This window comes from Saliniramus fredricksonii, from assembly GCF_900094735.1.
GTDB lineage: Bacteria > Pseudomonadota > Alphaproteobacteria > Rhizobiales > Beijerinckiaceae > Saliniramus > Saliniramus fredricksonii.
Window position 1 is genome coordinate 1142464 of the sequence record NZ_FMBM01000001.1, and the last position, 115037, is coordinate 1257500.

Here is a 115037-nt window from a genome sequence, read left to right on the forward strand (position 1 = left end):
ATCACCAGATGGTTCGAGATCATGATGGCGAGCGCCACCGATTCTACGATCACCATGGCCGTTGCTGCCGAGAGGCCACCCAGAAAGGCGATCAGCGCGATCTCCCCGGCCCCCGCAGCCAGCGGCAGGGCGAGCACCGTCATGTCCCGGTCGATCTCGCCGGAAGCGAAAGTGGCATAGCCGGCCACGGCGAGGGGCACGACGAAAATGTTGATCAGGATCAGGTAGAGCGGAAACAGCCAGGCGGCGCGGGCCACATCCGAGAGCGAGCGGTTCTCGACGACACCGACGTGAAACTGGCGTGGCAACATCAGGATCGCCATGCCCGACAGCGCGACGATGGTCAGGAAGGCGCCGGGTCCGGAGGTGCGGTCGAACACGTCGAGCGCGCCGCCCTGGATGCCCTCGACCCGCCCCATGATGTCGCCGATACCGCCGAACATGTGGAAGGTGACGTAATAGCCCACCATCAGGAATGCGACGAGCTTCACCCCCGATTCCAGCGAGATCGCGAGAACCAGCCCGTTCTGGTGCTCCGTCGCATCGGCGTGGCGCGTACCGAACCCGACGGCGAAGATCGCCAGCACGATGGCGACCAGCAGGGCGAGATCGCCGAAGGGGGGACCATTGCGGGCGCCAGCGTCTCCTGTGCATCGGTTGCCAGAAAGACGTTCAAAGAGGAGGAGACGGCCTTGAGCTGCAGGGCGATGTAGGGCACCGAGCCGACCACCGCGATCAGGCTGACGATGGCCGCGACGCGCTCGCTCTTGCCGTAGCGCGCGGCGACGAAATCGGCCACGGAGGTAATGTTCTGTGCCCTCGCGATACTGACGATGCGCTGGATGAGCTTGTAGCCGAGCCCGATGACCAGGATCGGCCCGAGATAGACGGCGAGGAAATCCAGCCCCGAATGCGTGGCGAGTCCAACCGAGCCGAAGAAGGTCCAGGAAGTGCAATAGACGGCCAGGCCGAGGGCGTATACTGTCGCGCGCAGGCCGCCATCGAGCACGCGCTTGCCCTGCCGGTCACCCCAGAAGGCGACAGCAAAGAGCAGGCAGAGATAGATCAGGGCCGTTCCGACGACGACCCAGCCTGCGATCATGGCAGACGCCTTCCCCCCGTTTCAGCCGCCCCGGCTCGACTGGCGATTGCCGGTTCGACGACAGCCTAACCCGCTTGCAGCCGCAAGGCCAAGACGCATCGCAATGATGGCCGGGGGACCGGTCGCGCGACCGGGAAAGGTGCGAGACGCTTCAGTAGAGGCGCCCGCCGATTTTCGCGTCTTTCGCCGGCGTGATCAGGACGACTTCGCCATCGGCATCGGGCACGCCGAGAGTGAGCACTTCCGACATCATCGGCCCGATCTGGCGTGGCGGGAAGTTGACCACCGCGAGCACCAGCATGCCTGGCAGATCCTCCAGCGCATGGTTGCGGGTAATTTGCGCGGAGGAGCGTCTGGTGCCGATCTGCGGGCCGAAATCGATGGTCAGCTTGTAGGCGGGCTTGCGTGCCTCCGGAAACGGCTCCGCCGCGACGATCCGCCCGACGCGGATATCGACCGCAAGGAAATCCTCGAAACCGATCGATGCCTGAATTTCGTCATGCTCCGCCATGAGCGCCCCCGCCTTTCGCTGTCCCGCGCGCGTCAGATCGCTGCGGCGGGATCGCGATCCTCGCCGGGACGGTCAATCCCCGCATCCGGCCCCGCATCCGCACTGTCATCCTCACCATATCCGCCGTCACGACGGCGCCGGCGCATGCGCGCACCGCCTTCCATGATGGCCTGGCCGATCGCCCGGAACGGCGCGGTGACCCGGTGGAAATCCTCCGCACGCTCCATGAAGCGCTCTGCGCGCCCCAGTTCGCGGTCGAGCCGCGCCATGGTCTGTGCCAGTTCCGGCGCCTCATCCTCGAGCCAGGTTTCGAGCACCCGCGCCATGGTCAGGACGGAGCCCTGCAACTTGATCGGGCCGAGGGCATCCTCGGTGGGAATATGCGCTGCGGCCAGCATGTAGCGATGCGAATTCAGCGCGACCTGGTTGAGCGCGGCGAGCGTCAGCGGCTCACGCCGCACGGCGACGGCGATGCGCCGCAGGGCGGGTTTGTAGGGTGCCAGCGCATCGAGATAGCGCATATAGACGTCGAACAGCCTTTCGCGCGCCGGCTCCCCGATCAGGTCATCGGAATTGCCGGCGAGCACGGCCATGTCGATCTTGCGGGCAAATCCGCCGAGCACGGCGCCCTTGGAGGGGAAGAATTCGCGCAGATCCGCCAGCGTCACGCCCGCCGCTTCGGCGATATCGCCGAGTTCGATGTCATCCCAGGGGCGCTCGGCAGCGAGCGCCATGGTCGCCTCGACGATCTCGTCGCGTCCCGGTTTCTTCTTGCTGGTGGCCATGCCGTTCTCCCGTCACGCTGCGCTGCCTCGACGTTCTATGATAACGCAGCTTTGTCCTCTGTGTAGGGGATCGCGCACAAAACGCGGGCGGGTGGCTGATATGCCGATCAGCCCGAAAGCGCGCCGGCGCGGTTTTTCGCGGCAGCCACGGCATCGCGCAGCAGCGGGCGGAAGCCGTTTTCCGCCATCAGCACTTCCAGTGCAGCAGCCGTGGTGCCGCCCTTGGAGGTGACATTTTCGCGCAAGGTCCCCGAAGGCAGCGGACTTTGCGCCAGCATGGCGCCGGCTCCCGCGACCGTGGCGCGTGCGAGCTTCTGGGCGAGCTCTTCCGGCAGCCCGGCATCGATGCCGGCACGGGCGAGTTCCTCCGCCAGCAGGAAGACATAGGCCGGCCCGGAGCCCGATACTGCCGTGCAGGCATCGATCAGACCCTCGTCCTCGACCCAGGCGACGACGCCGATCGCACCCAGAAGCGCATCCGCCATGGCGCGGCGCTCCTCGGCGAGGCCTGGCGAGGTGCAGGCGCCAGTGGCCCCTTGCGCGATGGCCGCCGGGAGATTGGGGATCGAGCGCACGATACCGCCGCAGCCCGGTATCGCCGCGTCCAGATTGGCGATGGTCTTGCCGGCCAGAACCGAGATCAGCGTCGTGCGGGAATCGACCAAGGGTGCGATCTGCGGGCCGACTTCAGCGAGCACCTGCGGCTTGATCGCCAGAACCAGCGCCTCCGGCGGTGCGATCGTATCGCTGGCAGGATTGAGCGCGACCCCCCTGGCGGCGCAGAGCTGCTGCAGATCCGGGCCGGGATGGGGATCGATCACGGTGGCGGCGGAGCCGGGAAGGCCGACCTTGAGCCAGCCTTCGAGCATGGCGCCTCCCATCTTGCCCCCTCCCACGAGCAGGAGCGAAGCAGGCAGATTCTGCGCTTCACCGATCATCGCGACAGTCATGGCGTTTGCTCCCCTTGTGCGCGCTGCGATCCGTCTCGTTGGCGGATGTGCGCCGAAACGCGTTATCAGGCCTCACCTTCGGTCTCGAAGAGCACGCTGTCCAGTGCCTCGCGCGCGGATTTTCCCGCCCAGAGCACGAACTGGAAAGCCTGATAATGCCGCTCGCAGGCATCGATCGCCGATTTCATCAGCATTTCGCATTGTGCCCGGGCCGGCATGGTGCCGCCGGTCAGGAGCAGCGCATGGCGATACATCGCCACCTGTTCGGCGCCCCAGAGATCGAAATGCCCGACCCAGAGCTGCTCGTTGATCATCGAGACGAGATGCAGAAGCTCCGTGCGCCGGCGCTCCTGGACCCTGAGATCAAAGGCGCAGGCGATGTGCAGGGCCTCGACTTCCGGGATCCAGGTGAAGGCGATCTGATAATCGGCCCATTGCCCGGAAACCGAGACGCACATCTCGTCGGCATCGAAGCGCTCGAAGATCCAGTGCTCGTTCGCAGCAAGGCGCTCGACCTCATCGAGCGGGTGTTCGGCACGGTCTTCGTGAAGCAGCAGCGGGGTCATGGTCATCCGTCGAAACGCGTGCGGGCGGTCGTGTTGGGCAAAACGCATCACCGATGCGCGCAGCCGGCGCGTGAAGGTCACTCAATCCCCCGGCGGTTGCCGCCGCAGGCGCGAATCACCTTCATCTCGACTATATCCCGCGCGACTCGCGTCGATCAAAGTGCTTTCCGGGGCCGTGTGGCGTCTATCGACAGCATTCGGGGCACCTATGGCGATATCGCTGGAGGGCCGGTCGCGGCGAAATCGCGCCGGAATGCCCGCCAAATGCCTGTTTCACCGGGGCATGCACGGGCGAGGAGTCGGAAACGGAATCATGCGAATCGATCCGCGTATCTGCAGCCGGCCCGTGCGCACCCTGCAGAAATCTGGGGACATCCGATCCGGATGTCTTTCAGGGGGCCTGCCTCACGCCTCCTCGCCGTCGCGCGAGAGGGCCCGCCAGCCGATATCGGAACGGCAGAAGCCTTCGGGCCAATCGATCGCCGCGACGCCGCGATAGGCCCGCTCGCGTGCCTGCGCCACATCCGCGCCGAGCCCGGTCACGGCGAGCACGCGCCCGCCATGGGCGGCAAGCGCATTCGCGCTCTGGCGCGTGCCGGCATGAAAGACGAGGGTCTCGGGCAGCGCGCCCGCTGCTTCGACGCCACGAATGACGCTGCCGTTCTCCACCTTGCCTGGATAGCCGCGCGTGGCGAGCACCACAGTCAGCGCGGTTTCCGCGCGCCAGCGCAAAGGTGGCAGGGCGGCGAGCTTGCCGTGGGCGGCGGCCATGAACAATGTGGCGAGATCGCTTTCGAGCCGCGGGATCAGCACCTGCGCCTCGGGATCACCGAAGCGCACATTGTATTCGATCAGCTGCGGGCCTTCCCGCGTGATCATCAGCCCGGCATAGAGAATGCCGGTGAACGGCGTGCCGCGCTCAGCCATGGCGCGCAGGGTCGGTTCGATGATTTCGCGCATGACCTGCGCTTCGCGCGCCGGGGTCATCACCGGTGCCGGAGAATACGCGCCCATGCCGCCGGTATTGGGGCCGGTATCGCCGTCGAAAGCGCGTTTGTGATCCTGCGCCGAGGCGAGCGGCAGGGCCGTCTTGCCGTCGCAGATGGCGAAGAAGCTCGCCTCCTCACCCTCCAGATAATCCTCGATCACGACGCTCGCCCCAGCCTCGCCGAGACCGCCGGCGAACATGAAATCAACCGCAGCCTCCGCCTCCGCCATGCTCATCGCCACGACGACGCCCTTGCCGGCGGCGAGCCCGTCGGCCTTGATCACGATCGGCGCCCCGCGCCGGCCAATTTCCGCCATGGCGCGCGCGCGATCGTCGCAGCTTGCATGGCCGGCGGTGGGGATGGCGTAGGCCGCGCAGATCTCCTTGGTGAAGGCCTTGGAGCCTTCGAGCTGCGCGGCTGCGCGGCGCGGGCCGAAACAGGCGATGCCGGCATCGCTCAGGCTGTCGACGAGCCCGTCGACCAGCGGCGCTTCCGGGCCGACCACGACGAGATCGATCCCCTGTTCGTCGCAGAAGGCCCGCATCGCCGCATGATCGGTCAGCGGCAGATCGCGGTTCTCGCCCAAAGCCGCCGTGCCGGGATTGCCGGGGGCGATGAAGAGCTGCTGGCAGAGCGGGCTGGCGGCAAGGCCGTGAGCGAGCGCGTGCTCGCGACCGCCGGAACCGATCAGCAGGATCTTCATCGCGTCGTCTCCCGTATTGCGTGCAGCCGACACGCCCGATCAGCTGCCGGTACGCGCCAGAGACGGATAGACCCGGTGTACGCTGCTGGCAACAGAAGCCGCCGCTGCCGCCTTGATCAGATCGCCGGGCACGAAGGCCAGCACGCCGGTCGCCGCAATCTGCAGCGGTATCCCGGCGACGAGATCAAGCCAGGCGATGCCGCCGGCATAGATCACCACGATACCGCCCACGAGGCTCGCAAGGAATGCCGGGACGAAGGCCCCTTCGCGCCCGAAGCGCTGCATCAGCCAGCCGATCACGAAGGCACCGATCGGCCAGGTGAGGAGGAAGCCGGCCGTCGGCTCGAGGAAGACCGGCAGTCCGCCGCGCCCGCCCGGCAGAAGCGGCATGCCCATGGCGACGAGGGCGATGAAGACAAGGACGGCCAGCATGCCGCGCCAGCTGCCCAGCACCGTGCCGGCGAGCATCACACCGAGCGTCTGCGCCGTGATCGGCACGGGCAGGAAGGGGATCGGGATCGCCGGAACCAGGCCGAGCACCGCGATGATCGCGGCGAACAGGGCGATGTGTACGAGCTCAAGGGTGCGTAGCACTTCTTCGGGGCGTGAACCGTTTTCGGGTGGTTGCGGTTCGGGGGAGTTCGTCATCGCGGTCTCTTCAGACTTCCACAGGGTGTCGGGAATGCCACGGTTGCATATGGCGAGGTCGCGCCTGCGTCAATTGCCGCGCTGGTGAAATTGCGCGCGCAGCGGGCGAAATCTCCCGCGAAATGACCTATCCTGATCGGATCAGGCAAGCGCATCGCACGAAAGGGTGCGCGCGCCGTGCGTGTCACATGTCGAGCGCCAAGGGAGAAACCATATGCCGACGAACCGCCGCTGGGTCCTCGCCGCCCGTCCTCAGGGGGAGCCCGTACCGGAGGATTTCCGGCTCGAAACCCGGGAGATCGACGCCTCCGCCCCGCAGGACATGGTGCTCATCCGCAACCGCCATCTCTCGCTCGATCCCTATATGCGCCTGCGCATGAACGACGAGAAATCCTACGTGCCGCCCTATGCACTCGGCGAAACCCTGGGCGGCCAGACCATCGGCGAAGTGGTGGCCTCCGGCAGCGCCGATTTCACACCGGGCGACAGCGTCATCGGTTCCGGCGGCTGGCAGGATTACGCGCTCCTGCCGGCGAAGATGGTCCGGCGCATCGATCCCGACCGGATCCGCGCGCCGGCCTGGCTCGGCATGATGGGCATGCCCGGTTTCACCGCCTGGATCGGGCTCGACCTGGTGGGCGGCGTGAAGGCGGGCGAGACCTTCGTCGTCGGCGCGGCGACGGGACCGGTCGGCTCCATGGCCGGGCAACTCGCCCGACGCGCCGGCGCGCGCACGGTCGCCATTGCCGGCGGGGCACAGAAATGCGCGCTCGCACGCGAGACCTTCGGCTTCGATGAAGCCATTGATCACCGCGATCCCGATTTTGCAAAGCGTCTCGCCGCCGCCTGCCCGGACGGGATCGACCTCTATTTCGAGAATATCGGCGGCGCCGTCCTCGAAGCGGTCTTGCCGCTTCTCAACGATTTCGCCCGCATCCCCGTCTGCGGGCTGATCGCCCATTACAATGAAAGCGCGTCACCTGCGGATGCGAGCCCGCTCGCGAAGGTGATGCGCCAGGTGCTGGTGCAAAGGCTTCACCTGCGCGGCTTCATCGTTTCCGACCACTTCGCCCGCTATCCCGATTTTCTGGGCGAGGTCGCCCCGCTCGTCGGCAAGGGCGAGATCGTCGGGCTCGAAGACGTGGTCAACGGTCTGGAGAATGCGCCGCAAGCGCTGATCTGGCTGCTCGCCGGGCGCAATCGCGGCAAATGTGTCGTCGCGCTCGATTGAGACGGTCGTCCACGGAAAATCCCGGTCGCCCGCCCGCCGGTGATTTCATCGGCGGGCGAAACCCTCTATCCAGTCGCCATGACGGCGCCCGCACTTGATTCGTCACATTCCCTCGACACGGCCCGCGCAACCATGCGCGAGACCTTCGGCTATCCGGATTTCCGCCCCGGACAGGACGAGGTCATCGCCGCCGTGCTTGGCGGGCGCGACGTGCTTGCGGTGATGCCCACGGGCGCTGGGAAATCGATGTGCTACCAGCTTCCCGCTCTGGTGCGTGAAGGGCTCACCGTGGTGGTCTCGCCGTTGATCGCGCTGATGCGCGACCAGGTGGCGCAATTGCGCACCAACGGTGTCGCGGCGGGCGCGCTCAATTCCGCCAATGACCAGGAAGAGAACGACCGCGTGCGCGACGCCCTGCGGACTGGCGCGCTGCAATTGCTCTATATCTCACCCGAGAGGCTGGTGAATAACGGTACGGCGGAATGGCTCGCGCGATCCGGCGCCCGGCTGCTTGCCATTGACGAGGCGCATTGCGTCTCGCAATGGGGGCATGATTTCAGGCCGGAATACGCGGCTCTCGGCGATGTCCGTCGGCGCCTCGGCGATATCCAGACCATCGCGCTCACCGCCACTGCCGATATTGCCACGCGCGGCGATATTGCCGGCCAGCTCTTCACGCAGGAGCCGACCACCTTCGTGCACGGCTTCGACCGGCCCAATCTCTATCTTGCCATGGAGCCGCGCACCGATCGCAGCCGCCAGATCCTGCGCTTTCTCGAAAAGCACCGCGGCGAGAGCGGCATCGTCTATTGCGCCTCACGCAAGGCGACGGAGACGCTCGCGCAGACGCTTTCGGACAAGGGCGTCACGGCGCTGGCCTATCATGCGGGCATCGAATCGCAGGAGCGCTCCCGCCGCCAGGACCGTTTCCTGCGCGAAGACGGGATCGTGATGGTGGCGACGGTCGCCTTCGGCATGGGAATCGACAAGCCGGATGTGCGCTTCGTGGTGCATGCAGCCCTGCCGAAATCGATCGAGGCCTATTATCAGGAGATCGGTCGCGCCGGGCGCGACGGCGCCCCCGCCGATACGCTCACGCTCTACGGGCTGGAAGATATCCGCCTGCGCCGCACGCAGATCGAGGAATCCAACGCCTCCGACGAGCAGAAGCGCATCGAGCGGCAACGCCTCGACGCGCTGGTCTCGCTCTGCGAGGCGCCGCAATGCCGCAGGCAGACGCTGCTTTCGTATTTTGGCGAGAGCGCCGAGCCCTGCGGCCATTGCGATCTGTGTCTTGGCGGGGTGACACGTTTCGATGCCACCATCGAGGCGCAGAAGATCCTCTCGGCCATTGCGCGCACGGGCGAGCGTTTCGGCGCCGAGCACATCGTGGCGATCCTCGTCGGCGAGGAGAGCGAGCAGGTCCGCCGCCACGGCCATCACGGGCTCAAGACCTTCGGTGTCGGCAAGGACCGCCCCAAACAGGCCTGGCGCTCGCTGATGCGCCAGATCTACGCCGCCGGGCTGGTGCAGATCGCGATCGATGATCACGGGCGCTGGCGCATCACGGAGCGCGGCGACGCCGTCCTGCGCGGGCGCGAGCGCATCACCCTGCGCTCGGATGTGCTGGAGAGCGGCAAAAGCGGCAAGGGCACGAAGGAGCGCCGCGCCGGGGCCATTGCCGAATCCGGAATCGCGCCGGACGATCCCGTGCTCGCCCGACTCAAGGCGCTGCGCATGCAGCTCGCCCGCGAGCAGGAAGTGCCGGCTTACGTGATCTTCACCGACCGCTCCCTCGTCGACATGGCGCTCATGCGCCCGCGCGACCGCACCGAACTCGCCGCCTGCCACGGCGTCGGTCAGGCCAAGCTTACCCGCTACGGCGATGTCTTTCTCGAGGCCTTGCGCGAAGTGCAGGCGTGACGATCAGTCGTAGCTGCGCTCATCCGCAATCACCTTGCCGTCATTGGGCAGGCTGCCCGGCGCGGTGAAATCGACCTTGCCACGCAGCTTGAGGATGCTCTGCAGGCTCGCGCCCACGTCCTGCGCCAGCGCCTCATCGCGGTTTTCGGTTTCACATTGCAGCGTCATCGCGTCGCTTTCGCCCTCGCGGGTGACGACGAGGCGGGCCTTGGCGATTTGCGGATGCGCGGCGAGAATTGCGGCGATCTGCTCGGGGCGCACGAACATGCCCTTGACCTTGGTGGTCTGATCGGCGCGCCCCATCCAGCCGCGGATGCGGATATTGGTGCGCCCGCAGGGGCTCGGCTCATCCATCTGCGCGGTGAGATCGCCGAGCGCGAGGCGGATCACGGGATGATGCTGGTCGAGGGTGGTGACGACGATCTCGCCGACCTCGCCGGGCGCCACCGGATCGCCGGTGCCCGGGCGCACGATCTCCAGGATGATGCCCTCGTTGACGACGAGCCCGTCATGGGTGCCGGTCTCATAGGCGATGAAGCCGATATCCGCCGTGGCATAGGCCTGATGCGCCACGATCCCGCGCTCGGCGAAGGCGGCCTGCAGCGATTTCGGGAAGGCGGCGCCGGAAACGCCGGCCTTCCTGATCGAGGAGACGTCGCGCCCCTTCTCGGCGGCGGCATCAAGCAGGATCTTGAGGAAATCCGGCGTGCCGGCATAGACATTGGGGCGAAACGCCTCGATCAGGTCGAGCTGCGCTTCCGTATTGCCCGGGCCGGCGGGAATCACGGCGCAGCCGAGCGCCCGCGCCCCGGAATCCATCAGGAAACCGCCGGGCGTCATGTGGTAGGAGAAGGTGTTGAGCACGATGTCGCCCGGGCGCAACCCCATTGCATGCAGCCCACGCGCGGCGCGCCAGGGATCGTCCTCGCGCCCCTCGGGCTCGTAGATCGGGCCGGGCGAGGTGAACAGGCGCCCGAAGGCGCCCGGCGAAGCCGGCACCAGGCCGCCGAAGGGCAGGGCCTGTTTCTGCAAGGCCGGCAGGTCGCTCTTGCGCAGGATCGGCAGTTGCGCGAGCGCCGCGCGATCGGTGATGGTCTCGATCTCGATCTCGCCCAGATGGCGCGCATAGGCCGGCGCCCGCATGGCGGAATCAAGGGCCTGCGGCAGGCGGGCGAAGAGCTCGGCCTCGCGATCGGCGGTCTGGCGCGTCTCGCGGGCATCGAAGAACTGGCTCATACTCGTCTCCCCTCATCGGCGCGCATCTTGCGCACGCGCTCTCTCGTGCCGGCTCAGCGCCCGATCAGATCGCGCGCGACGATCAGGCGCATGATTTCGTTGGTGCCTTCAAGAATCTGGTGCACGCGCAGATCCCGCACGATCTTCTCGATGCCGTAATCGGCCAGATAGCCGTAGCCGCCATGCAGTTGGAGCGCCTTGTTGGCGACGTCGAAGCCGGTATCCGTGGCGATGCGTTTGGCCATGGCGCACAGCCGCGTGGCATCCGGCGCCTTCGCATCAAGGGCGGCGGCGGCGCGCCAGAGGAACGTGCGCGCGGATTCGAGCTCGGTCGCCATGTCGGCGAGTGTGAATTGCAGGGCCTGGAACTGCGCGATGGCCCGCCCGAAAGCGTGGCGCTCGCGCATGTAGTCGAGGCTGCGCGCGAGCGCGGTCTGGGCGCCGCCGAGCGAGCAGGCGCCGATATTCAACCGTCCGCCATCGAGCCCGGCCATGGCGATGCGAAACCCGATCCCCTCGTCGCCCAGCCGGTTGGCCACCGGCACGCGCGCATCCTCGAAGATCACCTGCCGCGTCGGCTGGGCATTCCAGCCCATCTTCTTTTCCTCGGCCCCGAAGCTCAGGCCCGGCGTGTCCTTGTCGACGACAAGCGTCGAGATCCCGCCGGCTCCCTCGGCACCGGTGCGCACCATGGTGACATAGAGATCCGAGACGCCCGCGCCGGAGATGAACTGTTTCACCCCGTTGACGACATAGTCATCGCCCTCGCGCACGGCGCGGGTCTTGAGCGCGGCGGCGTCAGAACCCGCGCCCGGCTCGGTGAGGCAGTAGGAAGCCAGAAGATCCATGCTGCACAGGCCCGGCAGCCATTGCGCGCGCTGGTTGTCATTGCCGTAACGGTCGATCATCCAGGCCGACATGTTGTGGATCGAGATATAGGCCGAGATCGTGGGGCAGCCCCTGGCCAACGCCTCGAAGATCAGCGCCGCGTCGAGCCGGGTGAGGCCCGAGCCGCCCACATCCTCGCTGACATAGACGCCGCCCATGCCGAGTGCGGCGGCCTCGCGCATGACGTCGACGGGGAAATGCTTTTCCTCGTCCCAGCGCACCGCATCCGGCGCCAGTCGCTCGGCGGCGAAGCTCTCGGCCATCTCCCGGATGGCGATCTGGTCCTCGTTGAGGGCGAACATGGTTCCTCGCGTTTCCTGACGACGGGTCAGACGCCCGTTCGTTTTGCGCCCTGACGACGCTTTGTGCAGATCATAGCCAAAGCCCCCGCGCACGCAAATACCGCCCTTCGTCGCGTGCCGGGCGGCGCGATCACGCGCGGGCGCGGCTCGCAATGGCGACGCCGATCGCGGCGATCGCCATGCCGGCGATCTGCACCGGGGCGAGGGTCTCGCCGAAGAGCAGCCAGGCCATCAGGGCCGAGCAAGGCGGCACCAGATAAAGCAACGCCGCGACCCCCGCCACGGCGCCGCGCCGGATCAGCGCCAGCAGCAGGAATATCCCGCCGATCGACATCACCAGCACCGACCAGGCCAGCCCGAAGATCACATCCGGAATCATCGGCACCCGGTTCTCCTCGATGAGCAGTGCGACCGGCAGCGTGACGAGCGCCGCGCCGACGAAATGAACCACGGTATTGGTGCGCACATCCTGCGCGCCGCCGGTGCGCTTCTGCCAGATCGTGCCCAGCGTGATCGAGAGCATCGCGATCAGCACGATCCCGACCGCCCCCGGCGGCAGGCCCGTCTCTACGCCCAGACGCGGCAGGATCACGAGGAGCGCGCCGGCGAAACCCACGGCGATGCCGAGCCAGCGCAAAGGCGAGACCTTCTCGCCCAGGGTCAGCCCGACCAGCATGGCGGTGGCGAGTGGTTGCAAGCCCACGATCAGCGCCGCGATCCCCGCCGGCAGCCCACCATCGACGGCCCAGAACACACCGCCGAGATAGATCCCGTGCAAGAGAACGCCCGCGATCAGCCCGTCGCGCCAGTCGCGAAGCGTGGCCGGCCATTGCGCCCCGAACCACCAGGCCACGGGCGCGAGCAGCGCGATCACGAGCAGATAGCGCAGAGCCAGAAAGCTCAGCGGATCGGCATGCGGCGTGACCAGCCGCGCCATGATGAAGCCGGTCGACCAGATCAGCACGAACAGGACCGGTGCGAGTTGCGCCAGCGGATCCCGCACAGCCTGTGTCGCCGAATCGCCGCGTACCGGTTTGATCATGTTTTGCCTCCGCCCGGACATCATTCCGGCGCAGGATGTAGCAGGTTGCGGGGCGCGCGCCCATGCACAAGCATGCAATGCACAGGCGCGCGATGCACGCGCTAGCAGGATGCGCAGGTCGCAAAAGGCTTGCACCAGAGATCGGCGTGGCCCATTTGCGGTGAGGGAGATCATCGACCTTGCACGCCCTTCGTCAGAGCTTCGCCATTCTCTTGCTCGCCTATAACCGCATGAATCTGCATGACGGCTGGGCGATCGCGAGCCATATCGCCCTTTCGGGCCTGTTCTCCTTCTTTCCATTCCTGATTCTGCTGACCGCGCTGGCGAGTTTCTTCGGCGCCGGTGCGCTCGCCGATGATGCCGCGGATCTGATCCTGCAGGTCCTGCCGCGCGAGATCGGCGAGCCGATCGCGCAGGAGGTGCGCAACGTGCTCACGGAATGGCGTGGTGACCTGCTGACCATCGGCGCGGTGCTCTCGCTCTATTTCTCGTCGAACGGGATCGAGGCCCTGCGCGTGGGGCTCAACCGCGCCTATGGGGTGCGCGAAAACCGTTCCTTCGTGGTGACGCGGCTCGAATCGATCTTCTATGTGGTCATCGGCGCCGCAGTGATGCTGGCTTTCGCCTTCGGCATCGTGCTCGGACCGCTCGGATGGGGCACGCTTTTGAATTATTTCCCGGCCCTGATCGACTTCACCCGAATCGTCGACCTGCTGCGGCTGGGCGGGACCAGCCTGCTCATCGTCGCAGCCTTGCTGATCACGCACAAATATCTGGCAGCAGGTGAACGCAGCCTGCTGAGCGTGCTTCCGGGCGTGGCGGTCACATTGTTTCTGTGGCTGCTCGGCGGCTTCGTCTTCGGCTTCTATCTCGCCCAGTTTCCCCAGGCCTATGCGACCACCTATGGCGGCCTCGCCACGGCGATGATGGCGCTGATCTTCCTGTATACCCTGGCGGTGATCTATATTTTCGGCGGCGAGATCAACGGTGCCGTCGCAGCCATGAACCGCGCAGCCGCCAAACGGCGCCGGGCGCGTGCCACGCATTACGATGACGGTTTCTACTGGTGAGGCTGACGATGTCGAAAGCGGATGATCACAGCGATCTCAAGGCGCCCGACCAGGCAGCGATCCAGATGATTGCCGATGCCGCTTTCGCCGATCTGCCGGCGGCGTTCCGCAGCCTGTGCGGCGAGATCGTCATCCAGATCGCGGAATTCCCCGCCGAGGACGTCCTGCGCGAACTGGGGGCGGAATCGCCCTTCGACATCCTCGGCCTCTTCCAGGGCATCGGTCTCGCCCAGGGCGGGGGCATCGAGGGGATGTTCGCCGCCGGTCACGAACCCAATCTGATCTGGCTCTACCGTCGCCCGATTCTCGATTACTGGGCCGAACACGACGAAACCCTCGGCGCCATCGTCTCCCATGTCCTCATCCACGAAATCGGCCACCATTTCGGCCTCTCCGACGAGGATATGGAAGCGATCGAGGCCGCTGCGGGGGATGTGTGAGGGCGGCAGCAGGGAATGACGTCACCTGGGGCTCGCCATGCCCGACGCAATCAAGTATTGCAATATGCGCCATGGTTCTCGCAGCGAGGCGCACCGGTATGACATCCCCCGAATTTCTGCAATCAGACGAACGCAGCACAACGGAGGCAGGATTTTCCGGCTGGGCCGTGGCGTCGACCGCCGATGCCTTTCCGCAGCCGGGCCGCGCGCCGATGGGGCGTCATGTCGCGGGGGAGGGGTTCCTCTCGGGGCTTGCGCGCCACGCGCAGGATGAACCGATTGCCGGTTTCGGCGATCTGCGTGAAAAGGAGCCCTTCGAGGCGCGCATTCGCGCCGCGGGATCGCAAAGGCGCATCGGCTTCATCGACCATCGCTTTCCCGAGCGCCTCGCCGGGCCCGGCAATCTGATCACCCATGCCCCCGATCTCGCGCACCGCGCATGGCAGCGCACGCGCCGTGCTCCCGATGGCTATAGCCTGGTCGGTGTCACGCATTCCCTGTCCGGTACCATCGTGCGCGAGGCGATCTGTGCGATGTCCACGGCGCCGGTCGCAACCCATGACGCGCTCGTCTGTACGTCCCGCGCCGCGCATGGAGTCGTCACGCGGCTGCTCGAGGCGCAGGAGGAGGATCTGCGCCGCCGGCTCGGTGCGACACGGTTCCCGCGTCCGCAACTGCCGATCATCCCGCTTGGCGTCGAGACGGCAGCATTCTCACCGCAGGATTCGCAGAACCGCGAGTTGCGCGCGCGTGAACGGGAACGGCTCGGCCTGTCCGGTGATGATCTCATGGTTCTCTCGGTCGGCCGACTCGACCCCCTGTCCAAGGCCTGGCCGATGCCGCTGCTCGTTGCACTCTCTCGCGTCGAGAGCATGCGGCGCATCAAACTGGTCATGGCGGGATCGAGTCCGCCGGGGCCGAGCGGGCATGATGCAGCACAGTGCATCAGCAGGCATTTGAGGGATACCGCCCGAGCAATCGATCCTCGCCTCGATCTCGTCGTGCGCCCGGATCTGACGGCGCAGGATCTGCGCGCCGCCTATGCGGCAGCGGATGTCTTCGCGGCCATGTCCGACAACATCCAGGAGACTTTCGGCCTGGCCGTGATCGAGGCCATGGCAGCGGGTCTTCCCGTCGTCGTCTCGGACTGGAGCGGTTATCGCGATCTGGTGCGCGAGGCGATCGACGGCTTTCTTGTCCCGACACGTGTGCCGCCGGAGAGCTTTTCCGAGCGCGTCGCCGGGCTGAACGAGGCGCAGCAGATCGGATATCGCGAATATGCCGGCGCCGTATCCGCGCTCACGGTCGTCGATGTCGATACCTGCGCCGACCGTATCGGCACGCTCGCGGCAGATCCTGAATTGCGGGCACGCATGGGGGAGGCAGCGCGGGCACGCGCCGTTCAGCAATACGACTGGGCCGTCGTGATCGGCCAGTATCGCGCCCTGATCGATGCCTGCGCGGAGCGCCGAGCCGCCGGGTCCTCAGTGCGATTTGCCGCGCCGGCGCACCCTTCCCCTTTCGGCCTGTTCGGTGAATTCGCGAGTACGAGGCTGGAAATGGCGACGATGGTGGCACCCGGTGAGGCCGATCTGATCAAGACGGCGCGCCTGCAGCCGATGCCGCTCGGCGCGTATTGCGGTGCCGAGGCGGTGACCATCATGGCGCGGCTCGGCTCGGAGGCGATGCCCCTGCAGGCGCTGCTCGGGTGCTGCCGCGACATCGATCCGGGTCGCGTCACCGCGACCGTGATGGCGTTGAGCAAGATCGGCGCCTTGCGCCTCTCCTGATCCCCGCCATCAGCACGCTCGCCGAATCAGACGATCTGATCGTAATTGACGAAGCTCAGATCCGAGCGGTTCACACCGGTCATGCCCAAGTTGAACAGTTGAATTGGACGAAGCGGGAACATTTTTCCGTAAGCCATTGATGTTATTGAGGTGGGGTCGGTGGGCGTCAGTTTGTGTGGTGCTAAATAATGTAAGAATAGGCGTTTCATTGCTTGACGAATGGAGGTTTCTGAGATGCTAATTCGGCATGTTCGTGCGCGAGAAGACCATCAATGGCTACACCTACATCTACCTTGTGGAGAATGTCCGCGAGGGTGGCCGCACGAAGCAGCGCATCATCCGCAATCTCGGACGCAAGGAAACGGTTCTCGCCAGCAAGGATCTCGATCGCCTGGCCGCCTCGGTCGGACGGTTCACGGAACGGGCCATGGTCCTGGATGCCATCAACAACGGTGATGTGGCGCGATACGAAGCTCGTCGCATCGGCGGGCCGCTGCTCTTCGGGCGCCTGTGGCAGCAACTCGGCATCGATCAGGTGATCGCTGATCAGCTTGGGGAACGCGGCTTCGAATTCCCGGTGGAGCGGGCCGTGTTCACCGCGACGCTGCACCGTCTGTTCGTCTCCGGCTCGGATCGCGACTGCGCGTCCTGGATGCAGGATTACGACATTCCCGGTGCCGACGATCTGTCGCTGCACCATTTCTATCGGGCCATGGCCTGGCTCGGAGAAGATCTGCCAAAGGACGAGCAGAAGGATGCGACGCCCTTTTCGCCGCGTACCGTCAAGGACGTGATCGAGGAGGCGCTGTTTGCGCGCCGGCGCGACCTGTTTACCGATCTCTCCATCGTCTTCATGGACACGACCTCCCTGTCCTTCCACGGCGAAGGCGGCGAGACGCTGGGGGCACGGGGCTATTCCAAGGACCATCGCCCTGATCTCAACCAGATGATCCTCGCCGTCATCGTCGATGCCGATGGCCGCCCGGTCTGCACCGAGATGATGCCAGGTAACACCGCCGATGTCGCCATCCTGCTGCCGATCGTGCAGCGGCTGCGCAGCCGTTTCGGTATCACCCGAGCCTGCATCGTGGCGGATCGGGGCATGATCTCGCAGGCCACGATCACGGCGCTAGAGGAACAGGGTCTGGAATATGTGTTGGGTGTGCGCGAGCGCACCGACGCACGCATGCGCCGGGTTCTCGACGATCCGCAACCCCTCACGCCGCTCCTCGTCGAGCGCAGCCAGGGCGAGACGCAGCTCTTCGCCAAGGAGGTCGTCGTCGACGGGGTCCGCTACATCGTCTGCCGCAACGAGGCGCAGGCCGAGAAGGACCGCGAGGACCGCCAGGCCATCATCGCTGCCCTCGATACGCAGTTGAAGAAGGGCGACAAGGCCCTCGTCGGCAACTCCGCCTACAGGCGTTATCTCAACACCACGACGCGTGATGCCTTCGAGATCGATGCCGGCAAGATCGCCGAGGAAGCCCGCTATGACGGGATCTTCGTCCTGCGCACCAACGCGAGGATTTCTCCGCTTCAGGCGATGCTGCGCTACCGGGACCTGCTCACCGTCGAGACGCTGTTTCGTGTCGCCAAGGCGACGCTCTCGACACGTCCGATCTTCCATTCATCCGATGCCGCCATCCGCGGCCACGTCTTCTGCTCCTTCCTCGCCCTGATGCTGCACAAGGAGCTGTTCGACCGCTGCACCGAAGCCGGGATCAAACCCGAGTGGCGCCCGCTCCTGCGTGATCTCGACCGCCTGCAGAGCGGCAAAATCGAAAAGGACGGACGCAGCATTGCCATCCGTACCCCGGTAAGCGGTCAGGTCGGGCCGGTATTCCGCGCCGTCGGCGTGGCGCTGCCGCCGAACATCGCCGAAACCGAAGCTGCTTGACCGCACGACCCTCCGACCGTGGTGCTAAAAGCGCGAAGGCGCCCCCTATCCCATTGAAAATCCATAATTATCGGAAATCAGGTGTTTAAGTTGGGTCATGCCGATGAACCAGAACTCGGTGCCGTCGGCGGCCACCAGCGCCGAGCCGCTGCCGTACTCGTTGAGCGTCAGATCCACCTCGTCGATCCCTTCCAGCGCGATGCGATCCTGCGCAATGTCGAAATTCTCGACGACGTTCTGGCCGTCGCCGAGCCGGAAGACGAAAGTGTCATCGCCGGCGCCGCTCGTCATGAAATCGTTGCCGGTGCCGCCGTCGAGGATGTTCTCGCCGTCCACGCCGTCGAGGAAGTCGTCGCCGGCATCGCCGATGATGTGGTCGTTCTGCGTCGAAGAACCGACCAGCGAGTCGTCACCCGCAGTGCCCTGAAGCACGATCAGCGGCTCCTGCACGTCGAGCGGGGTGCCCGCCATGTCGACAAAGGCGAAATCCGTCTTGCTCACCCCGGTCACACCGATCAGCCAGAATTCGGTGCCGTCGGCGGCGAGGAGCTGTGTGCCGCCGGTCGAACCGATCACGTCGACATCCTCCGGTGTGAGACCGTCCAGCGCGATGCGATCCTGCGCAATGTCGAAATTCTCGACGACGTTCTGGCCGTCGCCGAGCCGGAAGACGAAAGTGTCATCGCCGGCGCCGCTCGTCATGAAATCGTTGCCGGTGCCGCCGTCGAGGATGTTCTCCCCGCCGACGCCGTTCAGGTAATCGTCTCCGGCTCCGCCGATGATGTGGTCGTTCCGGGTCGCGGAGCCCACGAGGTTGTCGTCGCCCACAGTGCCTTCGAGCATCGTTGGACCGCTTTCGGCGCCCAGCGGATTGCCTGCCATGTCGACGAAGCCGAAATCATCGAGGCTGGCATCGGTCATGTCCTCAAAGAAGAAATCCGTCCCGTCGGCAAGATAGATTTGTGCGCCGTTCCAGTATTGGTAGAAAGAGATATCCGCGAGTGCGACGCCGTCGAGGGCGATGCGATCCTGGTTCGGATCGAAGCCGATCACGTTATTCATGCCGTCGCCGGTGCGGAAGGCGAAGGTGTCGGCCCCGGTGCCGGAATGCAGGATGTCGTTGCCGGTGCCGCCGTCGAGAATGTTGTTGCCTCCGGTCGCATAGATCTCGTCATCGCCGGCGCCCCCGATGATCCGTTGATCGAGCTCCGCATCCCCGAACAGCACGTCATCGCCATCCGTCCCCTCCAGCAATTCGGGGTCGGGTTCGGGGTCAGGTTCCGGCTCCGGTTCAGGCTCCGGTTCAAGCTCCGGCTCCGGTTCAGGCTCCGGTTCAAGCTCCGGCTCCGGCTCCGGCTCGGGTTCGGGTTCGGGGTCGCTTCCATTCGCGTTCGCATCGACCATAGCCTGTAGCGGATCGCCCTTGAGGCCGTCTTCGGAGAATTCCGGTGCTTCGGCGAGCTCCGGCGCCGGGACGGGTTCGTCGAATGACGGGCGTTCGATCGTCAGATAGGGGTCCAGATTGATGATCGGGCTCAGATCATACTGTACGACTTCGCCATCAATGATGAAGGTATCCGAGGCTTTTGGATTGACAATGACGATCGTCCGCTCATGGATTTCGTAATCCCACTCGTCCGGGCCGAGATGACTGAAAAAATCAATACCGAAGCGCTGGAATTCCATGCGCTCGAGAAGACTTGTATCAGAGGCATGGGCAATCATTGGAGCAACGTTGCCGGTGAATTCGTAAATATCTGAATCAGGGCCGCCGTAAATAATAAGTGGGCTTCCATTAAAATCTAAAATTGTATCAACTCTGAAATAATCATTGCCCTCACCACCGAGAAGGATGGTTGGTTGGGTGTACCAGGAATCTGTGATGTCATAGTAGAATTCGTCGTTTCCCATTCCGCCTTCCAGAACAAGTTCCTGGTGAAAATATTGCGCTCCGGGGTCGATGACGTTGAAAACATCACCGTGGTCTGAGCCAATAATCTTTTGCGTATTTTGTACAAGAGAGCCGTCGGAAACATGTGTATAAATGTTGCCCTGGTCAACCCAAACAAGTTCTCCAAAGAATCCGCCGCTTGGTTCAAAATTTGCTACGCGTTCGATCGTAAAGGTAAGACTGGTTTCCGATTGCGAGCGATCATAGGTGTTAAATCCGCCGCCGCCGTCAATCATGGAATTTCCGCCCTCGACGCGGAACCAGTCGCCATGATCCGAGCCGGTGACGGTGTTGGCACCGCCGGGTGTAACCAGGAAGACACCTTCCGCCATCTCGCTGAAATCGAACACGTCGTCGTGTTCGCTGCCGATGAAATAGCCGACATTCTCGATCTCGATTTCGTCTTCATCAGTGCCCACGGCCACCGCCGCAGTCGCGCCGGAGAAATCGACCACATTGACGCCGCCGCGCCCGTCGATGAACGCCTCACCGCCATCCAGCAGGGAATAGTCATCGCCCTGCGTGCCGATGAAGCGCTGGAAATTCGCGATCGAAATTGTGTAATCATCGATCATCAGCCGCCCCGCGACCGCGTCGACGACGAGGCCTTGTGCATCCAATGCCACCTCGAACGTGTTCTCTCCTTCGTAACCATCAATTTCGAGAAATTCGATACGGTCATAGCCGTTCATGAAAATGAAAAGATCATCATAGCTGGAGCCAATGAAAGTATTTATCGCAAAAAGGCGATCTATATCGAAGTGATTGCCGTTGAATACGCGAATTTGGTCTTCGCGTCCGGATGACTCAAATCCAATATAAGCGGTGACACCCAACATAGCATTATTATAGGAGACCGTATTACGCCCGCGATTGCCATAAACCAGGTTCTCACCACCACCGTGCATTTCAAATGTATCATCTTTATCCCCACCAATCAGGACGTCACTAGAATTCGTTGAAACCAGTGTGTTTTCAACACGAAGACGCCCAATTTGCATATCAGAATCAAAGTATACATCCCGATCAATATCGAAATAAGATTCAATATTTTGCAACATTTCGTTATTGTTAGATTCAACTAATGCTAATGTACCTATTAGACCGATGTCATTATTATACATCGTTGACAGCAAATCACCGATTCCTGCTACCATGTTATTCATTTGATCTAAAGCAAATTCGTAGCCTTGCAAATGCGCAAACATATTGTAAATCGGTCGATTGCCGTTAATTATAATATTTTGAAAGAACGTATCTTCTCCAAGATACATGAAGAGTGAATTACCTGCCCACCCTGCTGAATCATTATCCAATAAATCTCTTGTAATAGAGCCAGCATCCTTCAAACCAAGTTCATAAATATTCGGCAAAACCGCCGGGCCGCCTGCATCGACATTTTCCAGTATCGTATCGAATACGGAGCGTGCAATCCCATCAGACGCCTCTTGTACCGTGTCATCGGTTGCCGGCTCGTTCAGCCGGAGGTCCATCTGATAATTTGTATAATTACGGATAAAGGCGGCAAAATCTCCGATATCCTGATTGACATCATGGGCGCCGTTAATCCAGAGTCAGGCCGATTGGCTGACACCTGCCTTGGGTCCGGAGCCGTCCGGTTCCGTAATGAGATCGTACAGAACCTGGTACGCGTGCCCCCAGTCTTCAGTAGCGCGAGCAGCCTGTAACTGTGCGATTTCGTCTTCTGTGAATTGATAAGACATTTGTTCCTCATGGTTTTGTCTATTAAAGTTCGAAGGGGTAATTCTAAAAAAGAGCCTTTAATCCAATTGATATTTAATCACGAAATATCTTGGAAATAATTACTAATTTTTCTGTAATTAAATCATCAATTAGAGAGCTATTAAAAGTACTAAAATAGTAATAAGTCTCAATTAAGAATCCAGTTTCATGGAAAATTAGTAATTTACAGAAATGACCCTGAAAACGACTGCGTGGATGACTGATACCAATGTCTCGTTTGCAGCCATTTTCAAAGGTAAAATTTAAATTCTCAATTTTACCACTTCTTCTGAAATCTTCATGTCCAAATAAAATCCCTGGAAAGCCAGTTATATTGGGACTTGAATGAAAGCGATTTTGGCGAACACTAAGGCTATTCCTCCATTGGAAAAATTCTAGTTTTGAGTCAGTCGATAAATCGCCTATCGCGCGACAAAACCGGACATTCCAGTCGCCATTGTCCGGTCTACAAGGCGACCCCGTATCGGATCCGAAATTGAACAGCCCGAATGCGATGATCGGGACGGCGTCGTGGCGCTCCTCCAGCATGGCGAGCATTTGCTGCTGATAGGGATTGCGTTCGAAACCGTGCGGCATGAAATCCACCTGCCTGACTTCACCATCGAGCACGAGCGTGATGTGCATGCCGGTGCCGCGCGGCAGATTGAACGCGACACCGTTCAGCGAGACGCGGATCGGGCGCCCGCCGAGCGGTTCATAGGCGTAATCGGCATAATAGGGCGGGGGCTCGGGCGTCTCCGGCTCGAACCAGGCGCGAAAGCCCGGATCGTTCTCGTAGAGATGCTGCATCAGCAGCGCGAGCCCGAATACGCTCGCGGCGAGGAGCGCGAGGATCATCGGCGCACCGCGCCAGACCCTGCCGGAAAACAGAAACCGTATCACCAGACCCGCCCGAAACTGACCACACGCGGCGGTGCCTGAAGCCCCGGGGCGGCGCTTTCGGGCAGCAAGCCGTAGGGAAGTGTTTAGCCTGCGGGATCGAATTCGGCAATCTTGAATTGCCGGATATTAGCACTTGCGCCGCCACGCCGCAGGGCAGCGCGGCGGCATCCGCGCGCCCCTCACAGGCTCAGCATATAGGCGATGATGTCGGCGCGGTCCTGGTCGTCCTCGGCATAATGATCGGGCAGGAAGGCTTCGAGCGCTTCTGTCTTCTCCGCATCATCCGCGCCTTCGACGCGCGCGATGATGCGTGCCGGAGCGGCGTGGCAGGAGGCGCAACTGGCCTCGTAGGCCGCCTCGCCGCGGGTCACGTCAGCTTCTTCCGTCGCATGGGCCGGCGCGAGCGGTGCTGCGAGGGCGAAGGTGAGTGCGGTGCCGGCGACCATGAGCCCGCGCGTGAGGCGCTTCAGGTGAAAATGCCGCTCTTCACCGAGTGCTTCGAACATGTGCTTCTCCCCTCGTTGGTGGTTTCGCCGCATCGCGCGGGTCTGATCGTGAGCGCGGATGCGGCATGACAACGCATGAAGGGTAACCCGGTTCGCGTGTGACGCAAGCCGCACTTTCGGGCGGGGCGTCGGCTCGCACGGGCGCCTGCACCAACGAAAACGCGCGGGATGACGAGCACCCCGCGCGCAAAAGCCCGATCGGAGGGACGCCCGGCTCACGACATGGCGTAAGCGGCCGTCTCCAGCTCACGGATATCGACGAAATGGCCCGCGATCGCGGCAGCCGCCGCCATGGAGGGCGAGACCAGATGGGTGCGGCCCTTGAAGCCCTGACGGCCTTCGAAATTGCGGTTCGAGGTCGAGGCGCAGCGCTCGCCGGCCTCGAGCCGGTCCGCATTCATGGCCAGACACATGGAGCAGCCCGGCTCGCGCCATTCGAAACCGGCCTCGAGGAAGATCTTGTCGAGACCTTCCGCTTCGGCCTGCAGCTTCACCAGCCCCGAGCCCGGCACCACCATGGCCTGGACGTGGTCGGCGACCTTCTGGCCCGCGACGATGGCGGCGGCGGCGCGCAGATCCTCGATCCGGGCATTGGTGCACGAGCCGATGAAGACGCGGTCGAGCCTGATGTCGGTGATCTTCGTGCCCGGCTTCAGATCCATGTATTCGAGCGCACGCCATTTCGAGCGGCGCTTGTTCTCGTCCGGAATAGCGTCGGGATCGGGCACTTCGCCGGTGACGGAAATGACGTCCTCCGGGCTCGTCCCCCAGCTCACGATCGGCGGCAGATTGGCCGCATCGAGGCGGATTTCCTTGTCGAACACGGCGCCGTCATCGGTCTTGAGGCTCTCCCAATAGGCGACCGCACGATCCCAGGCCTCGCCCTTGGGCGCCTTGGGGCGATCCTTGAGATAGGCGTAGGTCTTCTCGTCGGGTGCGATCAGCCCGGCGCGGGCGCCGCCCTCGATCGACATGTTGCAGATCGTCATCCGGCCCTCGATCGAGAGCTCACGGATGGCCTCGCCGGCATATTCGATGACGTGGCCGGTGCCGCCGGCAGTGCCGATCTCGCCGATGATGGCGAGGATGATGTCCTTCGCGCCCACGCCCTTCGGCAACTTGCCGTCGACGATGACGCGCATGTTCTTCGCCTTGCTCTGGATCAGCGTCTGGGTGGCGAGAACATGCTCGACCTCCGAGGTGCCGATGCCCTGGGCGAGCGCACCGAAGGCGCCGTGGGTCGAAGTGTGGCTGTCGCCGCAAACGATGGTGGTGCCGGGCAGGGTGAAGCCCTGTTCGGGGCCGACCACATGCACGATGCCCTGGCGCGCATCGCGCTCGTCGTAATATTCGAGGCCGAAATCAGCCGCGTTCTGCGCCAGCGTCTCGACCTGGATGCGGCTTTCCGGATCGGCGATGCCGACGGAGCGGTCCGTGGTGGGGACGTTGTGATCGACGACGGCCAGCGTGCGCATCGGCGCGCGGACCTTGCGCCCGGCATTGCGGAGCCCCTCGAAGGCCTGCGGGCTGGTGACCTCGTGCACGAGATGGCGGTCGATATAGATGAGGCAGGTCCCGTCGGGCTGGGTCTCGACGACGTGATCGTCCCAGATCTTGTCGTACATGGTGCGGGGCTTCGTCATCCTCGGTCTCTCCTCGTCCTGCCGACGGCGGCTTCGAAACGGCCCGGCGCCGACATAAAAATCCATCGTCATCCTTGTAGTCGCTCATTCTCACGCCGATCAAGGGCGAAAGCATGGCGCGCATGCGCAGGAAGGCGCGCAGCGAAGCCGATATGAGACACAAGACGAAAAACGGCGCGGCCTCGCTCGAAGCCGCGCCGGAAATCGCTGCAGGCGGGATACGCCTTATTCGGCCGCGGGCGTGCTGTCAGCGGCGGCGGCGGCAGCAGCCTTCTCGGCGGCGATGCGATCCTTGCGCGAGACGCGGTTGCGGTCGACACGCTCGGCGATACGCGCTGACTTGCCGCGACGGTCGCGCAGGTAATACAGCTTCGCGCGGCGGACCTTGCCGCGACGCACCAGCTTGATCGACTCGATCAGCGGCGAATACAGCGGGAAGACGCGCTCGACGCCCTCGCCGTAGGAAATCTTGCGGACGGTGAAGCTCTGGTTGAGCCCGCCGCCATTGCGCGCGATGCAGACGCCCTCATAGGCCTGCACGCGGGTGCGCTCGCCTTCACGGACGCGCACATTGACGATGACCGTATCGCCGGCGTCGAAATCGGGAAATTCCTTGCCGAGCTTTTCGATCTGCTCCTTGTCGAGCTGTTCGATGATGTTCATGGCGCTTTTTGCTCCAGCCGTTGCATGGCCGCGACGATCACGGCATACGGGATTTCGGCATCCTGTTTTCAGTTGAGAGCCGGGCCATAACCCAATCTGCGCCGGTTGTCGAGCACAATCGACGTTCGAGGATCGCCGGGCGAAAAGTCGCCGCGCCCGTCAACTTGCCTGCGCCGGTCCTGCGGGGCAAGCTCGCGCCGGATAGGTTCACCGCAGATGCATCAAAAGAGTCTTCTCAACCATCATGATCCGCCCCGTCCTCATCGCCCTCACCGCCGGCATCGTTCTGACCGCGCTGCTCTTTGCGATCTTCCTCTGGCTCGGCCCGCTCTTCTTCCTCGACGGGCGGCGGCCCTTCCAGATCAACTTTACCGTGGGCGCGCTTGCCGGGCTCGTCATCGGGATCGTGCTCGCGCGCTGGCGCGTGACGGTGGCGATCGGAGGATTGCGGGCGGCGGCGCTCGTGGCGATCCCCGGCATGCTGGTGATGGCGGCGGTGGGCTCGCATTTCCAGGTCTTCTTTCCCGCCCTCGATCCGGCTCTCGACAAAGTCTTCGGCTCGTGGATGCTGTGGTTCTACGGCTTCATGCTGATCGGCGGCGGGGTTGCCTGCCCGGCGAGACGCAAGCAAAAAGACGATAACGACAAGACAAATCAGGGAGGATGACCATGACGAATATCGGTTTCATCGGTCTGGGCAATATGGGTGGGCCGATGGCGGCCAATCTGGTCAGGGCCGGGCATCGGGTGACGGGTTTCGACCTCTCGGCGCAATCCTGCGAGGCGGCGCGTGAAGCCGGCGTGGCGATCGCCGCCGACGCGCCGGGCGCCGTCGCGGAGGCAGAGGTGGTGATCACCATGCTGCCCGCCGGCCGGCACGTGATCGAGGTCTTCGGCACGATTCTGCCGGCGATGCGGGACGGCGCGCTGGTGATCGATTGCTCCACCATCGATGTCGACAGCGCCCGCAAGGCGCATGAAATCGCCGCGCAGAAGAACTGCTTTTCGCTCGATGCGCCCGTATCGGGCGGTGTCGGCGGCGCGCAGGCCGCGACGCTGACCTTCATGGCCGGCGGCGCGACGGAGGCCTTTGCCAAGGCCGAGCCGATCCTCCTGCAGATGGGACGCAAGGCGGTCCATTGCGGCGCGGCCGGCGCGGGCCAGGCGGCGAAGATCTGCAACAACATGATCCTCGGCATTTCCATGATCGGCGTGGCCGAGGCCTTCGTGCTCGCTGAGAAACTCGGCCTGTCGCATCAGGCTTTGTTCGATGTGGCCTCCACCTCCTCGGGACAATGCTGGTCGCTCACCACCTATTGCCCGGTTCCTGGCCCGGTGCCGACCAGCCCGGCCAACAACGATTACAAGCCGGGTTTCGCAGCGGGGCTGATGCTCAAGGATCTCGGCCTCGCGCAGGAGGCGGCGCAGACAAGCGGGGCGGTCACCCCCCTTGGTGAACATGCCCGCGCCATCTATGAGCATTTCAACGCACAGGGTTTCGCAGACAAGGATTTCTCGGCAATTGTCGAGCACCTGCGCGCCGGCCGTGACTGAAAGGCTCCTGTCGGGGGCCATGATCAAAGGGGGCGCACAGGCTTGCGGCCATGAACGAGAATATTTCGGACAAGGCCGCATCCACCGAGATGCCTGCGCATCTGCGTCCCTTCGACGCCAGGGCGTTTATGCTCTACGCCGCCGTGGTCGGCTCGTGGGGGTTCAGCTGGATCGCCTTGCGCATGCAGCTGGGCGTGGTGGCACCTGAAGTTTCGCTGTTGTGGCGATTCATGATCGCCGGTGCGGTCATGTGGGGCTGGGTGCTGATAACCCGCCAGCGGATCGCCTTTCCCGGGCGCCTGCACGCGGCTTTCGTCGCGGTGGGCGTGACCATGTTCTCGTTCAACTTCATCATGTATTACTATGGCGGTCTGACCATTCCGTCGGGCCTTCTCGCCGTCGCCTTCTCGCTGGCGGCGGTGGGCAATCCGCTGATGGCGGCGCTGTTCCTGCGCCAGCCGATCGCGCCGCGCGTAGCGCTTGGCGGGGTGATTGGCGTGACCGGCGTCGCCTTTCTCTACTGGCCAGAAATAGCCGGATCGGGCTTTTCCGCTGCCGCTGCGACGGGACTCGCCCTGTGTCTTCTGGGTACCCTGAGCTTCTCGACGGGCAATATCGTCTCGGGCATGATCGGAAGCCGTGGTGTGCCGCTGATTCCGGCGATCACCTGGAGCATGACCTATTCGGTGATCTTTCTCTTCGGCCTCAGCCTGGTGCAGGGGCATGAATTCATCATCGAGCTGAACCTGCGTTATCTCGGCTCGCTGCTCTTTCTGGCGCTGATATCCTCGGTGGTGGCCTTTGCCGCCTATATCGGCCTCTTGCGCCGGATCGGTCCGGGGCGGGCGGGATATGCCACGGTGATGTTTCCCGTCGCCGCGCTTTCGGTCTCGACCGTTTTCGAAGGCTATAGCTGGACCCTGATCGCAGGGATCGGCGCCGTACTCGCGCTTGCCGGCAATCTCGTCGTCTTGCGCAATCCGAAATCCGCCGGCTGAGCCGCCTGCGTGCAACGTGGCGACGCTCAGCGCGCGAGTTCGCGCAAGCCCAGCCGGATCAGTACCTGCGTCGTGGCATCCTCGCCGGCGGATTTCATCGCGGCGGCCACGGCGGCCGAGGCCTGCATCTGCGGATAACCGAGATTGACGAGCGCCGAGACCGCATCGGCGACGGCAGACGGCGCGGCACCTTCCTCCGATCCCGCTTCCGCGACCCGGGCCAGCGACGGATCGATCGGCGTGGCGGCGGGCGCCTTGTCCTTCAGTTCGGAGATGATACGCGCGGCGAGCTTGGGTCCCACCCCCGGGCCGCGCGCGATCGCCGCCTTGTCGCCGCTCGCCACGGCCTGCGCGACTTCGCCGGGTTCCAGCACGGCGAGAATGCCGAGCGCCACCTTCGCGCCCACCCCCTGCACGCTCTGCAGCAGGCGGAACCATTCCCGCTCGGCCTCGCTGCGAAAACCGTAGAGGCGGATCATGTCCTCGCGCACATGCGTCTCGATGGCGAGCACCGCCGCCTCGCCGGTGCCGGGGAGGCGTTGCAGGGTGCGGCTGGAGCAATGCACCAGATAGCCTACCCCGTGCACGTCGAGGACGAGGTGGTCCTCGCCGATTGCATCGATGACACCTTTCAGCTTTCCGATCATGCGGGGTCAGGCTCCGGCAGTGCCCGTGGCGGGGCGGCGCGCCATGTCGGCGGCGAGATTGCGCGCCTTGCGCTGATGCGCATGGGCGATAGCGATGGCGAGTGCATCCGCCGCATCGGCGGTGGGCGGCGTCGATTTCGGAAGCAGAATGCGCACCATGGCCTGGACCTGCTTCTTATCGGCGTGGCCGACCCCGACGACGGTCTTCTTGACCTGGTTGGCCCCGTATTCCGCCACCGGCAGACCGGCCAGCGCGGGGACCAGCAGCGCCATGGCGCGGGCGTGGCCGAGCTTGAGGGTGGCCTGCGCATCCTTGTTCACGAAGGTCTCCTCGACGGAGACCTCGTCGGGCGCATAAGCGCGCACGATCTCCCAGATCCCGTCATGCAGCGATCGCAGCCGGCTCGCGAGATCATCCTTGCCGTCGGAGGTGACGACCCCCGAAGCAATGTAGGAAAGCTGCGTGCCGGTGGAGGCGATCATGCCCCAGCCGGTGTTACGCAGGCCGGGATCGAGGCCGAGAATGCGGATTGTGTCGCTCACACGCTGTCCTGATTCGCCGAAAAAGAAGCCCGTATAGAAGTCGCGGCTTCCGCGCGTGCGGTCAAGCATGCGCGCATGGGGGTGAAGCACCTCGGTTCCTGATCTGGATTCTGGGCCGTTGACCCGGTAGCCCATTCCGACTGCGGTACGAACCTGCATTGCTGCGCCGGGAACATTGGCGGCGCAGCTATGCAAGGCACGCTGTAGTCAGGAATTCATCCAGTCAATGAATTCCTGCCAAGTAGCCTTTGGGCCGGTTTGCGCTTTTCCGTTGCACCACATCAGCCCAGATTTTGATATTTTCAAATCACCTAAACGCGTCTTTCCGTCTGGTTTGTAGACGTCCAGTGTCGTGCCCTTGTTCTTCACTTCCATGTCGACGCCCAGATTACGGATTTTAACCTTCATATTCAACCTCCACTTGTTGGATGCAACTGCATAGCAGTTCGATCCGGGCCGGTGCAATGCGCTTCAGATACCCGCGATTAAAATCGGGGCGAGCAATTAAGGATGGCACGAATTTCTGAAGTCGCACCGGACTTGACAAATGCGCTACGTTATAATGTTACATATCCAGCTTCGAGCCTTTCCGACTTCGCGGAGACACACATGAACCCTGCTCACCGCCTGCCCGTCACCGTCCTCTCCGGCTTTCTCGGCGCCGGCAAGACGACGCTGCTCAACCATGTGCTGAACAACCGCGAGGGGCGGCGCGTGGCGGTGATCGTCAACGATATGAGCGAGGTCAATATCGATGCCGATCTGGTGCGCGAGGGCGGCGCGGATCTCTCGCGCACGGAGGAGAAACTCGTCGAGATGACCAATGGCTGCATCTGCTGCACCCTGCGCGACGATCTGCTCGCCGAGGTCAAGCGCCTCGCCGCCGCCGGCAGATATGACTACCTCCTGATCGAGGGCACCGGCATCGCCGAGCCCCTGCCCGTCGCGGCGACCTTCGATTTCCGCGACGAGAATGACGAAAGCCTGTCCGATGTGGCGCGGCTCGACACCATGGTCACGGTGGTCGATTGCGTCAATCTTCTGCGCGATTACGGCTCGAGCGACTTCCTGCGCGATCGCGGCGAGACTGCGGGCGACCAAGACGACCGCACGCTGGTCGATCTTCTCGTCGATCAGATCGAGTTCGCCGATACGATCGTGCTGAATAAAGTCTCCGATGCGGCCCCCGAGCAGCGCGATCTCGCGAGGAAGATCATCATCGCGCTCAACCCGGATGCAAAGCTGATCGAGGCCGATTACGCAAGCGTGCCGATGGCGGAGGTGCTTGATACCGGGCGCTTCGATTTCGAGAAGGCGCAGGCACATCCGCTCTGGTTCAAGGAACTCTACGGCCATGCCGGGCATGTGCCCGAGACGGAGGAATACGGCATCGCGAGCTTCGTCTACCGCGCCCGCCGGCCCTTCCATCCGGAAAAATTCAACGCCTTCGTCAACCGCTCCTTTCCCGGGCTTGTGCGCGCCAAGGGCCATTTCTGGCTGGCCACGCGACCGGACTGGGTGGGCGAATTGTCGATCGCCGGCGCCGTGTGCAAGGTCTCGGCCATGGGCTTCTGGTGGAGCGCCATCCCGAAAAGCCGCTGGCCCGATCACGACGAATGGCGCAAGCTGATGAACCGCCACTGGTCACCGGTCTGGGGCGATCGCCGGCAGGAACTCGTCTTCATCGGCATCGGCATGGACGAGGGAGCGATTCGCGCCGCGCTCGATGCCTGCCTCGTCGGTTCCTCGACGATGCCGGAATTCGATGCCGATGCCTGGCGCGGCCTGCCGGATCCGTTCCCGGCCTGGCGCAGCGAAAGGGCAGCATAAGCGCGCTTCTGCTCACGCGGCCGCGTCGACCGGCCGGTGCGCCGCCGCGTCCCAGCGTTTCGCGAGGCCGGCATCACGCCAGGCGAAATAGCGCATGGCGGCGCCGATGAACCAGGGATGCCCGGTATAGAGCGGCATGGTCGGGAATGCGGTGCCGTCGAAGACACTGGGGCCGGGTTCGTTTCCGAGAATCCGGTCGGCGATGCGCTTGCCGAAGCGGCAGCCCAAAGCCACGCCGGCAAAATTGTAGCCCAGCGCGTAATGCAGCCGCCCGCGTTGCCCGACATGCGGCTTCATGTCGAAGGTGCCAGCGCAATAGCCGTCCCAGACATGCGACAGGCGTACATCTTCAAGTTGTGGAAAGGCCTTGAGCATGATCTTGCGCATCCGCGCGGCGATCGCTTCTTCACCGGCGAGCTTCTCCGCCGTCGCGCCGCCGAAGATCAGGCGCGGCGCATCGGGGGCGCGGCGGAAGAAATCGATATTCGTATTTGAATCGATGATGGTGCGCCCCTGCGGGATCAGTTCATCGAGCAGGGCGGGGTCGAGCGGCTCCGTCGTCGCCATGAAGGCGCGAAACGGCACCAGGCGGCGTTTGAACCAGCCCGGATGCTGCGTATAGCCGTTCGTGGCCAGCACCACCTCGCGCGCCGTGATCTCGCCCCGCGTGGTCTCAAGGCGCACGCCCTGGTCGCTCTCGTGGATTTCGTTCACCCGCGTCTCGCCGAAAGCCGCGACGCCGGCTGCGATGGCGCGGTCGATGAGCCCCTGATGCAAAAGGCCGGGATGGATCGAACCGCTATCGGGGATGATCGCGCCGCCGTGATAATGATTGCTGCCGATCGCCGCGTGCTGATGCTGCGGATCGAGAATCGCGTAATCATGCCCCAGAGCCGCCTTCATCCGCGCGAGATCGGCATCGAGCCAGGCCCGGTGGCCCGGAGCGGTCGCGGCGATGAAGCGTCCGCAACGCGCAGCGTGACAGGCGATACCCTCCTCATGCGCGAGCGCGAAGACGTCTTCATAGGCCGCGTGCAGTTCCTGATAGGTCTCGCGCGCACAGGCCTCGTCCCTGGCATCCGCGACATCGCCGAAGCTCTTCTTCATCACCCGCCCGATGAAGCCGGCATTGCGGCGCGAGGCGCCGGCGCCGATACGCTCGGCATCGAGCAGCGCCACGCTGCGCCCGCCGCGCGCCAGATGCAGGGCCGCAGCAACGCCGGTGAACCCGCTGCCGATGACGACGTGATCATAGCTGGATGCGGGCGCATCCTCGCGTGATTGCGGCGGCGGTGCTGCTTCCCACCACCACGGCGCGAAACGGAAATCCTGCGTCAGCTGCGCGCGCATCGCCTTCTCCCGAACCCTTTGCATTGGCGCACAGCCATGTCCGGCGCGTCGCCCGCTCCGTGAAAATACACGTTTACGCAACCGTATGGCGAAGCTAACCTAGCGTCAATTCCGGCGTCGATCGGATCGGGGAAGCATTCATACGGGGAGGCAAAGCAATGCGCGAGACGATCGACAGGATTGCCGTGCTCGGCAACGGGCTGATGGGGACCGGCATCTCCGCCGTCTTCGCCATGGCGGGCAAGGATGTCGTCATGATCGGACGCGATGCCGGGCGCGCCGGGGCGGCGCTTGAAGTCGTCGGCAAGCAGATCGACGAATTTGCCACGCGCGGGCTGATCGATGTCGATCACGCACGGGAATCCCATCGGCGCGTCTCCTCTTCGGCCGATCCGGGTCATGCGGCATCATGCGATTTCGTGATGGAGGCCGTGACCGAGGATCTCGCGATCAAGACGGAGCTTTTTGCGAAACTGGATGACGTCTGTGCTGATGATGTCGTCCTCGCTTCATCCAGCGGCCAGCCGGCCTCGGCGCTCACCGCGAAGGTCAAGCGCCCCGAACGCGTGCTGGCTGCGCATTTCTGGTTCCCCGCGACCTTGATCCCGGTGGTCGAGGTCTGCCCCTCGCCGGTCACGGCGGAAGCGGCGACCGCGCGCACGATGGCTTTGTTGCGTGAGGCCGGCAAGGAGCCGGTGCTGATGCAGCGCGAGACGCCGGGCATGATCGGCAACCGCATCCAGTTCGCCATCCTGCGCGAAGCCTGGGCGATGTGGGCGGAGGGTATCGCTTCGGCTGAGGCGATCGATACGGTGGTGCGCCAGACGCTCGGGCGGCGGCTCGGCGTGACCGGACCGATCGAATCGGCGGAGCTCGGCGGGCTCGATACGCTGCACGCCTTCGCGGTCTCGCTGCTGCCGCATCTCGACGCGTCACCGAAACCGGCTCCCGAGGTCACGCAGCTGGTCGAGAGCGGTGCGCGGGGCTTTGCCAACAAGCAGGGCATCTACGATTGGTCGAACCGCGACGGCGATGCGCTGAAGGCCGCGCGGGTCGATGAATTGTTCCGCTGGCTGAAGAAGGATGCGGGCAAGTAATCAGGCGACTGAAAAGAGAGCGCGTTACTGCGCGCTCTCGATCATGGCCCGCCGCCGCCGCTCCAGCCACCAGCCTGATTGCTCGGGCCAGGCGCGAAAGCTCTCCGGCGCCATGGCGTCGAGTTCCGAGAGCGCCTGAAGCGGCCAGTTGGGATTGACCAGGGCCTCACGCCCGATGGCGATGATATCCGCCTGGCCGGCTTCGAGGATCGCCTCGGCCTGGGCCGCCTCGGTGATCAGCCCCACCGCCATGGTCGCGATCTCCGCCTCGCGGCGGACAGCCTCGGCGAAGGGCACCTGGAAGCCCGGTCCGCGCCTGACCCGCGCGGCGGTGGCGGAACCCGCAAGCCCGCCGGAGGAGCAGTCGATCACGTCGATGCCGATCGCCTTCAATTGCTGCGCCAGCCAGATCGTATCGGCGATCTCCAGACCGCCCTCGATCCCGTCGACGCAGGACAGCCGCGTGAACAGCGGCAGATGCGCAGGCCAGGTTTCGCGCAGGGCGCGCGCCACCGCGAGCGGGAAACGCGCCCGCCCGGCGAGATCGCCGCCATAAGCGTCATTGCGGCGATTCGTGAGCGGCGAGAGGAAGGAATGCAGCAGATAGCCGTGGGCGGCATGAAGCTCGATCACGTCGAAACCCGCCTCGCGCGCCCGCTGCGCCGCTTCGCACCAGGCCATGACCAGCGCATCCATATCCGCCCGTTCCATGGCGCGCGGCGTCAGCCAACCCTCATCCATGGGGATGGCGCTCGCTGCGATGATCTCCCAGGGGTGATCGCCGCGGGCGAAATCTTTCTCGGTGAGCGCGCCGTTGCCGTACCACGGGCGCTGCATGCTGGCCTTGCGCCCGGCATGGCCGAGCTGGATCGCGGGAACGGAGCCTTGTGCGCGAATGAAAGCGGCGATCCGCGCCATCGGCGCGATCTGCGCATCCTCCCACAGGCCCGGGCAGCCATGCGTGATCCGCCCCTGCGCCGTCACGGCCGTGGCCTCGACCATGACGAGCCCGGCCCCGCCGAGGGCGAAGCGACCGAGATGGGCGAGGTGATAATCCCCCACCATGCCGTCGATGGCGGAATACTGGCACATCGGCGAGATCGCGATGCGGTTCTTCATGGTGACGTCGCGCAAGGCAAGCGCGGAGCCGAGCAGATGAGCCATGGATGATCCCCTTCAAACGCCCCATCGTGACCGCCCCCCGCCCGCAGGCCAAGCCCGCAGGACGTTCATCGAAGCGATGACCGGATGGGCCGGGGGCGTATGCGGGGAGAGCATGGGATCATCAGATCGAGCGTCCGCCGTCAATGCATACGCTTTGACCGGTGACGAATCCGGCAAGCGGCGAAGCAAGGTAACCGCAAAGGGCGCCGACTTCTTCCGGCTTCCCCAGTCGCGCCGCAGGCAGGTCCTCAACGAGCGCAGCGCGCGCCGCCGCGGCGCCGCCTGCCTCCGCCTCCCGTGAGGCGAGGTACTCCTCCGTGCGTCCGGTCGCGATGGGGCCGGGGAGGATGTGGTTGATGGTGACCCCGTCTCGGGCCGCCTCGCGTGCTGGTCCCCGTAATGCAGCGATCACGGCAGCGCGCGCCCCGGCGGATGCGTCCAGCCCCGGCATGGGCCTGATCGCGGCACTCGACAGGATCGTGACGATCCTTCCGAAACCGCGTGCCCGCATATCTGGAAGGCATGCGCGAGCCAGATCCAGCATGGCGATTGCATTGGTTTCGAAAGCGACGCGGAATGCATCCGGATCGAGCTCCGCAAAAGCGGCGGGGGGCGGCCCGCCGGCATTGGCGACGAGGATGTCGATCGCACCGGATGCGAGCCGCGCGCGAACGGCAGGTTCGCCGACATCGCCCGCGACCGGCGTCACGGCAACACCGTAACCCGCCAGCGCCTCCGCCGCTTCCGCCAAAGCCTTTGCGTTCCGCCCGTTGATCACGAGCGCTGCGCCACGAAGCGCCAGCGCCTCGGCGCAGGCACGCCCGAGCCCGCCTGAGGCTCCCGTGATCAGAGCCGTGCGACCGGCAAGCTCCGGCCTCATGGGTTTCGTGCCCGTCCGGGCCATCCGAAAGTGGCCAGAGCGACACCGCACAGGGCCAGGGCCCCTCCGAGAATTTGTTGCGGGGTCGGTGTATGGCCGAGCATGATTGCGGCCAGGATAACGGCGAGTGGCGGCATCAGGAACGTGAAGATACCGGTACGCGCAGAGCCGATGCGCCTTACGGCATCGTTCCACCAAAGATACGGCAGCACGGTCGCAAACACGACGAGATATGCGATCGAGAGCCAGAATGACGCGGTTGCATCGCCCAGTGCAATCGCCTCACCCATCAGAACAGGCATGGGAAGAAGAAAAACCGTGCCGAATACGAAGGAGATCGTCGTATTCTCCGTCGCGCTGAGTGATGAAGGTGCGAATTTGGCGGCAATTGAATAGCACGAGAACGACAAAGCAGCAGCGACGATGACGAGATTGCCGGTCAGAACCGTGTCGTCGCGCAGCGACAAGCCGCCAAAAATAACGAGGCCCGCCCCGAGCAGACCGAGTGCGAGGCCGACAACGAGCGCCGAGGTGATCGCGTCACGAAATGCGAGGCGACCCAGTATCGCGGTGAAGATCGGTTGCGTCGTGGGGATGAGCAATGCGGCATATGCCGCCGTCGAAGCGGCAAGCCCGAGATGCAGGAGCAGCGTGTAGAGCGCGACACCGAAGAACCCCATTGCCGCAAGCGCCAGCCAGGCGCCACGCCCGATCTCCGTCAGGCGAGAGCTTAAAGGTGCTGCATGCAGATCCCGCAACATGACGCACATGGCCATGTAGATAGCCGTCGTCAGGATGAACCGCACGACGGCGGTAAGGGCGGGCGGCTGATCATGCAGTGCGATTTCACTCGCGACGAAGGTCCCGGCCCAGAAGACCTGAACCAGAACCATCCGCGTGTAGACACCCCCGTTCGCTGCACGCGCTCCAATCGTAGTTTCCATATGCGCTCCCCGGATTCCATGGTGCCGGATCAAGCCAGAAGTCCGCCATCGACGGTCAGGCAGGCCCCGGTGGTGAAGCCGCTTTCCTCTGCGGCCAAAAAAAGGATTGCATTCGCAATTTCCTGCGGTCGTGCGAGCCGGCCGAGCGGATGCAGAGCCTCCCGCCGCGCCCGCCCGGCAGCGCGATCGCTCTCCTTGTCGAGCGACCGCTCAGTCATGGACGTATCTACGATGGCGGGTGCGACGGAATTCACTCTGATTCCGAAAGGCGCGAGATCTGCCGCAAATGCCTTTGTAAGTGCCAGCACAGCGGCTTTGCTAGCACTGTAAGCCCCGCCTCCCGGCCAAGTTTTGAACGAAGCAACCGATGCTAAATTTACTATTGCCCCCCGTCGCATAGGGATCATTCGCTGCGCAGCGGCCCTGCTACAAAGAAATACACTATGCGTATTTACGGAAAATAATTTTTCATAATCCTCGACCGACAGGTCGTACATTTTGCCTGTTCTTTCGATCCCCGCATTATTTACAAGATGTGTGGGCGGACCGTAAACCCTATCTACTCTTTCGAACAAATCAGTCACATCAGCTTCTTTTGATACGTCAGTCCTAATCGCAATAGCATTTGCCCCGCCATCGCATAGCGAAGAAGCTAGTGCATAAGCAGATTCTTCATTTATATCTACTATTACAACATTTGATCCGGATAAAGCGAAAGATATTGCCGTCTCTTTGCCTATCCCAGATCCTGCGCCAGTCACGATTACGACTGCGTTTTCACCGAATTGCATCAGGTGCCTCATCTATTGTTTTTCGCAAACGTTTTGGCAGCAGGTTCCATCGCGGTGGAATAAAAATATTCAACGACGTTGCAGGTCTATCTGTATCGTTGTGCCCCATATGTGGAATTTGATCGGGAGCGAAATAAACACAATTTTCCGAAAATCGTTGTGTTTCGTCTCCGACGTCCATGCGATACTCGCCTTCGAGACCGATCCCGATCTGTACACCACGATGCGCATGGCGCGGCATGAGCGCATCTGGCTCCAACACGGAGAGCATGATCTCGAACCAAGGGCCGACGAAAAAGTTGAGATTCAATCCACCCTTGATATTTCGCGCGGGAGTCATGTCGAGAAATCGCACCTCTGGCGCACATGGAGTTGATTGCCCTTCCTGCTCCGGCCTAGGGAATCGCTTGATATCGAGGGTAATGGCCGTGGTGCTTCCGATATTCATTGCCCCGTGAGTTTCGCCGCCCGGCACCCAGTATGCGCCCTTTAGTGCCTCGAGCTCACGCTGCTCATCACCAACGCGCATGCGGTAGACACCAGAAAGGCACATCCCGATCTGGTGCTCGGCATGCTCATGAGGCGGGGCTTCAGCCCCTGGAGGCATTCGCGAAATCATTACTATCGTTCGCGCATCGTCACCGAGCTCAAAGACATCAGCCTCGATACCTCCGAAAAGCTTAATGCGCTCAGGCTTTGGAAAGTAGGAATGGTTCATGCGACCGCATCCGCTTCGGGTGATCTTTCATTGGACGACGCCTCGTCATCGCCAAGCAAAAAGAGGTTCCATGTCATCGCAATCGCTATACCTTTTGGGTGGTGAGCCATATGCTGTGCATGGATCGTTTCCAGATTGCACAATGCAACATCTGCTTCGCCCACGAGAGCGGCATTGGCCGCGGCTACCGTGGATGGGCAGGAAGAAATCTCGTAGCGGACGCCCGCGGGAACCAGTTGCGGCAGCAGAGTAATCGGCGCAGGGTGCGTGGCCACACGAATCGTAGCATTTGGCGATAGCGGGTCGATTTGCGAAGCTGACCAAGCAAGGTGATAGGGTGGAGTATCGAAGCAAAAACACCCGACCAGACGCGTATGCTGGCTCATGAAAAAACGATCAATCCCTGCATATGCACTAGGCACTAGGCACTAAGGCAAGGTGAGCACCAGGGCCTCCAGATTTGAGACTGGCAATCGAGTCAAGTATCATTTCGAATTGTGGATACAGTTTTATCTCAATATCTTCGCATATATTATGCAATAATGCCTGAGTAGCAATATGACTGCTCGTATTCTCCGGCCCTAACGTGTGTATTGCATCAACAGAAAAATCTGTAGCACCGAAAAAGCTAGGCGCGGGTGCAATTTTCAGCTTTTCGTTTTCGAGCAATCTCGCAGCATCAACGCGCGAGGATTTCAGTTGGCAATTCCCGTCAAACACATCTGCTTCCAGTACCATATCATTAATTCCTATGGTTGCCGTGCTCGAACCTACATTACTCCAAGTAGTGAGATCAGCAAGGCCAAATTTTGTTCATGTGCGCATTTTTTAGCCGCACAAATATTGAGATCAATTGTAGATAATTTATCTATTAATATACATTTATAAACGAATGCAGTGTAAAACTACAAAATTTCAGTATTAAGCCCAATGCCCTGCTTTAGAATAATCTAGAATAAATGATCACGCCGCGTGGCTGGTGCATAATGGACTTGCGGCAGGGCGGATGGAAGGGAGCTATCCGCGCTGACGTTTGCCTCACCCCGCCACACGGCTGACGCGGGGCCTTGCACCGTCTATGGCGGTGACCTCGACGATCTCGCCCTCCTTGACCGGGTCGTCGCTGACCACGGCGAAGCTGGTATCGGCGACGCGGATGCGCCCGCGTCCGGCTTCGAAATCGGCGAGCGCCACGTAGCGGCGCCCGATCATGGCTTGCAGGTCCTGGTTGAGCATCGGCGCGCCGCCGCCCTTGCTGCGGCGCTGGAGTGCGAAGCCGAGGCCGAGCGAGGAGAGCATCGCCACGGCGAAGATCAGCATCTGCCAGGCCAGCGGCAGATCGGGCGCGAGGGTCAGGATGAGACCGACGGCGAGCGCGCCGAATCCGATCCAGAGCAGGAATACCCCCGGTACCAGAATCTCGAGACCGGCGATCAGCGCGCCGGCAATGATCCAGATCCAGGGCGAATCGAACAGCGTTTCCATGGCGCTCGGTCATCCTCGTCTCGGGCCCCGGCGATTCGTTCACGCCGGGGCACAGCCTTCATACGCTCACGATTGCGACGGATTGCCGACAGTCTTGAGCAATTCGCCGATCCCGGCCACGGCGCCGGTCACGCCGCCGGCTTCCAGCGGCATCAGCACCAGTTTGGAATTCTCGGCGGCGCCGATCTGGCCGAGCGCCTCGACGTATTTCTGGCCGAGGAAGAACTGCACCGCCTGGATGTCGCCCTCGGCGATGGCCTTGGAGACCACCTGTGTCGCCTTGGCATCGGCTTCCGCCGCACGTTCACGGGCTTCAGCCTCGAGGAAGGCGGCTTCACGCAGCCCCTGGGCGCGCAGGATTTCGGCCTCGCGCTCGCCCTGGGCCTTGAGGATCTCCGCTTCGCGCAGGCCATTGGCCTCCGTGACCGAGGCGCGGCGGCGGCGTTCGGCGGTCATCTGCAGATTCATCGCGGCCTGGAGATCTTCCGACATGCGCAGATCGCGAATCTCGATGCGCATGATCTTGACGCCCCAGGGATTGGTGGCCTCGTCGATGATCGCCATCAGGATCTCGTTGATCTCCGCGCGTTTCGACAGCGTGTCGTCGAGATCCATGGAGCCGATCACCGAACGCAGGTTGGTGGTGGTGAGATTGACGATGGCATCTTGCAGGTTCTGCACCTGATAGGCCGCGCGGGCGGTATCCTGCACCCGGAAGAAGACCACGCCATCGGCGATCACGGCGGCGTTGTCCTTGGTGATCACGGTCTGTGCCGGCACGTCGAGCACCTGCTCCATGACGCTCAGGCGGCGCCCGATCCGGTCGATGAAGGGCACGATCAGGCACAGGCCCGATTGCAGGGTGCGGGTGTAGCGCCCGAAGCGTTCCACGGTCCATTCCTCGCCCTGCGGCACGGTCTTGATGCCGGCGTAAAGCACAAGGATCGCCACGACAACGATGGTCAGAGCGAAGATCATGATGGGTTCGAATGTCATGGTCGGTCCTTCGATGGCGTTCAGGCGGGAAAATGCCGATACGGGATCGGAGCGATATCGCATTGCAATGTTAATTTTTTGCACGGCCAGTGCCACATATCGACGAAAAGCCGCCTGTGCGTCCCGGTCAGCCCGCGCGCGCCAAGGCGGCATTACCGGGCACCTGCCGGCCCAGGATCAGATCAGCCGCCTTCTCGGCGATCATGTAGGTGGCCGCGCAGGTATTGGCCGACGGCATGGTCGGCATGATCGCGGAATCCGCCACGCGCAGGCCTTCGATGCCATAGACCCGCAAATTGTCATCGACGACAGCTGAGGCATCATGGGCGGGTCCCATCCGGCAGGCGCCGATCAGGTGATAGGCGGTGCTGCCGTTCTCGCGCGCGAAGGCGAGCAACTCGTCGTCGCTTTGCACCTCCTCGCCGGGTGACACCTCCCCGTCGCGGTATGGCGCGAAAGCCGGCGATTCCAGCAACCGGCGCACCAGCCTGATACCGGCCACCGTCACGGCCCGGTCCTCGGCATGCATCAGATAATTGGGCTGGATCACCGGATTGTCGAACGGATCGGGCGAGCGCGCGTGCACGTAACCGCTGCTTTCCGGGCGCAGCTGATAGGCGCCGAGCGTCATGCCGGGGAAATTGTCGAGCACCCCGGTGACGCTCTTCATGTAGCTGCCGGGGGTGAAATTGAGCTGGATATCGGGCTCCAGTGAAAGATCGCGCGCATTGGCGAAACCATAGGCGACAGACGGGCTGATCGCGAGAATGCTGGGGCGTCCGATCGCCCATTTCGCGATCTCGCGCCACAGCTTCACGCCGCGCGCCATGTCGTTGATCGTCTCGACGCCTTTGGCGCGTGCCACCAGACGGACCATGTAGTGATCGCGCAGGTTCGCGCCCACACCTTCGAGGGCATGGACGGGCGTGATGCCGAGATCGGCGAGGAGGCTGGCGGGGCCGATGCCGGAAAGCTGCAGCAGCTTGGGTGAATTCGCCCCGCCGCAGGTGAGGATCACTTCGCGCCTTGCGCGCAATTCCCGCACGGCTCCGCCGCGCTCCTGCACATAGCGGATCCCGGTTGCGCGCCGTCCCTCGAAGGTGATCGTCGTGGTATGGGCGTTGCAGCGCAGATCGACGCGCCCGGAGCGCAGCGCCGGGCGCAGGAAGGCCGTCGCGGCGCTGACGCGCCAGCCCTTGTCGATCCACCGCTGGAAGTAACCCACGCCCTTCTGCGTTTCGCCGTTATAATCCGGGTTCTTCGGCAGTCCGGCATCGACAGCGGCCTCGATGAAGGCCTCGCAAAGCGGATGCCGCCAGTCGCAATCGCTGATCGGGAGCCCGCCCTCGGCTCCGCGATAATGCGGCTCATGCGCGCCGATCCGCTGCTCCGTGCGCCGGAAATACGGCAACACATCGTCATAACCCCAGCCGCGATTGCCCTGCTGCGCCCAGCTGTCGTAATCGGCGGGCTGGCCCCGGTTGTAGTTGAAGCCGTTGATCGCGGTCGATCCGCCGAGCGTGCGCCCCTGCGGTATGGTGATACGCCGCCCGGCCGTGCCTTCGCCCGGTTCGGTGGCGAATTGCCAGGCATATTTCGGATTGGTCACCGCCTTGATGAAGCCGCCGGGCACATGCAGGTTGATATTGCGGTCGGGCGGGCCCGCTTCGACGAGGCAGATCGTGTAACGCCCGTCCTCGGAAAGGCGCCGCGCCAGCAGGCAGCCGGCAGCGCCCGCACCCACGATCACGTAGTCGAACGTGTCGCCATCCTGCTGCCGCGTGTCCATGCCGCCTCCCCCTTCCTCGATCCCGCTCAGTTGTCGAAAGCGCGCTCGCGCGCCCGGATCAGCGCCGCCAGCGTGGTATTGACCGGTGCGGGCACCCCGATTTCGGCCCCGATACGGGGCACGGCGCCGTTGATCACGTCGATCTCGCAGCGTTTGCCGGCCATGTGATCGAGCAGCATCGAAGGCCGCGCGCCGGGGATCTTCTCGCCGAAGGCGCGCACATAGGCGACGGGATCATCGATATCGACGGCGATTCCCTTCGCGCGCGCCACCGCATATGCCTCGCGCGCGCAGGCGGCGGCGACGGAGAAGGCATCCGCATCGGCGAGCACTTCGCCAATGGTGAGGCCGGTGAGCGTGCAGGTGCCGCTGAAGGCGACGTTGCAGATGAATTTCTCCCAGACGAGCTGATGGATATCCGCGAAGAGCGCCACCTTGAAACCGCCCTTGCGCCAGATATCGGCGATCGCCTCCAGCCGCGCACTGGTACCGCCGCGATACTCGCCGAGCCGCACGAATTCCCAGCCGTTATGGTGGACATGGCCCGGCTGGGGGATCGAGGCGCCGAAGCCGCCGACCACGCCGATCATGGTCCGCTCCTCGCCGATGATCGCCGCGACCTTTTCGGCGGAACCGAGCCCGTTCTGGATCGTCAGCACGACGCCGTCCCCGGTGAGGATCTCCCGCGCGGCCCGGGCTGCGGCTTCGACACCGTCGGCCTTGGTGGCGATGATGACGAGATCCGCCGGGCCCGCCTTGCGGGCATCGGTTGTGGCCGAAATCCGCGCCACGCGCTCGCCGCTCGCCCCGGAAACCCGCAAACCGTCGCGGCGGATCGCGTCGATATGCGCTTGCCATGTGTCGATGGCGACGATGTCGAGCCCGGCATCGCCGAGCAGCCCGGCATAGACCGAGCCCATGGCGCCTGTGCCGATGATCGCGATACGCATCCGTCTTCTCCTTTGCCTGGGGCCGCTCAGTCGGGTTCGGCGACGCGCAGATCGTGCACGCCGTGTTTTTCGATCAGCGCCGCGACGAGGCCGCCATCGCGCGCGGCTTTGACGAAACGCGCGACCAGCGGCAGCGCCTCGGCTCTGGCGATCGGCACCCCGATCGCCTGCTGTACCGCCATGAAGCGCCCCGGCAGGATCCGCGTTCCCGGCATGGCGCGCGCATCGGTCACGAGCCGCGAGCGCAGGCCCGCCAGCGCGTCGAGTCCCGCATCCCGGAAGAGCGTGAGCGCATCGTCGAAATCCCCGGCATAGACGAGTTCGGCATGGCGTAGATTATTCTCCAGCCACAAGGCATAGGCGGTGCGCCCGGTGACTGCGATGCGCCTGCCCGGTGCATCGATCGCCTGTGGCGTTTCGAAGGGCGCTTCGTCGCGCACGAGATAGCTCGCTTCGATCTCCACATAGGGGGGCGTGAAGGCGATCATGCGCGCGCGTTGCGGCTCGGCGCCGATCAGCCCGATATCCCAGGCGTCATTCGCTGCCGCATCCGCCAGCGGGCCCGGTGAAGGATAGGTCACGTAAGCCACCGCGACGCCGAGGCAATCGGCGAAGCAGCGCGCCATATCCGGCGAGACGCCGACCGGTTCGCCGGCATCGCTCTTGCCGGTCACGAGCAGGAAATTCGAGAGATTGGTGCCCGCGCGCATGACGCCGCCCGGTGCGAGCAGATCACGCAGGCGGGGGTCGACGGGTCCGATATCGATTTGTGCCGGCATGCTTGCCTCCCGCCCCGATCGCTTGTTTTCCAGGCTTCAAAGCAAAGGCTATCATCGGGAAGCCAGATCCGTCAGGTCCTGCTACCCGTCACAAAAGCGGCTTCCGGTTTGCCAGAGTTCCCAGACGCGCCCGGGAGAGGCAGCCGCGGCAACCGCATGCGATCCCGGCTCAGCCCCGCTCGCGCGCATAGAGCCACATCGAGAGCGGCGCAAACAATGCGGTCACGGCCAGCGGGGTGATGAGCGCCAGAGCCATCGCACCGAGGGCCGGCTCACCATCGAGCACGCCACGCAGGGCGGTGGTGATGTGGCTGACCGGATTGATCATGACGAAGGTCTGCAGCCAGCCGGGCATGGTTTGCGGCGCAACGTAGATGTTGGAGCCGAAGGTGACCGGCATCAGCACGAGCCATGACAGGGTCATCACCGTCCCCGGCGTGCGCACCATCAGCGCCACGGCGGTGAAGATCCAGCCGATTCCGAGCGCGAAGATGTTGAGCAGGATCAGCGCCACGAAGACGGCGCCCGCCCCGCCCTCGGCCCGGTAACCCATCACGAAACCGACGCCGAAGACGAGCAGCGCCGAGGCGGTATAGCGTAGCACATCGCCCAGAATCGCGCCCGCGAGCGGCGCCGGTCGCCAGATCGGCATGGCGCGAAAACGGTCGAACACGCCGCGCTTGATGTCCTGGTTGAGGGTGAAGCCGGTATAGATCGAGGTGAACATCACCGTCTGCACCAGGATGCCAGGAAGCAGGAATTGCAGATAGGCCTCGGTCGAACCCACCAGCGCGCCGCCGAACAGATAGGTGAACATGACGGTGAACATCACCGGCGTGACCACCACGTCGAAAGCCTGCTCGGGATTATGACGGATCTTGAGGATGGCGCGCCAGGCGAAGACCAGCGTGTCGGCAAGCGGGCGCGGCCCGGCGGGCCTGCGCGTGCCCGGACCGAGCGCCCGGTCGAGACGCGATCGCCGCTCGCTCATGCCGGCGTCTCCTCTTGATCCGGCCCGGCACCATGGCCGGTCAGCGCGAAGAAGACCGCATCGAGCGTCGGCTGGCCATAGGCGAAATCGACGAGCGCGATGTTCTGTTCAGCCAGAGCTGCGAGCAGTGGCACCGCCGCATCGGCATCGGGCAGGGGAATGGCGAGCATGCGGGGATCATCCGCGCGATGCGCGGCGAGATCGAAGCTCTGCGCGACGGAGCCCGCGCGCGCGGCCCCGGCCGGGTCGTGCAGCGTCAGGCGCAGGACGCCGCTTCCCACGCGGGCCTTGAGCTGCGCTGCCGTGCCCTGGGCGATGACGCGTCCATGATCGATCACCGCGATCCGGTCGGCCAGCTGGTCGGCCTCTTCGAGATACTGGGTGGTGAGCAGGATGGTGGTGCCGCTGCGCGCCAGCTGACGCGTGATCGCCCAGACATCGGCGCGCGCACGCGGATCGAGGCCCGTGGTGGGCTCGTCGAGGAAGAGCAGGTCCGGGCGGGTGATCATCGAGGCGGCAATGTCGAGCCGCCGGCGCATGCCACCCGAATAACCGCTGACGGGACGGCGCGCGGCAGCGGCGATGTCGAAGGCTTCGAGCAATTCGTCGCAGCGCCCGCGCGCCTCGCTTCCCGTGAGCCCGAGAAGCCGGGCGAGCAGCAGCAGGTTCTCGCGTCCGGTCAACTCCTCGTCGACGGAGGCGAATTGCCCGGTGAGCGCGATGCGCCGACGCAGCTGCGCCGCCTGCGCGACGATATCGTGCCCGAGTACGAAGGCGCGCCCGCCCGTGGGCCGGATCAGCGTCGCGAGCAGCCGCACGAATGTGGTCTTGCCCGCCCCGTTGGGGCCGAGCAGCCCGAATACCTCGCCACGCGAAACCCGCAGGCTCACGCCGTCGAGGGCACGGGTGGCGCCATAGGTCTTTTGCAGCGCATCGGTTTCGATGGCAGCGTTATTGGCAGATTCTTGTGCAGATTCTCGGGCCTCGTTCATGATCGGATGCTCGATCGGTGCCGCGCGGGCAGGGTGGCGGGTCGGATTGCGATGATGGTGCGCTGCCTCGCATTAAAGCATCATTCCGTCAGGTGGATACCGGCTGACGGAAAAAATGATGCGTCGAACAATAACTGAGAGCGCCCGGCCTGACCGCGTCAGGTCGGCATGCGCTCTAAAGCGTCGGTGCCCTTACGGCAATGCAAGAGATCAGGATAGAAGATCGGGATGGCAGATCAGGCAAGCTCGTACACGGATCCTGCCGGACGCAATGACATGGTTTCGTGGTGTCGGTGTAAAGCTTTGATTAACCGTGATTGCCACTGCACGAAACAAGAACTTTTCCAGCCGGGTAAATCAGAACATAATAGAACATAGATCGAACTTGGGGAGGTCGACATGTTCCGTTCCGTTTGCGCACTCGCCGCCGAAATCGCGTCACTGGGGATTTTCGTCGCCATGGTCGGCCTCTGGGCCATGGCCTTCGGGGTGGCTTGATGCCCACCCACGAAAAACCCCCTCCCGCCGTAGCGGAAGGGGTTCGGTTTGCCGCGTCAGCCGCCGATCAGGCGATGTCGAAGCGGTCGGCGTTCATCACCTTGGTCCAGGCGGCGATGAAGTCGTGCACGAAACGCTCTTCACCGTCATCCTGGGCATAGACTTCCGCATAGGCGCGCAACACCGAATTGGAGCCGAAGACGAGATCGACGCGGGTGGCGGTCCACTTGGTCGCGCCGGTCTTGCGATCGACGATCTCGTAGAGATTGTCGCCCTTCGGCACCCATTTCCAGGCCATGTCGGTGAGGTTGACGAAGAAATCCGTCGTCAGCGCACCGGGCTGTTCGGTGAAGACGCCATGCGCGGTGCCGCCGTGATTGGCACCCAGCGCCCGCATGCCGCCGACGAGGCAGGTCATCTCCTGCGCGGTCAGACCCATCAGCTGGGTGCGATCGAGCAGAAGCTCTTCCGGGCTCACCGCGTAATCCTGCTTCAGCCAGTTGCGGAAACCATCCGCGACGGGCTCCAGCGGTTCGAAGGAATCGGCATCCGTCTGCTCCTGGCTGGCATCGCCACGGCCCGGTGCGAAGGGCACCGTCACATCGTGGCCGGCAGCCTTCGCCGCCTTCTCGATGCCGACATTGCCCGCAAGCACGATCACGTCGGCGAGGCTCGCGCCCGCATCTTTCGCGATCGGTTCCAGCACGGAGATGACCTGCTGCAGGCGCTCCGGCTCGTTACCGGCCCAGTCCTTCTGCGGCGCGAGGCGGATGCGCGCCCCATTGGCGCCGCCGCGCAGATCCGAACCACGGAAGGTGCGCGCGCTGTCCCAGGCAGTGGCGACCATCTGCGAAATGCTCAGACCGCTCTCGGCGATCTTCGCCTTCACGGCCGATACGTCGTAATCCTTCGCGCCCCTGGGCACGGGATCCTGCCAGATCAGATCCTCCGCCGGCACTTCCGGACCGATATAGCGATCCTTCGGGCCCATATCGCGGTGGGTCAGCTTGAACCAGGCGCGGGCGAAGACCTCGGAGAAGTAGTCCGGGTTCTTGTAGAAGTGCTCGGAAATCTTGCGATATTCCGGATCCACCTTCATCGCCATGTCCGCATCGGTCATGATCGGGTTGAGACGGATCGAGGGATCTTCCACATCGACCGGCTTGTCTTCTTCCTTGATATCGATCGGCTCCCACTGCCAGGCGCCAGCCGGCGACTTCTTCAGCTCCCAATCGTAGTTGAGCAGCAGGTAGAAATAGCCGTTGTCCCATTTGGTGGGATGGGTGGTCCAGGCACCTTCGATGCCGCTGGTCACGGTATCGCGGCCGATTCCCCGGCTCTTGTGGTTGTTCCAGCCCAGCCCCTGTTCGGACACGTCCGCAGCTTCCGGATCCGGGCCCAGATCGGCGGCATCACCATTGCCGTGAGTCTTGCCGACAGTGTGGCCACCGGCGGTCAGCGCAACGGTCTCCTCGTCGTTCATGGCCATGCGCGCGAAGGTCTCGCGCACGTCCTTGGCGGTGCGCAGCGGATCGGGATTGCCGCCCACGCCTTCCGGATTGACGTAGATCAGGCCCATCTGCACGGCGGCCAGCGGGTTCTCCAGGCTGGCGCGGTCCTCGCCCTCGCCCTTGTAGCGGGCGGCGCCGAGCCATTCCTTCTCCGAACCCCAGTAGATGTCCTTCTCGGGATGCCAGATATCCTCACGCCCGAAGGCGAAGCCGTAGGTCTTCAGGCCCATCGATTCATAGGCGACATTGCCGGCGAGGATCATCAGATCCGCCCAGGAGATCCTGTTGCCGTATTTCTTCTTGACCGGCCAGAGCAGGCGGCGCGCCTTGTCGAGATTGACGTTGTCGGGCCAGGAATTGAGCGGCGCAAAGCGCTGGTTGCCGGTGCCGCCGCCGCCGCGTCCATCGGCGATGCGGTAGGAGCCGGCAGCGTGCCAGGCCATCCGGATCATCAGACCGCCGTAATGGCCCCAATCGGCCGGCCACCATTCCTGGCTGTCGGTCATCAGCGCCTTGAGGTCCTGTTTCAGGGCCGTGACGTCGAGCTTCCTGACCTCTTCACGATAGTTGAAACCCTTCAGCGGGTTCGTCTTGGTGTCGTGCTGGTGCAGGATGTCGAGATTGAGCGCGTTGGGCCACCAATCCATCACCGTGGTGCTGGTCGAGGTCAGGGCCCCGTGCATGACCGGGCATTTGCCGCTCGTCGGCTTGTCGATACCATCCATCTGTCTTCCTCCTCAGCTGGTTCCGGCGCGACCGCGCTTGATCGCACGGATTCGCGGCGAGACTGTGCAGATCGCGACATCGTCCGGGGGAAACGTTCTGCGACCTGTTTCGAAAGGTTCCTAACACGCCTGTATCATAAAAAGAATTTGCATTTTCTTATCGACACGATAGGTTGAGCTTATGAATGCGATTACCCTCAAGCATCTGCGCTATTTCGATGCGCTGGCCCGACACGGGCATTTCGGTCGCGCGGCGGAGGCTTGCGCCATCTCGCAGCCGGCGCTCTCGCTGCAGATGAAGGAACTCGAGGAACTGCTCGGCGCGCAGCTGATCGAGCGCGGGGCGCGCCAGATCCGGCTCACCGGGCTGGGCGAGGCGCTGGTCATGCGCGCCCGCGATATCCTGCGTGGGGTCGACGAACTCGGCGATCTCGCCCGCGCCTCCTACAGCCCGCTGACGGGGCGGCTGCGCCTCGGCGTGATCCCGACCATCGCGCCCTATCTCCTGCCGCAGATCATCACCCGGCTCGCGGCGCGCTTTCCCTTGCTCGACCTGCGCCCGCGCGAGGCGGTGACCCACAAGCTGGTCGAAGATCTGATCGAGGGGCGGCTCGACACCGCGATCGTCGCCCTGCCGGTCTCTGAACCGTCGCTGCACGAGGAGCCGCTCTTTGCGGAGGAATTCGTGCTGGTGCGCCGGGAGGCGGAGGCGGGCAAACCGGTGCCCAATGTCGAGAGCCTGCGCGAGATGCGGCTCCTGCTCCTGGAGGAGGGGCACTGCTTTCGCGAGCAGGCGCTCTCGTTCTGCGCAGGGTCGGGCGCCGTGCCGCGCGATCTGATGGAGGGCTCGGCGCTCTCGACGCTCGTGCAGATGGTCGGCGCCGGCATCGGCGTCACGCTGATCCCGCAAATGGCGGTCGCGATCGAGACCCGCTCCGCGCCGGTTTCCGTTGCCCGCTTCGATACGCCGGCGCCAACGCGCCGGATCGGCATGATCTGGCGCCGCACGACGCCGCTTTCCGATCAACTGGCGGAAGTGGCGCGGATCGTGCGCATGGCAGCGACCGGAGGCCCGCAGGCGTAAGCGCGGCTCAACAGATCATGCAGCCCTGTTCACGGCGTGGTGGCAGCGGGGAATAGCCCTCTGCCACGACGCGCAGCATGCCGCCGGCAATATCGACCACGGGATTGTCGATCCGCTGCGCGATCTCACGTGCAGCCAGGGAGCTGCGGTTGCCCGAGCGGCAGATCAGGGCCAGTTCCTGGCCGGGTGCGAGCAAAGGCTCGATGCGTGCGATGAAGCTCTTGGCATCGGTGTAGGTCACGAGCACGGCGCCCGCGACGACGCCGGTCTGGACCCATTCCTCGGGGCGCCTGATATCAACGACGAGCGTATCCTCCTCCTGCGCGAGCGCTTCACCGCTGCGCGCCTCCAGGCTCAGATGCGCCGGTGCGGGGCGGGTCTCGATCAGGACGATGGCGAGCCCGGCTGCCAGAGCGGCGAGGAGGGCGAAGCCGTAAAGAATTGTCTTGCGCATGGCTCATCACGGTTCGGGACGGGGATGTGACCTTGGGTAAGCGTTCGGGCGGCGCATGGCTATCGCGATGATCACGGATGGCGGGTGGTACGGCGTCGCAGCCCGTGTCGTGCCATGCCGGACGGGTTCCGTCATCAGCGATAGAGATCCACGCGCGACAACGGCACCGGCAGGGGCGCATGGCCGCGATCGCCCTTGATGCGTTTCGAGGTCAGCGTCTGATTGACATAGGCGCCGCCCCGGGCGAAGGCGAGGGAGCAGCCGGCCAGATAGAGCAGCCACATCCGCAGCTTTTCCGGCCCGACCAGCTTTTCCGCTTCCTCCCGCCGCGCGGCGAGGCGTTCCCACCACAGATAAGTCGTGCGGCGATAATGTTCGCGCCAGCCCTCGACATCGTGGATCTCGAAACCCGCGCGTTCGAGGTTGGAGATCGACATGCCCAGATGATCGAGCTCGCCGCCGGGGAAGATGTAGCGCACCAGTGCGCGGTATTCCGGGCTCATCTTCAGGAAGCGCTTGTCCGAACGCTTGGCACGCCTTGCGATGCAATGGTGCAGGTAGAGCCCGCCGGGCCGCAGCAGCCGGTTCATCGTGGCGAAGTAATCGCCGTGATTGCGGATGCCGACCTGTTCGAACATGCCGATCGAGGCGATCTTGTCGAAACTGCCCTCCATCGCCCGATAATCCTGGAAATGGAAGGTCACGCGATCGGCGATGCCGCATTTCTGCGCCTTCTCGCGGGCCAGCGCCAGTTGCTCGGAACTCAGCGTCACGCCATGCGCCTCGACGCCGTAATGCTCCGCCGCGTGGCAGACCAGCGCGCCCCAGCCCGAGCCGATATCGAGGAAGCGCTCGCCGGGTTGCAGCCGCAGCTTGCGGCAGATCATGTCGAGCTTGTCGCATTGCGCCCGCTCCAGATCCATATGATCCTCGGCGAAATAGGCACAGGTATAGACCATCTCCGGATCGAGGAAGAGCGCGTAGAAATCATTCGAAACATCATAGTGATAGGCGACATTGCTGCGATTGGTCGCCTCGCTGCCGTCGCGGGCGATCGCGTCGCCCTTGACCGGATCGAGCACGCTGGCGGGGCCCTGCGGCACGAAGAAGAAATGCCGGATGACGGCGAGGACGCGGCGTTTTGAGATGCCGCGCAAGAGTCGCCCCGGCTTGCCGGTCGGGCGCGCGGCGACGAGGTCGAAGAAGGAGCCGCCGGCGAGATCGAGCCGCCCGTCCACATGCAGCTTGATCAGCGTGTCGAGGCGCGGGCGGCGCACCAGTTTCGCCACGACGCCGGGATCGGCGATGGTGATGGCGAGCCCGTCATCCGGCCAATCTGCCGGTACCCGCGAGCCGTCCCAGAGCCGGAAGCCGAAATCGGGGGCGAGCCTTGCATGCACGTCCTCGAGCAGCGCCCGCAGGGCGGAGATTTTCCCATCCGCGTCCGTAATCGGCGCTGTGTCGCTGCCTGGCGTGTCCATGCCTGCGCCTCCATACTAGCGGGTAGATAACTGCGCTTCCTTACGGGCCGCGCCGAAGCCGTACCATATTTTGGCAATCGCTATCGGAAAACCGCTTGCATGCAACCGTTCTAGCTGACGGCGACAGTAAACTTGACAGTCATGAACAGGAATTGACTAAATGTGAGCCTGCCCGAAGGGCATGCAGAAGGGACCGGGGAGCATGACATGGCGGAGGAATCGGGCCGATTACGGTTGATCGAGACGATATACGAAGCCGCCATCGACCCGCTGCGATGGCAGGTCGTGCTCGATCAGATCGTCGACAGTGCGGGCGCTCAGGGTAGCGCTTTGCTGGTCAGAGCCGAGACCGGATACCCTTATGAGATTACTGCGCTGAGCCGGGCCTATCGGGAGTTCGTGAGCCGGCCCGAGGGTCTGGATTACGTCGCCAATCTGCGCGGACATGAGGCGCCGGATTGGGCGGCCTTTGCCAGGCAGCCGATCAATCACCCCTTCCCCGATACCGATGTCGGCATCTCACGCGAGGTGCTCGATACCCGACCGGATTGTATCGTCCTGCGGGAATCCGTCGGCATCGACCGGCGTATCGGTTTGCGCCTGAACGACAATCCGGTCTGGTTCGAAGGCATGACCATCGGTTTCGACCCGGCTGTGACGGAATTGCCGGAAGCGGCCTTCGACGCACTGGGCCGCCACGCCGTCCATCTCGCGCGTGCTGCGGAACTGAGCCGGACCTTCATGCAACTGCGCGCGCGTTACAATGCGGCGCTCACTGCGCTCGATCGGGTGGGCACCGGAATGGGCGTCGGCCTGCCTGACGGGCGGATCATCGTCTGCAACCGCGAGCTCACGCGCATCACCGGCTCGGATGACGGGCTCTCGCTGACCCGCGACGGCCGCATTGCCTGTCGCGACCCGGATCTGGCTCTGCGCATCAATGCGGCAATCGCACGCGCCTGTGAGACGGCGAGCGGCGAGAGCGAGGCTGCCCGCCAGACCATTGCGGTGCCGCGCCTCTCCGGCGCCCCGGCCTTCATCCTCGATATCGCTCCGCTCAACGATGCCGATTGCGAAATCGACAGAGGCCTGAACGGTGCGCTGATCAGCGTCATCGATCCCCATAACGCGCCGCTCTTCGACGCTGAACGCTTTGCCAGAGCCTATGCACTGACCGGCGCGGAGAAGGAGATCGCCCGTCTTGTCCCGCGCGGGCATACCGTAGAGGAAATCGCCGAGCGACGCGGCACGGCGCCCGCGACAGTCAAGAACCAGCTCGCGGCCATGCTCGCCAAGACCGGTGCGCGCAACCGTCTGGCGCTGATCCACAAGATGGCCAGCCTCACGCCGCATATCAGTTGAGTGCGCGCGATGGCGGCTCGAAACCGCGAAACAGGCACGAGGTATTGCCTGCGGCACCCCGATAATGTGTGCGGAAGCCGAGCGCCCGCCGGCTCATCTCCCGCATCCGCTCGGCATTGTCTGAATCGGGAAACAGCGCGATATAAGGCTCGACCCAGCCCCAATAGGCAAAGCCTCCGCTGCCACGAAAGAAATGCATGTCCTGCTTCGCGGACAGGCCGCCAAAACCCTGCGGGTCCTCGATTGCGTCGAGATGCCAGGCAATGGACTCATGCAGATTGGTCCCGTTGAAGCGCTCTTCGAAGAAATCGCGGCCTGCATAGTGCGCCGCATGCGCGGCGAGGACCATGAATCCGATCAGATGGTCCTGCAGGTAGAGGTTCTTGTCCGGCATCCAGGCATTGGTCCAGGGCCCACGGATAAATGCGCGGACGGGCCCGTCGGGATGCATCCGCCGCAGCATCGAAAGGATGTCGTCGATACCGGCTTCGATGTCAGAGATTTTATGAGTGATGATGCCCCAGGTGATGTTGGCCGCGGCCTGCATGGCGACCGTATCGGGCCAGCGGACCGAAGGATCGATCTGGCCGCGCCCCGGGCCACGCGTGCGCCGTGACTGGCGCCGCAGGATATCGCCCCAGGCGATCATCGTCTCGCGCTGACCCGGTTTCCACAGGTCGAAATGATCGACGATACTGACAAAATAGGCGACGTTAAGCAGCAATGTCGATTGATTATGGGCAGGATTCGACAGGTTTCCGTCGCGACGAAAATCGAGTTGCGTATAGGCACCCTGTTCTGCAGCCTGCACGAGGTCTGCGATGAATGCTTCGAAACGGGCCGCGTCATGCGCGTGCAGGAATTGCGAGCCGGCATCATTGATCGATGTGATGAACTGCCATACGCCGGTCGGAGAGGATACGGCGCGCGTGAGGGTGCGCTGGTAATGCCTGATCTGCGAAATGCCGGCACAATCGCCAAAGGCGTTGTTGGCATAGTCAGCGATGATCAGGTCCGTCCGCCGTTCCCTCTCTGCGGTGCTGTCGCATTGCGCCGTGCTGCCGGTGAGCTTGGCGATATCCGCCTCGGTGATCGGTCGGGTGATTCCGCTTCCGGATGCGAGGTTGAACCGCATCAGTGCCCGTGCCGTCATGCGGCCCCACAATCCGTCTACCGGCCCCGGTTCACATGATCGCTCATCGAGTGCGGCTTGCAGAGCACGGATCGGCTCCGCCCGAGCCGGCGCAGCGAGGCCGCTGCTGCCGACGGTGATTGCGGCCATGACTGCGGTCATGACTGCGGCTATGACGAAGCCGGCACAGGTTTTAAGCTGTTTTTCGGACATCATTACTGCGTCTCCCGGAATTATCGCTGCCGGACGCCGGTATTGTCCTGGAGAGCCTTGCTCCGCATGGCCGCGACCGCCGCCCTGCGTTCAACCGAAGTCGGGTTTCGATGGCAGGCCGAGCTTCTTTAGGGTCATCACGACCGGGCACATGCCGGTAAACGACGCCTGGACCAGATGCGCGCCCATCAGGCCCGTAACCCAGAACCAATAGGGGCTGTGATAGATGCCGAGCAGGACGGAAACGATCACGACCAGGCCGACGATCAGAAGAATCATGCGCTCGATGGTCATCGGAATACTCCGCTGATGGAGGATCAAACCGCCGCTCCAGGATTGTCTGCTGCCCTTGCTCGAACAACCATCAGACCGGCGGGGGCGGAGTCGCGAGGCCCGCGACGTTCCGCTCCCGCCGAGCTTACCATGCTCTTTCAGAAGCGGGTAATGGTATTGCCGGTATCGATGCTGCCGTCAGGCATCAGTGTCCATGTGGTACACCGCTCTTCCCCGCCGCGAATACGTGTCCATGTGGCACATTGCCGATTGCCGCTCACCCGCCACGTGCCGGTGTCTCGCGCGACCCCCGGGATGTTGCTGGTCAGTGTCTGCGTCCCGTCGGCATTCAGCGTGACCCGTCCCTGTGCGGATCCGTCCTTCGCCTCCCATGTACTGGTACGGCCTGCATAGGCGCGGATTTCATCCCCTGTCAGGACGCGGGGTGTCGATGACGGTTCGGGCAGTTCTGCAAGATTTGTCTGGCACCCCGCAAGCGCCAGAGCTCCGATCGCGAGTGTGGCGCCGATGAACTTCTTCTCGATTAGCATCTCATTCCCCATAATGTGACTTGTTGTCAGGATTGCCTGGTCAACCCCTGAAGACGAGCGTCGCATGAGAGAACTTCGCCCGCATGAGCCGAACGGACTACGCAGCGTAAAGTTCTGACGTTAGAAGCGGGCAGCTCAGGGATTCAGGGCCAGCCGGGTATCCGGAGCAGTCCGGGTTATGGTGCGGGCAAAATTGGTCCGGTGCGCCGTTCCCCCGCAGGCACAAAACTTGGTTCAGGCCTGGGTCGTCGTCTGCCGCCAGCGGGAATTCGTCTGTCACCGGCAATGCGGGCGTTCCTGCCAATCCGTGTCATCTGGAATGCATGCCGCTGAGCCGAAAAGACCACCTCCGGCGGTACCGGAGGTGGCTGGTCTTGCCGGCATCCAGATGCTGTTGCCGACACGCGGTGACGTCGGGTTCAGGCGGCGCGGATATTCGCCAGAAAGCCGTCCATCGCTTCGCGCAGGGTGCGCGACCGGATCGTCATCGACTCGGTGGAGTTCTGCACGGTCGCAGAAAGCTCACCGGTGCGGCTCGCCTGACCGCTCACCTCGGTGATCGCGCGGCTGACATCCTGGGTGCCGGTCGCGGCTTCGGAGACATTGCGCGCGATCTCGCCGGTGGTGGCGTTCTGCTGCTCGGCGGCGGCTGCGACGGCGTTCATGCGCTCGGTGATGGCGTTCACCTTGTCTGCGACGGCCGATGCTGCCTGCATCGAAGCCTGGGCCGCTTCGCGCATGTCATCGATCTGACGCGCAATGTCCTCGGTCGCCTTGCCGGTCTGGTCGGCGAGGGACTTCACCTCCGCGGCGACGACCGCGAAGCCCTTTCCGGCCTCGCCTGCCCGCGCAGCCTCGATGGTGGCGTTCAGTGCGAGCAGGTTCGTCTGGGCCGCGATCTCGGAGATCAGCCGGGTGACGTCGCCGACACGCTCGACCACGCCGTTGAGGTTCGATACGGCGGCAGTCGAGCGCGCGACATCGTCTGCCGCACCGACCGCCATTTCAGAAGACGCGTTGACCTGGCTGGTGATCTCGCCGATCGAGGCCGACATCTCTTCCGCAGCGCTGGCGACGCTGCGCACATTGACCGAGGTCTCCTCCGAGGCCGTGGAGGCGCCGATCGCCTGCTCCGTCGTCCTTGCCGCGATTTCGGAAAGCGCTGCCGATGCTTCCCCGAGCCGTGCCGTCTCCGCCTGCATCTCGTCGGAGAGCTGCAGCACCGAGGCCTCGAATTCGCGGGCGAGACGCTCCATTTCCTCACGCCGCGCCCGCTCTGCCGCCGCACGCTGTTCGCCCGTCTCGGCTTCGAGGACGCGCGTGCGCTCGAGGTTTTCGCGGAAGACCTGGAGCGCCTTGCTCATCATGCCGATCTCGTCACTGCGTGCGCTGACATCGGGTCTTGCGTCGAGATCACCGTCAGCGAGGCGCTGGGTGGTATCGGCGAGGCGCGCAAGCGGACGCGAGATCGTCGCGAAGTTGAGATAGGCAAAGCCGATCGCGACGAGGGCAATCAGCAAGGACGCGCCGATTCCCATTCCCTTGACGACCGCAAGTGCGCGCTGCTGGGCTTCGACGAGTGTGGCGCTGACGGAGGCGATTTCCGCCTCGACCATGCCGACATCCGTGCGCATCTGCTCGAAACGCGCCTCGGCATCGACGGAACCGGCGACTGCGCGCGCGAGATCGACCGTCATCGGATCGCGCATGCGCTCGATTTGCGGGGCGACATAGTTCTCGCGCCAGGAATCCCAGCTGGCCTTCGCCTGCGTCACCGGTTCGGCGAGCTGCGGATCGAGTGCCTGCGCCCCTTCGCCGAGTGCTTCGAAGCCGGCCTGGATCTCGGGCACGCCGGCTTCGAAGGCAGCCAGGCGACGGCGGTCGCCGGTCAGAACGAAGCCTTGCAGGGAGAAAGCCTGGCTCATGATGGCTCCCTCGACGGTGCGCCCCTCGACCAGCAGATTGTTTGCCTGCGTTGCCTGCATGATGGCGCGTTCCGCGACACTTGCACGATCGAATGAGACGATACCGGCGATGACGCCGACGAGCGCGAGGCCGAGGAAGGCGGCGAGGCCTTTCCTGGTGACGGAGAGATTATTGAACATCACGACATGCCCCTCGGCTGGTTCAGCCGCCGATGACGGCCTGGCGCCGCATCAGCTCGGTCAGGTTGATTTCGATGGTGGCGGCGCCGATGGCCTGGTTTCCGCCTTCATCCGCGATCGTCAGATTGAGCTGGGCACGCCAGATCTTCAGCTCCCCGTCCCACTCGGCCTCGTCGATGAAGACGGCGTCCGCGCTGATCGGAAAGGTCTTTTGAAACTTCGCCTCGTCGCCCTGCCAGTAATCGGATGTGATCGCGCTCTGGCCGACATTGAGGCCTTTGTCATCCGTCACGAAGACTTCGTAATAGAGCCCCTGCGCCTGTGCCTGCACACGGGTAAGATAGACGGACAGGGGCGACGACAGTGTCGCCGCGATCAGCGGCTTGTCTACGGCAGCGCGCTCGGCGACCCATTGCTGATCAAGGGCCTCGATCCGGGCGGAATCCACATCGACGTGACGGGCGTTCTGACTCTGCACGGACAGGCGCACGATTTCCGTTTCGAGCCAGTTGCGGACATCGGCAATCACGACCGAGTCGATCAGCCGTGCCGCATCGGGTGGTGTGCCCTGTGCAACGGCTGGGAAAGGCGCCATGGCGCTCATGGCGAAGGCGGCGAGGACGTTCCAACGCATTGATTGTCTCCGGATGTCGAAACTCTGCGACATCTTGGGAAGGGGACGATAAAAAATAGTTAAGTATCTTATTCTGCCAAATAAAAGCATCCGGAAAGCCATAATTTTGAAAGGAAGATGTCGGTCAATACGACGTATCTATTGCAATTATATAATCCATAATTGCAAGTCAGCGTATTTTGATATGAAATTGATATTTCATAATAGAAAACATGATCCCCTAATGGGGAAATACCGGAAAAACGGCCTTATCGTGCCGCGATTTTCCCCGGATCTGCAAATCGACTGGCGACAGACAAAGCCGGTGCACATATTTGTGGTTTGCAAGAAGCAGAATTGCGATCCAGGCATTCAGAAAAAAAAGCGGAAAAAGACGCTTGTCTGACCCGAAGATCATTTTCAGCGACCCGCTTGCCGGATGATCGGGAGGCGGCGCAGTGAGCCATTGCGACTGTTGGTTTGACAAACGCGGAATCCGGACAGAACCGTGCTGGTGAATGGTCGGAGCGGCAGGATTTGAACCTGCGACCCCCAGTCCCCCGGACTGGTCCGCCAACCGGGCTGCGCTACGCTCCGTGACCTCGCGGGTGGAGGGGATCTGACCGCCCCGATGCGCGAGCAGGCGCGGGCGTGCCAGAGCAAGCGAACGAGGGCGCGCGCAACTCAAGCCTCATTCCTTTTTGCACGTGGTCTCGCCGCATCCCGAGCGGCGCCACAGGCCCAGCGCCGCCTGCCCGATGAGCAGGGGAGCGAGGCTGCCACTCAGGACCAGCATCCAGCCGAAGAAATCCAGCGGCACGACCTCGAGAAGCGTGCTCATGCCAGGCAGCCATGCGGCGGCCGCAGTCAGGACGAGACAAATCCCGATCGCGTACCAGACCCAACGGTTGCGCACGACCTCGTTGGCAAAAAGTCCGGATCCGGCGTCGCGCATGTTGAAGACGTGCCAGAGCCGTGCCAGGGCGAAGCTCAGAAATCCGATCGTCACCGCCGCGTCCTGTCCCATGTCTTGCGCCAGCGCGACGAAGAAGACTGTCATGACCGATGCCGCGATCAGGGCGCCCCAAAGCGCGGTCGCGGTCCAGTGCCCTTGGGTCAGAACGGGTTCCTTGGGGTCTCGCGGCTTGCGGTCCATGATGCCCTCCGGACTTTCGCCCACGCCGAGGGCGAGCGCGGGGAACACGTCAAGCACGAGGTTGATGTAGAGGATCTGGAGCGGCAGCAGAGGAAGGGGCGCGCCGGCAACGGCGCACAGACCGACCGCCAGAACCTGGCCGAGATTGCCGGAGAGCAGATAGATGATGAACCGGCGGATGTTCTCGAAGATCGTGCGTCCCTGTTCGATGGCCATCACGATCGTGGGAAAGGCGTCGTCCTTGAGCACGATGTCCGCTGCCTCGCGGGCGACATCGGTCCCGCGTTTGCCCATGGCGATGCCGACATCGGCCTTCTTGAGGGCGGGCGCATCGTTCACGCCATCGCCGGTCATCGCGACAACTGCGCCTGCCTCCTGCCAGAGGCGGATCAGGTCGAGTTTCTGTTCCGGGGAGACGCGGGCGAAGACGTGATTGTCGCGCAGCCCGTCATGGGCATCCGCCTGCGCCCCGTCGCCCAGCTTCGGCAGGTCACGGCCCACGATCGCCTTCGGCTTTTCGGCAAGTCCGACCTGTTCGGCGATTGCGGCAGCCGTCACCGGCTGGTCGCCGGTGACCATGATGACGCGGATGCCGGCCCTTCGGCACCGCTCGATGGCGTCGGGCACGTCGTCGCGCGGCGGGTCCTCCAGACCCACAAGGCCGAGAAGGGTGAGGCCTTCGTAGGGATCAGCCTCGGCGCTGTCGGACTGTCGTTCTGCGAAGGCGAGCACGCGGTAGCCCTTGGCGGCCAGCGTCTCGATCCGCGCCTCCCAGTCCTTGCGGGCTGCGTCCGACAGCGCCCCGGCCTCACCCTCACGCTCACCCTCTTCGGTCGCGACCTGCGTGACGACATCCAGTACCGCCTCTGGCGCTCCCTTGACGGCAATGCGGAAGCCGCCGCCCCGCGCGTGAAACGTCGCCATCATCTTGGTATCGGCGTCGAAGCTTTCCTCGCGCTCTTCGGGCTGATCGTCGAGGAGACGGTCCCGCGCGAGGCCGGCGGCCGCGGCGGCATGAAGCAGTGCGATCTCCATCGGATCGCCGGTGCCGGCCGGGTGCTCACCATTATCGCCATCCGCCTGCTCAAGCTCGGCATTGTTGCACAGCGCGGCGACCTCCAGCAGCCGGCACGCCAAGGGCGGGGGCGCTTCGGGGTGCGCGTCCCCCTCCCAGTGCAACTCTTCGTCCTGCCCCGGCAGCGCCAACCGCGCCACGCGCATCCGGTTCTGCGTCAGCGTTCCGGTCTTGTCGGCGAAAATCACGCTGGTCGAGCCCAGCGTCTCGACCGCCGCCAGCCGCTCGACCAGCGCGTTGCGCCGCGCCATGCGCCACATGCCGCGCGCCAGCGCGACGGTCGCCACGATCGGCAGGCCCTCTGGCACGGCGGCCACTGCAAGCGCCACCGCCGTCTCGAGCATGGAGACGAGATCCTTGCCGCCCAGCCAGCCAAGGGCGGCGACCGCCGTCGCCACGATCAGCGTGACCACCACCAGATTGCGCGCCAGCCGGTCCAGCCGCTTTTCGAGCGGCGTTACCTCTTCGCTGGCCTCCGAGGTCATGCGCGCGATTCCGCCCAGTTCGGTCTGCATGCCGATGGCCACGACCACGCCCGCGCCGCTGCCGCCCGTCACTGCGGTGCCCTTGAAGGCCATCGACGTGCGTTCGGCCAGCGGCGTTTCCTCCTCCACCGGCTCCGTGGTCTTGGTCACCGGCACCGACTCGCCGGTCAGCGAGGATTCGTCGCAGGTCAGACCGTTCGCCTCAACCAGCCGCAGATCGGCCGTGACGACATCGCCGGCGTCGAGCAGCACCACATCCCCGGGCACGAGATCCTCGGAATCGACAGTCATGCTCGACCCGTCGCGCGTCACCCTCGCCTGCACGGCACCGAGGCTGCGCAGCGCCTCCATCGACCGGACGGCCTTCCATTCGGTGAAGAAGCCGATGGCAGCATTGATCACGATCGCAGCGAGGATCGCCGCCATCTGCACGATCTCGCCCATCGCGAAGGACACGATCGCCGCGACGGCCAGGATGCCGATGACGAGGTTCCTGAACTGGTCCGCGAGGATCTTCCAGGGGCTGACCCGTTCCGCCTCGCCAAGACGATTCCGACCATGTTCCCCGCGCCGCTGCCGCACCTCCGCCTCGCCAAGGCCGCGCTCCGGATCGACGGACAGATCCTCAAGCGTTTCTTCGACGCTCCGAACATGGTGTTTGGTCATGAATATTCTCCGGCTTGGGGAGGGCCGAGGCGGGCCGTTCGACAAGAGTAGAATTTGCCGTTGGCAACGTTCAAGATCTGATCCGGTTCGGTCCCGGCATCGCATGCGGGCAGATCATTCCTCACCCGCGCCGGACGCGGCGGCGCTGAAGCCCGGTCCAGCCCGACCATTTTCAGCAATGGTGAAACCGCGTCATCGGTGCCTTCACAGCGCCGACCGGTCACGATCAGTTCCACGATGGCATCCGCCAAAATTGTAAAATCGCTGGATTGTCGGAAGCTTGAATGGTCGGAGCGGCAGGATTTGAACCTGCGACCCCCAGTCCCCCAGACTGGTGCGCTAACCGGGCTGCGCTACGCTCCGTGACCTCTCGGGTGGAGGTGATCTAACCGTCCCGATGCGCGAGCGCAAGCCTTTTGTCGCCCGGCACGGTCGGGAAATCGATCACGCCTCGTCCGGCGCCGGGGCCTCGTCGCGGCCCTGCGCTTCGTCGCGGCGGCGGCGCAGGATCAGGGCGCGCATGGCGCCGCGCAGGGTGCGCACATCCTGCTCGGTGAGATCGCGGCGCAGGAAGACGTCGCGCAGGTTGCGCATCATCGAGGGGCGCTTGTCGGGCGGGAAGAATTCGACCCGGTCGAGTTCCTCTTCGAGATAATCGAAAAACGAGGCCGCCATGGCGCGCGGTGCGCGTGGCGAGCGGATCTCGCCGGCGAAGGGCAGGGCTTCGCCATGGGCGGTGCGAAACCATTCGTAGCCCGTCAGAAGCACCGCCTGGGCGATGTTGAGCGAGGCGAAGGCGGGATTGACCGGGAAGGTCGTGATCGCGTCACACAGGGAAATCTCGTCATTGTCGAGGCCCGAGCGCTCGCGCCCGAACAGGATCGCGACACGCCCGCCGGCGGAAAACTCGGCAACGGCCTCGCGCATGCTTTCCTGCGGCGAGAGCACGCGCTTCATCTGGCCGCGCTCGCGGGCCGTGGTGGCGAAGGCGAGGGTGACGTCGTGAAGCGCGGCGGTGACGTCGTCGAAGACCTGCGCGGCGTCGACGATATGCAGCGCGCCGGAGGAGGTGGCGCGCGCCTTCTCGCTCGGCCAGCCGTCGCGTGGCGCGACGAGGCGCATCTCGGTGAGCCCGAAATTCGCCATGGCGCGGGCGGCCATGCCGATATTCTCGCCCAGTTGCGGCTCCACCAGCACCACGATCGGGCCCTGTCCCGATTCGAAGGTGATGCTGCGATTCGTTCCAGACATTTCCCGTCCTCTCCCGTCGCGCCGCCGGCAGCGCCAGCGCCAGCATTGTCTAGACCAGCAAAGCCGCTCTGCCTAGCGTCGCGGGTGCGTGATTTCCTGTGGAGAAGACGGCGCGCCACAGGCAGCCAGTCCGGGGTGGAGGCGGGCCGGGCGGGGTTTGCCCCTGCATGTCATGCCACTGATATATAAATCGAAAAATGAAAATGTTTGATGAATGTTCTTTTTTCTTGTCAGACGGAACATAGCTGGTACATTAAATCGAAACGCGCGTTGAGTTCATTGGCTCACCCATGCAATAAGGAATGCCCGTCATGGTTCAGTCCGCATTGAGGCTGGTGGAAGGTTCTTCCATGGATAAAGATAAAACGAAGGCGCTCGACGCGGCGCTTTCCCAGATTGAACGCGCATTCGGCAAGGGCTCGATCATGCGCATGGGCAAGGGCCAGCAGCCCGTCGAGATCGAAACGGTCTCGACCGGGTCGCTGGGTCTCGACATTGCGCTCGGCGTCGGCGGCCTGCCGCGCGGGCGCGTCATCGAGATCTACGGGCCGGAATCATCGGGCAAGACGACGCTGGCCCTGCATACGATCGCAGAGGCCCAGAAGAAAGGCGGTGTCTGTGCCTTCGTTGATGCCGAGCACGCGCTCGATCCGATCTATGCCCGCAAGCTCGGCGTCAATCTGGACGATCTGCTGATCTCGCAGCCAGATACCGGCGAGCAGGCGCTCGAGATCGCCGATACGCTGGTGCGTTCGGGTGCGGTGGATGTGCTCGTCGTTGATTCGGTTGCGGCGCTGACGCCGCGTGCCGAGATCGAGGGCGATATGGGCGATGTCCAGCCCGGCCTGCAGGCGCGCCTGATGTCGCAGGCCCTGCGCAAGCTCACCGGCTCGATCAACCGCTCGAAGACGATGGTGATCTTCATCAACCAGATCCGCATGAAGATCGGTGTGATGTATGGCAGCCCGGAGACGACGACGGGTGGCAACGCCCTGAAATTCTATGCCTCCGTGCGCCTCGACATCCGCCGCATCTCGACGCTGAAGGATCGCGACGAGGCGATCGGCAACAATGTCCGCGTCAAGGTGGTCAAGAACAAGGTCGCCCCGCCCTTCAAGCAGGTCGAATTCGACATCATGTATGGCGAGGGGATCTCCAAGGTCGGCGAACTCGTCGATCTCGGCGTCAAGGGCGGCATCGTCGACAAGTCCGGTTCCTGGTTCTCATACGATAGCCAGCGGCTCGGGCAGGGGCGTGAGAACGCCAAGACATTCCTCAAGGAAAACCCGGAAACCGCCGCAAAGATCGAGGCGACCATCCGCCAGAATTCCGGCGTGCTGGCCGAACGCATCCTCGACGAGGCGGTGCCGAGCGCCGAGGATCTGGACGAAGGCGAGGCGTGATTCTCCGCAATCCGGGTCTCGTGCGGGCGCTGTCCGCGCGGGACCCGATTGAGGGGCCGGCCTACCACCCCCCACTCAGCGCATCGCCTCACGCACGGCGGCGATCAGTCCGTCGATATGGGCCTTGTGCACCCAGCGCGCGACCATGACGAGGTCATTTGCGCGGTCGATCCAGATGACGTTGTTGCCTGCACCCAGCGCGAAGACCGAATCATGCGGTGCGGAGGGATACAGCGCACCATCGGTATTCAGCCACCACATGAATCCGTAGACCGGGTGCACCGGACATGGCGTCAGCATCTGCGTGATCCATGTTTCCGGGATCAGTTGTCTATCCTGCCAGAGGCCCTCGCGTGCGACCAGCAGTCCGAATCGCGCGAGCGCCGTGGTCGGGATCTGGAAGCCTCCCCCCCAGTGGCTGCCGCCGGAGACCGATTGCATCGCGCGTCCGTCGATCTCCACCGTGGAATTTTCATAGCCGTGCCAGACCCAGTCGCGTGCGCCGACCGGATTCATGATCGCAGCCGCGAGCACTTCCGGCAGAGGCTGCCGGAAAGCCTGCATCAGGGACAGGCTCAGGCGGTTGACGCGCACGTCGTTGTACTCCCAATGCGTCCCGGGAGATCGCAAGGTCCGATCATCGCCCTTGGCGGCATTGTCTGCGCCGGGCCCGGCCTGACGGTTGCGGTCAACGGAATCGGGCTTGTCCCAGAGCGTGCCCTCCCATTCGCTGGTCTGCTGGAGCAGGTGGCGCCAGGTGATCTGCGCGTTATGCGGGCCGGCAAACCCGTCATCCAGAGCGTAATCCGCCACATGGTCGTCGATCGAACGGATCAGCCCCCGCGCCACGGCGAGCCCGGCGAGCACGCCGAGAAAGCTCTTGGCGACGGAGAATGTCATGTCCGGGCGGTCGATATCGCCCCATTCTTCGACGATCCAACCACCCTTGAGCAACATGCCGGCAGGCGGCCCGCGTTCCTTCACCGGTCCGATCACGGTGTTGTAGGGCGGTTTCTCGTCAATATAGGCCGTACCGACATATTCACCATCGGGGTGATACATGCTGCGCGGCCATTCCGATTCATGTGCAGAATGATAGGCCGCAACCCGCTCCAGCGCGGCCGGGTCGAACCCGGCCTCGCGTGCATCAATCCGCGCCCAGGCACCCTCTGCGGGCGGATGATAGCGTGACATGATCGTGAAAACCTCGCGCGAAAAGCAAACCTGATGCCGGCCATCATCACGGCCTGAGCCATCAATGCCAGTACCGGCAATGCGCAGGGCGCGTTGGCGCTTTCACACATCATCCCCTGCGCGCGCTACAGTTGCTCTCCCCGTAACAGACGCGGACCATCGCCGCGCAGACCCGAGGCCTCGCGGATGAAATAACGCTTGAGCGGCGGCAGGCGCTCGACCAGTCCGAGGCCGAAGTCCCGCAGCATCCGGATCGGCTCGATATCGTTGGAAAACAACCGGTTGAGCCCATCCGTGACGGCGGCCATTGCCACCGTGTCGAAGCGCCGCGCGCGACTGTAGCCGGTGAGCACGTCGGCGCCGCCGGGATCCATGCCGAGCCGGGTCGCGTCGGCGATGCATTCGGCGAGCGCGGCCACGTCCTTGAGGCCGAGATTGAGGCCCTGCCCGGCGATCGGATGAATGACATGCGCCGCATCGCCGATCAGCGCCAGACGGCTCGCGGCAAATTCGCGGGCGATGCCGAAGGACAGCGGAAAGGAACGCAGAGGCGTCTCCAGCACAATCGCGCCGAGTTCCAGTCCGAAGCGCCGCGCGACTTCGTCGCTGATTTCCCCATCTTCGCGTGCGAGCAGGGCCCGGGCAATGTCACGCCGCTCGGTCCAGACGATGGAGGAGCGATGCCCAAGCGTGCCGCCCGGCGTCAGGGGCAGCAGCGCGAAGGGCCCGGATGGCAGGAAATGCTCGATGGCACGCCCGCCGTGATCGCGCTCATGGCCGATCGTCGCGACGATGCCCACCTGCGGATAGGACCAGCCGACCCAGCCGATCCCCGCAGCCTCGCGCAGCCGCGATTTCGCCCCGTCGGCGGCGACGCAAAGGTTGACCGGCAGCCTTTCGCCATCGGAGAGCATGGCCGCGCCACCCGCCGTATCGGCTGTGAAGCGGCGCACGGCGACACGGCGCAGATCGACCCCCGCCTCGCGGCAGGCCGGCAGCAGGGCTGCCAGCAGGGCGCGTGCGGGCACCATATGTGCAAACGCCTCGCCGGGGGCGATCTCGCCGTCGAAATTCAGAAAGGCGGGGCGAACCGGGTCTGCGAGATGACTGTCGGTGATCACCATGTCGCGCATCGGTTGCGCCTCACCGGCGATCTGCCCCCAGATGCCGAGCGCCTCGAACATGCGCCGGCCCGCTGCAGCGACGGCATAGGCGCGTTCGTCGTCGGCGCGTGCATCGGGCATGCCCGGCGCCGGGAGGGCGGGGTCGCAGACCGTGACCTCCAGCTGCTCCGGACAGGCGCGGGAGAGGGCGAGGGCGAGGCTGAGGCCGGCAATGCCGCTTCCCGCGATCAGTACATGCCGGTGCCCGGCGAGGGTGGTGCGAATGCCGTTTGCCGCCTTGTCGGATCGCCGCTTGCGCCGTGCCTTGTTTTCCGCCATCCCGCTCACTCCAGCCGTTTCCCGCGCTTGACGCGTGCGCAAACACGCTACCCTATGCCTGCGGCAGCGAGGCGACGCAATCGCGGGCGCCTCCCGCAATGTCGCAGGTGATTCGTCGCCAGACACTTCCGAAAGGCTTTCCGATGTCCGGTCAGAAGAACCCAGAAGCGCAATCGACCGCTCTCGACGATCTCGTGGCGATACTCGACCTCGAACAACTCGAGCGCAATCTGTTTCGCGGTCGCAGCCCCCGGACCGGGTGGCAGCGGGTTTTCGGCGGGCAGGTGATCGGCCAGGCGCTGGTGGCAGCCTGTCGCACGGTGGAGGGGCGCCGGCCGCATTCCCTGCATGCCTATTTCCTTCTGCCCGGCGCGCCGGACATCCCGATCATCTACGAGGTCGACCGCATGCGCGACGGGCGCTCCTTCACCACGCGCCGCGTCACCGCGATACAGAACGGCCAGCCGATCTTCACCATGGCGGCCTCCTTCCAGATCGATGAGCCGGGATTCGATCATGCGGCTGCGATGCCGGATGTGCCCATGCCCGAGACCCTCGCCGGTACCGGCGGTTTCGCGCCGGAAATGCTCGCCCGGATGCCCGAAACCGTGCGTCGCTATTTCGAGCGCGAGCGCCCGATCGATCTGCGTCCCGTCGAATTCGATCGCTATGACGGCACCCCGCGCCCGCCGCGTTTCCATGTCTGGATGAAGGCCAAGGCGCGGCTCCCGGATGATCCCGTCATCCATAATTGCGTCCTCGCCTATGCCTCGGACCTGACCCTGCTCGATTCGTCCCTGATCGCCCATGGCCGGACCGTGTTCGACCGTGCGATCCGCGCCGCGAGCCTCGACCATGCACTGTGGCTGCACCGTCCATTGCGTGCCGATGAATGGCTGCTCTATGCGCAGGACAGTCCCAATGCGAGCGGTGCGCGTGGTTTTTCGCGCGGGGCGATCTATACCCGCGAAGGCCGGCTCGTCGCCTCGGTGGCGCAGGAAGGGCTGGTGCGTGACGCGGGGCGGGAGGCATAGGATCCCGGCACCGTCGCACAATCAAAGCAGGGCAAGAAGAAACCGGGCGCTGCCTGCGCCCGGCTGACCGACATTCTGATCCGCAGGGGCTTGCTTGCGGTGACGTGACCGCCGCGTTCCCGATCTCGGGTTCGCCGCATCATTTTTTCCGTCAGCCGGCATCCACCTGACGGAATGATACTCTATCGCCGGAACAATCCGCCGCCGGCGCTCGCTTGACGCCGCACCCGCTCCAGCCCCTCATTTGCCACGCTGTTGCTGCTGTCGATGCCGATGGCGCGTTGATAGCTGGTCTGTGCTTCCTGCGCATCGCCGGAGCGTTCAAGGGCGACACCGCGCCAGGCCCAGGCATCGGCATTGTTGTTGCTGACATTGAGCGAGGCATTGAAATCCTCGATCGCCTTCTCGTACTCGCCGCGCGCCACGAGGCTCTGACCGCGTGCGTTGTAGGGGGCTGCGACATAGGGATTGCGTGCGATCGCGGCGTCGAAATCGAGCACCGCCTCGCGGTGATCGTTCAAGCGCTGATAGACGAGGCCGCGCGAATGCAGGGCCTGCGCCGATTCCGGGTTCAGGCGAAGTGCGCGGTCGAGATCGGCCAGGGCGCGATCGCTCTGGCCCTGCACGCGCAGCAGATTGGCCCGTGCGATCAAGGCCGGCACGTAATCTTCATCCGCCGCGAGGGCGCGGTTGAAATCGGTGAGCGCGCTTTGCTCTTCCCCGATCTGGCGGTTGGCGAGGCCGCGATTGGTATGGGCCGGCGCATAGCGGGGATCGAGCTCGATCGCGCGTTCGAAATCGGCCATCGCCTCGCGAAATGCGCCGATCCGGGCGTAAGCGGCGCCGCGCGTATTGTAGGCTGTCGGGTCGTCCGGATTGCGTTCGATCACTTCGGAGAGCGAAGCGATATTGGCGCGTGCGGTTTCGGTATCGCTGGTATCGAGCACGGCGACCGATTGCACCGCGCTCATCCTGTTCATGGTTTCGCAGGCGGAGAGGCTCAGTCCGATCGCCGCGAGCATGAGCAGATGCGCCCCCCGGCGCCTCGCGCTGCTGGTCGCCTCGCTGCCGGTAGGGCTCGTGCTCTTGCCGATCATGTCCTCGAACTCCGTCATCGCCCGGTCCATCCTGCGCGCTCCGCATGCGTGCGGCATTCGGATCACGCGTTGACCTATCACATCAACCTGTTGCGTAAACCTTACACAGCCGAAGCGGAGTGAGCTACCCCGCGCTGCGCATGAGCGCACACGTCCAGCCGGTGCGTGTTGTGCGCCGCATGAGGCAGGCAACGTGATTCGGGCGTTTTGAGGGCGTGCCACCCTGCCACACCGGTCCCTTGACGGATTGACCGTCGCATTTCCGGGCATGGGCGTGTAAGAGCGATGGAAACTGTCCATAGGGGGAGGGAGGCCCGCCATGTTCGCCTCGATTGCCAATCTGCCGGATTTTCTGCTTTTCTTCGCGATTTCCGTGGCGCTGACAGTGCTTTATCTGGTGATCTATACCTTCGCCACTGCGCATAACGAATTCGCGCTGATTCGCCGGAACGTGGTCTCGGCGGCTGTCGCACTGGGGCTGAGCCTGATTGGTTTCGCCCTGCCGCTGTCGAGCGCAGTGGTCTATGCGGTGACCGTCATCGATCTCGTGATCTGGGGGCTGATCGCGATGATCGTGCAGATCGCGGTCTATGTCATGGTGCGGCTGATCATTCCCAATCTCTCGCAGCGCATCGCCGCCGGAGAAATGGCGGCGGCCCTGTTTCTGGGTGCGATCTCGCTCGCAGCCGGAATCCTCAACGCCTCCGCCATGACTTTCTGATATGAAACCGTCGCAGATGACGTTGCAGGATGCCTGCCCCCTGTCCGATCCGAAAGACCGCGCATGAGCAAACCCGTCAAAGCCAATTCCGTCGTCAGCCTCGATGCCGCGCGCCCGGTGCGTTTCGGCAATGCCCTGCCCATCGCCATCATGGCCGGGCCCTGTGCCATGGAGAGCCGCGCGCATGCGCTGGAGACCGCGCAGGCGCTCAAGGAGATCGCCGAGCGGCTGGGTATCGGCCTCGTCTACAAATCCTCCTTCGACAAGGCCAACCGCACCTCGATCGAGAGCGGGCGCGGCGTCGGGCTCGCAGCCGCCCTGCCGATCTTCGCCGAGATCCGCGAGAGCCTCGGCCTGCCCGTCGTCACCGATATCCACGAGGCGAACCAATGCGCCCCGGTGGGCGAGGTTGTCGATATCCTCCAGATCCCCGCCTTCCTCTGCCGCCAGACTGATCTGCTGATCACCGCAGCGCAAACCGGGCGTGTCGTCAACGTGAAGAAGGGCCAGTTCCTCGCGCCTTGGGACATGGCCAATGTCGCGGCCAAGGTGACGGGCGCGGGCAATCCCAACGTGATGCTCACCGAGCGCGGCGCCTCTTTCGGCTACAATACCCTGGTCTCCGACATGCGCGGCCTGCCCATCATGGCGCAGCAGACCGGCGCGCCGGTGATTTTCGACGCGACCCATTCCGTGCAGCAGCCCGGCGGACAGGGGGCGACCTCGGGTGGGCAGCGCGAATTCGTGCCGGTGCTCGCGCGCGCCGCCGTCGCGGTGGGTGTCGCCGGTCTGTTCATCGAGACGCATCCCGACCCCGATCGCGCCCTGTCGGATGGCCCCAACATGGTGCCGCTCGTCGAGTTCGAGGCGCTGATCGCGGGGCTGATGCGCATTGATGCGGTGGCCAAGAGCCTGATCTGAGGCCTGATTCGAGGTGCTCCGGGAGCCGTTCGGGCAGTTGTGCCGGATGCATCGGGTCCGCCTGCACGGGCAGCCAGCGCCTGGCCGTTCTAGATTGACGCTGCGCGGATGCGCCGCGCGGGGTATGCGGGATGACAGCAACGACATCTGATGCGCATGCGGTGCGCGCCACCATCCTGATCCTGGCGATTGCCGGCTTTGCCAGCACCTTTGCCGGGCGGATCGCCGATCCGCTGGTCAATGTGATCGCCGATGATCTCGGCGCCAGCGTCCAGGCCATCGCCCTGCTCGCGACGGCTTTCGCGCTGCCCTATGCGCTGATCCAGCCCGTGCTCGGCCCGTTCGGCGATTCGCTGGGCAAGCTCAGGGTGATGCGCTTCTGCCTCGCGGTGCTGATCGCGGCTCTGATCGCCTCCGCCTTCATGCCCGGTGAGCGTTCACTCTTCGTGATGCGCGTGATCACGGGCATGGCGGCGGGCGGGATCATCCCGCTCGCGCTCGCGGTGATCGGCGATCGCGTGGGCATGGAGACGCGTCAGGTCGCGATCAGCCGTTTTCTCGTGGCGGTGATCCTCGGCCAGATGGCGGGCTCCTCGCTGGCCGGATTGCTCGCCGAGCATCTGGGCTGGCGCGGGGTGTTTCATCTGGCTGCCGCCATCACCGCCATCGCGTTCGTCGCCATGACCGTCGCGCTCAAGCCGTCCAACCTTGTGCGCCCGCCATTCTCCTTCGCCGTGGCGATGGCGCGCTATCGCGGGCTCGTCGCAAAACCACGCGCCCGGGCCTTGTTCGCCCTCGTCTTCGTCGAAGGCATCTGCATCATGGGGGTTCTGCCCTTCATCGCGCCGATCCTGGTGGCGCGCGAGGCCGGTGGCGCGGCGGAGGCGGGGATCGCGCTGGCCGGATTCGCCATTGGCGGGCTGATCTATTCCGCCGTGGTCGGCCTGCTGCTGCGCCGGCTCGGCATGTATCGCATGCTGGTGACGGGCGGCTTCTTCTCGGCCATGGCGCTGATCGCGGTTGCCTTCCTCGGCGACTGGCGGCTCATTGCCGGGGCGCTGCTCCTGCTCGGGCTCGGCTTTTATCTCCTGCACAATTCCTTCCAGACGCAGGTGACGGAGCTTTCCGCTGATGCGCGCGGCTCGGCGGTGGCGCTGCATGCCTGCTCGTTCTTCCTCGGCAATGCCACGGGTCCGGTCGTGGTGAGCCTGGGCACACGCCTCTTCGGCACCCCGGCGACGCTGATCATCCTGGCCTGCGTGATCTTCGCGCTGGGCCTCTTCGCCGCCTGGGTGCTCGCGCGCACCGCGCCGCAGCCGGCTGCAGCCTGACTCTCAGCGCGCGCGATAAGGCGCGACGCCCTGATCGGGCAGCCAGATGTTTTTCGGCATCTCGCCCGTTTGCCAGAACACGTCGATGGGAATGCCGCCGCGCGGATACCAGTAGCCGCCGATGCGCATGTAGACGGGTTCGAGCAGCTCAGCCAGGCGCTTGCCGATGGCGACGGTGCAATCCTCGTGGAAGGCGCCGTGGTTGCGAAAGCTCGTCAGATAGAGCTTGAGCGATTTCGATTCGACCAGCCATTGGCCCGGCACGTAGTCGATCACCAGAATCGCGAAATCCGGCTGGCCGGTAACCGGGCAGATCGAGGTGAATTCCGGGCAGGTGAAGCGCGCCACGTATTCGCCGGCGGAATGCGGATTGGGCACCCGGTCGAGCCGGGCTTCCTCCGGGGTCGCGGGAATATCGGCGCTCTGGCCGAGTTGCAGATTGCTGTTGTCGATCATGCCGGTATCGCTCCTGAAGCGTTGTCGAGCGCCTATGACGTGTGGATCGCGACGCGTCAATCGGGCGTTACGCCGCGATCACGCCTTTCCGTCTCGTGCAACATCGCCTAAAAGCGCGATCAACATTCGCCACCCTCATTGATTGGAGCAGGCCCATGACAGCCATTGTCGATCTCATCGCCCGTCAGATTCTCGACAGCCGCGGCAATCCCACTGTCGAGGTGGATGTCTTCCTCGAAGACGGATCGATGGGCCGTGCTGCCGTGCCCTCGGGCGCCTCGACCGGCGCCTTCGAGGCGGTGGAACTGCGTGACGGCGATGCCTCGCGTTATCTGGGCAAGGGCGTCACCCGCGCCGTGGATGGGGTGAATACAGAGATCCTCGATGCGGTGGTCGGCATGGATGCCGAAGACCAGATCGGCGTGGACGAGGCCATGATCGATCTCGACGGCACGCCCAACAAGGAACGGCTCGGCGCCAACGCCATCCTCGGCGTCTCGCTCGCGGTCGCCAAGGCGGCGGCGGAGGCGACCGGCCTGCCGCTCTATCGCTATGTCGGCGGGGCGCAGGCGCGGGTCCTGCCGGTGCCGATGATGAACATCGTCAATGGCGGCGCGCATGCCGACAACCCGATCGACTTCCAGGAATTCATGGTCATGCCCGTGGGCGCGCCGAGCCTGTCGGAAGCGGTGCGCATGGGGGCGGAGATCTTCCACACGCTCAAGAAGGAGCTCAAGCAGGCCGGCCACAATACGAATGTCGGCGATGAGGGCGGCTTCGCGCCAAACCTGCCCAGCGCCGAGGCCGCGCTCGATTTCGTCATGATGGCGATCGAGAAGGCCGGCTTCAAGCCGGGCGACGACATGATGATCGCCCTCGATTGCGCCGCGACCGAGTTCTTCAAGGACGGCCAATACGTCTATGAAGGCGAGGGGGTCAGCCGCACCGGTGCGGAGCAGGCGGCCTATCTCGCCAGGCTCGTGGGCGATTATCCCATCGCCTCCATCGAGGACGGCATGTCCGAGGATGACTGGGAGGGCTGGAAGGCCGTGACCGAGGCGATCGGCGAGCGCTGCCAGCTCGTGGGTGACGATCTGTTCGTGACCAATATCGAGCGCCTCTCGCGCGGCATCGAGATGGGCGTGGGCAATTCCATCCTCGTCAAGGTCAACCAGATCGGCACGCTGACCGAGACGCTGGCTGCCGTCGACATGGCGCACCGCGCGCGCTACACGGCGGTGATGTCGCACCGTTCCGGCGAGACCGAGGATGCCACCATCGCCGATCTCGCCGTGGCGACCAATTGCGGACAGATCAAGACCGGCTCGCTGGCGCGCTCCGACCGGCTCGCCAAGTACAACCAGCTGATCCGTATCGAGGAGCAACTCGGCGGCCAGGCCGTCTATGCCGGCCACGACGCCCTGCGCATCAAGCGCTGAGCCGCGTCCGGTTCGCATAATCGCATGCTGCGCGGCCCCGTCGCGCAGCGTTTTCGTTTCAGGGAGATGATCGTGACGATGCGCGCCGCCACCGAACCCGCCGGGGATACGAATGCCGTGATCGCCCGTCGCATCGCACAGGAACTCGGGGTGCGGCCCGAACAGGTGAGCGCGGCGGTGGCGCTGGTCGACGAGGGCTCCACCATCCCCTTCATCGCGCGCTACCGCAAGGAGGCGACGGGCGGGCTCGACGATGCGCAGCTGCGCGATCTCGACGAGCGGCTGGCCTATCTGCGCGATCTCGAAAAGCGCCGCGCGGCCATCCTCGAGAGCATCAATGAGCAGGGCAAGCTCGACGACGCCTTGCGCGCGCGCCTCCTCGAGGCGGAGACCAAGGCGCGGCTGGAGGATCTCTATCTCCCCTTCAAGCCCAGGCGCCGCACCAAGGCGCAGATCGCCCGCGAGGCCGGGCTCGAACCGCTGGCCGATGCGCTCTGGGGCGACCCGTCGCAGGATCCGCAAATGCGCGCGGCGGCTTATGTCGACGAGGCCAGGGGCGTCGCCGACGCAAAGGCCGCGTTGGAGGGCGCGCGCGCGATCATTGCCGAGCGTCTGTCGGAAGATGCCGAGCTTATCGGGAAACTGCGCGAGCGCTATTGGGTGGAAGGCGTGCTCACCGCGAAGGTGCGCGCGGGCAAGGAACAGAGCGGGGCGAAATTCTCGGATTATTTCGATTATGCCCAGCCGCTTGCGAAACTGCCGGCGCATCGCGTGCTCGCGCTCTATCGCGGCGAGAAGGAGGAGGTGCTCGATCTCGCCCTGCGCGAGAGCGCGGAGGAGGTGGTGGGGCGGATCGGGCCGATGGCGCTCGTCATCGCCCGTCATTGCGGCATCCGCGACGCGGGGCGTCCCGGTGATGACTGGTGCATGCAGGCGATCGGCTGGGCCTGGCGCACCAGGCTCTCGCTCTCCATCGAGCTTGATCTGCGCCAGCGCCTGTGGAGCGCCGCCGAGGATGCGGGCGTGCGCGTCTTCGCGGAGAACCTGCGCGACCTGTTGCTCGCCGCGCCTGCCGGTGCGCGGGTGACGATGGGGCTCGATCCGGCCTATCGCACCGGCGTCAAGGTCGCCGTGGTCGACGCCACCGGCAAGGTGGTGGCGACGGATACGGTCTATCCGCACGAGCCGCAAAAGCGCTGGGATGCCGCGCTGGCGAGCCTGTCACGGCTGGTCGAGGCGCATGGTGTCAGCCTCATCGCCATCGGCAACGGCACCGCCTCGCGCGAGACCGACAAGCTCGCGGGTGAACTCGTCGCCGGCATGAAGGGGCGCAAGCTCACGAAGATCGTCGTCTCGGAAGCCGGCGCCTCGGTCTATTCGGCTTCCGCCTATGCCAGCCGCGAATTGCCCGATCTCGATGTCTCGCTGCGGGGCGCCGTTTCGATCGCGCGCAGGCTGCAGGATCCCTTGGCGGAACTCGTCAAGATCGATCCGAAATCCATCGGCGTCGGGCAGTACCAGCACGATCTCGCCGAGCACAAGCTCTCGCGCTCCCTCGATGCGGTGGTGGAGGATTGCGTGAATGCGGTGGGTGTCGAGGTCAACACCGCCTCCGCGCCGCTGCTCGCACGGGTCGCCGGCGTGGGCGAGAGCGTGGCCCGCGCCATCGTCGCGCATCGCGATGCGCATGGGCGGTTTGGCGCGCGCAAGGCGCTGTTGAAGGTGGCGGGGCTGGGGCGCAAGACCTTCGAGCAATGCGCCGGGTTCCTGCGCATCCATGGCGGCGACAATCCGCTCGATGCCTCGGGCGTGCATCCGGAGGCCTATCCGGTGGTCGCGCGCATCATCAAGGGCACGGGCAAGGATCTGCGCGATCTGATCGGCGATGCGGCGACGCTGCGCGGATTGCGGCCCGAGCAGTTTACCGACGACGCGTTCGGTGTGCCCACGGTGGCCGATATCCTCGCCGAGCTTGAAAAGCCGGGCCGCGATCCGCGCCCGGAATTCAGGACGGCACGTTTCGAGGAGGGCGTCGAGACGCTCAATGATCTCAAGCCCGGCATGGTGCTCGAAGGTGTCGTGACCAATGTCGCGGCCTTCGGCGCCTTCGTCGATATCGGCGTGCACCAGGACGGGCTGGTGCATGTCTCGGCCATGGCGAAGACCTTCGTGCGCGATCCGCGCAGCATCGCCAAACCCGGGGACGTGGTGCGGGTGAAGGTGATGGAGGTCGATCTGCCGCGCAAACGCATCGCGCTCTCCATGCGCCTCGATGACGAGATCGGCACGAAGCCGGTGGGGCGGGCCAGCACGGACAATTCTCGTGCCGACAAACCGCGTGCCGACAGACAACAGTCCGACGCTCCCGGTCCCAAGGGCCGCGATGCGAACAAGCGCGATGGTGGCGGTCGCGGTGCGGGTGCGGGTTCAGGTGCGCTCGGTGAAGCGCTCAAACGCGCCGGCTATGATGCGAAAAAGCCGCCGCGTCGCTGATACGCGCGCAAACCTGCGGCTTTCACAGACACGACACGTGGTCTATGGTCGCTCCCGTTTGGCGGGAGCGGCCCGTCGCCGGGGGAGAGGGAGCGATGGTGGATATCGCCACGCGCGTCTATAATCACAACTGGAAGATCGATCCGATCGTGCGTTCGGTGCTCGATACGGATTTCTACAAACTCCTGATGGCGCAGACGATCTTCCGGCGCTATCGCGACGTCGCGGTCACTTTCGGCATCACCAACCGGACCTCCTCTGTGCGTCTGGCCGAACTCATCGACGAGGGCGAGTTGCGCGAGCAGCTCGACCATGTGCGCACGCTGCGGCTCTCGCGCGGCGAATCGACCTGGCTGCGCGGTAATACCTTCTACGGCAAGCGGCAGATGTTCTCGCCGGAATTCATCATCTGGCTCGAGGAATTCCGTTTCCCGGAATACAATCTCGAAAAGCATGACGGGCAGTATGTCCTGACCTTCGAGGGGCCGTGGATCGAGACGACCATGTGGGAGATCCCGGCGCTCGCCATCCTCAACGAATTGCGCTCGCGCAACGTCACCCGGACCATGGGCAAGTTCGAGTTGCAGGTGCTCTATGCCCGCGCCATGGCGCGCGTCTGGGAGAAGGTGCAGGCATTGAAGGCGCTGCCGGGGGTTTCGATCGCCGATTTTGGCACACGCCGCCGCCACAGCTTCATGTGGCAGGACTGGTGCGTGCAGGCGATGATCGAAGGCCTGGGTGATTCGTTTCTCGGCACCTCGAACTGCCTGATGGCCCTGCGCGCCGAGGTCGAGGCGGTGGGCACCAATGCGCATGAACTGCCGATGGTCTACACCGCCCTCGTCGCCGATGACGAGGCGGCGATGAAGCGCGCCCCCTATGCGGTGCTGGCCGACTGGCAGCAGGATTACGACGGCAATCTGCGCGTCATCCTGCCCGATACCTACGGCACCACCAATTTCCTCGCCGACGCGCCGGACTGGGTCTCGCAATGGACCGGCATCCGCGTCGATTCGAAGGAGCCGATCGTCGGCGGCGAGGAGGCGATCCGCTGGTGGCGCGCGCGCGGGCAGGATCCGAAGCAAAAGCTCGCCATTTTTTCCGACGGGCTCGATGTCGAGAGCATCCGGCGCATCTACGGCCATTTCCACGGGCGCATGCGCCTCGGCTTCGGCTGGGGCACGCTGCTGACCAACGATTTCCGCGGTTTCGTCAAGGGTGAGGAACTCGATCCGATCTCCGTGGTGTGCAAGGTCGTCGCCGTGAACGGACGCCCGGCGGTGAAGCTCTCCGACAATCCGACCAAGGCGGTGGGGCCTCCGGAGGAGGTCGAACGCTACCGGCGCGTCTTCGGCATCGAGGAGCAGGCGGCGCAGCCGGTTCTGGTGTGAAGCGGCGCCGAGGTTGGCCCGCCCGCGAGATGGCGGTTAAATATGTGCGATAAATTGCACAAGCGCTTTGCGTGAGTGCTGATCCGCACGAAGCCGACACGGCGTCAGGCGCGCTTCTGCGGAAGGCGCGTGGTTCGGTCTCCCCGAAAAAGTCTTTGGTCTCAGGCGCTTGTTGGTTTTTTGGGATCGTGGGGTATCCGGGGCGCAACAGAGCAATGCGGGGGGCGTCGGGTCTGCAAATTATTATATAAAATAATATTATACATAATAATTTTGATTGATTTAGATAATGCGTCAGCCTAAAATGAATGATTATTTCGATTTTTTCGTGCCAATTTTTCATCGGAGATTACGCATGTCAGAAGGCATTTCCGGCTCCCGCCCGTTTGGCGAACGCTATCGCGACGCTACCGGCCAACAGGGTGACGCACAATTTCCACTCAGCGCGCCGACGGGACCGATGTTCCGTTCCCGGGACCCCGAGAACGAGAGCCCCCGATACGAGCACCATCGACGCTTCAGCCCGTCTCAGCTGCAGCATCTGGAGCAGATGGGAATCCCCAATGACGGCGTCTCCACCGTCTATTTTTCACACGGCGAGCAAGGCGCTCGAGAAGCTTATCAGTTTGCCCGCTACATCAGCGGGGGGCCCAACGGTGCGCCGGCGATTCTCGCAAATGTCCGGGACACCGGAAATCCCGAATTCCAAGGAGAGTTGGACAGATTGAGGCGCGAAGGCGCTGCCACCGACGCGCTGACCGCCGGCCTTTCGATCGGGGCGGGCGGCGCTGCCGCCAGTCGAACAGGCAGTCTTCAGGTCGTATCCGCGAGGCGCTCCGATGGTGGAGGCCACACGCAAGGAAACTCTGGCCCAAATGGCGGCGGATGGAGTTCCGGGCCCGGTCGGCCCGGTGGCGGCGGCGCACCGCGCGGACCGCATGGCGGGGGCGGGACCATGACCGCGACGATGCCTGAAACGCTGCGTGGCGCCGGCGCTCCGCGCGCCCCGGCGGCAAACGTGATCACACCGACGGGTGGCCAGCTCGGAAACACTGCCGGCCCGCAGGCCTCGTTGGTCCAAACGCAGCTCTCCCCGTTCACGAATGCCGCCGCGCAGTTCGCGCTGGGGGATCAGCCCCAAAGGCAGGCAGAAACGCAGAATCCCGGCCTGATCCCCGACGGGCTCGGGCCGCAAGTCGCCACCGGTATCGGTGCGGGCCGCAGGGAAGTGCAGGATACGACGGGCGCGGGGCTCGGCGCGGCTGCGCAGGAACAGCTCAATTCGGGCAGGTCGGGTCAGGGGCCTGCGCAAGGTCGAGAAGGTTTCGGTCTCGCGGATATGGAGGGCGCCCCGCAGGATCCGGTGCATGGCCCTGATGCCGTTGCACGGAACGAGGCAGAAACTGAGCGAAGGCTGGCGGAGTCGGACGCAGCATTCCGGGCGAACCGTGCAGTTGGACAAGCCGTGAATGCTGAACGCTCTGACGAAGTTACCCAAAGACTGAATAATATCAACGCCGGCGGCCGATCGCAGGAGCACGACTTCGTGCGCGCTGGCCGTGTCGTCGACGCGCTGCCCCAAACACTGGGCCCCGAGGGTTTCGCGGCATACGAAGAGATCATGTCCGATCCGATCTGGCGCAGCGCGCTGGAACGTGAGGCCCATAATCCGCGCTTTCTTGATTTCGTCCATGCCATCATCAAGGGCGATATAGAGCCGCGCGTGGCGACCAACCGCCTGAGAAACGACGATCCGGACACGGTCGGCGCGCCGCCGATCACCGGGCTGAGTCGCGGACGCGATTGGGATATCCCGGATGTCGAGCGCCTGCTGCGTCCCAACGAGCAGGATGCCTTCCGGCGCTATGCCGAGGCATTCCCGGATGTCGCGCAGATCGTCTTCGAGGCCGGCTACGATGCCGGCGCCGGCCAGATGCGCGATGCGATCCGTGCCCTCCTCAACGGCGCCTACGGCCAGGACGTGGCCGCATCGCTGCGTTCAGGCGGTCTCGCCGGCGGACGCGGCGGGCCGCCCTTCAACACCAGTCCGTATCCGGGCACCGGTGGGGAATTCCCGGAACCGGAGAACACGCCGGATACGCAGCAGGCCGGTCGCGCGGAGGAACGGCGGCGGATTATCGTGCCGGGTGCGGCGAACGACCAGAAAATTCATCTGCCCTATGCGACCGGTGAAACTGACGACACTGCTCAATCGGCACCGTCCATCATCAGAACGGACCAGCCTGTCGTGGCGGGCCCTGATGAGCCGCAGATCTGGACACCCGGTAGTGCGCAGCCACCGATCAGGACTGAGGAGGATCTCCAAGACCTCGCCAGACAGAGCCGGCAATATCGCGAGGAGACTGGTCGCCCAGTCGGCAATGTGATTACGGCGCTGCTAAATAGAAATTGTGGTCAACTTCCAGATACGATCTGCGATATCCATTCTCACGAAGGACCTGTTGCCCCGGGCTTGGAGGAGCTTCAGAACGGCAGAGTGGGCTATGGTCCGGGATTTGGTTCATATGACCCGCGATTCATGGGCGTGCGTCCTCCGGGTCTGACCGACGAGCAATGGATGGATATGACCGTTGCTCGGCTGATCGCCCAGACCGAATCGATGGGCGGTGGGCAGACGGTATTTTTCCCCGTTGCACCTCGCTTCAGAGAGCGGCCTGAAGGCTCAGATGGCAAACGGCCAGACGGCACACCAGATATGGACTATTATCTGTCGCGAGAATTCATCGATGGGAATCCAAGCGCGCAGACGATCCTCGGTGTCCTGCAGGTCAACTGGGCCGAGGGTACGGTATCGACAAACCAGATGATTAATGATCGATACGGGCATCCTGCGGTGATGCCGATACAAGGCCTTCCCATCCGCGATTTAGAAGAACTGATCGGTCGTTCGATTCCTCGGGGTATAGAGACCATCGAATTCGTGAGCGCGCCGGCGGGCTGTCAGTTGCATTTCAGCGGAACGGAAGTTGATGAAGGCCTGGCCGATAATCTAGCGGCACTTATCCGCCACGAGAACGAAACCCTTGGTACAAACATTATCGCAGAACATCATGTTCTTGGATTGAGTGCAGGGAATCCGCGTGAGGACGGGAGTCATCGCAACATCTATCTCTCATTGGAGGAGCTAACCAAGGCAGAGAAGAGATTTGGCCTTAAGCCCGGGACTCTGAAAGCGCTCTGGGGCGAGACCAATCTTTCCAAAGAGATCGTGCATTCGCTCGGCGGCCAAACGCCGCTCGTCTATAATACCCCGGAAGAAAAAGCCAATCTGACACGCTGGGCGCAGGCCATGGGCGAAACCGGGATGCCCGTCATCATTCATTGTGACAGCGGCACCGCTGCAGAAACCGATCGCCTAAATACGACCGGTAGCCTCTCTGCACTTCGTTTGCCGTCCAATAACGCCAATATCGAATCCCTTATGGAATTCGCCAACAGTGCCCCCGACACGACGATTGTCTGGGCCCATGGCGGTGGGCTCGGCTTTACCGTGCAGATGCCGCCGGATCACCTGGACCAACTGCGCAAGGTTCTCGAAAATGCTCCGAACGTCGTTATTGATATGTCCTGGGATGCGATTCATCCCTATATCGCGGAAGACCCGGCTGGCTGGGCGCGATTGATTGCGGATCACCCGACCCGCTTCATGTTCGGAAGCGACACGATCGCGACCACGCAGAACCCGGCTCCGAACAGCCGCCTGAATGTCGCTGAAAGTTTGCGACGTACGGGTTTGCTCGACGAGCTGGACCGGATTGATCCGGATCTCAAGGAGGCGCTCTTCTCTGAGAACTTCAACACGCACATCACTCCCGGACTTGAGCGGGCGACACAGTTCCGCCTGCACCCCGAGAACGCCGAATGGCTGGAAAACGGAGCCGAAGGGCCGCCGCCTTTCATCTGGCAGCGCGGTGCGGACGGCGAGTACCTCGATCAAATGATCCGCAATCCGGCGCGTGGAGAGTAAGGCTTACTGCCAAAGCGTCCGCGCGACCGGTAATCGATCGGGCAATTCCCGGCCTGACGCCGGCGGTACTCACCGCCGGCGTTTCGCGTTCGTCCCCAGCCTGCCCCTCACCCCGCAATCCGCCCAACCGGATCGCTTGTGAATTCACCTGCGCAGCGCGCGCGTTGCCGTTAGGCTGCCCGAAACGATCACGATCCGGGGGAGAATGCCATGCTGCGCCGTCACGCATTGTCGGAAAACCTTTCGCGCAAAGCCCATATCCGCAAACCCGTGGCGCGCGGTGCGGGTGGCGTCGTGGCCGCGCATCATCGCGTCGCGGCGCAGGTCGGGATCGATATCCTGCGCAAGGGCGGCAATGCGGTCGATGCCGCTATCGCCACCGGTTTCGCCGCCGGCGTGGCCGAGCCCTGGATGAGCGGCATCGGCGGCATCGGCGTGATGCTGGTGCGCGAGGCGCAAAGCGGGCGCATCACGGTGATCGATTTCGGTGCACGCTCGCCGCAGGGGCTCGACCCGGCGGATTTCCCCGTGATTGGCGGTTCCGATTCCGATCTGTTCGGCTGGCCCATGGTCGAGGATAACCGCAACGTCGTCGGCGCGAAGGCGATCGCGGTGCCCGCCATGGTCGCGGGCCACGCGCTCGCGCATGAGCGTTTCGGCTCGATGCCGTGGGCGGATCTGGTGATGCCGGCGGCCGAGATCGCGCAGACGGGCGTCGAGATCGACTGGTACGGGTCCATGATCGTGACCACCGCCCTGGCGGATCTCCAAAACGATCCCGGTTGCGCGGAGCATTTCCTGCGTGGCGGTCTGCCCCTCATGCAGGGTCCGACGGCGGGCGCTGCGGCTGCGCGTCTGCCCTGGCCGGCACTGGCACGTAGCCTGCGCAACATCGCGCAGGAGGGCGCCTCGACCTTCTATACCGGCAGCCTGGCGCGTGCGCTGATCGCCGATATCGCAGCGCGCGGCGGCTATCTGTCGCTCGATGATCTCGCGGCAGTGAAGGCGCAGGTTCGCGAACCGGCGACCTTGCGCTATCGCGATTACGATCTCGCCGTCGCCCCTGAGCTCAATGGCGGGCCGACCATGCTGGAGGCGCTCGCGGCGCTCGAGGCAGCGCATACGCCGTCGGGCAATGTCCCCGATGCGGCGATGTATGCTGCGATGGCTGATGCCCTGAAACAGGCCTGGGCGCGCCGGCTCGCGGAGATGGGCGATGGCACGCCGCACCCTTCCTCGACGACGAATTTCGCCGTGGCGGATGCGCAGGGCAATCTCGTCGTCTGCACCCAGACGCTGCTCTCGCTGTTCGGTTCACGGGTGATCTCGCCGGAGACCGGGATCCTGATGAATAACGGCATCAACTGGTTCGATCCGCGCCCTGAGGCGGTCAATGCGATCGGGCCGGGCAAGCGGGTTCTGGCGAATTACTGCCCGGCCATTGCCACGGGCGCGGATGACGTGATCGCGCTGGGCGGTGCGGGGGGGCGCAAGATCATTCCCGCGATGATGAACCTGCTCTGTTTCATGATCGATCACGGCATGTCGCTGGAAGACGCCATGCATCATCCGCGCATCGACGTGTCGGGTCCCGACAAGGTGGTCGCGGATGCGGCGCTGCCGCAGGCACTGCTGGAAGAACTCGCGGGGCAGCATGACGTGACACTGGCGGACCGGGTGCCCTATCCGATCAATTTCACCACCGCGAGCGCGGTGCGCCGGCGCGTCGGTGTCAACGAGGCTGGCGCCGAGCCGGTCCAGCCGACGGCGGAGGCGCTGGCGGTGTAGCCGCCCGATCGTGATCCGCAGACATGCGACGAAGGCGGTGATGCCGCAAGCGCATGCGGGAATGATGTGGTATCACGTTCCCGATTTCCGATGTTTTCCGCTCCGTTCCGTTACCCGTCTGGCGCCGGTTCACGCGCAAAATCTGTGCAAAATCCGGGAATTCGCGCGCGAATACGTCGTTTCCAATCTGGTATGCTTGACCGCGCCCGGTGCATTAATACATATGAATACAGTTTGGAGTCACAATACGGAGCGGGTCATATCAAGCTGGGCTGTTTGGTTCAGGGAACCCGGTAACGTCTCAGCATAACGGATCGACAGTGTACGAAAATCAGGAACAGAAGCTTCGCAGTGTCGAGGCAGGGGCAGAAGCGGGGGCGGATGCGCGCGAGGGCATGCGGGCCCGTCTGCGTGCGGCCATTACCGATAAACTCGTCTATGCCGTGGGCAAGGATACGGCTCATGCCAGCATGCATGACTGGTATCTCGCGACTGCTCTGGCCGTGCGCGACCGGATTGTCGACCGCTGGATGGAATCGACCCGTGAGACCTACCGGCAGGAGGGGAAGCGGGTCTGTTATCTCTCCCTCGAATTCCTGATCGGGCGCAATTTTCGCGATTCTGTGAGCAATCTCGGCCTGATGGAGCCGCTCGTCGAGGCGTTGAACGATCTGGGCGTGGATCCCGATCTGTTGCGTGAGCAGGAGGCCGATGCGGCGCTCGGCAATGGCGGTCTGGGGCGGCTGGCCGCCTGTTTCATGGAGAGTCTCGCGAGCCTGTCCCTGCCCGCCATTGGCTACGGGATCCGCTATGATTACGGGCTGTTCCGGCAGGTCATTGTCGACGGCGCACAGCATGAAGTGCCCGAGGACTGGCTCAATGTCGGCAATCCATGGGAGTTCGAGCGTCCGGAAGCGACCTACAGGATCGGCTTCGGCGGCACGACGCGCGACGAGACCGATGCAGACGGGCGCATGCGTCGCGTCTGGCAGCCGGCGGAAACCGTGATCGCCAAGGCCTACGACACGCCGGTCGTGGGCTGGCGCGGGGCGCATGTGAACACCTTGCGGCTGTGGTCGGCGCGCGCGTCCGAGCCGCTCATGCTCGATGCGTTCAATCATGGCGATTACGTCGGCGCCATGGCGCACAGGGCGCGGGCCGAGGCAATCTCGCGGGTGCTCTATCCCAGCGATGCGACGCCGGCAGGCTACGAATTGCGGCTGCGGCAGGAATATTTCTTCACCGCCGCGTCGCTTCAGGACCTGGTGCGCCGGCATCTCAGCCGCTTCCCGGGCCTCGGCAATCTGGCCGATCATGTCGCGATCCAGCTCAATGACACGCATCCCGCCATCGCGGTGGCGGAGTTGATGCGCATTCTGGTGGACGAGAAGGGGCTGGCCTGGGAACGGGCCTGGGAGATCACCCGCGAGACGCTGTCCTATACCAACCACACGCTCCTGCCGGAAGCGCTCGAAACCTGGGCCGTGCCGCTGATGGAGCGGCTCCTGCCGCGTCATATGGAGATCATCTACCGGATCAACTGGCTGCATCTCGAGGCGGTGGCGGCGCTGCCGGGTGCTGATGACCGGCTCGGCAGGGCGCTGTCGATCATCGACGAGGAGAACGGCAAGCGCGTGCGCATGGGGCATCTCGCCTTTGTCGGGTCACGCAAGGTCAATGGTGTTTCGGCGTTGCATACCGATCTGATGCGCGAGACCGTCTTTGCCGATCTTCATCGCATGTTCCCCGACCGCATCACCAATAAAACCAACGGCGTCACCTTCCGGCGCTGGCTGCAGCAGATCAATCCGCGCCTCACCCGTCTCATCATCGAGACCATCGGGCCGCGCATGCGCGATCACCCGCAGGCCCTGCGTGACCTGGAGGGGCATGCCGATGATCCGGCATTCCAGCGCGCCTTCGCCGATCAGCGCCTCGCGGCCAAGCAGGATCTCGCCAGGTTGATCCGGGTCCGCACCGGCGTCAGCGTCGATCCGACGGCGATGTTCGACGTGCAGATCAAGCGCATTCACGAATACAAGCGCCAGCTTCTCAACCTGCTCGAGGCGGTGGCGCTCTACAACGCCATCAAGGCCGATCCCGGTGCCGGCTGGGTGCCACGGGTCAAGATCTTCGCGGGCAAGGCGGCGGCGAGTTACGCGCAGGCGAAGCAGATCATCCGCCTCGCGCATGATCTGGGTGCGGTGATCAACAATGATCCCGAGATCGGGGACAAGCTGAAACTCGTCTTCCTGCCGAATTACAATGTGAGCCTTGCGGAGGTGATCATCCCCGCGGCCGATCTCTCGGAGCAGATTTCCACGGCCGGGATGGAGGCCTCGGGCACAGGCAACATGAAGCTCGCCCTCAATGGTGCGCTCACCATCGGCACGCTCGATGGCGCCAATGTCGAGATGCGCGCCCATGTCGGCCCTGAGAACATCACGATCTTCGGCCATGACGCTCAGGAAGTCGCGGCCCTGCGCGATGCGGGTTATTGCGAAGCTTCCACGCTGGACCGTTCAACGCGGCTTGCGCGCGCGCTCTACGAGATCGAGACCGGGCTGTTCTCGCCGGATGAGCCGCGCCGCTATTCATCCCTGACCGAGGCCGTCGCCTGGCGCGACCGCTACATGATCGCCGCCGATTTCGACGCCTATTGGCAGGCACAGCGCGATCTGGACGCACTCTGGGGGCGCCCGGACGAATGGTGGCGCAAGGCGATCCTGAACACGGCCCGAATGGGCTGGTTCTCCTCTGATCGCACCATCGGCGAATATGCGCAGGATATCTGGCGCGTGCGCCCGCTGGTTCACAGCGCCTGAGGCGGGTCATGTGAGAGGACGCCGCGATGAGTGGCGGGGTGATGCGCAGTCGGAATCCCGACTGCTACAGATTCAGCCCGTAGAGTTCCCGGCGCAATGTCTCCACGAGCGGTTCCAGCCTCGGCATGGTGGGGTGCAGGCTGAGCGCCTGTTCGTAACTTGCGAGCGCGCCGGCTTCATCCCCGATTTCGCGCAGGATATGGCCCAGCCCGGCCCAGGCCGCAAAATGGCGAGGCTCCAGCGTCACCGTACGGTGGATATCGGCCATCGCGGCCAGTGGATCACCCAGGCGGTGGAAGGCGACGGCGCGTCGGTTCCAGGCTTCGGCCCAGTCAGGCTGCATCGCGATGACGCGATCGAGCAGTTCCACAGCCAGCGCATCGTCGCGCTCGCGCATCGCCTGCCGCGCACGGGTCATCAGCAGGTCCGCCGTATCCGAACCCGAGCGCAGCCAGCGTCTGTTGATCATCAGCACCACGCCGCGCGCTTCGGAAGCTCCCTCTGCTTCCCCCAGCCGCACGAACAGATCGTCGAGCGTCGCATCGTTGCGCGCCGGGGGGCGCTGTAGCAGCGCCTCGCTGATGGCGACAGCCTCGCGACCGGCCCCGGTGACGTCATCGGCAGCCTGCGATTCGGCATCGGAGCCAGGCACGGTTTCACTCGGCGACTGGATGGGCCGGATGTCGGCCTTGCCGTTCATTGCAGGTTCGGAGAGGGCGCGCGCAGCCGGTCCCGCCGAGAGCGCGGTGCCGACGATAATCGCGATCAGGGTGACCGACGAAAAGAAACGCATGCATCATGATGCTGAAAACGGTATCCGCCGTCAATTCGCATCCGCATGCGACCTGGTGTAGCGCTGATCGCTCCGATTCTGCGGGCGGACCAACGGTGGCGGGCCGGAGCGCACCGGGCATGGCTTTTTGCCGAAAGACTTGCGTTTTGTCATCATTTCGTGAAACCGGTATGGGACCCCATAGGTCTGCGGATCATACCGCACCGACAGGCTGTATCTGCAGCGGGCATGCGGCATATCATGGTTGCGGATCATTTTGGCCATCAAGGGCCGGGGAGCTTCCGGGAATGGTGTCTACCATCGCGAAAATCTCGTCGACCGGCAGCCCGGATCCGCGTCCGGCCGCGCGCGGCACAGGTGGTTTGCCGGCAGCCGTGGCAAAATCCGCAGGAGCCGTTGCCGACAATCTGCGGCACGCGGACGCCCTCCTCGATCATGTGCGTTTCGATCATTCGGTCGGGATGTGCCTCGGACGTATCGGCGCCCTCGAACTCCGACTCGCACAGGGTGAGGGGGATGTCGTGCGTGCGCAACGGCTGCGTTATCAGGTCTTCTACGAGGAAATGGCTGCGCAGCCGGATGCATTCGCATTGGTCACCGGTCGTGACGCCGATGCTTTCGATGCCATATGTGATCACCTGCTGGTGCTCGATCACGGCAAGGGGGATGCGCCGGAAGTGGTTGGAACCTATCGGCTGCTGCGCCAGGAGGTGGCGCGGCACCATGGCGGGTTCTACACCGCTTCGGAATACGCGATCGGCCCGTTGCTGGAGGCGCATCCCGATGCGAATGTCCTTGAACTCGGGCGTTCCTGCGTGCTTGCGCCCTATCGCAACAAGCGCACGGTGGAATTGCTCTGGCACGGCATCTGGAGCTATGTGCTGCGCCATCGTATCGATGTGATGCTCGGCTGCGCGAGCCTTGCGGGCACCGATCCCGAGGCGCTCGCCCTGTCGCTGAGTTTCCTCGCGCATTTCGCGCGGGCACCCGAGGAATGGTGCGCGCGTGCGCATGCGCATCTGCATGTGCCGATGGCGCGCATGCCGCGCGAGGCGATCGACCCGCGTGCGGCGCTCGCCTCCCTGCCGCCCCTGATCAAGGGTTATCTGCGGCTCGGGGCCGGTTTTGGTGACGGCGCCGTGGTCGACCGGCAATTTGGAACAACCGATGTGTTCGTGGTGCTGCCGGTCTCGCGCATCAATCCACGCTACGTTACCCATTTCGGCGCCGATGCCGGGCGCCACGCGTGACCGGGCTCCCATGAGAAACGCCCGGCCCGACGGAGTCGGACCGGGCGTTTCGTGACCTTGCGTTCAGATTGCCTTCCTCAGATCAGCTTCTGCGGCGCGGCGGCGCGGATATCGGCATCGACGTCATTCTCGAAACGCTTGAAATTCTCCTGGAACATGTCGATCAGCTTCTGCGCCGTCTCGGCGAAGGCGGCCTTGTCCTGCCAGGTCTTGTGCGGGGTCAGGATATGCGGCTCGACACCCGGCACATGGGTGGGCACGGCCAGCCCGAAATACGGGTCGCGGCGGAAATCGGCCTTCGAGAGCGAGCCGTCGAGCGCGGCCGTCAGAAGCCGACGGGTGACGCGGATCGGCATGCGCCGGCCGATCCCGTGCTTGCCGCCGGTCCAGCCGGTATTGACCAGCCAGCAATCCACGTGGTGGCGCCCGATCAGCTCGCGCAGCAGATTGCCGTAGATTGAGGGCGGGCGCGGCATGAAGGGGGCGCCGAAACAGGTCGAGAAGGTCGCCTGCGGCTCGGTCACGCCCTTCTCGGTGCCGGCCACCTTGGCGGTATAGCCGGAGAGGAAGTGGTACATCGCCTCGGCGCTGGTCAGCTTGGCGATGGGAGGCAAGACGCCGAAAGCGTCGCAGGTGAGCATCACGATGTTCTTGGGATGCCCGCCGCGCCCGGTCTCGCTGGCATTGGGGATGAAGTCGAGCGGATAGGCGCAGCGCGTGTTCTCGGTCTTGGAACCGTCGTCGAAATCGGGCATGCGGGTTTCGGGATCGATCACCACGTTCTCGAGCACCGTGCCGAAGCGGCGGGTGGTAGCGTGGATCTCGGGCTCGGCATCGGCGGAGAGCTTGATCGTCTTGGCGTAGCAGCCGCCCTCGAAATTGAAGATGCCGTTGGGGCCCCAGCCATGCTCGTCATCACCGATCAGCGGACGGTCGGGATCGTTGGAGAGCGTCGTCTTGCCGGTACCTGACAGGCCGAAGAACACGGCCACGTCCGAGGGGCTCGACATGTTGGCCGAGCAATGCATCGGCATGACGTTCTTCGCGGGCAGGATGTAGTTCAGGTAGGTGAAGACCGATTTCTTCATCTCGCCAGCGTACGAGGTGCCGCCGATCAGGACGATCTTGCGGGTGAAGTCGATGGCGATCACCGTCTCCGAGCGGCAGCCGTGGCGGGCCGGATCGGCCTTGAAGCTCGGCAGGTCGATGATGGTCAGATCGGGCTGGAAGGAGGGCAGCAGGTCACGGTCGGGCCGGCGCAGCAGGTTGCGGATGAACAGCGAATGCCAGGCGAATTCGGTGAAGACCCGCGCGCGCACCCGATAGGCCGGATCGGCGCCGCCGAACAGGTCCTGCGCAAACAGCTCCTTGCCTTCGGCATGGGTGATGAAATCCTGCAGGAGCGTGTCAAACTGCTCCGGCGTGATCGCGCCATTGGCATCCCACCAGATCTTGTCGTCGGTGTCAGAATCGCGCACGACGAACTTGTCCCTGGGCGAGCGGCCCGTATGCACGCCCGTCTCGGCGACCAGCGCGCCGCCTTCGGCGAGCTGCGCTTCGTCGCGCTGCAGGGACTGCTCATAGAGTGCCGGCGCTTCGAAATTCCAGTAGACGCGCTCGAGATTGCGCAGGCCGATCGCCTCTGCGCCGTTCGCGCGGTTGAATACGCCGATATTCTCCACGAGACTATCCTCCCTGTTGGTTGCGCCCATCTCCCGTTATCGGGGGGCGTCCGGAGTCCTGTGCGGGTCCGGCGGCAATGGCGCCTCCGGCCCGTTCGACAATATTCGCAGCGCCCCGGCGCTCCGGCAATGCGAAAGCCGGCAAAGCCCGACAGCATCCGTCCCGACACGCTGCATGCAAGCGGCCCTGCGACCGCGAACGCGCCTTTTCAATAAATGCGCAGAGCGAGACGTCAACCGGGAAGCCGCGGATTCGCCCTTCCAAAGGGGCAATCCAACCAGACAATTTGATGCAATTAAAAGATGCAAAAGCCATTGCACTCTCGCCCAGCTGGCTTTAGGAGTAAAATTCACGTTACAAAACGTGCTATGAAAATATTTACGAAAATCAAGAGGTATTATCATGAGTGAAACACAGCTCCGGACCACACCACGCGAACAAGCCTTGTCGGATTCCCAGCGTGACGCGCTCAAACAGAAATTAGTCCCCATCGTTTATCCAGATGATCGATTTGATGAGTATGTGAAAACAATCAAGGAAGTCGCACATGATCTGAGTGGCGTGCTCGCGCCTCTGGGGGCGTTCCTCAATACAGATGTTCAACCGGATCAGCGTCCCGGATCAATCAAATTGACAAATCTGCCTATTTCCGAATCAATAGAAAGGCCGCCATTGAATCATACAGATCTGACTAGAATTGATAAAGAAAATTACATATCGGAGAATGTATTGACGGCTATGGCGGTAAATTTTGGTGAGCCATATTCAATGCATTGTGAAGGACAAGGTTTAATCAACAACCTTATTCCTACCAGAAGAACGTCATCGGAAATAACTGGACTGGGGGCGGACTCTGATCTGCGCTTTCATGCCGAGAACGCTGCCCTGCGCTTTTTAACCGGTCGCGATTGCTCGCCGTCGGCGTTGCTGCTGACCGGTGTCAAACAGGAGGCCAATCCACCGAAGACCAGGCTGAGCGATGCGCGGCTTGCATTGAAGCTGCTCAGCGCAGCTGAGCGCTCAATTCTGCAACGCCCGTTATATGCAGTGAAGCTTCCCTACCGTTGGCGCGGGTACGCGTCGGGTTACGACATGCTTCACACGCGCATGATCCCGTTGATCGAGGAAGATCGGCACGGCTTGATCGTGCATGCGGCATTCTACGGAGACATGATCGGCTACTGCGCAACTGCGGAAGCGGAGCGCGCCGCCCAGGCGTTCGAACAGGCCCTCGAAAGCGTGGCTTATGATGAGATTATATCACCCGGCGAAATCGTTGCGATCGATAACCGGACAACACTGCACGCGCGTACGCCCTTCAAGGCCAGCTTCGACGAATCGGGACGAGCACAACGATGGGTGCAACGGCTTTTCATTACCGCAGACCTGGATGTCTTCGCAGATTGGGATGCCCCTAGAGAGCGCGTTTTTGCTCCCACTTTCGAGGCTCTTCCTGGCAAAGTCATGTCAGCTTGAAAAGCAATTTAAAGGTGCTAATATAATATTAGCAAACTATAAATAGTAAAAATGGCGGTTCTACACAATGCGCGCGAAGCTGGCAGTGCTCCATCGCAAGGGTCCGACGATCCTCGCATCCGGCATCATACTCGGTCTCGCCTTTCCGGTTCTCGCGGATTTCGCGAGTCCGGCATTGCCGGCCACGGTCTTCGCGTTCGTGCTCGGGACGCTGCTGCGGGTCGAGCCATCCCTGATCATGGTGCAGGCGCGCCGGCCTTCGGTCGGCCTGGTCTTTCCGGTGATCATCGCGTTTCTGGCACCTGCTATCGCCGCGGTGGCGGTTTCGCTGATGGCCCTGCCCGACGATCTCGCGATCGCCGTGGTTCTGGCGGCGGCGGCGCCACCGACCACGACGACGGTGGCCGTTGCGCGCATGCTCGGGCTGAACGGCGCGCCGCCGCTGGCGGCCCTCTTGATCGCGACGATCGCCGCCCCGCTGACGGTTCCGCTCGTCGCGGATTTCTTCGGCGGCCCCCAGATCAGCGCGCTCGCCCTCGCACAGGGGCTGGTGCTGATCATCGGCGGCGCAATCGCGGCCGCCTCGCTGCTACGACATTTCTGCGCCGAGGGGCTCGTCCGGAACGGCGATTACATCGACGCAGCCATCGTGCTCTCGCTGCTTGTCTTCTCCCTCGCCACCATGGCGGGCGTGCGGGCCCGTATCGAGGCCGAACCGCTTTTCGCTTTGGGCGTGATCGTGCTCGCCTATGCCAGCAATATCGGCCTGCAATGTGTCGGTGCGCTGATCCTGCCCGGTGATGTCGGGACGCGCCTCGTCAATGGCCTGACACTCGGCAACAAGAATGTGGGGCTGGTCTGGGCAGCGCTCGGCGCGCAGGTCAGCCCGACGATGGCCTTGTATTTCGCAGCCTGCCAATTGCCGATCTTCACCCTACCCCGCGCCGTCCAGTCGCTGTTCGAGCGGCTGCAACGCCGGGGTTCGCTCAGAAGCAGCGCCCCCTGCAAACCCTGAGGAAAACTGATGCTGGACCTGTTTCCCGACCCGGCACATTCCGATCAGCGGAAGCTGGTGATCGAAAACATCGGTTTGCTGCTCTCCGGGCGGCTGGAAGAGCCGATCCTCGACGCGGATACGATCGTTGCCGTCGACGGCGTGATCACGGGAATCGGCAGGGCGTCAGACTGTGATACCGACGACGCCGACATCATCGTTGATGCCTGCGGCACGACCGTCTGCCCCGGCCTGATCGACGGGCATACCCATCCGACCTTCGGGGAATACAGCCCCCGCACGGACAACCATTCCTGGATCTTCAACTGCCTGCATGGCGGCACCACGACGATGATCTCGGCCGGAGAGGTGCATATTGCCGGACGTCCGTCGGATCGCATCGGCGTCAAGGCGCTCGCGATCGCGGCACAACGCAGCTTCTCTGCAATGCGTCCCGCCGGCGTCAAGATGATTGCCGGCGCGCCGCTTCTGGAGGAGGGGCTTCTGGAGGAGGACTTCCAGGAAATGGCCGAGGCCGGGATCGAACTCATCGGCGAAGTCGGGATCGGTTCCGTGGCGGATGTGGAGACCGCGAGCAGGATGGTCGCCTGGGCCCGCGCCAACGGCATGCGCAGCCTCACCCATACGGGTGGGCCTTCGATACCGGGCTCGCGCCTGATGGCAGCCGAGGAGATCATCGAGATCGACCCGGACGTGATCGGCCACATCAACGGGGGGCACACCGCTTTCGCGCATAGCGAGATACGCTGCCTGTGCGAGGGATGCTCCAGAGCCATCGAGATCGTTCATAACGGCAATTCCTTCGCCGCGCTCTACGCATTGCGTCTGGCGACGGAGATGGGGCAGCTGGAGCGTATCGTGCTGGGGACCGATGGTCCCTCCGGTGCGGGCGTGCCGGCATTGGGGATGTTGCGGATGATCGCAATGCTTGCAAGTTTCGCAGAATTGCCGGCGGAACAGGTCTTCTGCTTCGCCACCGGCAACACGGCGCGGGTGCATCAGCTTCCGCAGGGCGTCATCGCCCCGGACAGGCCCGCCGATCTCCTGATCATGGATCGCGCGCAAGGCACTGCGGGGCGCACGCTTCTCGAAAGCGTGGAGCTCGGCGATCTGCCAGGGATCGGCATGGTGCTGATCGACGGCGTGCCGTTGTTGCGGCCATCGCGCAATACACCACCGGCAACGGTGCTCCCGACCGCCCGGCGCGTGCTGGCTTGAGTTTTCCGCCGGGATATCGTCAAGATGACGGCCCACCCCGCGCGCCTTACGTCTCGCGCGCCTTCCTCGCCAGATCCACCAGCAGGGCGCGCAGGGCGTCCGGCGTGGTGACCGGGGCGGGGAAGGGGATGCGGGTGCAGTGGTCGCCGCAGGCGAGGTCGAGGCCTTCCGGGTCGAGGCCGGTGGTGCGCCAGCCGCCGCTTGGCACAGCTTCGCCACCTGGCACAGCTTCGCCACCTGGCACAGATTCGCCGCCTGGCACAGATTCGCTACCTGGCACAGATTCGCCGCCCGGCGTCGAAACGCCATCACCATCCACGCCCGTACCCGCGAGGCGGGTGGCGTAGAGCGCGAGTGCATCGGCATGATCTTCGTTCATGTGCGTCACCGCGCCGTCATGGGCGGCGAGGAGGGACTCGGCGCCGGTGAGATCGAGGATCAGATCATCACGCGTGAGCGCGGCGGCGCGGGCGAAGCCGCCATTGAGATGACCGGCCTCCACCTCCATGCGAAACCATGCGAAATCGGTGAAATCCGCATAGAGTTTCGCCTTGGGATGGCGGGCGAGGAAGCGGGTTCGCGCGCGCGCTGCCTGGTCGGTATCGTCGAGGCGCTGCACCCGCCCGATCAGCGACAGGCGCGGATGGGCGAGCGGATCGCCCTTGCTGCGGACGGCGAGCAGCAGCGAGGCGCGGGAGTCGCGCTCGAGATTGGTGCGATGGGCGGAAAGCTGCGAGAGCAGGAGGAGCGGTGCGCCGTCGATAGCGGTGGCGAGGCTGACCAGCGTGGCGAGCGGATGGCCGTCACGGGCGCCGTCGCAGGTCGCGAGCGCGCCGGCGCGGATCGTGCGCAGGAGATGGCGGGCGAGGCCGCGCGCATCGAAACCCGCCGCCTCGGCGCCGGGCAGAGAAGGCGCGTTTTGCGTCTCCTGATTGTCTGAACCGTCTTCATTGCCTTGCATGGAAAGCCGCTCCTCACCATTTGTCGATCAGGTGAAATTTGCCCGAAAATGCATCTGCGTGCTTAATGGTCATAATTTGGGCTGATTGCACTGGCGTTGCCGAGAGGGCCGCATTGTCGCAGCCACCGGCCCGCAGATGAAACCGAGGACCAAGAAATGCCCACCATCGCCCTTGTGGATGACGATCGCAACATCCTGACCTCCGTGTCGATCGCGCTCGAATCGGAAGGGTACCGTATCCAGACCTACACCGATGGCGCCTCGGCGCTGGACGGTCTGCGGCAATCGCCGCCCGATCTCGCCATTTTCGACATCAAGATGCCGCGCATGGACGGGATGGAGCTGTTGCGGCGGCTGCGCCAGAAATCGGATCTGCCGGTCATCTTCCTCACTTCGAAGGACGAGGAGATCGACGAGTTGTTCGGGCTGAAGATGGGCGCCGACGACTTCATCCGCAAACCCTTCTCGCAGCGCCTCCTGGTGGAGCGTGTCAAGGCCGTCCTGCGCCGTTTCGCGCCGCGCGAGGCGGGCCCGGCGCGCGAGGCCGATGCCAAGGCGATCGAGCGCGGACAGCTGGTGATGGATCCCGAGCGCCATACCTGCACCTGGCGGGGCGAGCCCGTGACGCTGACGGTGACGGAATTCCTGATCCTGCAGGCGCTGGCGCAGCGCCCCGGCGTGGTGAAGTCGCGCAATGCGCTGATGGATGCAGCCTATGACGACCAGGTCTATGTGGATGATCGCACCATCGACAGCCACATCAAGCGCCTGCGCAAGAAGTTCAAGGTGGTCGATACGTCTTTCGACATGATCGAGACGCTCTACGGGGTCGGCTACAGGTTCCGCGAGACCTGATCAGCCGCTCCCGATTGTTGTTCAGACGCATCATTGCGTCAGCCGGTATCCAACTGACGCAATGATGCTCCAGCGCGAGAGGACGAATCCGTGGACGCGCGCCGTAACAGGGCCGACGATCCGGAACCGATCCGGCATGCTGCGGATGACGCTTCCGGAGACGGAAGCGATCCGCGCGCGGACAAAACCGGGGCGCGTGCCCGATCAGGGCGACGCCTGCGCGCACGGCTTGCCCATGGACGCGGGATATGGCGCGCCGCCCTGCGCGACATCGCGCAACGCGCTTCCTCCAGCCTCACCCGCCGCATCATCGTGCTCAATATCGGCGGTCTGGTGGCGCTGCTCGTCGGCTTTCTCTATCTCAACCAGTTCCGCGAGGGACTGATCGAGGCGCGGGTGCAGAGCCTGATGACGCAGGGCGAGATCATCGCCGGCGCCATCGCCGCCTCGGCCACAGTAGAGATCGACACCATCAAGATCGACCCGGATGCCCTGTTGCAGATGCAACTCGGCGAAACCTCCGGACTTGCCGACGACACCTTCTCGCCGCTGGAATTCTCGATCAATCCGGAACGGGTCGCCCCGTTATTGCGCCGTCTGATCACGCCGACGGGAACCCGCGCCCGCGTCTATGACCGCGATTCCATGCTGATTCTGGATTCGCGGGCGCTGTATACGCGCGGCGATGTGCTGCGGCTCGAATTGCCGCCTCTCGACAAGCCCGAGACCGCCTTTCTCCAGCGTGCCTGGAACTGGGCGCGCAGCCTGTTCGTGACGGAGCGTCCGCCGCTGATCGAGACGATCGGCCCGACCAGCGGGCGCGTCTTTCCGGAGGTGCAGCAGGCTCTGGGCGGGCAGGCGGCGCATGTGGTGCGCATCAACCCTGCCGGCGAGACCATCGTCTCGGTGGCGGTGCCGATCCAGCGCCAGCGCACCGTGCGCGGCGCGCTTCTGCTCTCCACCCAGGGCGGCGATATCGACGCCATCATCGCCTCCGAGCGTTTCGCCCTGCTCCAGGTCTTCCTCGTCGCTGCCTCGGTGATGCTGGTGCTCTCCTTCCTGCTGGCCAATGCCATTGCCGGCCCGGTACGGCGTCTCGCCGAAGCGGCGGAGCGGGTGCGACGGGGGATCAAGTCGCGTCAGGAAATCCCGGATTTCAGCTATCGTGCCGACGAGATCGGGCATCTTTCCGGCGCCCTGCGCGACATGACGCAGGCGCTCTACAAGCGTATCGACGCGATCGAGAGCTTCGCGGCGGATGTGGCACACGAATTGAAGAACCCGCTCACCTCTCTGCGCAGCGCGGTGGAAACCCTGCCGCTGGCACGCAATGCGGATTCCCGCGCGCGGCTGCTCGAGGTGATCCAGCACGATGTGCGCCGGCTCGACCGGCTGATCAGCGATATTTCCGATGCCTCGCGCCTCGATGCGGAGCTGGCGCGCTCCGAGGCCGCGCCGGTGGACATGGTGCGCCTGACCGAGGCCGTGGTCGCCGTCGCCAACGACGTGCGCGACCCGGAAGAGGCGGCCATCGTCATGGAGGTGATCGCACCGCAAGGCGAAGACGGTGCACGCGAGAGCACCAGGGTGATCACGCGCAAGACACCCAGCCGCAAGGCGGGTGACGCCATGACGGCGGATGATGATCAGCGTGCAGGCGGGACGCAGCGTGACGAGGCGACAGCGCCCTATATCGTGCATGGCCATGACAGCCGTCTTGGTCAGGTCCTGCGCAATCTCGTCGACAATGCCCGTTCCTTCTCGCCGCCGGATGCGGAGGTGCGCGTGCGCCTGGCGCGCCGTGACACAAACGTGGTGCTGATCGTCGATGATGACGGGCCCGGTATTCCCGAACACGCCCTCGAGCGGGTCTTCGAGCGGTTCTATACCGACCGGCCCGAGCAGGGTTTCGGCCAGAATTCCGGGCTCGGCCTGTCGATCTCGCAACAGATCGTGCAGGTGCATCGCGGCAGCATCACCGCGCAGAACCGCTACGGCCCGCCGCGCGCTGATGGCAGCCGCCCGGTCCTCGGCGCGCGCTTCACCGTGACCCTGCCGGCGGCCTCCTGAGATGAGCGGCAGCGCCGGCGAGCCTCATACCGTTCACGCCACGGCGCTGGTGATCGGTGAAGGCGCGATCCTCCTGCGCGGTGAGGCCGGCGCGGGCAAGACGCGCCTCGCGCTCACCCTGATCGATCAGGCACGAGGCGCGGGGCGTTTCGCCTGCCTCGTCGCCGATGACCGGGTGCGCCTGCATGCGCGCCACGGGCGCCTCATCGTCTCCGTGCCCGAGGCGATTGCCGGGCATGCGGAGATGCGCGGCGCCGGTATCGCGACGGGGCTCGTCTTTCTGCACGCCGCGCGGCTGCGTCTCGTCGTCGATCTCGACCCCGACGCCCCCCGCCATCCGCCGGACGGTGCGGGCTCGGTTACGCTGTGCGGAATCACGGTTGCGCATTTGCGCCTGCGGCGGGAAGATGCGCCTGGACCGATCGGATTGATCGCCGCGCGCGGTTTTTCCGGAAATGCTTTCTTGGAATGATGAAAAACTTGTCGCATTCTGCTTGCACTTCGCGTCGCACTGCACAAAATAGCGGCTTCGCGCAACCGGGCGCCGGAAACGAGACGATATGATTGGAATGGTGCTCGTCACACATGGCCGACTGGCGACGGAATTCCGCGCCGCGCTGGAGCATGTCGTGGGTCCACAAAGCCAGATCGAGACGATCACGATCGGCCCCGAGGATGACATGGAGATCCGCCGCGCGGATATTCTCGATGCCGTCGCCCGTGTCGAGAGCGGTGATGGTGTCGTGGTGCTGACCGACATGTTCGGCGGCACGCCGTCGAATCTGGCCTTGTCCTGCATGACGGGCCGGCAGGTCGAGGTGGTGGCCGGGATCAACCTGCCGATGCTGATCAAGCTGGCGAGCGTGCGCGATTGCGAGCCGCTCGCCGATGCCGTATTGCACGCACAGGAAGCGGGGCGCAAATATATCAACGTCGCCTCGCAGGTCCTGGCGGGAAAATGATCCCGATGCGGCGACCGAATTGGGGGATACGGTCATGAACCGGGAGCAGCTGGATACCGGAGTCGAAGCAGAGCCGGCGAGTGCGGCCTATGCCTTCGAGGAAATCGGCCCCCATGCCCGCCGCCTGCCTGTCGTCAATCGCAAGGGTCTGCATGCCCGTGCCTCGGCCAAATTCGTGCAACTCGTCGAGCAATACGAGGCCACGGTCACGGTGAGCCGGTGCGGAGAGAGTGTGGGCGGGCGCTCGATCATGGGGCTGCTCACCCTCGCTGCAGCGCGCGGCACCAGCATCGACGTCGCCGCCGAAGGGCCGCAGGCGCAGGAGGTCATCGAGGCACTCACGGCGCTGCTGGCCAGTCGCTTCGGCGAGATCGAATAGGCGCGTCGCCCAGTGGATACGCATGCCGGGAAAGGGCGTGTATGGCGCATCCGGTTTTCGCCATCTCCTCCCTTTACCTGCGCGTGCCGGCGTTCCATCAAGGCGATTCGTCGAGGCGGTCGCGACCCGATCGCCGGATCGCACAATCAGGGAGTGAACCGATGAGCATCGAACGTATCGAACCCGGCCCGCGCATGAGCATGGCCGTTATCCATGGCGATACGGTCTATACCGCCGGACAGGTGGCGCGCGAGAAGGCCGGCGCCTCGGTGACCGAGCAGACGCAGGAAATCCTGCAGATCATCGACGCAATTCTGGCCAAGGCCGGTACCGACAAGACCAGGCTGCTCTCGGCCAGTATCTGGATCTCCGACATGAACACGTTCCAGGAGATGAACGCGGTCTGGGATGCCTGGGTGGCGCCCGGTTGTGCGCCGGCGCGCGCCACTGTCGAAGCGAAGCTCGCCGCGCCGCAATACACCGTCGAGATCGCGGTGATCGCCGCAAAATGAGGCGCAGCCATAATCCGGCCCCCGGCGTAAAAGCCGTTCGGGAGCCTTGACGCGCGGGCCGGGATGAGGCAAGAGAGCCTCCGAATTCGGCCGGGCGAAAACCCGGCCCTTTGCGTTTTGCGGCAGGGGCCGCACGCTTCATCAAGAGGATGGATCATGGCCAAGGCTGCGACGATCAAGATCAAGCTGCTCTCGACGGCAGATACGGGCTTCTTCTACGTGACCAAGAAGAACACCCGCACGATGACGGACAAGCTCTCCAAGAAGAAGTACGACCCCGTCGCCAAGAAGCACGTGGAATTCAAGGAAACCAAGATCAAGTGAGGCGGCGGGCGCGCTGCGCGTCCGTCACCGCTGTGATCCTGCGTGAAAGGGCGCATCCCGAGAGGATGGCGCCCTTTTTGCGTTAAAGGACCGCCCCGGCGCCAATGATCGCGTGCGTGGGCTATTGAAGGCGTGTGCATCAGGGCCGATATGCAAGCGAGATATGATCCTGCTATTCAAGAAGGGACCCTGCCACGATGACCCATCCGCCGCTTCGCTCCGCACTCGCCGCCGATCTCTTCCCGTCGCAGCGGGTGCATGCTCCCGCCGAAGCTGCGGCACACCAGGCCGGGCGCGATCTGGGCGAATTGCCGGAATGGAATCTCGCCGATCTCTATCCGGCCATGGATTCCCCGGCCTTCACCGGCGATATGGAGAAGGCGGCGCAGGATTGTGCGGCCTTCCAGGAGAAATGGCGTGGCAAGCTCGATGAAATCGCGCGCGGCGAGAATGCCCCGCAGGCGCTGCATGACGTGATCGCCGAATACGAGGCGATCGAGGATCTGCTCGGGCGGCTGATGTCCTATGCGGGTCTCGTCTATTCCGGCGATACCACCGATTCCGCCCGCGCCAAGTTCTATGGCGACACGCAGGAGCGCCTGACCGCCGCCTCGAGCGATCTGCTGTTCTTCACGCTGGAGATGAACCGTCTCGACGATACCCTCATCGACGGCCTGATCCAAAAGGCGCCCCTGTCGCATTACCGCCCCTGGATCGAGGATCTGCGCCGCGACAAGCCGTATCAGCTCGACGACCGGATCGAGCAGCTCTTCCACGAAAAATCCGTCACCGGGCGCGGCGCCTGGAACCGGCTGTTTGACGAGACGATTTCATCGCTCCGCTTCGACATCGGGGGTGAGAGCCTGCCGATCGAGCCGACGCTCAACCGCATGCTCGATACCGACGAGGCCGTGCGCAAGGAAGCCGCGCAGGCGCTCTCGGCGACATTCCGCGAGAATCTGCGCAGCTTCACGCTGATCACCAACACGCTCGCCAAGGACAAGGAAATCTCCGATCGCTGGCGTGGCTTCGAGGATGTGGCCGATTCGCGCCATCTGGCCAACCGGGTCGAGCGTGAGACGGTGGACGCGCTGGTCAGCGCCGTGCGCGAGGCCTATCCGCGCCTGTCGCATCGCTATTATGCGATGAAGGCGAAATGGTTCGGCAAGGACAAGCTGGATTTCTGGGATCGCAACGCGCCGCTGCCGAAAGTGCCGCAGCCGGTGATTGGCTGGGACGATGCCCGCGAGATGGTGCTTTCGGCCTATGGCGAATTCTCGCCGCGCATGGCCGAGATCGCCCAGCGCTTCTTCGACGAGAACTGGATCGATGCGCCGACCCGTCCCGGCAAGGCGCCCGGCGCCTTCGCCCATCCCACCGTGCCCTCGGCGCATCCCTACGTGCTGCTCAATTACCAGGGCAAGCCGCGCGACGTGATGACGCTCGCGCATGAGCTCGGCCACGGCGTGCACCAGGTCATGGCGGCCCCCAACGGTGCCCTGATGGCGCCCACGCCCCTGACGCTGGCGGAGACCGCGAGCGTCTTCGGCGAGATGCTCACATTCCGCCGGCTGCTGGCCCGAACCACTGACCCGGTCCAGCGCAAGGCGATGCTGGCCCAGAAGGTGGAGGACATGCTCAACACGGTGGTGCGCCAGATCGCCTTCTACTCCTTTGAGCGCAAGGTGCATCTGGAACGCCGCAAGGGCGAGCTGACTTCCGAGCAGCTGTGCGAATTGTGGATGTCGGTCCAGGCGGAATCGCTCGGCCCGGCGATCCGTTTCTCGGAAGGCTACGAGACCTGGTGGACCTATATCCCCCATTTCATCCATTCGCCCTTCTACGTCTACGCCTATGCTTTCGGCGATTGCCTCGTGAACTCGCTCTACGGCGTCTACGAGAATTCGTCGGACGGCTTCGTCGAGCGCTATTTCGCACTGCTCTCGGCGGGCGGCGCGAAGCCTTACGGTGAATTGCTGGAACCGTTCGGTCTCGATGCGCGCGATCCCGCCTTCTGGCAGATCGGGCTCGGCATGATCGCGCGCCTGATCGACGAGTTGGAGGCCGTTGACGCGCAGGTCTGAGCCGACGGGGAGCTCGTCAGCTTTCCGCTCGCAACGGGCGATTCATCAGGGCGTCCATCGCGGCCTCGACGGTGAGGCGGCCATCGGTGAGGGCGGCAACGGCCTCGGCGATGGGCATCTCGATGCCGCGGGCGCGGGCGAGCGAGACCAGCACCGCCGCCGTATGTGCGCCCTCCGCGAGCTTGCCGCCGCTGGCTTCCTCTGGCGAAGCGCCTTCGCCGAGGCGCTGCCCGAAAGCGAAATTGCGCGATTGCGGACCGCCGCAGGTGAGCACGAGATCCCCCAGCCCCGACAGGCCCATCAGCGTTTCGGGTTGCCCGCCATAGGCTTGCGCGAAACGCAGGATCTCGGCGAAGCCGCGCGCGATCAGCGCCGCGCGGGCGCTCTCGCCGAGCCCGCGCCCGATCGCCGCGCCGCAGGCAATGGCGAGCACGTTCTTCGTCGCGCCGCCGATCTCGACGCCGCGCAGATCCGTGCCGTGATAGATCCGCAGCGCCGGGCCGGAGATCAGTTCCGCGAGCTTTGCGGCGAGGCCCGGTTCGCGGAAGGCGAGCGTCACCGCCGTGGGCAGGCCGCGCGCCACATCGGCGGCGAAGCTCGGCCCGGACAGAACCCCGATCGGCGCGCCCGGGCGGGCCTCGGCCACCACATCGGAGAGGAAATAGCCCGTTTCGCGCTCGATCCCCTTGGCGCAGAGGATGAGCGGCGCGCCCGCCGGCAATGTCAGCGCTGCCGCCGCCGCGACGTCGCGCGCCGTCTGGGCAGGGGTGACGAGCAGGGCGAAGGCAACATCCGACAAAGCGCGCAGGTCGCTGGTGGCGTGGATCGCCGCGTGCAGGGCGACGCCGGGGAGATGGCGCGCATTCTCGCGGCTTGTCTCGATCGCCGCCACGGCATCCGGATCGCGGCCCCAGAGCACGACCTCGTGGCCGGCTCCGGCGATCGCATTGGCCAGCGCCGTACCCCAGGCGCCGGCACCGATCAGCCCGACGCGCAGGCCGGAGCGGGCGGCGGCTTCCGGTTCGTTGTCGTTCGTCACGCGCGTTTCCCCTCGTCCAGCGGCCAGCGGGCGCGCGCCGGCGCGTCGAGCCCGTCGATCAGCCCGAGCCGCAGCCGTTCGATCCCCGCCCAGGCGATCATGGCACCATTATCGCCGCACAATTCCAGCGGCGGTGTGACGAGTTTGAGGCCGACTTCCGTCGCCAGACGCTGCAAGCCGCGCCGCATGGTCTGATTCGCCGCGACCCCGCCCGCCGCAACGAGGGCGGTGGGGCGCGCCGCCACGTTCTGGAAATCGCGCAAGGCGGTGCGGGTGCGATCGACCACCGTATCGGTCACCGCCGCCTGGAAGGAGGCGCAGAGATCGCAGACATCCTCCTCGGAGAGCGGTGCGATACGCTCGGCCTCGACGCGCAGGGCGGTCTTGAGGCCCGAAAGCGAGAAATCCGGGCGCGGGCGCCCCAGCATCGGACGCGGCAGGTGGAAACGCTGCGGGTCGCCGCGCCTGGCGGCTTCCTCCACATGCGGCCCGCCCGGATAGGGCAGGCCGAGCAGCTTGGCGACCTTGTCGAAGGCCTCGCCGATGGCGTCGTCGATGGTGCCGCCGATCTTCACGTAATCACCGACGCCGCGCACGGCGATGAGCTGGGTATGGCCGCCGGAAGCGAGCAGCAGCAGGTAGGGAAAGGCGATCCCGTCGGTCAGCCGGGCAGTGAGCGCATGCGCTTCGAGATGATTGACGGCGATGAAGGGCTTGCCGGAGACCAGCGCGAGCGCCTTGGCGCTGGTCAGCCCCACGATCACCCCGCCGATCAGCCCCGGCCCGGCGGCGGCGGCGATGCCATCGACATCGGCGAGCGCGATCCCCGCCTTCGCCAGCGCCCGCGCGACCAGCCGGTCGATCACCTCGACATGGGCGCGCGCGGCGATTTCGGGCACGACGCCGCCATAGGCTGCATGCTGCGCGATCTGGCTGAGGATTTCGTTGGCCTCGACCACGCCGCGCGTGGCGCCGGCCAAGGGCCCCGTCCGGTCTTCGGCGAGGCTGACGACCGCAGCGGCGGTTTCGTCACAGGTGGTCTCGATTCCGAGAACGCGCATGAGGTGGCCTGTTTCCCGGTAAGGGGTTATGGAGGGGGCGGCGCGGCGATGGCCCCGCCTTTGTGATCAACGTATAGGCGTCGGCGATCCCGACGCAACAGCCCGGGTGCGAAACCCGGCAACAGAGAAGGGCGCGACCATGGCGCAGGATGCGATTTCGGACCAGCTTTCGACGGGCGGCGCGCCGATGCCGATCGGGACACGCGGCTCCCCGCTCGCCGTGGCCCAGGCCCGCGAGACCGCGCAGGCGTTGGCTGCAGTGACCGGACGCCCGCAGGACGATTTCCCGCTGGAGATCATCAGGACCAGCGGCGACATGATCCAGGATCGCGCCCTTTCCGAGGCCGGTGGCAAGGGGCTGTTCACCAAGGAGATCGACGCCGCGCAGCTTGAGGGCCGGGTCGCGATCACCGTGCATTCCGCCAAGGATCTGCCCAATGATCTGCCGCCGGGGCTGATCATCGCCGGTTACCTGCCGCGCGAGGATCCCCGCGACGCGCTGATCGCGGGGTCGGCGCTGGGGGCGATCAGCGCCATAACCGAGCTTCCGCAAGGCGCGCGCGTCGGCTCGGCCAGCCTGCGCCGGCAGGCCATCCTGCGCCGTGCCCGCCCGGATCTGCAGGTCTCGCTCCTGCGCGGCAACGTCAATACGCGCCTGCGCAAGCTGGAGGAGGGGCTGTTCGACGCAACGCTGCTCGCCATGGCCGGGCTGAACCGTCTGGGCCTTGCCCATCACGCCACGGCGGCGCTGGGCATCGATGCCTTCCTACCCGCCGTCGGCCAGGGCGCCATCGCCATCGTGGTGCGTGAAGACGACGCGGATGCCCGCGCAGCCGTGGCGGGGATCGTCGATAGCGGGACCGGAATCCGGGTCGCGGCCGAGCGTGCCTTTCTCGCCGTGCTCGACGGCTCCTGCCGCACGCCGATTGCCGGTCATGCGGAACTGATCGGCGAGACCATCGTGCTCTCGGGCCTCGTCGCCCGCCCGGACGGGTCGGAGGCGCGCGAGGGCCGCCTCACCGGTGATGCCGCGGAGGCCGAGGCGCTGGGTCGGGCGCTGGGCGAGGAATTGCGCGCGGGCCTGCCCGCTGATTTCTTCAGCGTCTGAGGCGGCATGCGCGTGCTCCTCACCCGCGCCGCCGAGGATTGCGCCCGTTCCGCGCGGTTTCTGCGCCGGCTCGGCATCGAGGCCGTCTGCGCGCCCTTGATCGAGACCCGCCCCGCCGATTCCGCTCCCGCGCTCGCGGCCTGCGACGGGGTGATCGTGACGAGCGCGAAGGCGGCGGCGTTTCTCGCGGATCTGCCGCAAGCCTGTCGCGGCAAGCCGATCTTCGCGGTGGGGCCCCGCACGGCGCGCGCCACCGCCCGGCACGGCTTTGTGGCGCGGCATGTGGGCGCAGGCGATGCGGGCTCGCTCATGCGCGCGATTCCCGCGATCATGCCGCCGCCGGCGCATCTCCTGCATGTGACCGGGCGCGACCACAAGGCGGAACCGGCGCGCGGCCTGCGCGCGCGCGGCTTCGTGGTGACGCTCTGGGAGGCCTATGAAGCGCGGGCCTGCCCCGAGTTTCCGCCGGAGGGCATTGACGCCCTGAAGGCGGGCAGGATTGACGCCGCATTGCATTATTCGCCGCGTAGCGCCAAGCTGGCATTGGCGCGGATCGGCGAGGCGGGTCTGCAGGCGCGTTTCGCGGCTCTGCGCCAGGTCGCGATCTCGCCCGATGTCGCCGCAATTCTGCGCGATGGGGGATGTCGGGACGTCGTGGTACCACCGGCGCCGAACGAAAAGGCCATGTTTCGCGTTCTTCCGGATGCGTAGCGTTGCGGATATCGCGGGGCGCGTTGACCGGATGCTAAGGTTGCGCATGTGAAGCTCGCGCGAGTCGGTATCGCGCATGATCGACCATGGCGTCGCTCACGACGGGCGAGAACGAGACGGGCAAGCATGAGACGGGCAAGCATGAGACGGGAAGGAACATCGTGACGAAATCCCCAACACGCCGAACGGGTTCCTCCGGCACGCCCATCAAGGGCGGCCAAGATGCCAAGGGCAGTCAAGACAACAAGGCTGCGGAGAACAAGACTGCGGACGCGAAGGCTGTCTCGCAAAAACCGTCCGGTAGCAAAACCGGGCAGGCCGATTCAGCACAGGGCAAGGAGCCACAGGGCAAGTCGCCACAGGGCAAGTCGCCACAAGGCAAGACCGCCCAGGCGCACACGGATCAGGCGCGCACGGATCAGGCGAGCACGGATCAGGCGAAACCCGCCCCTGCTGCAAAACCCGCTTCAGCGCAGGCCGGCCCCGGGCCGCAGCCCTCCCCGGCGGTCACCCGCAATCCCGAGCGCGTGGCCCGCGCGAAGACGGCTGCGACCGGGGCGCCGCCATCAAGCGGCGGCGCGAGCGCATCCGGATTCGTCGCCGCCGGCCTGATCGGCGGTCTCCTCGCCGGTGCTGCCTTCATCGCCTATGATCTCTTCCTGCGTCCGGTCCCCGATGCCGAGAACCGTCTCGCCGCGATCGAGGCGCGTATGGATGAACGCGCCGGGGATGATGCTGAGCCGGCTCTGCCTGATGATCTCGTGGCGCGGCTCGATGCGCTGGAATCACGGGCCGGCGAAGCGTTGACCACGGCGCGCGAGGCTGCAGAGCGCCCGATTCCGGACATGCCCGAGATGCCGGATGTGCCGCGTGACACGATCGATGCCAACACGGCTGCGATCGTATCGCTCCAGGGGGATCTCGCTGCGCTGGAAGGCGCGGTTTCCGGCCTTCAGGAAGCGGTTCCGCTGGAGGGGCGGGTTGCGGCTGCGGCGCGTGCTGCGGCGGCGGATCATGTTCTGGGCGCGCTGGCCGACGGGCGGGGCTATGCCGCGGCTCTCGACGCGCTGCGCGCACAAGATGTGTCCGATGACGCGCTCGCCGCGCTCGAGCCTTTTGCGGCGGATGGCGCCCCGCCGGCGCGTGCGTTGTCTGATGCGCTCATCTCCGCTCTCGCCGGTGAGGCGGCGACGTCCGAGCCCGCCGCCGAAGGCGAGGCGGGTGAAGGGGGCGGCTTCCTCTCGCTTTTCGTCGACCGTGCCGTCACCGTCGAGCGCGTCGATGCGCCGAGCCGGGACGTCGATACGGGCGCGGCGCAGCCCGTGATCGCAGCGCTCGAATCCGGCGATATGCAGGCCGCGCTGACCGCCTGGCAGGCCTTGCCGGCGGATGTGCAGGCGCAGGCTGCGGATGTCGGTGACACCCTCGACCAATTGGTGGCCGCCCGGGCCGCTGCCCTCGATATCGCGCAGACGGCTCTGACCGCGCTCGCGAACGGACGGTGAAGAAGGAAAGTCTGATTTCATGTGGCGCGTCCTGATCTATCTCGCGATCATTGCAGCTCTCGCCTCCGGCGCCGTCTGGCTGGCCGACCAGCCCGGCAGCGTGGCCTTCGTCTGGGACGGGGTGAGCTATTCGGTGGGGCTTGCCGTGGCGGCTCTGGCCCTGCTCGTTCTGGTCGCGGCGCTTCTCCTCCTTGAGGCTGTCGGGCGGGTGCTGCTCAACCTTCCGCAGCGTCTCTCCGGCGCGGCACGCGAGCGCAAGAAGCGCAAGGCGATCCAGGCCCTGTCGCGCGGCATGATCGCCGTCGGCTCGGGCGACGAGAACGCCGCGCGCCGCCATGCCCGCGATGCCGAACGCTATTTGCGCAACGACGAGCCGCTGCTGCTGCTGCTCAAGGCGCAGGCCGCGCAGATCTCCGGTGATCGTGACAAGGCCGAGGCGGTGTTTCAGGAAATGGCGCAGGTGCAGGAGACGCAGGTTCTGGGTCTGCGTGGACTTTATGTCGAGGCGCGCCGGCGCGGTGATGCGGATGCAGCGTGGAAACACGCATCCGAGGCTGCGCGTCTCGCCCCGGCGGTGGACTGGGCCAACGAGGCCGTGCTCGAGGGGCTGTGCGCGCGCGGCGACTGGCGCGCGGCGATCGATACGGTGGAGCGCCGTGCCGCGCTCGGTCTGATCGACAAGCCGGCGGCCAAGCGCCAGCGCGCCGTGCTGCTCACCGCCGATGCGCTGGCCCGGGTCGAAGGCGACGAGGACGCGGCCCTGGCTTCCGCGAAGGAAGCGGTCCGGCTCGCGCCGGATCTGGTTCCCGCAGCCACGTTGGCCGGGCGCATCCTCGGGCACCGCCTGGAACTGCGCAAGGCGGGCAAGATCCTCGAAACCGCCTGGCAGGCCACGCCGCATCCCGATCTGGCCGATGCCTATACGCATCTGCGTGCGGGTGATTCGGCCCTCGACCGGATGAAGCGTGCGGAGCGCCTCGCCATGCTGTCGAGCTGGGCGCCGGAAGGGCGTATCGCGCTGGTGCGCGCCGCGATCGAGGCGCGGGAATTCGACACGGCCCGCAAGACCCTCGATCCCCTGCTGCAAGAGGGACGCCCGACCGTGCGGGTCTGCCTGTTGATGGCCGAACTCGCGCGGGTCGAATCGGGCTCCTCCGCCGGTGCGCGCGAATGGCTGGCGCGCGCGGTGCATGCGCCGCGCGACAAGGCCTGGATCGCCGATGGTGTCGTCTCCGACCGCTGGTCGCCGATTTCCCCGGTCTCCGGCCATCTCGACGCCTTCCGCTGGGAGACGCCGCCTGAAATGATCGCCGGCAAGGGTTCGAGCGTGATCGACGATGTGGTCGGCGATCTCGATGACCGGGCACGCACGCCGGCCGGCATTCTGGGAGCGCCGGCGACGGGCGACGTCCAGGCGCAAACGGATGCGGCATCCGCGGCCGAGATCATCCCGCCCGAGCGGGGCCGGTCGGCGCAGGACGGGACCGGTACAGCGGAATCGGCATCCGATGCCGAGGTGTCCGGCAAGCAGGATGAGGAGCGCAAGGGGGATCATTCTCCGGGAAAGCCGCAGGCGGCGCCGGCTAACGAGGCCGCCGCCGCCGCTTCACCCGCAACCGGCGAGGCGCAGGCCGCAGCGCTGCCGCAGGATACCGTTGCCGGCTCGGCAGAGCAGGCTACGCAAGCGCCTTCGACATCCGAGCCTTCGACATCCGAGCCGATCGTCGCCGAGCCGGAAGCAGCCGGACAGGCCATACCCGTACCCGGTACCCCCGAGCGCGATGCACGGGAAGCCGCGCTTCAAGCCAATGCCGCTGCCCCACAGGCGCCGCCGTCCAGGCCGGGCATCACGGGTGGGTCGGTCGCAGCCGATGCGCCGGCAATGCCGGAGAAGCAGAATCCGGTCGGCGAAGCCGACGAAGCGCGAGACGTTGCGTCCGACAAATCCGAAGGCGTCCGGATCCAGGAGGCGCGGGCGCAGGCGGTGAAGACCGAGGCCGCCCGTTCCGTGGCCGAGGGGGAGTTCGAGCACGCGGCTGAGTCCAAGCCGGATTCCAAGCCTGAGCCAAAGCCGGATTCCGCGCATGGGACCCGGCCCGCTGCGGACGAATCACACAGCGAGGCGGATCCGGAACCCGGCAAGCCGGCAACCGGGGGTGAGGAGATCCCATCCGCCGGCCCGAACGGCGAAGCGCCCGCCCGGTTGAGCGAGGAAGAGCGTCTGGAACGCCTCTCCCGCCCGCCGGACGATCCCGGTGTCAGCCCGGAAGAGGCGGAGGAAGCCAAAAAGCGCAAGCGCTCTTTCTTCGGCAGCCTGTTCGACAGCTGACCGGGTTGCCCCCGCCGGGGCGGGCGCATCCGGTTTCGATTCCGGCTTGCCAACCCGGACGGCGCCATGTAAGAGACCCGCGTCCGCTGCGGGTCCCGATCTGCCCCGCCGGTCGCCGCTTTAGCTCAGTTGGTAGAGCACCTCATTCGTAATGAGGGGGTCACAGGTTCGAGTCCTGTAAGCGGCACCATTTTTCGACCAATCTGGTATAAGCCACGCCTCGGGCTGCGTCGTGCGCAATGGGTGTTCATACGCGCTCGTGCCGAGCGAACACTTCCATATTGAGGTCGCGAAAGTCGACGATAATCTCGGCGGCGAACTCGTCGATTTCCTGCTTGGGTATCAGCTGCGGCCTGATTGCGTCGGTTCAGGCCAGCCTGAGCATCAAGCCGATGGCGATGACAGATTGACCGCCAAAGAGCGCAAGCCCAAGCAGAACCAGAACATCTTATCTCAGCCTATGAGATTCTATAGTTCTCAAAAATAGGAATGTTAACTTCCCGTTTCTCGATTTGCGCATCCTGTTGCCGCCTCTTGCACAAAGAAAGGTGCGGTATGGAGCTTCAACGTCTTTTCGGTGCGAATGTCCGCCATCATCGCAAGGCGAAGGGCTGGACCCTTGAGCAGCTTGCCGGGAAAATTGGTGTTTCGCGCGAGACCATCGGCAAGATCGAGCGGGGCGTCGCCGCACCGCTTTTCGAAACGGCGGAGAAAATCGCTGCGGCGCTCGATGTCCCCGCGCCGGTGCTTTTCGGCGCCAACACCACGCCCGGCACCGGCGAGCGCGCGCGGATCCTGACCGAAATCAACGCCACCCTGTCGCGCATGAACGACGACCAGCTCGGCCGCGCCGCGAAGATGCTGCGGGCATTCGTGGAGTAGCGGGCAAAATCGTGCGATCGCAGGCCCGCCACGCACGCTCTGCGCGGTCCCGGGGCTTGCCGGATCGCCTGTCTCAGACCAGCAACCGCGTATCGCCGCAGACCGAGAGCGACTGGCCCGAGATGGTGCGCCCGCGCGGCGAGCAGACGAACAGGATCTGATCGGCGATCTGACGCGCGGTCACCATGGTCTTGAGCGAGACGCCGGCGAGCGCCTGGTCCTCGACCTCTGCATAGCTCATTCCGCGTGCCTGCGCCTTGCCTTCGAGCACGCGGCGGATGCGATCACCCGCGACGAGTCCCGGCAGCACCGCATTGACGCGGATCCCATCCTCGCCGAGCTCGATGGCGAGCGCCTTGGTAAAGCCGATCACCCCCCATTTTGCTGCGCCGTATGGCGAACGCAGGGGAAAGCCGAGCTTGCCCGCAGCCGATGAGAGATTGATGATCGAGGCGTTTTCGCTCCGGCGCAGATGCGGCACGGCGAGGCGCGCGCAATTGAACTGGCTGGTCAGGCAGACCTCCAGACAGCGATCCCAATCCTCCGGGTTGATCTCTTCGACGCGCCCCGTCGGCCCGGCAATGCCGGCATTGTTGACCAGCACGTCGAGCCCGCCGAGACGATCGATCGCCTCGTCGAACAGGGCGGCGACGGCCTTGCGGTCGGTCACGTCGGTGCGGCTCGCGCTGATTTGCGGATCGCTCGCCTGCAACGCGTCCAGCGCCTCGTCATCGACATCACAGACATGCACCTTCGCGCCCTCCTGAGCGAAAGCGCGCGCGATTTCGAGGCCGATCCCCCCGGCACCCGCCGTGACCAGAACCCGCAGGCCGGCAATATCCATATCCATATCTTCCTCCCTGATATCGGGGCTTTCCTTGCCGAGCCCGCGCTGCGTGCAGTCTAGCCGGTCGCGGGCCCTGGCCGAACCGGGCGATGCACCAATCCGGAACGCCCGCTTGCGCGCATCCTGCTTTGCTCCTGCCCCGATGACCGCGCGCCGCATTCGGCTAGACTGGGCGGGCCAGGGCCGATCACGAGAGAAAAAAGCAAGTCAGGGAAGGAAACGCGATGAGCGAAGACCGGGCCGATACGAGCCTTGATGCGGATGGGAAAGAGTGGGTGGCGTCCGGCAGGGTCGCGATCATCGGGGCCGGGCTGATCGGGCGAGCCTGGGCGATGATCTTCGCGCGGGCCGGCTGGGAGGCCGTGCTCTACGACACGGATCAGGCGGCACGCGCCGATGCGCCCGGGCTCTGTCGGCAGGGCCTCGCCATCCTCGCCGGCCACGGCCTGTGCGACGATCCCGCCGCCGCCGCCGCACGCATCCGGGTCGCCGGCGATCTGAAGCAGGCGGTGGCGGGTGCCGATCATGTTCAGGAAAACGGGCCCGAGCGGCTCGAAGTGAAAAAGGCGCTGTTTGCCGAACTCGACGCCTTGTGCGCACCCGATACGGTGATCGCTTCCTCGACCTCCGCGATCCAGTGCTCGCTCTTCACCGAGAATCTCCCGCACCGGGCTCGCTGCCTGGTGGCGCATCCGGTCAATCCGCCCCACCTGATCCCGGTGGTCGAATTGTCCGGCGCGCCATGGACCGATCCGCAGGTGATCGCGAAGGCGCGGGCGATGTTCGCCGCGATCGGGCAGGCGCCAGTCGAGGTGCGGCGGGAAGTGGACGGCTTCATTCTCAACCGGCTCCAGGCGGCGCTCCTGACCGAGGCCTTTCGGCTCGTTGCGGAAGGCTATGTGAGCCCGCAGGATCTCGACACCACCGTCTCGCAGGGGCTCGGCCTGCGCTGGTCCTTCATGGGGCCGTTCGAGACCATCGATCTGAACGCGCCGGGCGGCGTCGCGGATTACTGCGCGCGCTACGGGCCGTTCTTCGCGCGCTTCGCGGCATCGCAGGCCGGGCCTGAGACCTGGCAGGATCCGGCCCTCGCAACCGCCCTGGCTGCAGTTGCCGAGGCGCGGGGGCGCGCGCCCGGTGAGGCTCCCGATCCGCAACACCATTCCCGGCTAAGCGCCTGGCGGGACGGTCGGCTCGCGGCGCTTGTGGCCCACAAGTCTGGCATGCCCGAGCCGGATGATCTTTGACGTAGCGGAAAAACAGGTTTTCCGTAACGGGAGCATGCGTATCTCGGCGCGGCAGCTCTGGTGCAGGCCTTGATTGCATAAAACCGTTTTCCGGGCCGCTTCAATGTCCGGAACACCGTCGAATCGCCGGTGTTCCGGTGTGATCTGCCGCATGCGAGGCTTTGCGCCGACCGGTTGGCCTCGGGTGGATGCCGATGCGTATGTGCACCTGCGTGATAAATGCAATCTGAAATAGTCAATCGCAGGAATGTCTCGGATTCCGTTGCGAAACTGACTAAAAAATGCGCAAACGTCGTTGCGGAAGTGCCGTTGATTACGAGTGATTGACGTAGCGTCCAGATTTTCACACACTGCGCTACGAATAGTGAAGGTTCGCCCGGCTATTCGCTGAACGACTCCAAACGAGGGGCGCACACGCTCCCGCGAAAGCGGCGCCATGAAGGCGCCCCGCCAGAGAGGAAACGCTGATGAAAAATCTGCTTGCCGGAACGGCGATCATCGCCATCGCCGGGGTCGTCGCCGTCGGAACGCCGACTGCGGCCCAATCCCAGGAATTCGATCTCACCTTCCAGTCCACCTGGTCTGCAGCCGACCCGCACCACCATAATTTCGAGCGCTGGGCCGCCGAGGTCGAGAAGAACACCTCCGGCCGCGTCGTCATCGAGACGCTGCCCGACGGTTCCGTCGTCCCCGCCTTCGAGGTGCTGGATGCCGTAAGTGATGCCGTCATCGATGGCGGGCATGCCTGGTCCGGTTACTGGGTCGGCAAGAACCGCGCCTCCGTGATGGTCTCCTCCGGTCCCGGTGGTCCCTTCGGCATGGATCCCGTGGATTACTGGGGCTGGCAGTGGCTCGGTGGTGGTCGTGAGGTCAATAACGACTTCTTCCAGAATGTCCTGAACGCGGATGTCGAATGGATGCCCGCGGGCAGTTCCGGGCCGCAGAGCTTCGGCTGGTACAACAAGGAACTTGCATCCGCCGAAGATCTCGAGGGTCTGCGCCTGCGCATTCCCGGCATTCCGGGCGAGATGTACGGTGATATGGGGCTTTCGGTCATCACCCTTCCCGGTGGTGAAATTGTGCCCGCCGGTGAGCGCGGCGTGATCGATGCCGCCGAGTTCGTGAACCCCTATCACGATGAGGCGCTCGGCTTCGAGGATGTCTGGAGCATCCACTACGCCCCGGCCTACCACGAAACCGTCACCGTGATGGAAGTGCTGTTCAACAAGGAAATCTGGGATTCCATACCCGAGGACCTGCAGAACATCATCCTGGCCACGACCCAGTCGCATTTCTTCTACTGGGAAACCCACAAGATGACCCAGAATCGGAACGCCATGGAGCGTCTGACGGAAGCCGGCGTCGAGTTCCGGCGGACGCCGGATGACATCCTCGCCGAGTCGCTGGATGTCTGGCACACGATTCTCGAGACCGAGTACAACGACAATCCGGCCTTCAAGGCGATCGCCGACAGCCAGCTGGCCTATGCGGAGCGCAACGTCGTCGCGCGCCGCATTCTGGAGCCTGACTGGAAGGCCATTGCCGACGTCTACTGGGCGCCGGGCGGTCTGGTCGAGAGCGGCATGTTCGAGATGGACTACACCGCTCCGGATTACTACTCCCTCTTCCAGCCTGATTGATAGCGGCAGGCCTGGAGCCTGATCCGGTGGCGCTGCCACGCATGGCCGTCGGGGTCCGCCCCGGCGATCTGTGGCGGCGCCACCTTCTTCCCTTCCCTTCACCATCCGCCGTTCGGATCCCCCTCCGGGAGTCGCGCCGATGACCTTTCCCACCATCGTCCGGACCACGACGCGGGCGATCGACACCTTCACGCTCTGGACGGGGCGCGTTGTTGCCTGGTTCGCCGTCGTCCTGATGTTCGCCATCGTCTACCATGTGATCCTGCGCTACGGCTTCGAGGCGCCGACGATCTGGGCCTACGACATCACCTACATGCTCTACGGTTCGATGTTCATGCTGGGCTCGGCCTATTGTCTGCTCAAGGGCGGCCATGTCCGCACGGACTTTCTCTATAACCGCTGGTCGCCGCGCACGCAGGGCGTGGTTGATACCATCGCCTATGTGGTGCTGTTCTTCCCCGCCATGTATCTGTTCTTCGACGCCAGCTACATCTACGCCGAGCGTTCCTGGGAGCAGCTCGAACGTGGCTTCTATTCACCCTGGGCGCCGCCGATCTATCCCTTCAAGACGGCCATACCCTTGGGCATAGCGTTCATGATCCTGCAGGGAGTATCCGAGTTGCTGAAATCGCTGCATGCGGCTGTCTACGGGAGATGGCCATGATGTTCGAGATGATTCCCACCGAGTATCTCGGCCTGATCATGTTGGGCCTGCTCCTCGTGACCATCTTCATCGGCTTCCCGATCGCCTTTACCCTGATGCTCCTCGCCGTGGTTTTCGGCTATTTGGGCATGGAACACCGGGTCTTCCGGCTGATGGTCTCCCAGACATTCGGGATCATGCAGCAGGAGGTGCTCGCGGCAATTCCGCTCTTCGTGCTGATGGGCTTCTTCCTCGAGCGAACGGGCTTGATGGAGCGATTGTTCAGGGCGCTTCAGCTCGCCATG

General features: G+C 64.4%; 100 protein-coding genes and 3 tRNA genes (2 of these 103 only partly in view). 46 read left to right on the forward strand and 57 right to left on the reverse strand.

Translation table 11 applies throughout. The features are described 5' to 3' along the window. From GA0071312_RS05225 to GA0071312_RS05255, 8 genes are all read right to left on the reverse strand, one after another. On the reverse strand, nt 1–587 hold the beginning of the coding sequence (locus tag GA0071312_RS05225; RefSeq protein WP_338056803.1) for a NahK/ErcS family hybrid sensor histidine kinase/response regulator. 2479 nt of this gene lie to the left of the window's left edge; only the first 587 of its 3066 coding nucleotides appear in the window; it begins with the start codon at nt 585–587; the stop codon falls past the left edge of the window. Continuing rightward, nucleotides 488–1102, reverse strand: coding sequence for a sodium:solute symporter family transporter (locus tag GA0071312_RS20520; RefSeq protein ID WP_338056804.1), 615 nt, complete (start codon nt 1100–1102; stop codon nt 488–490). Before GA0071312_RS20520 ends, GA0071312_RS05225 begins: the two co-directional genes overlap by 100 nt. Nucleotides 1103–1253: 151 nt before the next feature. Further along, nucleotides 1254–1613 carry a tRNA-binding protein gene (locus GA0071312_RS05230; RefSeq protein WP_074443866.1) on the reverse strand — a complete coding sequence of 120 codons (360 nt, stop codon included), beginning with the start codon at nt 1611–1613 and terminating at the stop codon, nt 1254–1256. A 32-nt stretch (nt 1614–1645) separates the two neighbouring features. Continuing rightward, nucleotides 1646–2398: a TetR family transcriptional regulator gene (locus tag GA0071312_RS05235; RefSeq protein WP_074443867.1), complete on the reverse strand. Its 753-nt coding sequence runs from the start codon at nt 2396–2398 to the stop codon at nt 1646–1648. Between the two features lie 107 nt (nt 2399–2505). After that, entirely contained in the window at nt 2506–3348 is an 843-nt protein-coding gene (proC, locus tag GA0071312_RS05240) for a pyrroline-5-carboxylate reductase (RefSeq protein WP_083204326.1), read from the reverse strand. Between the two features lie 65 nt (nt 3349–3413). Beyond that, complete coding sequence (locus tag GA0071312_RS05245) at nt 3414–3920, reverse strand: type III secretion system chaperone family protein (protein ID WP_420819951.1); 507 nt, start codon at nt 3918–3920, stop codon at nt 3414–3416. 399 nt (nt 3921–4319) lie between these two features. Beyond that, complete coding sequence (gene purD, locus GA0071312_RS05250) at nt 4320–5606, reverse strand: phosphoribosylamine--glycine ligase (protein WP_074444248.1); 1287 nt, start codon at nt 5604–5606, stop codon at nt 4320–4322. A 39-nt stretch (nt 5607–5645) separates the two neighbouring features. Next, complete coding sequence (locus GA0071312_RS05255; RefSeq protein ID WP_074443868.1) at nt 5646–6254, reverse strand: biotin transporter BioY; 609 nt, start codon at nt 6252–6254, stop codon at nt 5646–5648. A gap of 214 nt (nt 6255–6468) precedes the next feature. On the opposite strand from GA0071312_RS05255, the gene GA0071312_RS05260 reads away from it, so the two are divergent. Together GA0071312_RS05260 and recQ are read left to right on the forward strand one after the other, a co-directional pair. Further along, the gene (locus tag GA0071312_RS05260) at nt 6469–7485 is read left to right on the forward strand and encodes an NADP-dependent oxidoreductase (RefSeq protein WP_074443869.1); all 1017 of its coding nucleotides are present in this window, start codon (nt 6469–6471) and stop codon (nt 7483–7485) included. Between the two features lie 78 nt (nt 7486–7563). Next, complete coding sequence (gene recQ, locus GA0071312_RS05265) at nt 7564–9408, forward strand: DNA helicase RecQ (protein ID WP_074443870.1); 1845 nt, start codon at nt 7564–7566, stop codon at nt 9406–9408. A 3-nt stretch (nt 9409–9411) separates the two neighbouring features. Here the strand turns inward: recQ and GA0071312_RS05270 are convergent, their stop codons facing one another. The 3 genes from GA0071312_RS05270 to GA0071312_RS05280 all read right to left on the reverse strand — a co-directional run bounded on the left by GA0071312_RS05270 (nt 9412) and on the right by GA0071312_RS05280 (nt 12876). After that, nucleotides 9412–10644, reverse strand: coding sequence for a phenylacetate--CoA ligase family protein (locus GA0071312_RS05270; protein WP_074443871.1), 1233 nt, complete (start codon nt 10642–10644; stop codon nt 9412–9414). Nucleotides 10645–10697: 53 nt separating this feature from the next. Beyond that, the gene (locus GA0071312_RS05275; RefSeq protein WP_074444249.1) at nt 10698–11834 is read right to left on the reverse strand and encodes an acyl-CoA dehydrogenase family protein; all 1137 of its coding nucleotides are present in this window, start codon (nt 11832–11834) and stop codon (nt 10698–10700) included. 130 nt (nt 11835–11964) lie between these two features. Further along, a complete protein-coding gene (locus tag GA0071312_RS05280) occupies nt 11965–12876 on the reverse strand; it encodes a DMT family transporter (RefSeq protein ID WP_074443872.1) in 912 nt (303 codons plus the stop codon). A gap of 179 nt (nt 12877–13055) precedes the next feature. On the opposite strand from GA0071312_RS05280, the gene GA0071312_RS05285 reads away from it, so the two are divergent. From GA0071312_RS05285 to GA0071312_RS05300, 4 genes are all read left to right on the forward strand, one after another. Then, nucleotides 13056–13946 carry a YihY/virulence factor BrkB family protein gene (locus tag GA0071312_RS05285; RefSeq protein WP_420819952.1) on the forward strand — a complete coding sequence of 297 codons (891 nt, stop codon included), beginning with the start codon at nt 13056–13058 and terminating at the stop codon, nt 13944–13946. 8 nt (nt 13947–13954) lie between these two features. Beyond that, nucleotides 13955–14386, forward strand: coding sequence for a metallopeptidase family protein (locus tag GA0071312_RS05290; RefSeq protein ID WP_074443874.1), 432 nt, complete (start codon nt 13955–13957; stop codon nt 14384–14386). A 98-nt stretch (nt 14387–14484) separates the two neighbouring features. After that, nucleotides 14485–16176: a glycosyltransferase family 4 protein gene (locus GA0071312_RS05295; protein WP_165603958.1), complete on the forward strand. Its 1692-nt coding sequence runs from the start codon at nt 14485–14487 to the stop codon at nt 16174–16176. Nucleotides 16177–16423: 247 nt separating this feature from the next. Beyond that, nucleotides 16424–18073 carry an IS1634 family transposase gene (locus GA0071312_RS05300; protein ID WP_074443290.1) on the forward strand — a complete coding sequence of 550 codons (1650 nt, stop codon included), beginning with the start codon at nt 16424–16426 and terminating at the stop codon, nt 18071–18073. 45 nt (nt 18074–18118) lie between these two features. Here GA0071312_RS05300 and GA0071312_RS19885 read toward each other — a convergent pair whose 3' ends face one another. From GA0071312_RS19885 to rplS, 5 genes are all read right to left on the reverse strand, one after another. Next, nucleotides 18119–21517 carry a calcium-binding protein gene (locus GA0071312_RS19885; protein WP_165603959.1) on the reverse strand — a complete coding sequence of 1133 codons (3399 nt, stop codon included), beginning with the start codon at nt 21515–21517 and terminating at the stop codon, nt 18119–18121. Nucleotides 21518–21821: 304 nt separating this feature from the next. Then, entirely contained in the window at nt 21822–22670 is an 849-nt protein-coding gene (locus tag GA0071312_RS19575; RefSeq protein WP_131817711.1) for a hypothetical protein, read from the reverse strand. A 179-nt stretch (nt 22671–22849) separates the two neighbouring features. Beyond that, a complete protein-coding gene (locus GA0071312_RS05320; RefSeq protein ID WP_074443878.1) occupies nt 22850–23176 on the reverse strand; it encodes a cytochrome c family protein in 327 nt (108 codons plus the stop codon). A gap of 215 nt (nt 23177–23391) precedes the next feature. Further along, a complete protein-coding gene (gene leuC, locus GA0071312_RS05325) occupies nt 23392–24819 on the reverse strand; it encodes a 3-isopropylmalate dehydratase large subunit (protein WP_074444250.1) in 1428 nt (475 codons plus the stop codon). Between the two features lie 225 nt (nt 24820–25044). After that, nucleotides 25045–25482 carry a 50S ribosomal protein L19 gene (rplS, locus tag GA0071312_RS05330; protein ID WP_074443879.1) on the reverse strand — a complete coding sequence of 146 codons (438 nt, stop codon included), beginning with the start codon at nt 25480–25482 and terminating at the stop codon, nt 25045–25047. Nucleotides 25483–25726: 244 nt separating this feature from the next. Between rplS and GA0071312_RS05335 the strand changes: the two genes are divergently transcribed. From GA0071312_RS05335 to GA0071312_RS05345, 3 genes are read left to right on the forward strand one after another with little or no spacing between them, the layout of a single operon-like run. Beyond that, nucleotides 25727–26149 (forward strand): DUF5367 family protein, encoded by a 423-nt coding sequence (locus GA0071312_RS05335; RefSeq protein WP_074443880.1) that lies wholly within the window; start codon nt 25727–25729, stop codon nt 26147–26149. Between the two features lie 2 nt (nt 26150–26151). Further along, nucleotides 26152–27036 carry a 3-hydroxyisobutyrate dehydrogenase gene (gene mmsB / locus GA0071312_RS05340; RefSeq protein ID WP_074443881.1) on the forward strand — a complete coding sequence of 295 codons (885 nt, stop codon included), beginning with the start codon at nt 26152–26154 and terminating at the stop codon, nt 27034–27036. A gap of 50 nt (nt 27037–27086) precedes the next feature. After that, a complete protein-coding gene (locus GA0071312_RS05345) occupies nt 27087–28034 on the forward strand; it encodes a DMT family transporter (protein WP_238947101.1) in 948 nt (315 codons plus the stop codon). 26 nt (nt 28035–28060) lie between these two features. Here GA0071312_RS05345 and ruvA read toward each other — a convergent pair whose 3' ends face one another. The 3 genes from ruvA to GA0071312_RS05360 form a co-directional block, all read right to left on the reverse strand. Next, on the reverse strand, nt 28061–28681 hold the full coding sequence (ruvA, locus tag GA0071312_RS05350; RefSeq protein WP_074443882.1) for a Holliday junction branch migration protein RuvA: 621 nt from the start codon (nt 28679–28681) through the stop codon (nt 28061–28063). Nucleotides 28682–28687: 6 nt separating this feature from the next. Further along, nucleotides 28688–29224, reverse strand: a complete 537-nt coding sequence (gene ruvC, locus GA0071312_RS05355; RefSeq protein ID WP_074444252.1) for a crossover junction endodeoxyribonuclease RuvC — start codon at nt 29222–29224, stop codon at nt 28688–28690. Between the two features lie 207 nt (nt 29225–29431). Further along, nucleotides 29432–29632 (reverse strand): hypothetical protein, encoded by a 201-nt coding sequence (locus tag GA0071312_RS05360; protein WP_074443883.1) that lies wholly within the window; start codon nt 29630–29632, stop codon nt 29432–29434. Between the two features lie 201 nt (nt 29633–29833). Here GA0071312_RS05360 and zigA point away from each other — a divergent pair, with 201 nt between their 5' ends. Beyond that, a complete protein-coding gene (zigA, locus tag GA0071312_RS05365) occupies nt 29834–31054 on the forward strand; it encodes a zinc metallochaperone GTPase ZigA (protein ID WP_074443884.1) in 1221 nt (406 codons plus the stop codon). 12 nt (nt 31055–31066) lie between these two features. Here the strand turns inward: zigA and GA0071312_RS05370 are convergent, their stop codons facing one another. Further along, the gene (locus GA0071312_RS05370) at nt 31067–32404 is read right to left on the reverse strand and encodes an NAD(P)/FAD-dependent oxidoreductase (RefSeq protein WP_165603960.1); all 1338 of its coding nucleotides are present in this window, start codon (nt 32402–32404) and stop codon (nt 31067–31069) included. A 158-nt stretch (nt 32405–32562) separates the two neighbouring features. Between GA0071312_RS05370 and GA0071312_RS05375 the strand changes: the two genes are divergently transcribed. After that, on the forward strand, nt 32563–33501 hold the full coding sequence (locus GA0071312_RS05375; protein ID WP_074443886.1) for a 3-hydroxyacyl-CoA dehydrogenase family protein: 939 nt from the start codon (nt 32563–32565) through the stop codon (nt 33499–33501). Nucleotides 33502–33525: 24 nt separating this feature from the next. Here the strand turns inward: GA0071312_RS05375 and GA0071312_RS05380 are convergent, their stop codons facing one another. The 15 genes from GA0071312_RS05380 to katG form a co-directional block, all read right to left on the reverse strand. After that, the gene (locus GA0071312_RS05380) at nt 33526–34665 is read right to left on the reverse strand and encodes an NADH:flavin oxidoreductase/NADH oxidase (RefSeq protein WP_074443887.1); all 1140 of its coding nucleotides are present in this window, start codon (nt 34663–34665) and stop codon (nt 33526–33528) included. A gap of 121 nt (nt 34666–34786) precedes the next feature. Beyond that, on the reverse strand, nt 34787–35545 hold the full coding sequence (locus GA0071312_RS05385; RefSeq protein WP_074443888.1) for an SDR family oxidoreductase: 759 nt from the start codon (nt 35543–35545) through the stop codon (nt 34787–34789). Further along, nucleotides 35542–36489: a DMT family transporter gene (locus tag GA0071312_RS05390; RefSeq protein WP_074443889.1), complete on the reverse strand. Its 948-nt coding sequence runs from the start codon at nt 36487–36489 to the stop codon at nt 35542–35544. Before GA0071312_RS05390 ends, GA0071312_RS05385 begins: the two co-directional genes overlap by 4 nt. Nucleotides 36490–36518: 29 nt before the next feature. Beyond that, a complete protein-coding gene (locus GA0071312_RS05395; protein WP_074444253.1) occupies nt 36519–37280 on the reverse strand; it encodes an SDR family NAD(P)-dependent oxidoreductase in 762 nt (253 codons plus the stop codon). After that, the gene (locus GA0071312_RS05400; protein WP_074443890.1) at nt 37267–37998 is read right to left on the reverse strand and encodes a cupin domain-containing protein; all 732 of its coding nucleotides are present in this window, start codon (nt 37996–37998) and stop codon (nt 37267–37269) included. The genes GA0071312_RS05395 and GA0071312_RS05400 overlap by 14 nt, the downstream gene beginning before the upstream one ends. Next, nucleotides 37995–38384, reverse strand: coding sequence for a hypothetical protein (locus GA0071312_RS19580; RefSeq protein ID WP_131817712.1), 390 nt, complete (start codon nt 38382–38384; stop codon nt 37995–37997). The genes GA0071312_RS05400 and GA0071312_RS19580 overlap by 4 nt, the downstream gene beginning before the upstream one ends. A gap of 28 nt (nt 38385–38412) precedes the next feature. After that, nucleotides 38413–38736, reverse strand: a complete 324-nt coding sequence (locus tag GA0071312_RS19585; protein WP_131817713.1) for a hypothetical protein — start codon at nt 38734–38736, stop codon at nt 38413–38415. 300 nt (nt 38737–39036) lie between these two features. Next, a complete protein-coding gene (locus GA0071312_RS05405; protein ID WP_074443891.1) occupies nt 39037–39483 on the reverse strand; it encodes an NfeD family protein in 447 nt (148 codons plus the stop codon). Nucleotides 39484–39549: 66 nt separating this feature from the next. Next, on the reverse strand, nt 39550–40479 hold the full coding sequence (locus GA0071312_RS05410; RefSeq protein ID WP_074444254.1) for an SPFH domain-containing protein: 930 nt from the start codon (nt 40477–40479) through the stop codon (nt 39550–39552). A 127-nt stretch (nt 40480–40606) separates the two neighbouring features. After that, on the reverse strand, nt 40607–42268 hold the full coding sequence (locus tag GA0071312_RS05415; RefSeq protein ID WP_074443892.1) for a GMC family oxidoreductase: 1662 nt from the start codon (nt 42266–42268) through the stop codon (nt 40607–40609). A 26-nt stretch (nt 42269–42294) separates the two neighbouring features. Further along, a complete protein-coding gene (locus GA0071312_RS05420; RefSeq protein ID WP_074443893.1) occupies nt 42295–43218 on the reverse strand; it encodes a ketopantoate reductase family protein in 924 nt (307 codons plus the stop codon). Nucleotides 43219–43244: 26 nt separating this feature from the next. Continuing rightward, nucleotides 43245–43997 (reverse strand): transporter substrate-binding domain-containing protein, encoded by a 753-nt coding sequence (locus GA0071312_RS05425; protein WP_074443894.1) that lies wholly within the window; start codon nt 43995–43997, stop codon nt 43245–43247. A gap of 169 nt (nt 43998–44166) precedes the next feature. Then, on the reverse strand, nt 44167–44988 hold the full coding sequence (locus GA0071312_RS05430; protein WP_074443895.1) for an ABC transporter permease: 822 nt from the start codon (nt 44986–44988) through the stop codon (nt 44167–44169). Beyond that, nucleotides 44985–45980, reverse strand: a complete 996-nt coding sequence (locus GA0071312_RS05435; protein ID WP_074443896.1) for an ATP-binding cassette domain-containing protein — start codon at nt 45978–45980, stop codon at nt 44985–44987. The genes GA0071312_RS05430 and GA0071312_RS05435 overlap by 4 nt, the downstream gene beginning before the upstream one ends. A 565-nt stretch (nt 45981–46545) precedes the next feature. Beyond that, nucleotides 46546–48714: a catalase/peroxidase HPI gene (gene katG, locus GA0071312_RS05440; protein ID WP_074443897.1), complete on the reverse strand. Its 2169-nt coding sequence runs from the start codon at nt 48712–48714 to the stop codon at nt 46546–46548. A gap of 181 nt (nt 48715–48895) precedes the next feature. On the opposite strand from katG, the gene GA0071312_RS05445 reads away from it, so the two are divergent. Then, entirely contained in the window at nt 48896–49798 is a 903-nt protein-coding gene (locus GA0071312_RS05445; protein WP_074443898.1) for a hydrogen peroxide-inducible genes activator, read from the forward strand. Nucleotides 49799–49805: 7 nt separating this feature from the next. Here the strand turns inward: GA0071312_RS05445 and GA0071312_RS05450 are convergent, their stop codons facing one another. Continuing rightward, on the reverse strand, nt 49806–50252 hold the full coding sequence (locus tag GA0071312_RS05450; protein ID WP_083204328.1) for a rhodanese-like domain-containing protein: 447 nt from the start codon (nt 50250–50252) through the stop codon (nt 49806–49808). 134 nt (nt 50253–50386) lie between these two features. Beyond that, nucleotides 50387–51733, reverse strand: a complete 1347-nt coding sequence (locus GA0071312_RS05455; protein ID WP_074443899.1) for a class I SAM-dependent methyltransferase — start codon at nt 51731–51733, stop codon at nt 50387–50389. 207 nt (nt 51734–51940) lie between these two features. Here GA0071312_RS05455 and GA0071312_RS05460 point away from each other — a divergent pair, with 207 nt between their 5' ends. Then, nucleotides 51941–53095, forward strand: a complete 1155-nt coding sequence (locus GA0071312_RS05460) for a helix-turn-helix transcriptional regulator (RefSeq protein ID WP_083204329.1) — start codon at nt 51941–51943, stop codon at nt 53093–53095. On the opposite strand, the gene GA0071312_RS05465 is transcribed toward GA0071312_RS05460, so the two are convergent. The 10 genes from GA0071312_RS05465 to GA0071312_RS05510 all read right to left on the reverse strand — a co-directional run bounded on the left by GA0071312_RS05465 (nt 53088) and on the right by GA0071312_RS05510 (nt 62615). Continuing rightward, a complete protein-coding gene (locus GA0071312_RS05465) occupies nt 53088–54443 on the reverse strand; it encodes a peptidoglycan-binding domain-containing protein (RefSeq protein ID WP_131817714.1) in 1356 nt (451 codons plus the stop codon). The two genes, GA0071312_RS05460 and GA0071312_RS05465, sit on opposite strands and share 8 nt — an antisense overlap. 87 nt (nt 54444–54530) lie before the next feature. Continuing rightward, entirely contained in the window at nt 54531–54734 is a 204-nt protein-coding gene (locus tag GA0071312_RS05470; protein WP_074443902.1) for a YgaP family membrane protein, read from the reverse strand. A gap of 137 nt (nt 54735–54871) precedes the next feature. Then, nucleotides 54872–55264 carry a hypothetical protein gene (locus GA0071312_RS05475; protein WP_131817715.1) on the reverse strand — a complete coding sequence of 131 codons (393 nt, stop codon included), beginning with the start codon at nt 55262–55264 and terminating at the stop codon, nt 54872–54874. A gap of 419 nt (nt 55265–55683) precedes the next feature. After that, a complete protein-coding gene (locus GA0071312_RS05480) occupies nt 55684–57369 on the reverse strand; it encodes a methyl-accepting chemotaxis protein (protein ID WP_074443904.1) in 1686 nt (561 codons plus the stop codon). A gap of 22 nt (nt 57370–57391) precedes the next feature. Beyond that, on the reverse strand, nt 57392–58003 hold the full coding sequence (locus GA0071312_RS05485) for a hypothetical protein (protein ID WP_074443905.1): 612 nt from the start codon (nt 58001–58003) through the stop codon (nt 57392–57394). A 498-nt stretch (nt 58004–58501) separates the two neighbouring features. Continuing rightward, nucleotides 58502–58579 (reverse strand) — tRNA-Pro (locus GA0071312_RS05490). A gap of 94 nt (nt 58580–58673) precedes the next feature. After that, nucleotides 58674–61364, reverse strand: a complete 2691-nt coding sequence (locus GA0071312_RS05495) for a cation-translocating P-type ATPase (protein ID WP_074443906.1) — start codon at nt 61362–61364, stop codon at nt 58674–58676. Beyond that, complete coding sequence (locus GA0071312_RS05500) at nt 61361–61600, reverse strand: hypothetical protein (protein ID WP_131817717.1); 240 nt, start codon at nt 61598–61600, stop codon at nt 61361–61363. The genes GA0071312_RS05495 and GA0071312_RS05500 overlap by 4 nt, the downstream gene beginning before the upstream one ends. A 49-nt stretch (nt 61601–61649) precedes the next feature. After that, nucleotides 61650–61727, reverse strand: a tRNA-Pro gene (locus GA0071312_RS05505). A gap of 81 nt (nt 61728–61808) precedes the next feature. Continuing rightward, nucleotides 61809–62615, reverse strand: coding sequence for an RNA methyltransferase (locus GA0071312_RS05510; protein WP_074443908.1), 807 nt, complete (start codon nt 62613–62615; stop codon nt 61809–61811). A gap of 311 nt (nt 62616–62926) precedes the next feature. On the opposite strand from GA0071312_RS05510, the gene recA reads away from it, so the two are divergent. Further along, nucleotides 62927–64018, forward strand: coding sequence for a recombinase RecA (gene recA, locus GA0071312_RS05515; RefSeq protein ID WP_074444256.1), 1092 nt, complete (start codon nt 62927–62929; stop codon nt 64016–64018). A 75-nt stretch (nt 64019–64093) separates the two neighbouring features. Here recA and GA0071312_RS05520 read toward each other — a convergent pair whose 3' ends face one another. After that, nucleotides 64094–65212 carry a serine hydrolase domain-containing protein gene (locus GA0071312_RS05520; RefSeq protein WP_074443909.1) on the reverse strand — a complete coding sequence of 373 codons (1119 nt, stop codon included), beginning with the start codon at nt 65210–65212 and terminating at the stop codon, nt 64094–64096. A 125-nt stretch (nt 65213–65337) separates the two neighbouring features. Then, nucleotides 65338–66654, reverse strand: a complete 1317-nt coding sequence (locus tag GA0071312_RS05525; RefSeq protein ID WP_083204392.1) for a ubiquinone biosynthesis hydroxylase — start codon at nt 66652–66654, stop codon at nt 65338–65340. A gap of 143 nt (nt 66655–66797) precedes the next feature. On the opposite strand from GA0071312_RS05525, the gene tesB reads away from it, so the two are divergent. Continuing rightward, nucleotides 66798–67688, forward strand: coding sequence for an acyl-CoA thioesterase II (gene tesB, locus GA0071312_RS05530; RefSeq protein WP_074443910.1), 891 nt, complete (start codon nt 66798–66800; stop codon nt 67686–67688). 182 nt (nt 67689–67870) lie between these two features. On the opposite strand, the gene GA0071312_RS05535 is transcribed toward tesB, so the two are convergent. Beyond that, a complete protein-coding gene (locus tag GA0071312_RS05535) occupies nt 67871–68803 on the reverse strand; it encodes a tetratricopeptide repeat protein (protein WP_238947103.1) in 933 nt (310 codons plus the stop codon). A 301-nt stretch (nt 68804–69104) separates the two neighbouring features. Between GA0071312_RS05535 and GA0071312_RS05540 the strand changes: the two genes are divergently transcribed. The 3 genes from GA0071312_RS05540 to GA0071312_RS05550 all read left to right on the forward strand — a co-directional run bounded on the left by GA0071312_RS05540 (nt 69105) and on the right by GA0071312_RS05550 (nt 71758). Beyond that, nucleotides 69105–69506 carry a DUF350 domain-containing protein gene (locus GA0071312_RS05540; protein WP_074443911.1) on the forward strand — a complete coding sequence of 134 codons (402 nt, stop codon included), beginning with the start codon at nt 69105–69107 and terminating at the stop codon, nt 69504–69506. Between the two features lie 63 nt (nt 69507–69569). Continuing rightward, entirely contained in the window at nt 69570–70427 is an 858-nt protein-coding gene (gene kdsA / locus GA0071312_RS05545) for a 3-deoxy-8-phosphooctulonate synthase (RefSeq protein ID WP_074443912.1), read from the forward strand. 131 nt (nt 70428–70558) lie between these two features. Then, complete coding sequence (locus GA0071312_RS05550) at nt 70559–71758, forward strand: MFS transporter (protein ID WP_074443913.1); 1200 nt, start codon at nt 70559–70561, stop codon at nt 71756–71758. A 3-nt stretch (nt 71759–71761) separates the two neighbouring features. Here the strand turns inward: GA0071312_RS05550 and queF are convergent, their stop codons facing one another. Next, nucleotides 71762–72214, reverse strand: a complete 453-nt coding sequence (gene queF / locus GA0071312_RS05555) for a preQ(1) synthase (protein ID WP_074443914.1) — start codon at nt 72212–72214, stop codon at nt 71762–71764. Between the two features lie 155 nt (nt 72215–72369). On the opposite strand from queF, the gene eno reads away from it, so the two are divergent. From eno to GA0071312_RS05590, 6 genes are all read left to right on the forward strand, one after another. Then, nucleotides 72370–73653: a phosphopyruvate hydratase gene (eno, locus tag GA0071312_RS05560; protein WP_074443915.1), complete on the forward strand. Its 1284-nt coding sequence runs from the start codon at nt 72370–72372 to the stop codon at nt 73651–73653. A 78-nt stretch (nt 73654–73731) separates the two neighbouring features. After that, nucleotides 73732–76146, forward strand: a complete 2415-nt coding sequence (locus tag GA0071312_RS05565; protein ID WP_074444259.1) for a Tex family protein — start codon at nt 73732–73734, stop codon at nt 76144–76146. A gap of 95 nt (nt 76147–76241) precedes the next feature. Next, nucleotides 76242–77537, forward strand: a complete 1296-nt coding sequence (gene pncB / locus GA0071312_RS05570; protein ID WP_074443916.1) for a nicotinate phosphoribosyltransferase — start codon at nt 76242–76244, stop codon at nt 77535–77537. Between the two features lie 304 nt (nt 77538–77841). Then, the gene (locus GA0071312_RS05580) at nt 77842–81525 is read left to right on the forward strand and encodes an amidohydrolase family protein (protein WP_165603961.1); all 3684 of its coding nucleotides are present in this window, start codon (nt 77842–77844) and stop codon (nt 81523–81525) included. Nucleotides 81526–81735: 210 nt separating this feature from the next. Continuing rightward, on the forward strand, nt 81736–83313 hold the full coding sequence (locus tag GA0071312_RS05585; RefSeq protein WP_083204330.1) for a gamma-glutamyltransferase: 1578 nt from the start codon (nt 81736–81738) through the stop codon (nt 83311–83313). Nucleotides 83314–83708: 395 nt separating this feature from the next. Then, nucleotides 83709–86138 carry a glycogen/starch/alpha-glucan phosphorylase gene (locus tag GA0071312_RS05590; RefSeq protein WP_074444261.1) on the forward strand — a complete coding sequence of 810 codons (2430 nt, stop codon included), beginning with the start codon at nt 83709–83711 and terminating at the stop codon, nt 86136–86138. A gap of 64 nt (nt 86139–86202) precedes the next feature. Here the strand turns inward: GA0071312_RS05590 and GA0071312_RS05595 are convergent, their stop codons facing one another. Continuing rightward, nucleotides 86203–86931, reverse strand: a complete 729-nt coding sequence (locus GA0071312_RS05595) for a tetratricopeptide repeat protein (RefSeq protein ID WP_083204331.1) — start codon at nt 86929–86931, stop codon at nt 86203–86205. Between the two features lie 287 nt (nt 86932–87218). Between GA0071312_RS05595 and olsB the strand changes: the two genes are divergently transcribed. Continuing rightward, complete coding sequence (olsB, locus tag GA0071312_RS05605) at nt 87219–88181, forward strand: l-ornithine N(alpha)-acyltransferase (protein ID WP_074443920.1); 963 nt, start codon at nt 87219–87221, stop codon at nt 88179–88181. A gap of 77 nt (nt 88182–88258) precedes the next feature. Here olsB and GA0071312_RS05610 read toward each other — a convergent pair whose 3' ends face one another. Further along, nucleotides 88259–89863: a phosphoenolpyruvate carboxykinase gene (locus GA0071312_RS05610; protein ID WP_074443921.1), complete on the reverse strand. Its 1605-nt coding sequence runs from the start codon at nt 89861–89863 to the stop codon at nt 88259–88261. Between the two features lie 403 nt (nt 89864–90266). On the opposite strand from GA0071312_RS05610, the gene GA0071312_RS05615 reads away from it, so the two are divergent. From GA0071312_RS05615 to GA0071312_RS05625, 3 genes are all read left to right on the forward strand, one after another. After that, nucleotides 90267–91340: a TauD/TfdA family dioxygenase gene (locus GA0071312_RS05615; protein WP_083204332.1), complete on the forward strand. Its 1074-nt coding sequence runs from the start codon at nt 90267–90269 to the stop codon at nt 91338–91340. 67 nt (nt 91341–91407) lie between these two features. Continuing rightward, nucleotides 91408–92355 (forward strand): hypothetical protein, encoded by a 948-nt coding sequence (locus GA0071312_RS05620; RefSeq protein WP_074443923.1) that lies wholly within the window; start codon nt 91408–91410, stop codon nt 92353–92355. A 9-nt stretch (nt 92356–92364) separates the two neighbouring features. After that, on the forward strand, nt 92365–93573 hold the full coding sequence (locus GA0071312_RS05625) for an amidohydrolase family protein (RefSeq protein WP_074443924.1): 1209 nt from the start codon (nt 92365–92367) through the stop codon (nt 93571–93573). Between the two features lie 46 nt (nt 93574–93619). Here the strand turns inward: GA0071312_RS05625 and GA0071312_RS05630 are convergent, their stop codons facing one another. After that, the gene (locus GA0071312_RS05630) at nt 93620–94534 is read right to left on the reverse strand and encodes a HugZ family pyridoxamine 5'-phosphate oxidase (protein WP_074443925.1); all 915 of its coding nucleotides are present in this window, start codon (nt 94532–94534) and stop codon (nt 93620–93622) included. 156 nt (nt 94535–94690) lie between these two features. Between GA0071312_RS05630 and GA0071312_RS05635 the strand changes: the two genes are divergently transcribed. The 8 genes from GA0071312_RS05635 (at nt 94691) to GA0071312_RS05670 (ending at nt 101720) form a co-directional block, all read left to right on the forward strand. Next, on the forward strand, nt 94691–95389 hold the full coding sequence (locus GA0071312_RS05635; RefSeq protein ID WP_074443926.1) for a response regulator transcription factor: 699 nt from the start codon (nt 94691–94693) through the stop codon (nt 95387–95389). Between the two features lie 129 nt (nt 95390–95518). Then, on the forward strand, nt 95519–97459 hold the full coding sequence (locus GA0071312_RS05640) for a stimulus-sensing domain-containing protein (protein ID WP_074444263.1): 1941 nt from the start codon (nt 95519–95521) through the stop codon (nt 97457–97459). Nucleotide 97460: 1 nt separating this feature from the next. After that, the gene (locus tag GA0071312_RS05645) at nt 97461–97931 is read left to right on the forward strand and encodes an HPr kinase/phosphorylase (protein ID WP_074443927.1); all 471 of its coding nucleotides are present in this window, start codon (nt 97461–97463) and stop codon (nt 97929–97931) included. Nucleotides 97932–98019: 88 nt separating this feature from the next. After that, the gene (locus GA0071312_RS05650; RefSeq protein WP_074443928.1) at nt 98020–98421 is read left to right on the forward strand and encodes a PTS sugar transporter subunit IIA; all 402 of its coding nucleotides are present in this window, start codon (nt 98020–98022) and stop codon (nt 98419–98421) included. A gap of 34 nt (nt 98422–98455) precedes the next feature. Continuing rightward, on the forward strand, nt 98456–98800 hold the full coding sequence (locus GA0071312_RS05655) for an HPr family phosphocarrier protein (protein WP_083204333.1): 345 nt from the start codon (nt 98456–98458) through the stop codon (nt 98798–98800). A gap of 161 nt (nt 98801–98961) precedes the next feature. Continuing rightward, the gene (locus tag GA0071312_RS05660; protein ID WP_074443929.1) at nt 98962–99312 is read left to right on the forward strand and encodes a RidA family protein; all 351 of its coding nucleotides are present in this window, start codon (nt 98962–98964) and stop codon (nt 99310–99312) included. Nucleotides 99313–99468: 156 nt separating this feature from the next. Continuing rightward, nucleotides 99469–99636, forward strand: a complete 168-nt coding sequence (rpmG, locus tag GA0071312_RS05665) for a 50S ribosomal protein L33 (RefSeq protein ID WP_074443930.1) — start codon at nt 99469–99471, stop codon at nt 99634–99636. 197 nt (nt 99637–99833) lie between these two features. Further along, on the forward strand, nt 99834–101720 hold the full coding sequence (locus tag GA0071312_RS05670; protein ID WP_074443931.1) for a M3 family oligoendopeptidase: 1887 nt from the start codon (nt 99834–99836) through the stop codon (nt 101718–101720). Nucleotides 101721–101736: 16 nt separating this feature from the next. Here the strand turns inward: GA0071312_RS05670 and GA0071312_RS05675 are convergent, their stop codons facing one another. Both GA0071312_RS05675 and tsaD read right to left on the reverse strand, forming a co-directional pair. After that, the gene (locus GA0071312_RS05675; RefSeq protein ID WP_083204334.1) at nt 101737–102759 is read right to left on the reverse strand and encodes an NAD(P)H-dependent glycerol-3-phosphate dehydrogenase; all 1023 of its coding nucleotides are present in this window, start codon (nt 102757–102759) and stop codon (nt 101737–101739) included. After that, nucleotides 102756–103820: a tRNA (adenosine(37)-N6)-threonylcarbamoyltransferase complex transferase subunit TsaD gene (gene tsaD, locus GA0071312_RS05680; protein WP_074443932.1), complete on the reverse strand. Its 1065-nt coding sequence runs from the start codon at nt 103818–103820 to the stop codon at nt 102756–102758. The genes GA0071312_RS05675 and tsaD overlap by 4 nt, the downstream gene beginning before the upstream one ends. Before the next feature lie 139 nt (nt 103821–103959). On the opposite strand from tsaD, the gene hemC reads away from it, so the two are divergent. The 6 genes from hemC (at nt 103960) to GA0071312_RS05715 (ending at nt 110355) form a co-directional block, all read left to right on the forward strand. Beyond that, a complete protein-coding gene (gene hemC / locus GA0071312_RS05685) occupies nt 103960–104928 on the forward strand; it encodes a hydroxymethylbilane synthase (RefSeq protein ID WP_238947104.1) in 969 nt (322 codons plus the stop codon). Between the two features lie 6 nt (nt 104929–104934). Next, the gene (locus GA0071312_RS05690) at nt 104935–105639 is read left to right on the forward strand and encodes a uroporphyrinogen-III synthase (protein WP_074443933.1); all 705 of its coding nucleotides are present in this window, start codon (nt 104935–104937) and stop codon (nt 105637–105639) included. A gap of 86 nt (nt 105640–105725) precedes the next feature. Then, a complete protein-coding gene (locus GA0071312_RS05695; protein ID WP_074443934.1) occupies nt 105726–107144 on the forward strand; it encodes a hypothetical protein in 1419 nt (472 codons plus the stop codon). Between the two features lie 19 nt (nt 107145–107163). After that, a complete protein-coding gene (locus tag GA0071312_RS05700; protein WP_074443935.1) occupies nt 107164–109473 on the forward strand; it encodes a heme biosynthesis HemY N-terminal domain-containing protein in 2310 nt (769 codons plus the stop codon). A gap of 114 nt (nt 109474–109587) precedes the next feature. After that, nucleotides 109588–109663: transfer RNA gene (locus GA0071312_RS05705), tRNA-Thr, on the forward strand. A 365-nt stretch (nt 109664–110028) separates the two neighbouring features. Beyond that, complete coding sequence (locus tag GA0071312_RS05715; protein ID WP_074443937.1) at nt 110029–110355, forward strand: helix-turn-helix domain-containing protein; 327 nt, start codon at nt 110029–110031, stop codon at nt 110353–110355. Nucleotides 110356–110428: 73 nt separating this feature from the next. Here GA0071312_RS05715 and GA0071312_RS05720 read toward each other — a convergent pair whose 3' ends face one another. Next, entirely contained in the window at nt 110429–111205 is a 777-nt protein-coding gene (locus tag GA0071312_RS05720) for an SDR family oxidoreductase (RefSeq protein ID WP_074444267.1), read from the reverse strand. A 221-nt stretch (nt 111206–111426) separates the two neighbouring features. Between GA0071312_RS05720 and GA0071312_RS05725 the strand changes: the two genes are divergently transcribed. The 4 genes from GA0071312_RS05725 to GA0071312_RS05740 form a co-directional block, all read left to right on the forward strand. After that, nucleotides 111427–112449 (forward strand): 3-hydroxyacyl-CoA dehydrogenase, encoded by a 1023-nt coding sequence (locus GA0071312_RS05725; protein ID WP_083204336.1) that lies wholly within the window; start codon nt 111427–111429, stop codon nt 112447–112449. Nucleotides 112450–112916: 467 nt separating this feature from the next. Next, the gene (locus GA0071312_RS05730; RefSeq protein ID WP_074443938.1) at nt 112917–114089 is read left to right on the forward strand and encodes a TRAP transporter substrate-binding protein; all 1173 of its coding nucleotides are present in this window, start codon (nt 112917–112919) and stop codon (nt 114087–114089) included. A 139-nt stretch (nt 114090–114228) separates the two neighbouring features. After that, entirely contained in the window at nt 114229–114753 is a 525-nt protein-coding gene (locus tag GA0071312_RS05735; protein WP_074443939.1) for a TRAP transporter small permease subunit, read from the forward strand. Then, nucleotides 114750–115037: the beginning of a TRAP transporter large permease gene (locus GA0071312_RS05740; RefSeq protein ID WP_074444269.1), read on the forward strand. It continues 1044 nt past the right edge of the window; 288 of the gene's 1332 nt are visible here — the first part of the coding sequence; it begins with the start codon at nt 114750–114752; its stop codon lies off the right edge, out of view. The genes GA0071312_RS05735 and GA0071312_RS05740 overlap by 4 nt, the downstream gene beginning before the upstream one ends.

Bases quoted from the DNA above. Each gene is read 5' to 3' on its own strand.
- GA0071312_RS05445 (WP_074443898.1), top strand. From the start codon at position 48,896: ATGAATGCGATTACCCTCAAGCATCTGCGCTATTTCGATGCGCTGGCC.
- GA0071312_RS05550 (WP_074443913.1), top strand. From the start codon at position 70,559: ATGACAGCAACGACATCTGATGCGCATGCGGTGCGCGCCACCATCCTG.
- GA0071312_RS05420 (WP_074443893.1), bottom strand. From the start codon at position 43,218: ATGCGTATCGCGATCATCGGCACAGGCGCCATGGGCTCGGTCTATGCC.
- GA0071312_RS05235 (WP_074443867.1), bottom strand. From the start codon at position 2,398: ATGGCCACCAGCAAGAAGAAACCGGGACGCGACGAGATCGTCGAGGCG.
- GA0071312_RS05645 (WP_074443927.1), top strand. From the start codon at position 97,461: ATGAGCGGCAGCGCCGGCGAGCCTCATACCGTTCACGCCACGGCGCTG.
- GA0071312_RS05415 (WP_074443892.1), bottom strand. From the start codon at position 42,268: ATGGACACGCGGCAGCAGGATGGCGACACGTTCGACTACGTGATCGTG.
- hemC (WP_238947104.1), top strand. From the start codon at position 103,960: ATGGCGCAGGATGCGATTTCGGACCAGCTTTCGACGGGCGGCGCGCCG.
- GA0071312_RS05615 (WP_083204332.1), top strand. From the start codon at position 90,267: ATGAGTGAAACACAGCTCCGGACCACACCACGCGAACAAGCCTTGTCG.
- GA0071312_RS19885 (WP_165603959.1), bottom strand. From the start codon at position 21,517: ATGGACCTCCGGCTGAACGAGCCGGCAACCGATGACACGGTACAAGAG.
- GA0071312_RS05255 (WP_074443868.1), bottom strand. From the start codon at position 6,254: ATGACGAACTCCCCCGAACCGCAACCACCCGAAAACGGTTCACGCCCC.
- GA0071312_RS05320 (WP_074443878.1), bottom strand. From the start codon at position 23,176: ATGTTCGAAGCACTCGGTGAAGAGCGGCATTTTCACCTGAAGCGCCTC.
- proC (WP_083204326.1), bottom strand. From the start codon at position 3,348: ATGACTGTCGCGATGATCGGTGAAGCGCAGAATCTGCCTGCTTCGCTC.
- GA0071312_RS05290 (WP_074443874.1), top strand. From the start codon at position 13,955: ATGTCGAAAGCGGATGATCACAGCGATCTCAAGGCGCCCGACCAGGCA.
- GA0071312_RS05390 (WP_074443889.1), bottom strand. From the start codon at position 36,489: ATGGAAACTACGATTGGAGCGCGTGCAGCGAACGGGGGTGTCTACACG.
- GA0071312_RS05540 (WP_074443911.1), top strand. From the start codon at position 69,105: ATGTTCGCCTCGATTGCCAATCTGCCGGATTTTCTGCTTTTCTTCGCG.
- GA0071312_RS05520 (WP_074443909.1), bottom strand. From the start codon at position 65,212: ATGTCACGCTATCATCCGCCCGCAGAGGGTGCCTGGGCGCGGATTGAT.
- rplS (WP_074443879.1), bottom strand. From the start codon at position 25,482: ATGAACATCATCGAACAGCTCGACAAGGAGCAGATCGAAAAGCTCGGC.
- eno (WP_074443915.1), top strand. From the start codon at position 72,370: ATGACAGCCATTGTCGATCTCATCGCCCGTCAGATTCTCGACAGCCGC.
- GA0071312_RS05410 (WP_074444254.1), bottom strand. From the start codon at position 40,479: ATGACATTCGAACCCATCATGATCTTCGCTCTGACCATCGTTGTCGTG.
- GA0071312_RS05430 (WP_074443895.1), bottom strand. From the start codon at position 44,988: ATGAGCGAGCGGCGATCGCGTCTCGACCGGGCGCTCGGTCCGGGCACG.
- GA0071312_RS05725 (WP_083204336.1), top strand. From the start codon at position 111,427: ATGAGCGAAGACCGGGCCGATACGAGCCTTGATGCGGATGGGAAAGAG.
- GA0071312_RS05450 (WP_083204328.1), bottom strand. From the start codon at position 50,252: ATGCGCAAGACAATTCTTTACGGCTTCGCCCTCCTCGCCGCTCTGGCA.
- GA0071312_RS05510 (WP_074443908.1), bottom strand. From the start codon at position 62,615: ATGTCTGGAACGAATCGCAGCATCACCTTCGAATCGGGACAGGGCCCG.
- GA0071312_RS05660 (WP_074443929.1), top strand. From the start codon at position 98,962: ATGAGCATCGAACGTATCGAACCCGGCCCGCGCATGAGCATGGCCGTT.
- GA0071312_RS05475 (WP_131817715.1), bottom strand. From the start codon at position 55,264: ATGCTAATCGAGAAGAAGTTCATCGGCGCCACACTCGCGATCGGAGCT.
- GA0071312_RS20520 (WP_338056804.1), bottom strand. From the start codon at position 1,102: ATGATCGCAGGCTGGGTCGTCGTCGGAACGGCCCTGATCTATCTCTGC.
- GA0071312_RS05275 (WP_074444249.1), bottom strand. From the start codon at position 11,834: ATGTTCGCCCTCAACGAGGACCAGATCGCCATCCGGGAGATGGCCGAG.
- GA0071312_RS05735 (WP_074443939.1), top strand. From the start codon at position 114,229: ATGACCTTTCCCACCATCGTCCGGACCACGACGCGGGCGATCGACACC.
- pncB (WP_074443916.1), top strand. From the start codon at position 76,242: ATGGTGGATATCGCCACGCGCGTCTATAATCACAACTGGAAGATCGAT.
- GA0071312_RS05360 (WP_074443883.1), bottom strand. From the start codon at position 29,632: ATGAAGGTTAAAATCCGTAATCTGGGCGTCGACATGGAAGTGAAGAAC.
- GA0071312_RS05690 (WP_074443933.1), top strand. From the start codon at position 104,935: ATGCGCGTGCTCCTCACCCGCGCCGCCGAGGATTGCGCCCGTTCCGCG.
- GA0071312_RS05370 (WP_165603960.1), bottom strand. From the start codon at position 32,404: ATGCGCGCGCAGCTGACGCAGGATTTCCGTTTCGCGCCGTGGTGGTGG.
- GA0071312_RS05405 (WP_074443891.1), bottom strand. From the start codon at position 39,483: ATGGAAACGCTGTTCGATTCGCCCTGGATCTGGATCATTGCCGGCGCG.
- GA0071312_RS05670 (WP_074443931.1), top strand. From the start codon at position 99,834: ATGACCCATCCGCCGCTTCGCTCCGCACTCGCCGCCGATCTCTTCCCG.
- GA0071312_RS05535 (WP_238947103.1), bottom strand. From the start codon at position 68,803: ATGACGGAGTTCGAGGACATGATCGGCAAGAGCACGAGCCCTACCGGC.
- GA0071312_RS19580 (WP_131817712.1), bottom strand. From the start codon at position 38,384: ATGAGCCAGCATACGCGTCTGGTCGGGTGTTTTTGCTTCGATACTCCA.
- GA0071312_RS05345 (WP_238947101.1), top strand. From the start codon at position 27,087: ATGAACGAGAATATTTCGGACAAGGCCGCATCCACCGAGATGCCTGCG.
- GA0071312_RS19585 (WP_131817713.1), bottom strand. From the start codon at position 38,736: ATGGTACTGGAAGCAGATGTGTTTGACGGGAATTGCCAACTGAAATCC.
- GA0071312_RS05425 (WP_074443894.1), bottom strand. From the start codon at position 43,997: ATGCCGGCACAAATCGATATCGGACCCGTCGACCCCCGCCTGCGTGAT.
- GA0071312_RS05580 (WP_165603961.1), top strand. From the start codon at position 77,842: ATGAATGATTATTTCGATTTTTTCGTGCCAATTTTTCATCGGAGATTA.
- GA0071312_RS05455 (WP_074443899.1), bottom strand. From the start codon at position 51,733: ATGGACACGCCAGGCAGCGACACAGCGCCGATTACGGACGCGGATGGG.
- recA (WP_074444256.1), top strand. From the start codon at position 62,927: ATGGTTCAGTCCGCATTGAGGCTGGTGGAAGGTTCTTCCATGGATAAA.
- GA0071312_RS05400 (WP_074443890.1), bottom strand. From the start codon at position 37,998: ATGAACCATTCCTACTTTCCAAAGCCTGAGCGCATTAAGCTTTTCGGA.
- tesB (WP_074443910.1), top strand. From the start codon at position 66,798: ATGTCCGGTCAGAAGAACCCAGAAGCGCAATCGACCGCTCTCGACGAT.
- GA0071312_RS05385 (WP_074443888.1), bottom strand. From the start codon at position 35,545: ATGAGGCCGGAGCTTGCCGGTCGCACGGCTCTGATCACGGGAGCCTCA.
- recQ (WP_074443870.1), top strand. From the start codon at position 7,564: ATGACGGCGCCCGCACTTGATTCGTCACATTCCCTCGACACGGCCCGC.
- GA0071312_RS05335 (WP_074443880.1), top strand. From the start codon at position 25,727: ATGATCCGCCCCGTCCTCATCGCCCTCACCGCCGGCATCGTTCTGACC.
- kdsA (WP_074443912.1), top strand. From the start codon at position 69,570: ATGAGCAAACCCGTCAAAGCCAATTCCGTCGTCAGCCTCGATGCCGCG.
- GA0071312_RS05655 (WP_083204333.1), top strand. From the start codon at position 98,456: ATGAACCGGGAGCAGCTGGATACCGGAGTCGAAGCAGAGCCGGCGAGT.
- mmsB (WP_074443881.1), top strand. From the start codon at position 26,152: ATGACGAATATCGGTTTCATCGGTCTGGGCAATATGGGTGGGCCGATG.
- GA0071312_RS05620 (WP_074443923.1), top strand. From the start codon at position 91,408: ATGCGCGCGAAGCTGGCAGTGCTCCATCGCAAGGGTCCGACGATCCTC.
- GA0071312_RS05595 (WP_083204331.1), bottom strand. From the start codon at position 86,931: ATGCGTTTCTTTTCGTCGGTCACCCTGATCGCGATTATCGTCGGCACC.
- GA0071312_RS05525 (WP_083204392.1), bottom strand. From the start codon at position 66,654: ATGGCGGAAAACAAGGCACGGCGCAAGCGGCGATCCGACAAGGCGGCA.
- GA0071312_RS05230 (WP_074443866.1), bottom strand. From the start codon at position 1,613: ATGGCGGAGCATGACGAAATTCAGGCATCGATCGGTTTCGAGGATTTC.
- GA0071312_RS05700 (WP_074443935.1), top strand. From the start codon at position 107,164: ATGTGGCGCGTCCTGATCTATCTCGCGATCATTGCAGCTCTCGCCTCC.
- ruvA (WP_074443882.1), bottom strand. From the start codon at position 28,681: ATGATCGGAAAGCTGAAAGGTGTCATCGATGCAATCGGCGAGGACCAC.
- GA0071312_RS05460 (WP_083204329.1), top strand. From the start codon at position 51,941: ATGGCGGAGGAATCGGGCCGATTACGGTTGATCGAGACGATATACGAA.
- GA0071312_RS05270 (WP_074443871.1), bottom strand. From the start codon at position 10,644: ATGAGCCAGTTCTTCGATGCCCGCGAGACGCGCCAGACCGCCGATCGC.
- GA0071312_RS05715 (WP_074443937.1), top strand. From the start codon at position 110,029: ATGGAGCTTCAACGTCTTTTCGGTGCGAATGTCCGCCATCATCGCAAG.
- GA0071312_RS05470 (WP_074443902.1), bottom strand. From the start codon at position 54,734: ATGACCATCGAGCGCATGATTCTTCTGATCGTCGGCCTGGTCGTGATC.
- GA0071312_RS05625 (WP_074443924.1), top strand. From the start codon at position 92,365: ATGCTGGACCTGTTTCCCGACCCGGCACATTCCGATCAGCGGAAGCTG.
- GA0071312_RS05720 (WP_074444267.1), bottom strand. From the start codon at position 111,205: ATGGATATGGATATTGCCGGCCTGCGGGTTCTGGTCACGGCGGGTGCC.
- tsaD (WP_074443932.1), bottom strand. From the start codon at position 103,820: ATGCGCGTTCTCGGAATCGAGACCACCTGTGACGAAACCGCCGCTGCG.
- GA0071312_RS05375 (WP_074443886.1), top strand. From the start codon at position 32,563: ATGCGCGAGACGATCGACAGGATTGCCGTGCTCGGCAACGGGCTGATG.
- GA0071312_RS05635 (WP_074443926.1), top strand. From the start codon at position 94,691: ATGCCCACCATCGCCCTTGTGGATGACGATCGCAACATCCTGACCTCC.
- GA0071312_RS05585 (WP_083204330.1), top strand. From the start codon at position 81,736: ATGCTGCGCCGTCACGCATTGTCGGAAAACCTTTCGCGCAAAGCCCAT.
- GA0071312_RS05565 (WP_074444259.1), top strand. From the start codon at position 73,732: ATGCGCGCCGCCACCGAACCCGCCGGGGATACGAATGCCGTGATCGCC.
- olsB (WP_074443920.1), top strand. From the start codon at position 87,219: ATGGTGTCTACCATCGCGAAAATCTCGTCGACCGGCAGCCCGGATCCG.
- leuC (WP_074444250.1), bottom strand. From the start codon at position 24,819: ATGACGAAGCCCCGCACCATGTACGACAAGATCTGGGACGATCACGTC.
- GA0071312_RS05260 (WP_074443869.1), top strand. From the start codon at position 6,469: ATGCCGACGAACCGCCGCTGGGTCCTCGCCGCCCGTCCTCAGGGGGAG.
- zigA (WP_074443884.1), top strand. From the start codon at position 29,834: ATGAACCCTGCTCACCGCCTGCCCGTCACCGTCCTCTCCGGCTTTCTC.
- GA0071312_RS05495 (WP_074443906.1), bottom strand. From the start codon at position 61,364: ATGACCAAACACCATGTTCGGAGCGTCGAAGAAACGCTTGAGGATCTG.
- GA0071312_RS05695 (WP_074443934.1), top strand. From the start codon at position 105,726: ATGGCGTCGCTCACGACGGGCGAGAACGAGACGGGCAAGCATGAGACG.
- GA0071312_RS05590 (WP_074444261.1), top strand. From the start codon at position 83,709: ATGCGGGCCCGTCTGCGTGCGGCCATTACCGATAAACTCGTCTATGCC.
- GA0071312_RS05300 (WP_074443290.1), top strand. From the start codon at position 16,424: ATGTTCGTGCGCGAGAAGACCATCAATGGCTACACCTACATCTACCTT.
- GA0071312_RS05295 (WP_165603958.1), top strand. From the start codon at position 14,485: ATGACATCCCCCGAATTTCTGCAATCAGACGAACGCAGCACAACGGAG.
- katG (WP_074443897.1), bottom strand. From the start codon at position 48,714: ATGGATGGTATCGACAAGCCGACGAGCGGCAAATGCCCGGTCATGCAC.
- GA0071312_RS05630 (WP_074443925.1), bottom strand. From the start codon at position 94,534: ATGCAAGGCAATGAAGACGGTTCAGACAATCAGGAGACGCAAAACGCG.
- GA0071312_RS05465 (WP_131817714.1), bottom strand. From the start codon at position 54,443: ATGATGTCCGAAAAACAGCTTAAAACCTGTGCCGGCTTCGTCATAGCC.
- GA0071312_RS05730 (WP_074443938.1), top strand. From the start codon at position 112,917: ATGAAAAATCTGCTTGCCGGAACGGCGATCATCGCCATCGCCGGGGTC.
- GA0071312_RS05380 (WP_074443887.1), bottom strand. From the start codon at position 34,665: ATGGCTCATCTGCTCGGCTCCGCGCTTGCCTTGCGCGACGTCACCATG.
- GA0071312_RS05395 (WP_074444253.1), bottom strand. From the start codon at position 37,280: ATGCAATTCGGTGAAAACGCAGTCGTAATCGTGACTGGCGCAGGATCT.
- queF (WP_074443914.1), bottom strand. From the start codon at position 72,214: ATGATCGACAACAGCAATCTGCAACTCGGCCAGAGCGCCGATATTCCC.
- rpmG (WP_074443930.1), top strand. From the start codon at position 99,469: ATGGCCAAGGCTGCGACGATCAAGATCAAGCTGCTCTCGACGGCAGAT.
- GA0071312_RS05480 (WP_074443904.1), bottom strand. From the start codon at position 57,369: ATGTTCAATAATCTCTCCGTCACCAGGAAAGGCCTCGCCGCCTTCCTC.
- purD (WP_074444248.1), bottom strand. From the start codon at position 5,606: ATGAAGATCCTGCTGATCGGTTCCGGCGGTCGCGAGCACGCGCTCGCT.
- GA0071312_RS05280 (WP_074443872.1), bottom strand. From the start codon at position 12,876: ATGATCAAACCGGTACGCGGCGATTCGGCGACACAGGCTGTGCGGGAT.
- GA0071312_RS05245 (WP_420819951.1), bottom strand. From the start codon at position 3,920: ATGACCATGACCCCGCTGCTGCTTCACGAAGACCGTGCCGAACACCCG.
- GA0071312_RS05650 (WP_074443928.1), top strand. From the start codon at position 98,020: ATGATTGGAATGGTGCTCGTCACACATGGCCGACTGGCGACGGAATTC.
- GA0071312_RS05485 (WP_074443905.1), bottom strand. From the start codon at position 58,003: ATGCGTTGGAACGTCCTCGCCGCCTTCGCCATGAGCGCCATGGCGCCT.
- GA0071312_RS05435 (WP_074443896.1), bottom strand. From the start codon at position 45,980: ATGAACGAGGCCCGAGAATCTGCACAAGAATCTGCCAATAACGCTGCC.